We start from the raw sequence: 115,343 nt of genomic DNA, 5'->3' as shown, positions 1-115,343 counted from the left end.
ACGGATAAACTGACGGATGAACAGCGTTGGGACTTTATCGAGGATTATTTTACGGGAATGGGAGTGGACGACTTGAAGGTGAAGTTTGCGTAAGCTATCGTTCTGTTTTCTGGAATGCCAGCCGTTCGTCCCCATTGGCCAGAAAAATGATGCCGCAATACTGGAAACCATGTTTCTTCAGTATGTATTGCAGGATGCGGTTGTCTCGGTGGGTATCTGCACGTAGGTTGGGGATTTGTTCGTAGCACCATTGCAGGCAGGCATTGGCCACTCCTTTGCTGTGCTCTGTGCTTGCCAGCCGGTGGATGACTCCGTAAGGCTGTGTGTTTTCCAGCCATTCTCCTTCGTGGATATGTGCATATGTAGGGTCGTTTCCACGGATAAAGGCGAAAGTCCCGATGATTTCTCCGGTATCGTCGGTGCATACGTAACTGTTGCCTTGTTCGATGTCTGCCATGACGAGTTCGCGGGAGGGATAGTTGCCCGTCCATTGGTGCATGTTGCCATCTTTCCGCATGATGCGCTTGGCCTGCTCAAAGATGTCCATAAGGACTTCCAGTTCTGTGGGTAGTGTCTTTCTGATTTCTATCATAGTTTTTATTTTGTCAGCGTGACATTTTCCTTGATTTATGTTGCAAAGGTAATGTGTTTTGTGATTCATTGTTCTCGTAAATGAACAAATGCTGACATATGTTGTTTCTTTAGGAAGAATTTGCATATATTTGTCCCGTAATATTAAATACAATTGATTATGAAAAAGATTTTTAGTGCTTTCATGATAGCTGTATGCTGTATGCTTATGGCTATGCCTGTTCAGGCCCAACTATTGAAGTGGGGTGTTAAGGGTGGTGTGAATATGACGAAAATAGATTGGGATGGCGGATATAAGGGAAACAAGGATAATTCTACCGGTTTCTTTATTGGTCCGATGGCTGAGTTTACCATTCCCATTGTAGGTTTGGGTATCGATGGGGCTTTGCTGTTCTCTCAGCGCGGCAAGGACGAGGTGAAGCAGACAGGACTGGAAGTACCCGTAAATCTGAAATATACCATTGGCTTGGGTAGTTTGTTGGGTATTTATGTGGCAGCCGGTCCCGATTTCTTCTTCGATTTTAAGAAGAAAGACTACGTAGACCGTAAGAAGGCTCAAGTGGCACTTAATTTGGGTGCCGGTGTGAAGCTGCTGAAGCATCTCCAGGTTGGAGTGACCTATCAGCTCCCGATGGGCGACTCATTTACGTGGAAGAATGCGGGTGATGCCATCGGTGCCAAGAATAAGACTTGGCAGGTGTCTGCGGCGTATCTTTTCTAAATGTAGTAAAACGATTTGTGGAATATAATATAAGAAAGGCTCTCCTACAAAAGGAGGGCCTTTCTTGCGTTTTTGATTACTTTTCTACAATTACATCTACTGGGGCAGGTGCATCATTGTGGAGTGGGGTAGCGGCTTCGCGACTAGGCTGTCTGCCGTCTTTGATGGGAATTGAAAAGTTTATCAGATGGCTTTATCACCCATTCCTGAATCTTTCATGCATAATTTCCAATTCCCTAGATAGCGTACTGGTTTAAAGTACCAATTGGTCTTTCTAGTTTCGGTAAAGTAAACGGTGCATCTTACTTCATTATCTTCAGCTTCTTTAAATTGTATATTATCAATTTTATATCTATAGATAGGAAAGAGTTCAAATAATGTTTTAATATGTTGCATGTCTTCATTATCTAAAGGTTCTGGTGCTTGATTAGGAATTTTAGCATCCATTTTGTATAGCATGGCTACAGCTTCGGCATACTCTTTATTTTGGGCTAAAGTCATGAATCGGTTTACAAGCTCAGTCACAGTTGTTGTATCTCGCTGTGAGAGTACCATGATAGAGGATGTTTTGGGGGCAATACTTCCTACTCTTTTCTTTTCTTGTTTACAAGCTGTCATCAAAACAAGTACATACAACAGTATACTTAAAGACTTTATCGTTTTCATTCTTTTATCTACTTTTGTTAGGTGATTTTGGAGGCATATTATTATGATTGGTATCAATAGGCTGGAGCTATATTAAAATATATAGCGAAAAAATGAAAGAGAAATAGCTTCTTCACTTCACTCCAAGTGAACTGACCACATAATTTCAATATGTAGACGTCTTTATAGATTAAAAAGAGTGCCCTCTTTTGAAGGCACTCTTTCTATTGGAGATTTCTATTTAATCTAATGATTAGACAGTTCCGTGAACATCAATAACAATATTAACTTCAATAACACCCCATTTATAAGTTACTTTTACAGGAACTTGAATTTGGTAGCTACCAACTTCATTACCATTGTTCTTATAGTTCAGGATACCCATATGTGTACCATCAATAGACTCTGTAGACGGAGTATATGTTATTTTAATCTTATTACTCTTAGAGCTCAATAACGTTTCACCCAATGTTCCACCATTCAAATTAGTTGTGATATTAGCTTCATCTACTTCAATCTTCTCAACTCCATAGTAAATATAGTAGTTATATCCTTCCGGACTGAACTCATTTTGTTCCTTGTTATTACGCCAGTCCGTAAATGCTAATACCTTGCTGAAGTCAAGCTTGTCACCGTCATTAATAGCATCTTTCAAGCCTTCATTATCCTTAGAAGTTACATTAATAGGGCGTATAAATTTCACATCAAATTCATAATTGCTCAATTTCAAGTCCTTTTTGCATTCGTTTGTTGCAACAACTTTAACACGACCGCAAAGAGTTTCACCATCTTTCATTTCAGTGCGACCAGCATAGTTCAAGATATCTTTTGCGTAATCAGTTTCTTGATATGTCACAGCAGTATTGCTAATTACTGCTATCTTTTGAGAAGCTCCGGTTGGTTGATTGTTCTCCAACTTAGTTGCAGATAAAGTTAATCCATCCGTAGAAACAGATAATCTGTACTTGTTATGTTTAGAAACGCCATAAACATCCTTTATGCGCGGAGTAACGAACTGGAATGTTTTAGTTAATTTATTATCTTGGAAATCTGCATAAACTGCATCTACTCCACTGATAGTAACCTTATTGCCTTCAAATACATTCAAAAGGTCATTTACATAAGTACACTTATCTGCGCCTTCACCCTTATTGGGTACTTTTACGTTCTGATGGATTTCATCATAACCGCTCTTAGCTTCTGTACTACCACTTGCAAACCAAGCATAGTCAAGTTTTGTAGTATTGGCAATAGTACCAGCTGGAGTAACATTGCGTGGACTCGGTGTCCAGTTGAATGTTACATACACATAGTGTGCAGTTTTATTGCTATTCTCCTTAACAAAACGAACGACAGCATTTATACTTGCTTTTTCTGTGAAAAGTTCATAAGCGTCATTAGCTCCTATTGTCCACTGCAATACTTCTGTCATATGGCCTTCCGTATCAGCAGTTGTTTTAGAAACTACCCCAATCTTCTTCGCAACTTCTACTGCATCTGCACTTGCCCCAGTGAATTGCTTTGCATCGCTATCCGTAGCGTCAAGTTTGTAAGTATTTTCAAACTCTTCCTTAGAAATATCAAGTTTAGCTAAAATTTGTTCTTCCACTTGATCCCAAGTTAATTTCTTAATCAAATTATCTTCAGAGCAATTAACGGTATATCCTTCAGTAAAGTTGAACGGATCAATAACAGTAATTTCATTCTCTTCCGGAGTTGTTGTAATTTCAGCTTTAATATAACCAACGGCTACATTTTGGTTCTGTACAGTATCTTTCAAGATGACACGAATCAACGGCATACGACCTATGGTTGCTTTGCTTTGTTCAGCACCAAATGCCTGTTGCTTACCACCTTTGGTTATTTGAGGTCTCAATATAGCACCCTTCCAATTTGCATGGGCACTTTCTGAAGTCTCATTTTGTCCGGCAAAATAACCTACCAATTCATAAATATACTTGAAACCATCTTTCTCAACAAGACCTTCATTTGCATTTTTATCCCAAGCGATATCTTTATTGGTAGTTGTTGTATAGTGTGTTTGAATATATTCAGCAACATCTACACCTTCGCTGTTCCATGCAACTTGAATTTGAGGTTCATTCTGAATAGCTTCAGCAGCAGTCGTATACAAGTGACCTTCTCCGTCAGCATGATTAGGTTGTACTTTTGCGTTTGCCAATACTAAATCTTTGATTTCTTGCGCTTTTACAGCAGCGTAATCAGAAGTAATTATAGTATCTACTTTGGCATCTTTATAATGAGCTTGCAAAGCCAATACTGTTACGAGTCCATCTTTGTCAATGTCTTTAATGCTACCGTCAGTCAATTTTGCTTTTACTCTCAAAACACCTGGTTGGTTTGGAGCTAAGCTTTTACCAATAACTTCAGCTTTCACTACTGCACCTGCAGCTTTAGTGTATTTCTTATCATCGGAGATAAATGTCAGTTCTGCGATATTATTTATATCTACAGTAGACGGATTCATGTGATAATCTGCAGTCAATCCTGGAGTCAAATAAGACAGCGTAGCTGCAATTGTTGCCGCATCTTTAGAAAAATCCGCATCAGCATTAACAACTTTCAATGTCAAAGCATTATATGCAAATGTAGACGCAGACATAGCTTCAATACCTTGATAGTAGAAATCAGGCTTAAACACTAAACTAGTCAATTGACGGCCGATCAGATTTAATGCCTCATTTTGTAATTTAGCCACCTTTTCTGCAAGAGCCTTCAATTCTTCTTGACTTGCTTTACCTGCAATAGCATTGGTCAGTTCAGATTTAAGGTTGGCAATTTGTTCCTCAACATCTTTTAAAGCTGCTAACTTAGCTATTTTAGCTTCTAAATCAGTTTTTAGAGCTTCCAAGTCAGCATCTGTAACAGTACCAGCTCCTGTAGCTTTATCTAAAGCTTCTTGAGCTTTTTTCGCTGCATCTTCTGCACTTGACTTAGCAGCAGCAATTTCACTTTCCAATGCGCTTACTTTGCTATTCAAGTCTTCAGCTGTAGCTTTTTTGTCCAATTGCTCCTGCAAATTATCGATGTCATCATCATAGTCCTTGCAAGACGTGAACGTACTTGTAGTAGCCGTCATCAAGGCCCCAAACAAGATTACACTTAAAAACTTTTTGTTCATAATGAAAACTTTAAATTTATAAATTTAAAAAATGAAAAATAATAAAATCTACGATTACAGTATTTTTCCTCACATTTTTATATATGATTTTTTCCGTTACTTCGCAGGTAACGGGAATCTATATTTAATCAATTGTATAAAAATATGTTTAATACAGTTTCGATACATCTATAATTGTTTATAATATTTTAAATGAATAAAGATAAGGAGGGGCTTATAGGTGGAATTCTTATAATAGGACTAAGAAATAAGATTGAGGTGAAAGAGACTCAAAAGGTTTGCAAGACAGGGGAAAATATAAAGTCTTATTTTGTAGTACTTTGACATAAGAAAAGGTGGTTGAGAAACAAACAAGGCGATCCTTCCCTTCAAGAGAAGTCTCTTGCGGGAGGAATAAATAAGTACATATTTAGACTATTCTATCAATAAAAAGCAAAAAAACTATGCCGAAATTCCATTGCTTTTCACAAAAGAAATTACCTTCTCATTTGCCTCATCAATCTTCTTGTCGTTGAAGGGTTTGAGATAGGTTTCAGTAACATTTATCGATGAGTGTCCCATCGCTTCGGAAATAATTCCAGGGTGAATCTCGCAATAATATGCCATTGTAGCCCATGTGTGTCTTGCCGAATACGAGCTAAGATGTGAACTCATGTTTAAATGTGTTTTTAAAGTTGATAACTGATAGTTAAAACGTCTCAGAGCTGATTGATACTCTTTATAAGCCGCTTCGGTACCCTCCTTGCTATGTAATATTGGAAATAAATAAGGTGAGTTTTCGTCCTTATTGGACACCATGCGTACCAACTGCAAGGCTTCAGGGGACAGAAGTACCCGCAAGGTGTGACCAGTTTTTCTTCTACGATAGGATAATACGTTACCTTGCAAGTCTTTCTTACGCAAAAAAGCCAAATCGACAAACGGAAGACCACGCATCATAAACATAAACACGAATAGCATTTTTGCTTTTTGAAGTCTCGAGGAGGGAATCCTTTTGGACAAATCCATCTCTGTCTCGCAAACTAAAGCTCCTATATCCGAAGCTTCCAATGCTCTTTTCTTGTCCGCTTTAGTTCCCGTATACACATGTTCAAACAACCTGGGAATATAACGGACATATCGTAAATCTACAGCTCGGTTATAAGCCGAACGGATGACTTTCATATAGGTGGAAACGGTATTCCAACTACAATCCCGTTGGCGCAGGTACATTTCAAAACGTTTTAAAACCACTGAATTCAGTTTGCGCAGATGCAAATTCTGATAGTTGTTGAATACGGAAAACACATTCAATGTGGATTGGTAAATATGGGCTGTTCCCCATCTTCCATTTTTCCGAAGCTCTCCAATAATAGTTGACAGCATTTCTTGTAAGGTAATCTCTTTCATCTTCAATTTTAATTATACATTTCTTATTTATAATATGTATAAGGGTAACTCCTCTGTAATACAGAACACACGTACAAATACGCTAATAGCTGGGGCAACAACAATTCCATTAACAAAAAAGTGCGCTTAAATGCAGATTTTTCGATTAATTATAAAAAAACAGCATTATTATTTGCTCATTTATAGAAAAACGATTATGTTTGCACGGAAAATTCCTCCGTTACCTGCGAAGTAACGGAAAATTTTAACAAAAAAATAAGAGAAAGTAATACCAAATATGCGAGATTATTCACTTTTTATTTTTTTAAATTTATAAATTTAAAGTTTTCAATTATGAACAAAAAGTTTCTAAGTGTGATCCTGTTCAGTGCCTTAATGGCTGGTACTGCAGGAACGTTCACGTCTTGTAAGGACTATGATGATGACATCAAGGACTTGCAGGGACAACTGGACAAGAAAGCTTCACTTGATGAATTGAACTCTAAAGTAAGTGCTTTGGAGACTTCTATCGCTGAAGCCAAAACTGAAGCTTCTAATGCTAAAACAGCAGCACAAGAAGCACTGGACAAAGCTAAAGAAGCATTGGACAAAGCAGGACAAGGTGGATCTTCTTCTGAAGAAATTGCAGCCTTAAAAGCCGCTCTGGAGAAAGCGCAGGCAGACTTGCAGAAGCAAATTGACAAAATGGCCTCATTGGAGACTGTGGACAAGAAAATTGCAGATTTAAAGAAAGAGCTTGAAGGAGGCTTCGTTACAGACGAAAAATTACAAGCTTTGGCTGCAAAGGTTGATGCCCTGACCGCTGAGGTGGTTAAATTGATTGGACACCGTCTGACTAGTCTAGCTCTGATCCCGACTCAGCATATCAACGGTATTGCTGCTATGACTTTTACCACTTTGCAGTATACTCCTCAGAAGTATGAGGCAATGCCTACACATACGTCTGATCCTTCGGGCCACACTAACCGTCCTGTGTTAGACCACAAAGATGCCGGTACAGCCCGTTACATCGCTACTGAGAAGAATAAGGCTTATTTCCATGTAAGCCCGAGTGTAGGTGTTCGTACTCAAGATATCCTGACTCCGTCATTTGACTGCATCAAGTCTGAAAATATAATGACAAAGAATGCTGACGGTACAACAATTACAAACAATAGCCCGATCGAAGTTACAGGTCACAATATTGACAAGGAAGGTGTACTGGAAGTTACATTCAAAAAACATTCTGATTTCTTAGGTCAACAGCTCTCTACCACTAAGGAAGGCAATAAGGAGAAATTCTATATGGCTTCTTTGAAAGCTCCTATTTCTGCAGAAAACTATACAGAAGACGAAGCTAAGGATGTTGAAGCTGGTACTATTGATGGCGTTTATGTAAACTCTGAATATGCTCGTATTGAAGAGCTTATCAAATTGCCGTATTTGGCTAACAGCAGAACTGATTTTGGAAAAACCATAACAGGTGAATTCGCAGACGAAATACAGAATGATGGAAACGGTGATTTCTATGTTCACTATCATGACTCAGTATGTCTGTATGAATCAAATGCAAATGCTTTAGTTGACTATTACCAAGCTTATGACCAACCTCTTGATTTAAAGAAATTGGTAAAAGTTTGTGTTAGTGACAAAGCCAATGATCATGCCGCACATGAGGATTTGGTAGACTACAAGGACTATGGTCTGACATTCCGTTTCCGTCTGGCAGAAGCCGCTTATATTCCTGAAAACGACAATGACAACAAGACTGACCAACAAAAATTTGCAGAAATCGATTCTCCGATGAATGGTAAAATGTCTGCTAAAGTATATGACATCCCTGGATCTGCAACAGCCGTAGGTCGTGAGCCTATTGTTTGCGTAGAATTGATCGACTCTGTAAATGGCAATGCATTGGTTGCTCAACGTTACTTGAAGGTTAAATGGACAATGGAAGGAAAAGAACTGGCAGTTCCGTTCAACCCGGTATTGTTCTCTTGTACAGTTAAGAACCTTGTCGATACAGAAATGATGAATACCATGATTTACGACAAGGCTAAAGAAGGTGGTATGACAAAGAACGAATTCCATGCTATCTATACTGAATTCATTGTAGGTGAGGGAGCTGGTACAGCTGAAGATTTGAAAGATCCGGAAGAAGGCGTTGAGTCTCACAATATTTTGTGGACATTAAACGAAGAAGATCTTGGTGTGTTCTGGCCTGGTCAGCAAGAGAAGACGTTCACGAAGACTGTTATCTACAAAGATCCTAAGGGTATCAATGCTGATATTACCGTTGTAATGACAAGAACTGTCTATATGCCTGCTTTGAATGTATGGGGCCACATGGGTACATACTGGAAAGGTGAAAAGGAATATAAGATATTCAACATCAACCCGATCGTTTATGGAACCAAAGAATCTAATCCGGCATGGAATGTTGTTGACGGTACTAACCCGACATGTAACATCTATACTGACTTGTTGAACGGTTTCTTGGATGACAGAGGTGTGAAACCTACTGAAGGTGCTGCTGGCGCTATCTATTATACAGATAAGAATGTAGCTAATACGAAGTTCTATTATCCTGCTTTTGGTCCGATGCAACCTGACCACACTATGCCTGAAAATGCTAACGGCATTTACTATGCAGAAGAAGGCGTAAGATTCGTATTCGATAAGGCAAGAATCGCCAACTATACTTATATTTGGAACGATGGTACTGAAGTGAAGGCTGAGTTGAGAAACAATGATACAGAATTGTGGATTAAGGGAGAATTAGCAGCAACAATCGTAAATCACAAGGCTAACCTTTTGAACGCAGACGAGCTGACGTACAACATCAAGTTGCAAGAAGCTGTTCCTGATCATGCTGTTACAGATTTCACTAATCAACCGACAGAAGCTGCTAAGGCATTGGTTGGTAAGATGGTTCCCATCAACTTGGTTGCTGATCTCTGCAATAATGCAAAGAATGTAGGCATTGTTAAGCAATACGAAGCAAATATTATTGAGCCGTTGCAAGTTAAGAAGGGCGAAATCGACAACTTCGTTGACGCCAAGAACGAAGGTAGCTCAATTGATGTAACTGGTGCATTCACTTACTACTCTTGGAATGACAACAAGCAGATTGTGGAAAACACAACTGGTCTGCCAAAAGCATTGTATGACTTCTATCAAGTAAGAGAAGCTGTTTGGCCGTTGAAGGCTGGTTCTGACAATATTCTGGATGTTACTAAGATCAAGACTAACTTGAAACTGACTGACGGTAACTTGGAACCAGAAGAAGGTTATACAAATGGTAAGTTGCCTGCAAACATTGAAATCAGATATGAAGAAAAAGATATCGATGGTGACGGTGACAAAGAAAAAGTCTTGACTTATTACAACTATAGCGGTACTCCGGTTAACAAAGCTTATAAGCTGTTTATCCCGGTTGAATACGGTTATAAGTGGAAAACTCTCATCAATGTTTATGAGATTACTGTAGCTCCTAACTCTGGAACTCCTGGTACACGATAAGTAAAGATCGTTAGATACTGATATATTAAAGGGTATTCCTTAATGGGATACCCTTTATTGATTAAATAAAAACAGATGAAGATGAAAAGATTTATTTATTCTTCAATGCTCTTGATGGGTATCTGTGTGTTAGTAGCCTGTACCGGAAAAAGCAGTAGCCATCCCTTTGGCGGCACTTTTTTTACGGAAGAAGGAGTACGCTTTGAACTTAAAGCGGATTCAACCACACTTATCCAGTTTAACGACTCGCTGACTTATGAAGGTACTTGGCAAGTCTGTAAAAGTGCAGATAATTTGGAATATGCTACAATTGAGTTTGCCGGATATCCTGCTTACTATTTCCTGAAAGACGGAAAGCTCTATCGTAGTGAACGGGAAATGCGCAATGACGTATTGGGCAGAAGAATCAATTACCCAAAATGATATAAGCTAGATATTCCATACTAGAAACGGCTATTTCCATTTTCCTTCTTAGGAAAACGGAAATAGCCATCTTTGTATATATCGACAAGAAAGAAAGGAGCATCCAGTTCATACTCTTCGTTGCGTATCACATATCTTGTTGCCCAAGCAGCTTTAAACTGCCAAAGGCAGTACTTGGAGAATCAATGCCGACACCTTGTAGAAAAGGAAGACTGGAACCCTCATCTCTACAGCTAAGCCTATCAATACCTTCTTGTCTGTTTCATCCATTGACGGCTGAAATGAAACTTCTATGCCATCTGTCATGGATTGGTTGAAATGGTGGGAATAAAATGAAAGTGAGTGATGAGATACTCCAGGCGTTCCATAGGATATTGCTGAAGCATAATCCACAATAATCGTGCGGCAAAGTCGGCAGTGCCTGTTACCAACTGCAGGTTCAACTGAAAAACGGGACGTGACAATCCTTTCGTTACTTTTTGGACGAGGCTGGTCTTGCTGAAACGTCGTGGACTAATAAATATCAGGCGATTTTCACTTGCAAGTATCTCTCTTACTCTTCCCTATTCCGCTACCCTATCCGTAAAGTATTCACCGTCTACAATGGTACTGAATTTAAATGGATTATTCATATTGCGATTTTTTTTCAATGCGACTTTTTTCGCAAATATAGTGAATATATTTGGGGGCATTCTGAAAGACTGGCTAAAATGAAAAATACATTATAAGCTTCTGTTTTTCTTCATTTTATTGTATATACTTGTAAGATAAACTCTTTATAAATAAATTGGAAATGAGCAGAAATGAAATTACCTTACAAGAGATGTTCTCCTCAGTCATCGGGGAACTCCGGGAAGGCGGCAGATGGGGGACAGCACACATCTACCAATCAGCGATGAATGCATTCTCGGGATTCACCAAATGGCAACCAATGCCCATGCGCAAGCTGAGCCCGACCGTACTGAAGAGGTTCGAAAACTACCTCAGGCAGAGGAACTGCAGTTGGAACACCGTGTCCACCTACATCAAGACGGTACGCTCGGTGTATCATCGGGCGGTGGACAGAAAGTACATACGGTATGTACCCAGACTGTTCGAGCATGTGTATACCGGCACACGGGTAGACAAGAAGAAGGCGCTCAAGGCATCCGACATCAGCAGCCTGGTAAGGGAGACGGAAAGGAGCCTGCAAGGAGGGACGCTCCCAAACGCACAGCAGAGAACAAGGATTTTCTTCGTACTCATGTTCATGCTCAGGGGCATACCCTTTGTGGACCTGGCGTACCTGCACAAAAGGGACCTGCAAGGGAATGTACTGTCTTACAGAAGGCGGAAGACGGGACGGGCACTGACCGTGTCACTCACACCCGAAGCCATGCAGATGGTCAGGATGGTGGCGGACAGGAACCCCGACTCCCCCTATCTGTTTCCCATCCTGCAGAGCGAGGAAGGCACGGAAGCCGCATACCGGGAATACCAGTCGGCACTCAGGGCATTCAACCAGCGTTTGGCAGTACTCAGACAGTGTCTGGGAATGCAGTCGGCACTCAGCACCTATGCGGCGAGACATACCTGGGCCACAATGGCTTACCATTGCGAGATACACCCCGGAATCATATCGGAAGCCATGGGGCACTCCTCCATCACGGTGACGGAAACCTATCTGAAGCCTTTCAGCAACAGAAAGATTGACGAGGCAAATCAGAGGGTAATTTCTTTTGTAAGAAGTGGAGCGTGTATGGTGTAAAAGACGTTACTGCTTTTGATAGGATAGAATAGATTTGTCGCACATTTTCCGGAATCTTCAAACAGAGTTTTGAGGAACGGAATGGTGTTGCCTTTATGGAGCTCACATCGGTTCTATCAATATATTGTTATTCAACCTTTTGAGCTAAAAAATACACACTTCCATTTTTTGAAGACCTCATTTCATTACTTTCCCATTGTCACTTTTCTGGACTTCCAATCCTCTTTCCAATATCCCAACGAACAGATTTTTACTATTCTGGACAAGCCCCACCTATTTTCTCCTTATTCCCTGATTATTAACGAAATTAACAAGATTTCATTACCTGCGAAGTAACGGAAAAAATCATGTAATCAACAGCTATGTGAAAGGGAATGAAAATGAGAGATTATTCACTTTTTTATTTTTTAAATTTATAAATTTAAAGTTTTCAATTATGAACAAGAAGTTTCTAAGTGTGATCCTGTTCAGTGCCTTAATGGTTGGTACTGCAGGAACTTTCACGTCTTGTAAGGACTATGATGATGACATCGACAACTTACAAGAACAGATTACCTCTAACAAAGATGCTATTGCTGCTTTAGAGAGTCAAATCAAAAGCGGCGAATGGGTGTCCGGCGTGACATCTACTGACAATGGTATTGTTGTTACTTTGGGTAATGGAACCAGCTACACTATTACCAATGGTGAAGCAGGTAAAGACGGTGTGACTCCGAAAATTGCAGTGAACAATGACAAAATCCAAGTAAGCTATGACAATGGCACTACTTGGATTGACCTTATTTCACTGGAAGACTTGAAGGGTGAAGCAGGTGATGCTGCTGAGACTCCGATTTTCTCTGTAGGAGAAGACGGCCACATCTATGTACAATATGGCAAGGATGGCGAGAAGCAAGACTTGGGTGTTTCTACAGGTGGTATCTACTATGTAGAAGATGGTGCTAAGTTGACTATCCATATCCCGAATAAAGAAGGTGTTTACGAAGATATCGTATTGCCGAGAGCTGCTGCTATTTCCAGCATTAAAGCTGTTACTGTAACAGAAGCAGATGATAATGCTACAATTGCTGAAGGTGCAACTGTTAATTTGGTATACGGTGTAGCTGCAGATAAAGGTGAATACTTTGATGGTACTCCGTTTGCTAAAGGTGACATCTTGTTGCCTACTAAAGAAGCTAATGGCGTACTTAACGCTCAAGTAAATCCAACAATTGCAGATGCAACGGTTTATAAATTCCAATTGGTTGACTCTAAAGGATTCTCTATCTTTAATTTGAACGCAGCTGTTCCCAATATGACAGAAAAACCTTTGTCAAGAGCTGCTACAGCCAATAAGGGTATCTATAATATGGCTATTTCTTTTGCAGCTGGTGTTACTACTGAGCAAATTGATAAGGTTAAGGGGCAAGCTTTTGCTATTGCAACAAAAGATGCTTATGACAACGAAGTACTGTCTGCTTATGATGTAACGGCTACTGCAACAAAGGCTGGTGCCTCTAGTTTGACAGTTAAAAAAGCAACAGTAGAAGCAGAAATCAATCAAGATTTTGACTTGAGTGCCTGCGTTGATATGGAGAATGTCATTGATGTGAAATATTTCATCGATACAGACCAGACAGCTGCTGCTGATGCTGCTAAGGCTAAGATTACAGGAACTAATATTAAGGGCGAAGTTGCTGGTAAGACAGTTGTAGTGAGTGTTAAGTATTTGACTGCTACAGGTAAAGTTGACCCTACTGCTACTAAGAAGATTTCCGTTAAGTTTATCAATCCTGCTATTGAAAATGCCTTTACTCAAGAATTGGTATTGAAAGCCGATAATAGTAAGAATGTATTGGTATTCGATTTAACTAGCTTGTTTGATAATACTACTACTGATCTTAGCTCTTATAAGATTGAGGTTGGTAATGCCAAATTTACTGTAGATGTCAAGGATGCTAATGGCACAGTGGTATTTGCAAAGGGTACTGAAGCGGAAGCTATAACAACAACGGGCAAAATTGTATCTGGCAATGCTACGGAAAAACCAAACGGTTATTACAAGCACACTTTGACTTACTCAGTAGATAATACAAAGGTGGTCCCTGGAACCTACGAAGCCGAAGTAACTTATGGTTCAAGCCCGAAGAATACAGTTAAGCTGACTTTGATTGTAAAAGAAGATGCTACTTCTTATGATTTCAAACCGCTGCCTCTGTACTTCAATGGTAACGCTGCTGTAGCTTATGGTACTCCTGTTGATGATAAGATCAATTACAACTTGAAGGGGCTGTTTGGTGTAGAAGACTGGACAAATGTTACATTCTCAGAAACAGTTCCTGCAGAGTATGAAAAAGACGGTGTTAAATGGACTGCTAATAAGTGGATTGTTGATGCTGAAGCTGCCAACTCCGGTGACATCATTGTAGATAAGGTGGCTGCTAAAACCGACGATAAGACTGGTAACTTCGGTGGTGCTTACGAACCTCGTTCATTGAAGGCTATTTACACTCCGTATGGTAATACTTACTTGACAACTGTAAAATATGAATTTACCTTGACCATCAAGTCTGCTGTATTCGAAGGTACACTTGATTATGTGAAGTATGATACAAAAGCCAAGAAGTATGTGGCAGGTACTCCTAAAGAAATTTCAGTTGCTGACGAAGAAGCAAAAATAACTTTGAAGGGAGATGAAATCCGTGGTGTTACTAAGACTAATGTAGAATATTTCGGAAATAGCGAAGCTGACAAATTTACTAAAGCTGGTGTAGATAATGTTTCTATAGCTTTGGATGACACAGCTAAGAAGTATTTGAACATAAGTGCAGCTAATTTCACAAATGAGATTACACTCACTCCGATTGCCGATGTTACTGCTCCTGCTACTACACTGACTTGCAACATCGTAGTAAGTGTTGTTGATGAATGGGGTAAGACTAAGACTGTCAATGTACCTGTAGTACTGAAATAAGCCGAAACAAGTTACTTCTCTTAATCTGAGAAGTCCTTGATACAATATGAATAGGAGGAAAACAATAAAACGTTTTCCTCCTATTTTGATTTTAACAAATCCACTCTGAAATTTATTTTCCATCACTTTGCTTCCACACTTCCACCCACCTCCTGCATCCCCCTATCCATCGGCATTTGAGCTGCTGTGGAAGCAACAAAAAAAGGTGGAAGCAAATTTTGCTTCCACCTACTCAAAACGCTATAGTTTTACCGTAACCTACTCGTCTCTACCATAATACCCCGTGCAAGGTACATAAATCGGTTGGTTCAGTTTTCCTGCATTCTCGAGTTTGCCTTCGCTGCGAAGCAGGCGAATATGAAGCTGTGCCGTAGAGCGCATCATTCCGCAGAGGCTCTGAAAATCACTGCGCGTAAGGAACTGATGCGTAGAGAAGTAGCTCGTCAGCCGCCTGTCAATCTCCTTGTCACTCAGTTTTTGGGAATGCTCATTCAGCCCCAGTGGTTTAGCTTTGATAGCGCCTATCTCATTCTTCAGTACCTGGTCGGCACGAAACTTGATGCCCTTCAGCTTAATCTTGGTGGTTTTACGTTTGGTCGCAGCGGTCACCGGCTCCGTGCTAGTCAGTACGGGATGGAAATAGCCGATACCGTCCAGATGCACCTGCCGCCCCTCGGCAAGGTCTTCCCCCATGACGTGCGACAAGGCATCCAGCACCGCCGAAACATCAGTCTTCGTCAACGAACAGCGTTCCTGAATCCGACGTCTCAGTTCGGCAGTACTGGTAGAGCCGTTCAAGCGGATGCGCGGATGAAGTATCTTTTCTTCCCGCTGTTTGTCTTTAGGTTCCGGGAGCTCATACCAATCGAATAAAATTGCCATAGTTCAATGTCTTTTAAGTTGTTGTACAATACGTTCGCGCCCTATGCGGGATAGGTGCGGGTTACGTACTTCATCCGTAAAAGCTTTGGGGATAGAAACGCCTAACGACCATGAACAGCTCTGCTTACGGTCGTCAAGCGATTGCTTCATGGCCGTAAGCAGAGCTGTTCATGGTCGTTAGGCGTCATCTATTCCCTATACAAAAGTAGACAAACAAAGGGAGAAAAACAAAGGAATGCCTATGTTTTAAAAAAGAAATCCAAAGGTTTCCGATACCACGCTGTATAGTTTGTGGAAGCAGGGATTTATTTAATAATTATTCTACTGAATACTTGTTTTCCGCCTTCTGATATCGTATCTTTACGAGAATTATATTTACTTAAACAAGCTGACAAACAGAATGAAAATTACCTTGATTAGAGCAGAAAAAGAGAGCGGAAAGGAAGCCCTCAGCACCCTGGAAGCGGATGCACTGATTAAAAAACTGAAAACCGAAACCAAAGCCGGACATGTATCGACCCTCCGGGCCATCCTTCCTCAACTGGAGGGTACTTGCGCCCAATACGAACATATAGACAAACTGCCACGCATCTACCCTGCCGTGGAATATAGCCGTACGCAAGAGGGAGAACGGCAGATGAAGAACTATAACGGACTCGTACAACTGGAAGTAAACCGTCTGTCGGGCATTGCCGAAGCGGAATATGTAAAGCGACAAGCCGCCCTGCTGCCACAGACCTTTGCCGCTTTCTGCGGTTCCAGCGGACGGAGTGCCAAGATATGGGTATTGTTTGCCCTGCCCGACGGCACAACGCCGAAGCGGGAGAGCGATGCCGCCTTGTTTCATGCCCACGCCTACCGTATGGCGGTGAAGTGCTACCAGCCCTTACTGCCGTTTGCCATTACATTGAAAGAACCTTCCCTTACACAGAGTTGCCGCATGACTCTGGATGGATATCCTTACTACAATCCTGCCGCTGTGCCTTTCTGCTTGGAACAACCCCTCGGCATGCCCGAGGAAGAGAACTTCCGGCAACGAAAACTCGCAGAAAAGAACCCGCTGTTGCGGCTGCATCCGGACAGTAAAGCCTCGGACACCTTCGCCATACTCTTCGAATCGGCCCTTGACCGTGCATTTCGCGAATTGGACGGCTGGAAACGGGACGAGGATTTACGGATACTGCTGGTGCCTCTGGCCGAACATTGTTTCAAGGCAGGCATCCCCGAAGAGGAAGTAGTCCGCCAGACATTGATGCACTATTACCGGGAAGCGGATGAATTCATTGTTCGTCAAACGATTCATAACCTATATCAAGAGCTTAAAGGCTTCGGGAAAAAGAGCAGTCTGACGCAAGAGCAGGAGAGCGTTTTCCGGCTGGAAGAGTTTATGGGCCGCCGGTATGAGTTCCGCTACAACACCGTTCTGGATGATTTGGAATACCGTCAGCGCGACTCCGTCCATTTCTATTTCAAGCCTGCTGACCAGCGTGCCCGCAGTACGGTCTCCATGAATGCCCTGAAGGAGGGTATCCGCGTATGGGACCGCGACATCAACCGTTTCCTTACTTCAGACCATGTGCCACTCTATAATCCCGTCGAAGAATACCTTTACGATACCGGCCGCTGGGACGGGAAAGACCGCATCCGGGCGTTGGCCGACCTCGTCCCGTGCCACAATCCTCATTGGCGGGAGTTGTTCTACCGCTGGTTCCTAGGCATGGTGGCACACTGGCGTGGAATGGACCGACAACACGGAAACAATACTTCTCCTCTGCTTGTCGGTTCCCAAGGGTTCCGGAAATCCACCTTTTGCCGCATTTTGCTGCCACCGGAGCTGCGTTTCGGCTATACGGACAGCATTGACTTCAAGAGCAGGCAGGAAGCGGAACGCAGCCTGGGACGCTTTCTGCTCGTCAACATCGACGAGTTCGACCAAATCAACATCAACCAGCAGGGCTTTCTGAAGCATCTGCTGCAGAAACCGGTTGCCAACCTGCGCAAACCCTACGGCAGCACCATCCGGGAGATGCGGCGGTATGCCTCCTTCATCGGCACCAGCAACCAGAAGGACTTGTTGTCAGACCCCAGTGGCAGCCGCCGTTTCATCTGCATTGAGGTCACCGGCCCCATTGATACGAATGTCACCATCAACTACCGCCAGCTCTATGCACAAGCTCTGAATGCCGTAGCCAAAGGTGAGCGCTACTGGCTGGATGATGCCGATGAAGCCATCTTGAAGCGGACGAACCGGGAATTTGAACAGCTCACCCCACTGGAACAACTCTTCCACAGCCATTTCCGCGCGGCAGAAGAGGATGAGGAGGGGCAATGGATGATGCCCATGCAGATTCTTTCCGCCTTGCAGACAAAGACGCGGGACCGTCTGGCAATCAACAAGGTTGCCGTATTCGGGCGGACGCTCAAGAAGCTTGAAATACCGAACAAGAAGTCACGGCAGGGGACACTGTATCATGTAATGCCGCTGGATTAAATGCTCTGCAGTAACCCGGCACAAGCATCCTCCAGAATGTCCAGCACATACTCAAAACCTTCGGAACCGCCGTAGTAGGGGTCCGGTACATGGTCGGCATGGGTAAACTTTGTACAGTATTCCGTCATGCGGTGTATCTTGCTCCATTCGGCGGTTGAAGGGGCGCGGTCTTTCAGGTCGTCGATGTTGCGGTCGTCCATACCGATAATCAGGTCGAAGTTGTAAAAATCCTCGGTACGTACGGGGCGCGAAAGATGCGTCAGATTGTATCCACGGCGGGCAGCATGGGCACGCATCCGGCTGTCCGGCAGTTCGCCCTGGTGATAAGACAGAATGCCTGCAGAATCGATTAAAAACTCATCCGCACGTCCGGCTTCTTCTACCAGATGCTTCATGACTCCCTCTGCCGAGGAGGAACGGCAAATGTTGCCAAGGCAAACGAAAAGTATCTTCTTCATATTTCTATAGTTACGAGTTATTTACATCGGGTCTACATCATAATACACTATCAGCGACTTGAAGCGGTCTTCCGCTACCATCTCCTTTTGCACCTGGACGAGCAGTTCGCGGGCACGGGCCATCGGGGCATTGGTTTCTATCTTCAAGACAATCTTTCGGATGAACAGGGTCTGTACGCGTGCTACGGGCGGCTTGTCCGGTCCCAGTACCCGGTTGCCAAAGACGGTGCGGAGCTTGGCGGCCATAGTCTGTGCCATGAGGTCGAGCAGGGTCTCGTTCCGGTTCTTCAGGTAGACATACACCAGGCGGTAGTAGGGCGGGTAGTGGAACATCTGGCGTTCGGCAAGCTGCCCGCCTACCATGGCTTCGTAGTCGTTGGCAATGACTTGCGGGATGATGGGATGGTCGATGCTTTTGGTTTGTAGCACCACCCTGCCGCGCTTGTTCTTCCGTCCGGCGCGTCCGGCAACCTGCGCCATGAGCTGGAAGGCGCGCTCGTAGGCGCGGAAGTCGGGATAGTTCAGCATAGTGTCGGCATTGAGTATGCCCACAATGCTGACGTGGTCGAAGTCCAGACCCTTGGACACCATTTGTGTGCCTATCAGGATGTCCGTCTTGCCTTGCTGGAAATCGGAGATGATGCGCTCGTAAGCGGTACGGGTGCGGGTGGTGTCCAAGTCCATACGGGCTACTCGAGCGTCGGGGAAAAGGGCTTTGATGTCATCTTCTATTTTCTCCGTGCCGAAGCCGCGGTTGCGCAGGTCAGTGCCCTCGCAGGCGGGGCAGATGCGGGGCAGTTGGTAGGTGTAGCCACAGTAGTGGCAGGTCAGTTGGTTCAGCCCCTTGTGGTAGGTGAGGCTGACGTCGCAGTTCTTGCACTTGGGTACCCAGCCGCAGGTGTTGCACTCTATCATGGGGGCGAAGCCGCGGCGGTTCTGAAAGAGGATGACTTGTTTTTTCTGTTCCAGCGCTTCGCGGATGTATTGCAGGAGCAGTGGAGAGAACGGACCTTTCATCATCTTCTTGCGGTGCAGTTCCTTAATGTCTACGGGGATAATCTCCGGCAGTTGTATCTCTTTATAGCGTTCTTTCAGTTCCACGAGGCCATACTTACCGGATGTGGCATTGTGCCAAGTCTCTACAGAAGGGGTTGCCGTACCCAACAGAGTTTTGGCGCCGTACATGGAGGCGAGTACAATGGCTGCATTGCGAGCATGATAGCGAGGGGCGGGGTCTTGCTGCTTGTAGGTGTTTTCGTGCTCCTCGTCCACAATCACGAGACCGAGGTTGCGGAAAGGAAGGAAGACGGAGGAGCGGACGCCGAGAATAATGTCATAGTCTGCTTCCGACAGCTGCTTCTGCCAGATTTCCACCCGTTCGGCATCGGGGAACTTGGAGTGATAGATGCCCAGTCGGGAGCCGAATACGCGTTGCAGGCGCTCTGTGATTTGTGCAGTGAGAGCTATTTCGGGCAGGAGATAGAGCACTTGCTTTCCTTGCCGGATGGTTTCTTCTATCAGATGAATATAGACTTCGGTCTTGCCGCTTGCCGTGACGCCATGCAGCAGGCAGACGTTCTTGCTTTGAAAATTCTCTAAGATGGAGTGATAAGCGCGTTGCTGGTGCTCGTTCAGCGGGTTGACGGGGATGACTTCTTTGAGGAGTGTTTTGTCTATGCGGCCTATTTCCTGCTGGTAGACTTCGAATACACCACGGTCCACAAGACCGTTGAATACGGCAGGGGTGGCGGAGGTGCGTTGCAGCAGTTCGGCTTTGGAGACTTCTTTTATATCTCGTCCGCTGAGGTAGCCGGAGAGTTCCAGGTACTTCATCAGCAGGTCCAGTTGCTTGGGGGCACGGCGCTGCAACTCGTCGAAGAAGATGTGCAGGCGGTGTTCGTTGCGGGCGGCAGTGGTAAGGCGCACTCGGTTTTCGGTCTTAGGCTTATAGGTACGGCGCAATTCTTCCTTTACGAAGATGGCCTCTTTGTCGAGCAGTGACTTGATGACAGAAAGTATGTTCTTGATGCCGGTCTCTTTCTCCAGTTTCGTCACGCATTGCTCCGGGTCGGCAGAGAGCATATCCAGTATCTTCTGTTCCTTCTCCGGCAGGCGGACGTCGGACTCGAAATCGGGGTTGTACTCTACGATTGTTTCGCTTTCCAGCTTCAGGCCGGAGGGTAGGGCGGCTTTGTAGACGTCTCCTTGTGTGCAGAGGTAGTAGTCGGAGAGCCATTCCCAGAACTTGAACTGCCGCGGGAGCAGTATGGGGCGGGCATCCAGCAAGGCGGACACTTCCTTTACTTCGTATTCGGTGGGGGCACAATAGTGCACGTTGCGCACGATGGCTGTATAGTATTTCTTCCGTCCGAATGGCACTACCACCCGGCAACCGGTCTGCACTTCATCCGCCCACTCGTCGGGCAGGGAGTAGGTGAAGCAGCTGTGCAAAGGCAAAGGCAATATGACGTCGGCAAACTTTTTCATCGCGGGGACAAAGATAGTGGAAAGTGGAGGGAGAATGAAATGAACGGGGGCATTTTTTATGCTGAGGAGGGGGAGGAGGCTGTTGTGGATTTGGGATGAAGATAAGGGGGGATATGGGTATTGCAGATTTTATGGGTAGGATGGGTGTAGAAGTATGGGGAAACTGGTGCAAGTGTTTTATAAACTTTGTTCGATGTATTAAAATAAGAATGAGTTAGTTATGGTAAAACTATGGCGTCTTGAATAGGTGGAAGCAAATTTTGCTTCCACTTTTGGGAGTTACTTCCACAGCGGGGTAAATGCCGATGGACAGGGGGATGCAGGAGGTGGGTGGAAGTGTGGAAGCAAAGTAGGGAGAAAAAAGTAGGAGAAAACAATTTTGTTTTCTCCTACCCTCATAAAGTACGGAAGCTTATTTTTTCAGTTAGGCTTCTCTTTCATCAATTACTAAGAATGAAAAAATTATTTCTTAATAACGAAGTATGGATATTCCTCAGGATTTTCGTGTCCGAAGAAGTCTACCATTGTGAACTTCAAGGTTGCAATAACATCAGAAGTCGGTGGATTTTGTCCCAATCTTGAAACAAATACAAATTCTTGAGTAACCGCATCAAATGTTACAGTAAAGTATTCGTCATCCACATTGTTAGAAGCCAAGTGGCATTCTTTGATATTTGCAGCAACAAAAGTAGGCGTGTAATCTATATCACCTTTCTTGAACTTCAGAATATTAGCAAGAGCAATTCTTGTTTCAGAAACGTTATAGATTAAGGATTCCTTAATTGGATTCTTCTTGTCATCAAAGTTCTTCCATTCAGAAGTGAAACCTTCACCACATACAAGTCTCAGTTTGAAGTTCTGGGCAGCCGGGGCTTTTACAGTGTAAGAGTAGTCTGCCGTTTCTGATGAAACATTGCTGTACTTATAGGATACGGTTACATCGTACATCTTTCCTTCTGGTTTATCTGCAAACAGAGCTGCTGCTTTATCCTTGTCATTGTTTACATCGAGACAGAATCCATATCTAGCAACACTTGCCTTATCAGAGTAGAATACAATCTGCTTTTCTGCGCAAGTGAATGTATAGTTGAAGTCGATGATTGCGTTGGTAGGATCAGAAACGCCATTGAATGCTGTACCCAGATTATGGATAGTAGTATTCCAGTTAGCTTCTGTTACTTCAACAACCTTTGCGCCTTCTTTGTCAAGTTGGTTGGCCTTAGCAGAGAATGCAGCAGGGAATTCTGGCATCTTCTTGGTTATTTCAATGGCAACTTTCTTAACTATTACATTCTTCTTACTATCGGTAAAGTTGAAATACATCTTATAAGTACCATTATCCTTGAACTTATTCAAATTACCCTTCAATGAAATAACTAACTTGCCTTCCTGGCTGTCGAAGTATTTGACGAAATTTTCATTGTCATTCGGATTATTCTCTATGTCAAATATCAAATTACCTACCTCATATTCATTATATTTATCTTCAAACAGTTTCAGAAGTTCTTCGTCCAAATCAATCTCAACATCACGTTCGTAATCACCATCAGGAGCATTCCATACCGGTACGTAATCAGCCTTCAACGTAGTAGTCATAGCATCGATGTCGCCTACTGCTACATAGAATGCCTTACCGTCCGGGTCAACCAAAGAACCGTTATTATTTACTGCATATACGCGGAAACCGATAATGTCACCATCAGCCTTCTCTGCATTGATAGACATTTCAATCTTACGGTTTGTCGTAATTGTATTCAGTCCTTCGATATCTGCCTCATAAGAGTTCCATGCCGTGATTTCAGACGGAGCACTTTCTACGGCACGTTGCGCGTCGAGCACTACATAGAAACCATAGATACCACTGATTTCCTCATCACTATAACTCAATTCTACGGTAAACTTTTCACCTACTTTTGTAGAGAAGAAAGATTTGCTAGAACCTTCTTTGTCACGGTTATCGCCACCCTTCCAAAGGTCTTGGTCTCTCCATGTGCCATATTTAGTAGTAGCATCAATAGATACATAAGAGCCGTTTTCCTCTATACGGTTTCCGTTTCCATCAACATTCCATTTATAGTCATAGAACAGCTTTTTGCTTGCATCAGCAGTTAAAGTTCCATCTTCAGCATACTGGAAACGGTTACGCAGATCATTCACATCCTTGTCGTTGACCTTGAAATTCAGTTCATACTGCGGTGTATATACAGAACCCAGTGTCAATTCATAACCGGTTGTCACACTACGTTCCACGTCGCCCGGTTTGTCTGTTACTGCTACTGCGTAGAGAATATCCTTCAGTTTCTTCACCGGTTCGTCTTCAGCGTTGCCGCTCTTATAGTCAAACTTTGCAGCTTTCAGCAAATTCTCTTCTGTATAGTTATCCTTGTTCAACTTGAATACGACTTTCCACAGACCATTAGAAGATACACCTCTGGTGGTTACTGTGCCTTTAAACTGCTCCACTTTCTCAACAGTCACCAGTTCATCTAGATTGCCCAGTGCAGAATTGACAAATGAAATCTGTCCTTCGGTCAAGGTGGCATTAGCCGGTGACACACGAATCAATACAGAGTCGCTGATGAATGCTCTTTCACCTTTTTTGAACTCCTTTTGATTAATGATTTCATAAGAATTTGCCTCTACTTCGTCGGAGCTGCCTTTACCAAACACACGGTCTTCTACAGCTTCAGCAGTACGCAAATCCATTATAGAAGGCTCACCTTCAATAATATTGTCAGTTTTGCTGCCGAATGAATAATTCAACAATTCTACATGAGTAACAGCTTTACTGAATGCAGCAGAAATCAAGTCTAATTTAGCGCCTACAACTTCTGTTACTTGTGCTGCAATTTTTGCAGCCATTTCTTCTGTCAGCTCGCCAGCTTGCAATTTTTCCAAATCAGCTTTTAAAGCAGCAATGGCAGCATCGTTGGTTCCTTTATATTCATCCAAAGCGGCAATTTGTGCTTCAATGGCAGCTTTGTTCTTACCAATCTGTTCTGCATTGGCAGCGACATCAGCTTTCAAGGTAGTGATGCTGCTCTGCAAAGCTACATCTGCTGCTGCCAATTTTTCCAATGTTGCTTCAGTAGTAGTTTTGAACTGTTCCAAAGTCTGGATTCTACCTGAAATTTCAGCCAGTTTTTCTTCTATTGCTGCTATACCGGCTTTGTCGGCCTCTTGCAACTCGGCTTTGACTTTTTCCAATTCAGCCTTTGCTGCAGCAATAGCAGCTTCTTGTGCTGCAAGGGCAGCCTTTGAAGCCTCGTCTTTTGCAGCAGCGATTTCACTCTGCAAACCACTTTGTGCAGACTGCAAATTGCTGATTGAGCTCTCTACAGCAGTAATCTTGGCACTCAGACCATTTTGACCGTCGATTTGTTCCTGCAAGTTGTTGATGTCATCATCGTAGTCCTTACAAGACGTAAACGTTCCTGCAGTACCAACCATTAAGGCACTGAACAGGATCACACTTAGAAACTTCTTGTTCATAATTGAAAACTTTAAATTTATAAATTTAAAAAATAAAAAAGTGAATAATCTCTCATTTTATATTCCATTCCTATATCCGTTTTGTTATATGATTTTCCGTTACTTCGCAGGTAATGAAATCTTGTTAATTTCGTTAATAATCAGGGAATAAGGAGGGAATAGGCTGATTTTGTTCAGAATAGTAAAAATCAGTCCGTTAGGATATTGGAAAGATAATATATAGTCTTAATCCCCAACATCATAGAAAAGCTACAATAGAAATTATGAAGTGAAAAAGTGCCTAATTTTCAATCAAAGCTTCTATCTTTCAGTTTATTGCTTACGTTGGGAATTTTTTTGTAAAGTCGATATCAATCCGTTCCTCAAAACTTTGTTTGAAGATTATAAAAAAGAAACAACAAGTTTGCTCTACTTCCTCAAAAGAAGTAATCTCTTTTATACTGGATATCCTTCGTTTTTTACAAAAGAAATTACCTTCTGATTGGCTTCGTCAATCTTTCTGTTGCTGAAAGGCTTCAGATAGGTTTCCGTCACTGTGATGGAGGAGTGCCCCATGGCTTCTGATATGATTCCGGGATGTATCTCGCAGTGGTAAGCCATGGTGGCCCAAGTATGTCTCGCGGCATAACTACTGAGTGCCGACTGCATTCCCAGACACTGCCTGAGCACTGCCAAACGTTGGTTGAATGCCCTGAGTGCCGACTGGTATTCCCGGTATGCCGCTTCTGTGCCTTCCTCACTTTGTAATATGGGGAATAAATAAGGAGAGTCCTTGTCCTTGTTTGCTATTATTCTCACCATCTGCATGGCTTCGGGTGTGAGTGACACGGTTAGTGCCCGTCCCGTCTTCCTGCGCCTATAAGACAAGGTGTTTCCTTGTAAGTCCCTTTTGTGCAGATACGCTAGGTCTACAAAAGGAATCCCTCTTAGCATAAACATCAATACAAAGAAAATTTTTGTTTTCTGTCGGGTGTTGGGAGAATTACCGGCCTGCAGGTTCATCTCTGTCTCTCGCACCAAAGAGCCTATGTCGGAAGCTTCGAGCGCTTTCTTCCTATCTGTCCGTGTACCGGTATACACATGTTCAAACAGTCTGGGTACATATCGCACCAGCTTTCTGTCCACTGTCCGGTTGTAAACCGAGCGTATTGCTTTAATATAGGTGGACACCGTATTCCAACTACAATTCCTCTGCCTGAGGAAGTTTTCGAATCTCTTCAGTACGGTCGGGCTCAGCTTGCGCATGGGCACCGATTGCCATTTGGCGAATACCGAGAATGCATTCACCGTTGACTGGTAGATGTGTGCTGTTCCCCACCTGCCGCTTTCCCGGAGTTCCCCGATGACTGAGGAGAACATCTCTTGTAAGGTAATTTCATTTCTGCTCATTTTCAAATTATTTATAAAAAGGTTTATCCTGCAATTATAAATAAATTGAGAGCAAGTGCAAAGGCATCATTCTGAAATCTGCGAAACGGGAATGATGCCGTATCCGGCAGCTTATTTGTTGGCTAACGTCTGTTTAGTGGCTGATATACGTATCCTGGAAGAACCGTTTGTTGTAGTTTAGGCTGCAAGTGGCATCCACTCCGGCTTGTTGCAGGCGTTCGGTAATCTCATTCAGCTTTTTCCTCGAAACCCTTCCGATATAAAACAGACGATAGCGGTAATCGTTGTCCAACAATTCCATGACGTGCGTGAAATTCTGTTCGCGGGCAAAGTCGAAGTTTACTTTTCTTAGGTTTTGGTACGGATAGCGGATGTTCCTGCCTACGCTGTGTATGATGAGGCCGTCATTGTCCAGCGTCAGGTAACAGAAGCGGGTCATCAGCATGCTGATGAAAAAAAGACTTAATGCAAACGAAATGATAGCCGGGATGAAGCCCCACCATACGTTGCCACTGACGGAATAATATCCCAAGATAAGGGACACTAGGAATAAGACAAAGAACCAGAACATATAGAGTGACGGGCGCTGGTATGTTTCTGTGGGAATCTTTGCGGCTGTCCGTTCCCTCGGTGCGTAGTTGTCGAAGGGGATTTCTTGGGAGACCAGGTAGCGGATGACCGAGGAAGGGTGACGGAAAGGAGGCAGATAGATTGCTTTTTCTTTCCCTTCCTTTAGATGTAAAGTCAGTATGCCCGGACCGTATTTGTCTTTTGCAGCCAGGTTGCTTTTGCGGGGAACCTGGTGGTAACGCTTCATGAAACTGAAACTCTTGATTTGGTGCAGTCCGATGTGCTGGCTTTGCAGCAGTTGTTCGGCTCTTTTCTGTTCTTTACTGGTCACTTCCATAGTTCTTATTTTTTAAGTTCGGGATAACTGATGCGGGTATGGTATATAGTCTTCAGCTTCTCCTTGAATACGTTCTTCACGGTGGCGATATCCTTGAAGGTGATGGGGCATTCCTTGAAATAGCCTTCTGCCACTTGCGAATCGATAATCTTGTCTACCAGGTTGCTGATGCTCTCTTCCGTATATTCGGGCAGACTGCGTGAAGCGGCTTCCACCGAATCGGCCATCATCAGGATAGCCTGCTCTTTGGTGAACGGGTTGGGACCGGGGTAAGTGAATGCCTCCTCGTTGGGGGCTTCACCGGGGTGTTCGTTTTTCCAGGAGATATAGAAATACTTCGTTTTTCCACGACCATGGTGAGTGGTGATGAAATCCTTGATTACTTTGGGGAGATTGTTCTTCTCGGCCAGCTTCAGCCCGTCCGTCACATGGCTGATGACGACTTGGGCACTTTGCTCATAGCCCAGATTCTTGTGCGGATTGACTCCGCCCGACTGATTCTCGGTGAAGAACACCGGATTCTCCATCTTGCCGATGTCATGATACAGCGCTCCGGTACGTACCAGCTGGCTTTTGGCTCCGATGCGGTTGGCCGCTTCTGCCGCAAGGTTGGCAACCTGCATGGAATGCTGGAAGGTGCCGGGAACTGTCTCGGACATGCGGCGCAGCAGGCTGTTATTGATGTTGGACAATTCGACCAGGGTGACATTGGAGGTAAAGCCGAACGTCTTTTCCACCAGGAAGAGCAGGGGATAGGTGAACAGCAGCAACACTCCGTTGATGACGAAATAGGTGTACATGCTTCCGTTGATTTTTGTCAAGTCGTTTTCTGTAATCAGCTCAAAAGCAAAGTAGACGGCAGCGTAGGTCAATATGACGAGGAAGGCTGTTCGGAACAGTTGCGACCGTTGTGAAAGCTCCCTCAGACTGAAGATGGCAACCAGTCCCGCCGAGAGTTGCAGAAGAATGAATTCATGCGGATAGCGCAGGCAGATGGAGCATATCAGTATGGTGGTGACTTGTGCGATGAAGGCCGTGCGTGAGTCGAGGAACACCCGGATGATGACCGGCAGCATGGCATACGGGATGATATAGACATTGAATATGTTGTTGGCAACCATGATGGCCGTCACCACGCAATAGAACATGATGAGGGCGAAGAGCAGGGAGAGGCTGCCCTTGCGCTTGTAGTAATCTTTACGGAACAAGTCGAGGTAGAGCATGAAACACAGCATGAAGATACTGGCAAACAGTACCTGCCCCGCCAGCATCAACCGTTTTTGCCCGATGGACTCACTGCGTTTGATGGATTCTTTCCGTAGACTTTCAAGGATGTTGTATGTCTCCTGGCTGACAATCTCGCCGCGGTCGATGATTTTCTGTCCGCTCAGTACGATGCCGTTGGCCCATGAATAGTTGTCGAGCATCTCCTTCTTGGCGGTCTCTGTCCGCTGCTCGTCATAGGTTAGATTAGGAAACAGATATTCGTTCAGCGAGCATTGCCGTAGAATGTCCGGGCGGTAGTGGGCGGTATCGGCCGTGAGTATATAGTTATAGGCATCCTTCACCGAATATACCTTGTTGATGTCCTGCTGGTTGGCCAGTTTGTCGTTAATGACCATGATGGCGGTTGTGCTGTCCTTATGCAGTTGGTTCAACTCTTCGGTGGAAACGATGCCGGCGCGATATACTTCAGAGAGTTTCCTTTCCAGAAAGCGGACGTAGTCGGTGGAGGGAAGCAGGCCGCGCAGGTGGGTCTGATAGTCTGCCTTCAACTTGGCGAGCACACTTTTCTCAATGCTTTTGTCCAGCTGGAAATACGGCTGGAAGGCGGCGAGGATACTGTCCTGCTCGCGTTTCACCACTTCGTCGGCCTTATAGATGGGGAAGTCGAAGGTGGCCATGAGCTGTCCGTACTTCCAGGGCTTGTCAATGTCGAACTGGTAGTTGAATTTACCGTCACGTGGCAGAAAATAGACAATAATCCCCACAGTGCCGATGAATATCAGTGCTCTGTATAGCAAATCTCTGAGTGAGAACTCTTTTTGGGTATTGAAATAACTCATATCGGCTGAAATTTTTGCGAAAAGTACAAAAAAAAACATTAGTGTGGAAAAAAAGGTTTAATTTTGCCGTCTAAAATATTCATAAGTAAGGTAGATTATGACAGAAAGAAAGGTCAGAGTCCGTTTTGCCCCGAGTCCTACGGGGGCGTTGCACATCGGCGGTGTGCGTACAGCTTTATACAATTATCTCTTTGCGCGTCAGCATGGAGGAGATTTGATATTTCGTATTGAAGATACTGATTCCAACCGGTTTGTACCGGGTGCGGAAGAATATATCCTGGAGTCTTTCAAGTGGTTGGGCATCCCGTTTGACGAGGGCGTGAGTTTCGGTGGAGACCATGGCCCGTACCGTCAGTCGGAACGTCGGGAAATATACAAGAAGTATGTTCAGATTCTGCTGGAGGACGGAAAAGCCTACATCGCTTTCGATACTCCTGAGGAGCTGGAAGTAAAGCGTGCGGAGATTGCGAATTTCCAGTACGATGCTTCTACCCGCATGCAGATGCGCAATTCACTGACCCTTCCTAAAGAAGAGGTAGACGCGCTGATTGCTGCCGGTAAGCAGTACGTGGTGCGTTTCAAGATAGAGCCGAACGAAGATGTGCATGTGAACGACTTGATTCGTGGGGAAGTGGTGATAAACTCTTCCATTCTTGATGACAAGGTTCTTTATAAATCGGCAGATGAACTACCTACTTACCATCTGGCCAATATTGTGGACGACCATTTGATGGAAGTGTCCCATGTGATACGTGGTGAGGAATGGTTGCCTTCCGCACCGTTGCATGTATTGCTCTACCGTGCCTTTGGGTGGGAGGATACCATGCCTGCCTTTGCGCATTTGCCCTTGTTGCTGAAGCCCGAGGGTAACGGCAAATTGAGTAAGCGTGACGGCGACCGTCTGGGCTTCCCGGTTTTCCCGTTGGAGTGGCATGACCCCAAGTCGGGAGATGTCTCTTCAGGTTACCGCGAATCTGGTTATCTGCCCGAAGCGGTCATTAATTTCCTGGCTCTGCTGGGCTGGAATCCGGGCAATGACCAGGAACTGATGTCTATGGATGAATTGGTGAAATTGTTTGATTTGAGCCATTGTAGCAAGTCGGGTGCCAAATTCGACTATAAGAAAGGTATCTGGTTCAACCATGAGTACATCATGATGAAACCGGATGCGGAGATAGCTTGTCTTTTCAGGCCGGTGCTGGAGTCTAACGGCATAGACGCCTCCAACTATAGCGACGAGTTCCTTACGAAAGTGATTTCACTGGTGAAGGGACGCGTCAACTTCGTAAAGGAACTGTGGGACCAGACCCGTTTCTTCTTCGTAGCTCCCACGGAATATGCGGCAAAGGATGTGAAGAAACGTTGGTCGGAAGATACTCCCCGCATCATGGCTGAATTGATGGATGTGCTGCGCGGTATCGGGGATTTCTCCTCCAAGCCTTCCGAAGATATTGTGATTGGCTGGATTACCGAGCGTGGCTATCACATGGGAAATGTGATGAATGCCTTCCGCTTGTCAGTGGTGGGCGAGTGTAAAGGTCCGCACATGTTCGACATTACCGAGCTGATTGGCAAGGAAGAGACGTTGGTCCGTATACAGCGTGCTGTTGATGCTTTAAAGTGAATAAATCTTCTTCATCCTTAATCCATATAGTATGCTATATGACTTGGCAATAGCCATCTACGATATTCTGGTGCATCTGGCTGCTCCATTTAGCCGTAAGCCCCGAAAGATGATGAAGGGACACTGGGTGGTTTATGAACTTCTCCGGCAGCAGTTGGAGAAGGACGTGCGCTATATATGGTTCCATGCCGCTTCTTTGGGGGAGTTCGAGCAGGGACGGCCGTTGATTGAGAAAATTCGTGCCAAATATCCGGATTACGGTATTCTGCTGACTTTCTTCTCGCCGTCGGGCTATGAGGTCCGCAAGAATTATAGGGGGGCAGATGTTGTCTGCTACCTGCCTTTCGACAAGCCTCGAAATGTGAAGAAGTTCCTGGATATCGTGAATCCCTGCATGGCATTCTTCATCAAGTACGAGTTCTGGAAGAACTATCTGGACGAACTGCATAAGCGTCGTATTCCGGTGTACAGCATTTCCTCCATTTTCCGTCGCGGGCAAGTATTTTTCAAGTGGTATGGCGGTACGTACAGACATGTGCTGCGCGACTTCGACCATTTGTTTGTGCAGAATGAACGCTCCAAACGCTATCTGGCGAAGATAGGCATCAGCCGTGTCACGGTGGTGGGGGATACCCGTTTTGACCGTGTGCTGCAGATTTGTGAGGAAGCTAAGCGTCTGCCTTTGGTGGAGCTTTTCAAGAACAATACGATGACTTTTGTGGCAGGAAGCTCTTGGCAGCCGGACGAGGATTTATTTATTGAATACTTCAACCAGCATCCGGAGGTGAAGTTGATTATCGCTCCGCATGTCATCGACGAGAACCATCTGGTAGAGATTATCCGTAAACTGAAACGCCCTTATGTGCGCTATACCCGTGCCAACGAGAAGAATGTCCGTAAGGCCGATTGCCTGATTATTGATTGCTTCGGGCTGCTCTCTTCCATTTACCGCTATGGCGAGATTGCCTATATCGGAGGTGGTTTCGGAGTGGGAATCCACAATACCCTTGAGGCTGCAGTTTATGGCATTCCGGTGATTTTCGGACCGAAGTATCAGAAATTTCAGGAGGCCATCCAGTTGCTGGAGACAAAAGGCGCTTTCTCGGTGAAGGATTATGAGGAGCTGAAAACTTTGCTCGACCGTATGCTGACAGATGAAGTCTTTTTGCGCGAATCAGGCATGAATGCAAGCAATTATGTGACCAGCAATGCCGGTGCGACGGATAAGATAATGAGTATGATAAACTTTTAGAAGAGTAAAGAGTGATAACGATAGGGCGATAAAAGGTGATGGAATGGCATCCCTTTATCGCCCTGTTTTTTAGGGGGGGCCTTGCCTCCCTTTATTTGTACCAGTCGGAATACATCAGATAGTTGTGTGCAATCTTCTGGTTCAGCTCCTTGGCCTGCTTCGGGTCCACTTTCTTGATGAACTTGGCGGGGACTCCTCCCCAAATGCTTCCCGGCTCGATGACCGTATTACTCAATACCAGGGAACCGGCGGCGACAATGGCCCCTTCGCCCACTACTGCGTGGTCAAGGATGGTGGAACCCATCCCTACCAAAGCATAGTCCTTGATGGCAGCTCCGTGGATGGTCACGTTGTGCCCCACGGATACGTGGTCTCCTATCTCTATGGTCGATTTCTCGTACAAGGTATGGAGTACGCTTCCATCCTGGATATTTACTCCGTTTCCTATGCGGATTGAATTTACGTCACCTCGCAGCACGGTGCTGAACCAGATGCTGCAATCCCGTCCCATCTTGACGTCACCAATGATAACCGCATTGTCCGCCAAAAAACAATTCTCCCCGATTTCGGGAGTGAATCCTCTTACTGATTTTATTAATGCCATTTTTTAGTGATTAGTAGTTAGGTTACTGCATGCTTCCTTCAGCCATTCCCGTTCTTCTTCGTTCAGGCTTGGCGAAAGTTTCTCGTATACATGCTGGTGATAGTTGTCCAGCCATGCCGTTTCCTCTGCCGTCAGCATCTCTTTGATGATACCTTTCTTGCAGATGGGGCAGAGGGTAATGGTTTCGAATTTCAGGTAATTTCCGAACATGCCTTCACGGTCCTTCACGGTCAGCATCAGGTTTTCTGTGCGTATTCCATGACTTCCGGCTTTATAGACGCCCGGTTCGTTGGAAGTGACCATTCCCGGCCGGAGGGTTACCGGATTCTCGTTCATACGGATGCTTTGCGGACCTTCGTGCACATTGAGGAAATGACCTACGCCGTGTCCGGTACCATGCAGGAAGTTCATGTGGTGCTGCCATATCGGCATGCGGGCCAGTACATCCAGTTGCGCTCCTCGCGTACCTTCCGGGAAGACAGCCATGGCAAGGTTGATATGTCCTTTCAGTATCAGGGTGTAGTCCGTCTTCTCTTCTTCGGTCAGTTCCCCCAGTGCGATGGTGCGGGTGATGTCGGTAGTGCCGTCCAGGTATTGCGCACCCGAGTCCAGGAGCAGGAATCCCTCGGGTTTCAGTGGCACGTCCGTTTCCGGAGTGGCTTCGTAGTGTACAATGGCTCCATGCTCCTTGTACCCGGCAATGGTGTCGAAGCTTTCCCCTATGTAGAGTGGCTGTGCGGCACGGAATTCGTGTAGTTTCTTGTCTACGCTGATTTCTGTCTCGTTGCCTGCGGGAACGGCCTCCTCCAGCCATTTCAGGAATTTCACCAGTGCCACTCCGTCGCGTTGCATGGCTGCGTGGATGCCGGCTATTTCCCGGTCATTGCGGACTGCTTTCAGCAAGGCTATCGGTGAGCGCTCGTCAAGTACCCGGCAGGAAGGGGGGAGGGCAGAATAAACGGCATAATTCGTCCTTCCCATGTCGAGCATGATGCTGCCGTCCGGTATTTTTGTCACAAAGGATTCGGTGTCCTCATAAGCGTGGATGGTGACGCCGGCTTCTTCCAGATAGGCTGAAAGCTCTTCCGTTACTTTCTCGGGCTGGATGAAAAAGTGTGTTTCTTGTTCGTTGATTATCAGATAGCTCACTACTACGGGGTTGCAATGCACATCGTTGCCGCGTATGTTGAGTGCCCATGCTATCTCGTCCAATGCCGACACCAATAATACGTCTGCTTCGCTTTTCTTCATTTCCCGGCGGATATCAGCCAGTTTGTCCGGGCAGCTTTTCCCGGCGTATTTCACCTCGTGGATAAAGGCGGGTGCTTCGGGCATGGGAGGGCGGTCTGTCCATATCTCATTCATCGGGTCGGCAATGCTCTTTATGGTGATGTCGTTTTTTGCCAAATCCTCTTGCAGGGCTATGGCTTGTGTGGTGGAAAATACCTTTCCGTCTATACCTACAACTGAATTCGCTGTAAGGTTCTCCCGCAGGAAATCGAGGATGCTGGGCGTTTCGGGCAACATTTCCTTGTATAAGTCGATGCCGCTGCCTTCCAGCTGTTGCTCGGCTTGGAGAAAATAGCGGGAATCTGTCCACAGCCCCGCCTTGTCGGTGGTAATCACTACCGTGCCTGCCGAACCGGTAAAACCTGATATCCATTCTCTTGATTTCCAGTACGGTGCTACGTACTCGCTTAGGTGCGGGTCGGTACTGGGGATAATGAAAGCGTCTATGCCTTCTCTTTTTAACAATGCCCGTAAAGCATCTATACGTTGATTGATTGTCTGAGCCATATTTTTATAAATGTAATTAAGTAGGCGTGTAAATGAGTTTATAATCTCTCCATTCTCTGCTTTCAAAGTTACACATTCTCTTTTAAAAAATTGCCATGCTTCACGGATTTTAGCGGATTGGCTCAATAAAAACATCTTTCCCTCTGCTCATTCGTTTGATAATTAGGAATTATGGGTAATTTTTTTGCAGAAAGTTTTGTGAATAAAGAAAGTATGTGTAATTTTGCCGCTCAATTTGATCGTGAGATTTTTAAACCATTAACATTTAATTAAAAGAAAATGATTGTAGTACCTGTAAAAGAAGGCGAAAACATTGAAAAAGCGCTGAAGAAATTCAAAAGAAAGTTTGAAAAAACTGGCACAGTTAAGGAATTGAGACGCAGACAACAGTTCGATAAACCGTCTGTGACTAAAAGACTTAAGAAAGAACGTGCTGTTTACGTTCAACAACTTCAGCAAGTAGAAGATTAATAATTCGTAAATTCCTTTGAATTATTGAATTCTTTTTCATACATTCGTTGCATGATTTTAGATATGTAGCGATATGTTGTTGACAGATTCTTTTCTTGACTATCTTCTGTACGAGCGGAACTATTCCAAAGGTACGATTGAGTACTATCGGACAGATATTCTTGAACTGCAGAGGTTTGGAGAAGAAATGTGGGGGGACTTGACTCCATCGGATGTAGATGCAGAACTTGTTCGTGAATGGATTGCTTCCTTGATGGACAAAGGACTTGCTTCTAATACGATAAACCGAAAGCTGAGCTCTATCCGGACATATTATAAATTCCTTTTGAGGAGAGGTGAGGTTGCGGTAGATCCGTTACGAAAAGTTACGGGGCCCAAAAAGAAAAAACCGCTTCCAGTATTTCTGAGAGAAGGTGAGATGGATAGGTTGTTGGATGATATGGATTTTGGTGAAGGTTTTGAAGGGTGTCGCGACCATATGATTGTTGAAATGTTCTATGCTACCGGCATGCGACTTTCAGAATTGATAGGGTTGGATGACAAAGATATTGATTTTTCGGCTTCTCTCGTTAAAGTGACAGGAAAGCGGAATAAGCAACGTCTTATACCTTTTGATGAGGAGCTGGGGCGCTCGATGAGGGAATATGTCAATGTGCGGAATGAGGCTGTTCCGGTTCGCTCGGATGCTTTTTTTATCCGGAAGAATGGAAAGAGGCTTTACCGCGGTATCGTAGCATGCCTTGTGAAACGAAACCTTTCGAAGGTAGTGACTGTAAAAAAAAGAAGTCCCCACGTGCTGAGGCACACCTTTGCAACGGCTATGCTGAACAATGGTGCTGATTTAGGTTCGATAAAAGAACTCCTCGGGCACGAGAGTCTGGCGACAACGGAAATTTATACGCATACTACTTTTGAAGAGCTTAAAAAAGTGTATAATCAGGCTCATCCCCGAGCCTAAAGTAAAAAGGAGGTAAGTATGGAAGTAAGAATTCAATCGATTCACTTTGATGCGTCAGAGCAATTGCAGTCTTTCGTTCAAAAGAAAGTTGCTAAGTTGGAGAAATTTTACGACGATATAAAGAAAGTAGAGGTGTCATTAAAGGTAGTAAAACCAGAAACAGCCGAAAATAAAGAAGCCGGAGTGAAAGTGTTGGTTCCCAATGGTGAGTTTTATGCAAACAAGGTTTGTGATACGTTTGAAGAAGCGGTAGATTTATGTCTGGAAGCTTTGGGAAAACAGCTGGTTAAGTACAAGGAAAAGCAACGGAGCAAATAATTTTCCGCTAAAATTTTGCGGGTAAAAAATAAATGTCTAAATTTGCAGCCGTTTCGCTCACGCTATGAACGTTACGGTTGCATTTTTTAGCTTGCCTCTTTAGCTCAGTTGGCCAGAGCACGTGATTTGTAATCTCGGGGTCGTTGGTTCGAATCCGACAAGAGGCTCGCTCAAGGATGAGTGGAATAAGTCTTTCTTCACGAGGTGGAGGTGATATGAAAACGGAAATCGTTCGGGTAAAGTTTACTCTGCGATGATTTAGTAAGGAAAAGAGTTCTTTTTATAATGTAGGGGCAAATACCAGAGTGGCCAAATGGGGCAGACTGTAAATCTGCTGGCTTACGCCTTCGGTGGTTCGAATCCATCTTTGCCCACAACTCTTATTCTCCTTGCTGTTATAGCTCAGCGGTAGAGCACTTCCTTGGTAAGGAAGAGGTCCCGGGTTCAAGTCCCGGTAACAGCTCACAAAAATGTAAAAGCTGATTATTAATCAAATAAATAACAAGTAAAGCTATGGCTAAAGAGAAATTCGAACGTACCAAACCGCACGTAAACATTGGTACAATTGGTCACGTTGACCACGGTAAAACCACGTTGACAGCTGCTATCACTACAGTGTTGGCAAAGAAAGGTCTTTCTGAACTGCGTTCTTTCGATTCTATCGATAACGCTCCTGAAGAAAAAGAAAGAGGTATCACTATCAATACTTCTCACGTAGAGTATGAAACAGCTAACCGTCACTACGCTCACGTAGACTGCCCGGGTCACGCTGACTACGTAAAGAACATGGTAACTGGTGCTGCTCAGATGGACGGTGCTATCATCGTAGTTGCTGCTACTGATGGTCCGATGCCTCAGACTCGTGAGCATATCTTGTTGGCTCGTCAGGTAAACGTACCGAGATTGGTTGTATTCATGAACAAGTGTGATATGGTAGACGACGCTGAAATGTTGGAGCTCGTTGAAATGGAAATGCGTGAACTGCTTTCAGCTTACGAATTCGATGGCGACAACACTCCGTTTATCCAGGGCTCTGCTCTTGGTGCGTTGAATGGCGTTGAAAAGTGGGAAGAGAAGGTTATGGAGCTGATGGAAGCTTGTGATACTTGGATTCCTCTGCCTCCGCGTGATGTTGATAAACCGTTCTTGATGCCGGTTGAAGACGTATTCTCAATCACTGGTCGTGGTACTGTAGCTACTGGTCGTATCGAAGCTGGTGTTATCCATGTAGGTGACGAAGTTGAAATCCTTGGTTTGGGTGAAGACAAGAAGTCAGTTGTAACTGGTGTTGAAATGTTCCGCAAGTTGCTGGATCAGGGTGAAGCTGGTGACAACGTAGGTCTGTTGCTCCGCGGTATCGACAAGAACGAAATCAAACGTGGTATGGTTCTTTGTAAGCCCGGTCAGATTAAACCTCACTCTAAGTTCAAAGCTTCTATCTACGTTTTGAAGAAAGAAGAAGGTGGTCGTCACACTCCGTTCCACAATAAATACCGTCCTCAGTTCTATCTGCGTACTATGGACTGTACAGGTGAAATCACTCTTCCGGAAGGAACTGAAATGGTAATGCCTGGTGATAACGTAGAAATCACTGTAGAACTGATCTACCCGGTAGCATTGAACGTAGGTTTGCGTTTCGCTATCCGTGAAGGTGGTCGTACGGTAGGTTCTGGTCAGATTACTGAAATTCTTGACTAATAACCAATATAATCTTAATCAGTTCCCGGTATACATCGGGAACTGATTATGTACAAACGGGAGTAGCTCAGTTGGTAGAGCACCGGTCTCCAAAACCGGGTGTCGGGAGTTCGAGCCTCTCCTCCCGTGCTAATATTTTTGAAATGAAGAAGATTGTAGCTTATTTTAAAGAAACTTACGACGAACTTGTTCATAAAGTGTCGTGGCCTACGTATTCTGAACTTACTAACAGTGCAGTAGTTGTTTTATATGCTTCCCTACTAATTGCAGTGGTAGTATTTGCGATGGACTTCTGTTTCCAGCATCTGATGGAATTTGTTTATCCACATTAAAAGTAAGAAGAAATGTCTGAGATTGAAAAGAAATGGTACGTTTTGCGTGCTATTAGCGGAAAAGAAGCTAAGGTAAAGGAATACCTTGAAGCTGATATTAAAAACAGCGACCTTGGTGATTACGTATCTCAGGTATTGATTCCTACCGAAAAGGTATATCAGGTTCGCAATGGTAAGAAAATTGTGAAAGAGAGAAGTTATCTCCCTGGTTACGTTTTGGTGGAGGCTGCTCTGGTGGGTGAGGTTGCTCATCATCTGAGAAATACTCCTAATGTGATAGGGTTCTTGGGTGGTTCGGAAAAACCCGTACCTCTGAGACAGTCGGAAGTGAATCGTATACTTGGTACGGTTGACGAATTGCAGGAATCAGGTGAAGACTTGAGTATCCCGTATGTAGTCGGCGAGACTGTAAAGGTGAATTACGGTCCGTTCAGTGGATTCAGTGGAATCATTGAAGAAGTGAATACCGAGAAGAAGAAACTGAAGGTCATGGTCAAGATATTCGGACGGAAGACTCCGCTCGAATTGGGCTTTATGCAAGTTGAAAAAGAATAGTGCAGGTGTTACGCTGTAGTATTCTTCATTAATGTTTATATATAAATCAATTAGAAAATGGCTAAAGAAGTTGCTGGACTAATCAAATTACAGATTAAAGGAGGCGCGGCAAATCCATCTCCCCCAGTAGGACCTGCTTTGGGTTCCAAGGGTATCAATATCATGGAGTTTTGCAAGCAATTCAACGCCAGAACCCAAGACAAAGCAGGAAAGATTCTTCCTGTGATTATCACTTACTACGCAGACAAGTCTTTCGATTTTGTAATCAAGACTCCTCCCGTGGCTATCCAGTTGTTGGAAGTGACGAAGCAAAAGAGTGGTTCTGCTGAGCCTAACCGTAAGAAGGTTGCCGAGATTACTTGGGAACAAGTTCGTACGATTGCTCAGGACAAAATGGTTGACTTGAACTGTTTCACTGTAGAAGCTGCCATGAAAATGGTTGCCGGTACAGCTAGAAGTATGGGTATCGCTGTAAAAGGGGAGTTCCCGGTTAATAATTAATAAACTTCAATTAGAATGGGTAAACTGACAAAAAATCAAAAGTTGGCTGCAGAAAAAATTGAAGCAGGGAAAGCATACTCTCTCAAGGAAGCTGCTCAGTTGGTAAAAGAAATCACTTATACCAAGTTTGACGCTTCTCTGGATATCGACGTACGTTTGGGCGTTGACCCGCGTAAGGCCAACCAGATGGTGAGAGGTGTTGTATCACTTCCTCACGGTACTGGTAAGGTTGTACGCGTTTTGGTGCTTTGTACACCAGATGCTGAAGCTGCTGCAAAAGAAGCCGGAGCTGACTATGTTGGTCTTGACGAATATATTGAAAAGATCAAAGGTGGATGGACTGATATTGATGTGATTATCACTATGCCGTCCATCATGGGTAAGATTGGTGCACTCGGTCGTGTGCTCGGTCCTCGTGGATTGATGCCTAACCCCAAGAGTGGCACTGTAACTATGGATGTTGCTAAAGCTGTAAGAGAAGTAAAACAAGGTAAAATCGACTTCAAGGTTGACAAGAGCGGTATTGTTCATACTTCTATCGGTAAAGTTTCATTTAGCGCTGAGCAAATTCGCGACAATGCGAAAGAATTCATCTCTACTTTGAATAAATTGAAACCGACTGCAGCCAAGGGTACATATATTAAGAGTATTTATCTTTCTAGCACGATGAGTGCGGGCATCAAGATTGACCCGAAAACAGTAGAAGAAATCTAATAAAACGGAGTAATAATGAGAAAGGAAGATAAAAGTACGATTATTGAGCAGATTGCTGCTACAGTGAAGGAATACGGTCACTTCTATTTGGTGGATACCACTGCCATGAATGCTGCTACAACCAGCATGTTGAGAAGAGAATGTTTCAAAGCTGACATCAAATTGATGGTAGTTAAGAATACATTGCTTCACAAGGCATTGGAAAGCCTGGAAGAAGACTTTTCTCCGCTTTATGGTTCTCTGAAAGGTACAACTGCCGTAATGTTCAGCAACGTTGCTAACGCACCGGCCAAGTTGATCAAAGATAAGGCTAAGAATGGTATTCCCGGACTGAAGGCTGCATATGCAGAAGAAAGCTTCTATGTTGGTGCTGACCAGTTGGATGCTCTCGTAAGTATCAAGAGTAAGAATGAAGTTATTGCCGATATCGTTGCATTGCTGCAGTCACCGGCCAAGAATGTTATTTCTGCTCTGCAATCAGGTGGTAACACCCTCCACGGAGTTCTCAAGACTCTTGGTGAACGTCCCGAAGCGTAAATTTCGGAAAAAGAATTATATCAATTTATTTAGTATTTAAACAATTAAAAATCATACAAAAATGGCAGATTTGAAAGCTTTTGCAGAACAATTAGTTAACTTGACAGTAAAAGAAGTTAATGAACTTGCAACAATCCTGAAAGAAGAATATGGTATTGAACCTGCTGCTGCAGCTGTAGCTGTTGCTGCTGGTCCTGCAGCTGGTGGTGCTGCTGCCGCAGAAGAAAAGACTTCTTTCGACGTAGTATTGAAGAGCGCTGGCTCAGCTAAACTTCAGGTAGTTAAAGCCGTTAAGGAAGCTTGCGGTCTTGGCTTGAAGGAAGCTAAGGACATGGTAGACGGTGCTCCTAGCGTAGTAAAAGAAGGTTTGGCTAAAGACGAAGCAGAATCATTGAAGAAAACATTGGAAGAAGCTGGAGCTGAAGTTGAACTTAAATAACATTAGCCTGTAAATCAGGTAATTCGGTTAGGAACCCTTCGTGAAAAGGGTTCTTAACCTTTTTGTGTATATATTTAAAATTAAGTTCTACAAATCCATTAACAGATGTCTTCAAATACTGTAAATCAAAGAGTTAATTTTGCTTCGACTAAGAATCCGCTTGAATATCCGGATTTTCTGGAAGTACAATTGAAGTCATTCAAAGACTTTCTACAACTGGACACCCCACCCGAGAAGCGTAAGAACGAGGGACTGTATAAAGTATTTGCTGAAAACTTCCCCATTGCCGATACAAGAAATAATTTTGTTCTTGAGTTTTTGGACTACTATATTGATCCGCCGCGCTATACCATTGATGAATGTATAGAGCGAGGGCTTACATATAGCGTGCCTTTGAAGGCAAAATTGAAATTATATTGTACCGACCCCGACCACGAAGATTTTGACACGGTCATTCAGGACGTGTTCCTAGGTCCCATTCCTTACATGACGGATAAGGCGACATTCGTCATCAACGGTGCGGAACGTGTGGTTGTATCCCAACTTCACCGTTCACCGGGCGTATTTTTCGGACAGAGCGTACATGCCAACGGTACCAAGTTGTACTCAGCCCGTATCATCCCGTTCAAGGGTTCGTGGATTGAGTTTGCCACCGACATCAACAACGTCATGTATGCTTACATTGACCGTAAGAAGAAATTGCCGGTTACTACTTTGCTGAGAGCCATCGGTTTTGAGAATGACAAGGACATTCTCGAGATCTTTAATTTGGCGGAAGACGTGAAGGTAAACAAGACGAATCTCAAGAAGATGGTGGGACGTAAGTTGGCCGCACGTGTGTTGAAAACATGGATTGAGGATTTTGTAGACGAAGATACCGGTGAAGTTGTTTCCATCGAGCGTAACGAAGTCGTTATCGATCGTGAAACTGTAATCGAGCCGGAACATGTTGATATTATATTAGAGTCGGGTGTTCAGAATATCCTCGTACACAAGGAAGAACCGAACCAGTCTGACTATTCTATTATATATAATACTCTGCAGAAGGACCCGAGTAACTCGGAAAAAGAAGCTGTACTCTACATCTACCGCCAGCTGCGTAATGCAGACCCAGCCGATGATGCCAGTGCACGCGAAGTTATCAATAACTTGTTCTTCTCAGAAAAGAGATATGACCTGGGTGATGTAGGCCGTTATCGTATCAACAGAAAGTTGAACTTGACGACCGATATGGACGTGCGTGTCCTTACCAAGGAAGATATTATCGAAATTATCAAATATCTCATCGAGTTGATTAACTCGAAAGCGGATGTGGATGATATCGACCACTTGAGCAACCGTCGTGTGCGTACAGTGGGCGAACAGTTGTCCAATCAGTTTGCCATCGGTCTGGCACGTATGTCGCGTACTATCCGCGAACGTATGAACGTCCGTGACAATGAAGTCTTTACTCCTATTGACCTGATTAACGCCAAGACAATCTCTTCCGTTATCAATTCATTCTTTGGAACGAATGCTTTGTCACAGTTCATGGACCAGACCAACCCGCTGGCCGAGATTACTCACAAGCGCCGTATGTCTGCCCTGGGTCCTGGCGGTTTGTCACGCGAACGTGCAGGCTTCGAGGTTCGTGACGTACACTATACTCACTACGGGCGTCTTTGTCCTATCGAGACTCCTGAAGGTCCGAACATCGGTTTGATTTCTTCACTCTGCGTATTTGCGAAAATCAACGAGCTCGGCTTCATTGAAACTCCGTACCGTAAGGTGGCAGATGGTAAGGTTGACCTTTCTGACGAAGGTTTGGTTTACCTCACCGCAGAAGAAGAGGAAGCCAAGATTATTGCGCAGGGTAATGCTCCTTTGAACGATGACGGTACTTTTGTACGTGATAAAGTAAAATCCCGTCAGGATGCCGACTATCCGGTGGTTCCTCCTTCCGAGGTGGAATTGATGGACGTATCTCCCCAGCAGATTGCTTCTATTGCAGCTTCTTTGATTCCGTTCCTGGAGCATGATGACGCCAACCGTGCATTGATGGGATCAAACATGATGCGTCAAGCTGTTCCTTTGTTGAAGAGCGAAGCTCCGATTGTAGGTACTGGTATCGAACGTCAGCTGGCACGCGATTCCCGTACGCAGATTACTGCCGAGGGTGACGGTGTGGTTGAATTCGTGGATGCAACGACTATCCGTATTCTGTACGACCGTACGGAAGAGGAGGAATTCGTAAGCTTCGAGCCTGCATTGAAAGAATATAATATCCCGAAATGGCGCCGTACCAACCAGAACATGACGATTGACCTCCGTCCGATTTGCGAGAAGGGCCAGCGCGTTACTGCAGGTCAAATTTTGACAGAAGGTTATTCAACCGAAGACGGAGAGCTTGCATTGGGTAAGAACTTGCTGGTTGCTTACATGCCGTGGAAGGGCTATAACTATGAGGATGCTATTGTACTGAACGAACGCGTGGTTCGTGAGGACCTTTTGACTTCTGTACACGTGGAAGAATATTCTTTGGAAGTTCGTGAAACGAAGCGTGGTATGGAAGAGTTGACTTCTGACATTCCCAATGTAAGTGAGGAAGCGACTAAAGACCTTGACGAAAACGGTATTGTTCGTGTGGGTGCCCGCATCGAGCCGGGGGATATCCTTATCGGTAAGATTACTCCGAAGGGTGAATCAGATCCTTCTCCGGAAGAGAAACTGCTCCGTGCCATCTTCGGTGATAAGGCCGGTGATGTGAAGGACGCTTCTTTGAAAGCTTCTCCTTCTTTGAAAGGTGTTGTTATCGGTAAGCGTCTGTTCTCTCGTGTTATTAAGACTCGCAGCTCCAAGCTGGCCGACAAGGCTCTGCTGCCGAAGATTGACGACGAATTCGATGCCAAGATAGGTGATCTCAAGAAAGTATTGATAAACAAACTGTTGAAGCTTACAGAAAACTATACATCGGAAGGTGTGAAGGATTACATGGGTGCCGACATAATTTCCAAAGGCGCCAGATTCTCTGCTTCCGACTTCAGTGATTTGGACTTCACTGCTGTTCAGTTGAGCAACTGGACGAAGGATGAACATACCAACGGACTGATTCGTGCGTTGGTGATGAACTTCATCAAGAAGTATAAGGAACTCGATGCCGAGTTGAAGCGCAAGAAGTTTGCCATTACTATCGGTGACGAGTTGCCCGCAGGTATCATTCAGATGGCCAAGGTATACATTGCCAAGAAACGTAAGATTGGTGTCGGTGACAAGATGGCTGGTCGTCATGGTAACAAGGGCATTGTTTCCCGCGTGGTACGCCAGGAAGACATGCCGTTCCTTGCTGACGGTACTCCGGTAGACATCGTGCTGAATCCGTTGGGTGTGCCTTCACGTATGAACATCGGTCAGATATTCGAGGCCGTTCTCGGTCGTGCCGGAAAGAACTTGGGCGTGAAGTTTGCCACTCCTATCTTTGACGGTGCATCTTTGGACGATTTGAACGAATGGACCGATAAGGCCGGCTTGCCCCGTTACGGCAAGACAACGCTGTATGATGGTGGTACCGGTGAAGCATTCGAGCAGCAGGCTACGGTAGGTGTGACCTACATGCTGAAGCTCGGTCACATGGTTGAAGACAAGATGCACGCACGTTCCATCGGTCCGTACTCACTCATTACGCAACAGCCGTTGGGTGGTAAGGCACAGTTCGGTGGTCAGCGTTTTGGAGAAATGGAAGTTTGGGCTCTCGAAGCATTCGGTGCCGCACACATTCTGCAGGAAATCCTGACTATCAAGTCTGATGACGTTGTAGGACGTTCCAAGGCTTATGAAGCAATCGTGAAGGGTGAGCCGATGCCTGCTCCGGGTATCCCCGAGTCACTGAACGTATTGCTGCACGAGTTGAGAGGTTTGGGCTTGAGCATCAACTTAGAATAATGGATAATTGATAATTGAGAATGGATAATGCAAGTTACCATTCTCAATTATCGGTTTTCAGTTTTTCAATTTCAATTTTCCATTGTCAATTATCAATTAAATAAATTTATGGCTTTTAGAAAAGATAACAAGATAAAGAGTAATTTCTCGAAAATCTCTATCGGTTTGGCTTCTCCTGAGGAAATCCTTGAGAATTCGAGTGGTGAAGTATTAAAGCCTGAAACCATCAACTATCGTACGTATAAGCCCGAACGCGACGGATTGTTCTGCGAGCGCATCTTTGGTCCTATCAAGGATTACGAGTGCCATTGCGGTAAGTACAAGCGTATCCGTTACAAAGGCATCGTCTGCGACCGTTGTGGTGTGGAAGTGACTGAAAAGAAAGTGCGCCGTGAGCGTATGGGACATATCCAGCTCGTTGTGCCCGTGGCTCACATTTGGTATTTCCGTTCACTTCCCAACAAAATCGGTTACTTGTTGGGCCTGCCCACCAAGAAACTGGATGCCATTATCTATTACGAGCGTTATGTTGTCATTCAGCCAGGTGTACTGTCCGACGAAGTGGCACAGTACGACTTGCTGGAAGAAGGAGAATACCTGGACTTACTGGAAAAGTTGCCGAAAGACAACCAATTCCTCGAAGATTCAGACCCCAATAAGTTCATTGCCAAGATGGGCGCGGAAGCTATCTACGATTTGCTGTCACACCTCGATCTTGACTCTTTGTCTTACGAACTGCGTAATCGTGCCGGAAGCGATGCTTCACAACAACGCAAGACCGAAGCCCTGAAACGTCTTCAGGTAGTTGAGTCGTTCCGTGCATCACGTGGACGCAACAAGCCTGAGTGGATGATTGTACGCATTGTGCCGGTTATTCCACCCGAACTTCGTCCGTTGGTTCCGTTGGATGGAGGGCGTTTCGCAACTTCTGACTTGAACGATCTTTACCGTCGTGTCATCATCCGTAACAATCGTCTGAAGAGATTGATTGAAATCAAGGCTCCTGAGGTGATTTTACGTAATGAAAAACGTATGTTGCAGGAAGCTGTCGACTCTCTGTTCGACAACTCTCGTAAATCGAGTGCTGTGAAGACTGACGCTAACCGTCCGTTGAAGTCACTTTCTGACAGTTTGAAGGGCAAGCAAGGACGTTTCCGTCAGAATTTGTTGGGTAAGCGTGTCGACTATTCCGCACGTTCTGTAATCGTTGTAGGTCCAGAGTTGAAAATGGGTGAATGCGGTATTCCAAAACTGATGGCAGCTGAGCTTTATAAGCCGTTCATCATCCGTAAGCTCATTGAGCGCGGTATCGTGAAGACAGTAAAGAGTGCCAAGAAGATTGTAGATCGCAAGGAACCTGTTATCTGGGATATTCTGGAACACGTGATGAAGGGTCATCCGGTGCTGTTGAACCGTGCTCCGACACTTCACCGTCTCGGTATTCAGGCATTCCAGCCCAAGATGATCGAAGGTAAGGCAATCCAGCTGCACCCGTTGGCATGTACGGCGTTTAATGCCGACTTCGACGGTGACCAGATGGCCGTTCACTTGCCGCTGAGCAACGAAGCGATTCTGGAAGCACAAATGCTGATGCTCCAGTCACACAATATATTGAACCCTGCTAACGGTGCTCCTATCACTGTGCCCGCCCAAGATATGGTACTCGGTTTGTACTACATCACTAAGTTGCGCAAAGGTGCCAAAGGTGAGGGGTTGACATTCTACGGTCCAGAAGAAGCACTGATTGCCTATAATGAAGGTAAGTGCGACATTCACGCTCCGGTAAGCGTCATAGTGAAAGACGTTGATGAGAATGGCAACATTGTGGACAAGATGATGCACGATACCTCCGTGGGCCGTGTCATTGTCAACGAAATTGTTCCGGCAGAAGCAGGATATATCAATACGATTATCTCCAAGAAGTCACTCCGCGATATCATCAGTCACGTAATCAAGGTGTGTGGTGTTGCCAAGGCAGCCGACTTCCTCGACGGGATCAAGAACCTCGGTTACTACATGGCCTTCAAGGGTGGTCTGTCGTTCAACTTGGGGGATATCATCATCCCGGAAGAGAAGGAAGCATTAGTACAGAAAGGTTATGATGAAGTAGAGCAGGTAATCAATAACTATAACATGGGTTTCATCACCAACAACGAGCGTTACAATCAGGTAATCGATATCTGGACACACGTGAACTCAGAGTTGTCCAACATCTTGATGAAAACCATTTCAAGCGACGACCAGGGTTTCAACTCTGTATACATGATGCTGGATTCCGGTGCCCGTGGTTCTAAGGAACAGATCCGTCAGCTCTCCGGTATGCGTGGTTTGATGGCAAAGCCCCAGAAAGCAGGTGCCGAAGGCGGTCAGATTATTGAAAATCCGATTCTTTCTAACTTTAAGGAAGGTCTGTCCGTGTTGGAATACTTTATCTCTACTCACGGTGCCCGTAAGGGTCTTGCCGATACCGCTTTGAAGACGGCTGACGCCGGATACCTGACCCGTCGTCTGGTTGACGTATCGCACGATGTGATTATTAATGAAGAAGACTGCGGCACGCTCCGCGGATTGGTTTGTACAGCATTGAAAAACAATGACGAAACCATCGCCACTCTGTATGAACGCATCCTCGGTCGTGTATCCGTACATGATATTGTTCATCCTACAACTGGCGAACTGATTGTGGCTGGCGGTGAGGAAATTACCGAAGACATTGCGCAGAAGATTGAAGATTCCCCGATTGAGAGTGTTGAAATCCGTTCCGTATTGACCTGCGAATCCAAGAAGGGTGTTTGTGCCAAGTGTTACGGACGTAATCTGGCTTCCAGCCGCATGGTTCAGAAAGGTGAGGCAGTCGGCGTAATTGCTGCACAGTCTATCGGTGAGCCGGGTACACAGTTGACACTGCGTACATTCCATGCCGGTGGTACGGCAGCCAATATCGCTGCCAACGCAAGTATCGTGGCTAAGAACCCTGCCCGTTTGGAATTCGAAGAACTCCGTACGGTAGACGTTATTGACGAAGCAGGCGAACCTGCAAAGGTAGTGGTAGGCCGTCTGGCTGAAGTGCGTTTCGTGGATGTCAACACGGGTATTGTTCTTTCTACCCACAACGTACCTTACGGTTCTACGCTCTATGCTGCTGACGGTGAAATGGTAGAGAAGGGCAAGATGATTGCCCGTTGGGATCCGTTCAACGCAGTTATCATTACCGAAGCTACCGGTAAGATTGAATTTGAAGGCGTTATTGAAAACGTGACTTATAAGGTAGAGTCTGATGAATCTACCGGTTTGCGCGAAATCATCATCATTGAGTCTAAGGATAAGACGAAGGTGCCTACCGCACACATCATGACAGAAGACGGCGAACTGATCCGTACATACAACTTGCCGGTAGGTGGCCACGTGGTGGTTGAGGACGGTCAAAAGGTAAAGGCCGGTGAAGTTATCGTGAAGATTCCGCGTGCCGTAGGTAAAGCGGGTGATATCACGGGTGGTCTTCCCCGTGTCACTGAGCTGTTTGAGGCACGTAACCCGTCTAATCCTGCTGTGGTTTCAGAAATCGACGGTGAGGTTACCATGGGTAAAGTGAAACGTGGTAACCGCGAAATCATCGTTACTTCCAAGACCGGCGAAGTGAAGAAGTACCTCGTACCGTTGTCCAAGCAGATTTTGGTTCAGGAGAACGACTATGTACGTGCCGGTACTCCGTTATCAGACGGTGCTATCACACCTGCGGACATCCTGGCCATCAAAGGTCCTACAGCCGTGCAGGAATATATCGTGAACGAGGTTCAGGACGTTTACCGTCTGCAGGGTGTGAAGATTAACGATAAGCACTTTGAAATCATCGTACGTCAGATGATGCGCAAGGTGGAAATTGACGAGCCGGGTGATACCCGCTTCCTGGAACAGCAAGTTGTTGACAAGATGGAATTCATGGAAGAGAACGACCGTATCTGGGGAAAGAAGGTGGTAGTGGATGCTGGAGATTCCCAGAGTTTGCAGGCTGGTCAGATCGTGACGGCCCGCAAGCTGCGTGACGAGAACTCCATGTTGAAACGCCGCGACTTGAAACCCGTGGAAGTGCGCGACGCTGTACCTGCGACTTCTACTCAGATTCTTCAAGGTATCACCCGTGCTGCATTGCAGACTTCAAGCTTCATGTCGGCTGCTTCCTTCCAAGAAACGACGAAGGTGCTGAACGAGGCTGCCATCAACGGAAAGGTGGACCGTCTGGAAGGTATGAAGGAGAACGTAATCTGCGGTCACCTGATTCCTGCCGGTACCGGACAGCGCGAGTTCGAGAAGATTATTGTTGGCTCCAAAGAAGAGTACGACCGTATGCTTGCTAACAAGAAGACGGTACTTGATTATGCTGTAGACGAGAAAGTAGAGGGATAACCTTACAACGTCAATATAATTCTATTAAATAGAGAGAGGGAATATCCTATAAGAAGGAGTATTCCCTCTCTGTTTTATCTTTGCCTCTTCCTTCTGTATTGCAACGCTTCTGCATGTTTGTTATAGTGCTACTGCAAAACGATTGTAGTGGCTTGCTTCTTTTTCTGGACGGATTATTATGTGTCTTTTGGGGACTTAAATGTATATCGTCCGAAAAAAAAGAGTACTTTTGGTCTATCTTTTAAGAACATTTTAAAAATAATTGTGCAACATGGAAAATCAAGAAAACAACAACGGTCAACTTCAGATAGAATTGAAGGAAGAAGTGGCGCAAGGTACATATGCCAATTTGGCTATTATAACTCATTCCAGTTCGGAATTTATTCTCGACTTTATTCGCGTGATGCCTGGAATGCCAAAGGCTGGTGTGCAATCGCGCATAGTTTTGGCACCCGAACATGCCAAGCGTTTGCTGCGTGCACTCGAAGAGAATATTGGGAAATACGAACGCTCTTTCGGACCGATTCACATGCCGGACGAACAAACATTTCCGCCTCTTCCCAACATCAAGGGTGAAGCGTAAAATTAAAAAAAAACTTGTAGTGCATTGATTATTCAAAACTTATTAGTATCTTTGCAGCCCAAAAGTGTATAGTTCTGAATTAATATAAACAATAATATATAACTAAAAACAATTAAAATGCCTACAATTCAGCAATTAGTAAGAAAAGGACGCGAAGTGCTGGTGGAGAAATCAAAGTCTCCAGCCTTGGACTCTTGTCCTCAAAGACGTGGCGTTTGCGTGAGAGTGTATACAACCACTCCGAAAAAACCGAATTCAGCTATGCGTAAAGTAGCTCGTGTACGTTTGACCAATGGTAAAGAGGTGAACTCTTATATTCCGGGAGAAGGTCACAATTTGCAAGAACACTCTATTGTATTGGTACGTGGTGGTCGTGTAAAAGACCTTCCGGGTGTGCGTTATCATATCGTACGTGGTACTTTGGATACAGCAGGTGTTGCAGGTCGTACACAAAGACGTTCCAAATACGGCGCAAAACGTCCGAAACCGGGTCAAGCAGCTCCTGCTAAGAAGAAATAATCTGGTGGCCTGATACCCAAAAACAGAAAAATTAAAAGTAATAACTTACGTTTTAGTTTGTTGGAAATGCTAAAGGTTGAGTAAATTCTCCGGAGGGAGAGTTGAAGAAGACAGAAGTGAACAACCAAGAACGAAAAACATTATTCTTTCAGACAAATGAGAAAAGCAAAACCGAAAAAACGCGTTATCCTTCCGGATCCCGTGTTCAATGATGTAAAAGTTTCCAAGTTCGTGAATCATTTGATGTACGATGGAAAGAAGAATACTTCTTATGAAATCTTCTATGCTGCGTTGGAAACAGTGAAGAATAAAATGCAGAACGAAGAGAAATCCGCTCTTGAAATTTGGAAAAAAGCTCTGGATAATGTGACTCCTCAGGTGGAAGTGAAGTCTCGCCGTGTGGGTGGTGCTACTTTCCAGGTTCCTACAGAAATCCGTGCTGACCGTAAGGAGTCAATTTCAATGAAGAACTTGATTATCTTTGCACGTAAGCGTGGTGGCAAGTCAATGGCTGACAAGTTAGCCGCTGAAATCATGGATGCTTTCAACGAACAGGGTGGTGCTTACAAACGTAAAGAAGACATGCACAGAATGGCAGAAGCTAACCGTGCGTTTGCTCATTTCAGATTCTAATACTATAAGAGACTAACCAATTAGAAGATTAAAAACTTAAAGTAAGGGAATTAGAAAATGGCAAAGCATGATTTACATTTGACACGTAATATCGGTATCATGGCCCACATCGATGCCGGAAAGACAACGACCTCTGAACGTATTTTGTTTTACACGGGTTTAACCCACAAAATCGGTGAGGTGCACGATGGTGCCGCTACAATGGACTGGATGGAGCAAGAACAGGAACGTGGTATTACTATCACTTCTGCTGCTACTACCACTCGTTGGAAATATGCCGGTGATACTTATAAAATTAACTTGATTGACACTCCGGGACACGTTGACTTTACCGCTGAGGTAGAGCGTTCTTTGCGTATTCTTGATGGCGCTGTTGCTGCTTACTGTGCAGTAGGTGGTGTTGAACCGCAATCTGAGACAGTTTGGCGCCAAGCTGACAAATATAACGTACCGCGTATCGCTTACGTTAATAAGATGGACCGTTCGGGCGCTGACTTTTTTGAAGTAGTTCGCCAAATGAAGGATGTTTTGGGTGCTAATCCGTGTCCTATCGTCGTTCCTATCGGTGCTGAGGAATCTTTCAAAGGCCTGGTAGACCTTATCAAAATGAAAGCTATCTATTGGCATGATGAAACAATGGGCGCTGACTATACAGTAGAGGAAATCCCTGCAAATCTGGTAGACGAAGCTAACGAATGGAGAGATAAGATGCTCGAAAAAGTGGCTGAGTTTGATGATGCTTTGATGGAGAAATATTTCGATGATCCTTCTACCATTACAGAAGAAGAGGTTTTGAGAGCTCTCCGTAACGCAACAGTGCAAATGGCTGTCGTTCCGATGCTTTGCGGTTCTTCATTCAAGAACAAAGGTGTACAGACATTGCTTGATTACGTTTGTGCATTCTTGCCTTCTCCGCTGGATACAGAGAATGTTGTCGGTACAAATCCCGAAACTGGTGCTGAAGAAGATCGTAAACCGAGCGAAGACGAAAAGACTTCTGCTTTGGCATTTAAGATTGCAACTGACCCGTATGTAGGTCGTTTGACTTTCTTCCGCGTTTATTCCGGTAAGATAGAGGCTGGTTCTTATATCTATAACTCTCGTTCTGGTAAGAAAGAACGCGTATCCCGTTTGTTCCAGATGCACTCAAACAAGCAGAATCCGGTAGAAGTTATCGGTGCTGGTGATATTGGTGCTGGCGTAGGTTTCAAGGATATACATACTGGTGATACATTGTGTGACGAAACTGCACCGATTGTATTGGAATCTATGGACTTCCCGGAACCGGTAATTGGTATCGCTGTTGAGCCTAAGACTCAGAAAGATATGGATAAGCTGTCAAATGGTTTGGCTAAGTTGGCTGAAGAAGACCCGACGTTCACAGTTAAGACTGACGAACAGACTGGTCAGACAGTTATCTCTGGTATGGGTGAGCTCCACTTGGATATTATTATCGACCGTCTGAAACGTGAGTTCAAGGTTGAATGTAACCAAGGTAAGCCTCAGGTTAACTACAAGGAGGCTATCACTAAGACAGTTAATTTGCGTGAAGTTTACAAGAAGCAGTCTGGTGGTCGTGGTAAATTCGCTGATATTATCGTGAATATCGGCCCGGTTGATGAAGACTTCAAGGAAGGTGGATTGCAATTCGTTGACGAAGTGAAGGGTGGTAACATCCCTAAGGAATTTATTCCGTCTGTACAGAAGGGCTTCACTACTGCTATGAAGAACGGTGTGTTGGCTGGTTATCCGCTGGATTCACTGAAAGTAACTTTGATTGACGGTTCTTTCCACCCGGTTGACTCTGACCAGTTGTCTTTCGAAATCTGTGCTATCCAGGCATATAAGAACGCTTGTGCTAAGGCGGGTCCGGTATTGATGGAGCCTATCATGAAGCTGGAAGTTGTTACTCCGGAAGAAAACATGGGTGATGTTATCGGTGACTTGAACAAGCGTCGTGGCCAGGTGGAAGGTATGGAATCTAGCCGTTCCGGTGCACGTATCGTGAAGGCAATGGTTCCGCTGGCAGAAATGTTTGGTTACGTAACAGCATTGCGTACTATCACTTCTGGTCGTGCAACCTCTTCAATGGTATATTCTCACCATGCCCAGGTTTCCAACTCTATTGCCAAGGCAGTATTGGAGGAAGTGAAAGGCCGTGCTGACTTAATCTAAAAAACTTGAAGTCCCGTAGGCTAGCGAATGACTCTTAGCCTGCGGAACTTCATCTTATATAACTATTTAATAACTAAAAACAGTAATGAGTCAAAAAATTAGAATCAAACTGAAATCTTACGACCACAACTTGGTTGACAAGTCAGCTGAGAAAATTGTAAGAACGGTGAAGACAACGGGCGCTATCGTTAGCGGTCCGATTCCTCTTCCTACGCACAAACGTATCTTTACCGTGAACCGTTCGACTTTCGTTAACAAGAAGTCGCGTGAACAATTCGAACTCTCTTCTTACAAGAGACTGATTGACATCTATAGCTCAACAGCTAAGACAGTAGACGCTCTGATGAAGTTGGAGTTGCCGAGTGGTGTGGAAGTAGAAATTAAAGTGTAAGTATTAAAAATTAAGTGAAATGCCAGGATTATTAGGAAAAAAAATCGGAATGACATCCGTTTTCAGTGCCGAGGGTAAGAATGTACCATGCACTGTTATCGAAGCAGGTCCTTGTGTTGTTACTCAAGTGAAAACTGTAGAAAAGGACGGTTATGAAGCTGTTCAGCTGGGCTTCCAAGATAAGAAGGAGAAGCACACTACAAAGCCTTTGATGGGGCACTTTAAAAAAGCTGGAGTAACTCCCAAGAAACACTTGGCTGAGTTCAAAGAATTTGAAACAGAGTTGAATCTGGGTGACACTGTTACTGTAGAACTGTTCAATGACACAACTTTTGTTGACGTTGTAGGTACCTCTAAGGGTAAGGGGTTTCAGGGCGTGGTAAAGCGCCACGGTTTCGGTGGTGTAGGCCAGACTACTCACGGTCAGCACAACCGCGCTCGTAAGCCGGGTTCTATTGGTGCTTGTTCTTACCCCGCAAAAGTATTCAAGGGAATGCGCATGGGTGGACAGCTTGGTGGCGACAGAGTAACTGTTCAAAACCTGCAGGTATTAAAGGTAATCGCGGAGCATAATCTTCTTTTGATTAAGGGGTCTGTTCCTGGTTGCAAAGGTTCAATCGTAATAATTGAGAAATAATGGAAGTTAACGTATATAACATTAAAGGTGAAGACACTGGGAGAAAGATTACGTTAAACGAGTCTATCTTCGGAATTGAGCCCAACGACCACGCTATCTACTTGGATGTTAAACAGTTTATGGCTAACCAGCGTCAGGGTACACACAAGTCAAAGGAAAGAAGCGAAATCAGTGGTTCTACTCGTAAAATCGGTCGCCAGAAAGGTGGCGGTGGTGCACGTCGTGGTGACATGAACTCACCGGTACTTGTTGGTGGTGGACGCGTATTCGGTCCGAAACCGAGAGATTACTACTTCAAATTAAACAAGAAAGTAAAGGCTCTGGCTCGTAAGTCAGCTTTGTCATACAAGGCTCAGAACAACGCGGTTGTAGTGGTAGAAGACTTCTCTTTTGAAGCTCCGAAGACTAAAGATTTCGTTGCAATGACAAAAAATCTTAAAGTTTCTGACAAAAAGCTGCTTGTGATTTTACCAGAAGCAAATAAAAACGTATATTTGTCGGCTCGTAATGTAAAGGGTGCTAATGTGCAGACTATCTCAGGGTTAAATACTTATAGAGTATTGGACGCTGGGGTTGTTGTGTTTGCTGAAAGTGCACTTTCTGCTATCGACAATATCTTAATGTAAAAAGGAGGCTTAAATAATGGGAATTATTATTAAACCGTTAGTGACAGAGAAGATGACTGCAATTACTGATAAAACGAACAATCGTTTCGGCTTTATCGTGCGTCCTGAAGCTAATAAACTGGAAATTAAGAAGGAAGTTGAAGCCCTTTACAACGTTACAGTAGTTGATGTGAATACGATGAAGTATGCCGGCAAAAATAAGAGCCGCTATACTCGTGCCGGTATCATCAACGGACGTACGAATGCGTTCAAGAAAGCTATCGTTACGTTGAAAGAAGGAGATACTATTGATTTTTATAGCAATATTTAATAAAAATGGCAGTACGTAAATTTAAGCCCACAACACCGGGGCAAAGACATAAAATTATTGGTACTTACGAAGAGATTACTGCACGGGTACCAGAAAAGTCTCTTGTATTTGGTAAGAAATCTTCAGGTGGTCGTAACAATGAAGGTAAGATGACTATGCGCTACATCGGTGGCGGTAGTAAGAAGATTATTCGTATCGTAGATTTCAAGAGAAATAAAGACGGTGTGCCTGCAGTGGTTAAAACAATTGAATATGATCCGAATCGTTCGGCTCGTATTGCTTTGTTGTTTTATGCAGATGGAGAAAAAAGATATATTATTGCTCCCAACGGATTGCAAGTTGGTATGACTTTGATGTCAGGTGAGGCTGCTGCTCCGGAAATCGGAAACGCACTTCCACTTCAGAATATTCCGGTCGGTACTGTAATTCACAACATCGAATTACGTCCGGGACAAGGCGCTGCCTTGGTTCGCTCGGCCGGTAACTTCGCTCAGTTGACTTCCAGAGAAGGTAAGTACTGCGTTATCAAGTTGCCTTCAGGGGAGGTTCGTCAGATCCTCAGTACTTGTAAGGCTACTATCGGTAGTGTAGGTAACTCAGATCATGGATTGGAAAGTTCGGGTAAAGCTGGACGTTCTCGCTGGTTAGGACGTCGTCCGCGTAACCGTGGTGTTGTTATGAACCCGGTTGATCACCCGATGGGTGGTGGTGAAGGACGTGCTTCAGGAGGACACCCGAGATCTCGTAAGGGATTGTATGCTAAGGGTCTTAAGACAAGAGCTCCGAAGAAACAATCGTCTAAGTATATTATTGAGAGAAGAAAGAAGTAATCTGATTAATTGAGTAAATTATGAGTCGTTCATTAAAAAAAGGTCCGTATATTAACGTTAAGCTTGAGAAGAAAGTGCTTGCCATGAATGAATCGGGCAAGAAAGTGGTAGTTAAGACCTGGGCCAGAGCTTCAATGATTTCGCCTGATTTCGTAGGCCATACTGTTGCAGTTCACAACGGAAATAAATTTATTCCTGTTTATGTTACCGAAAATATGGTAGGACACAAGTTGGGAGAATTTGCTCCAACTCGTACTTTCAGAGGACACGCTGGTAACAAGAAAAAATAAAACAGGATTTATCTGAAATAATAAAGTAATAATATAATGGGAGCAAGAAAAAAAATATCGGCTGAAAAAAGAAAAGAAGCCCTTAAGACCATGTATTTTGCGAAATTGCAAAATGTTCCTACTTCCCCCCGTAAAATGCGTCTCGTGGCTGACATGATTCGTGGGATGGAGGTGAACAGAGCACTCGGCGTTTTGAAGTTCTCTTCAAAAGAGGCTGCCGCAAGAGTGGAAAAGTTGCTGCGCTCTGCAATTGCTAACTGGGAGCAGAAAAACGAACGTAAAGCTGAAAGTGGCGAGCTGTTCGTAACCAAGATTTTTGTTGATGGTGGTGCCACACTCAAAAGAATGAGACCGGCTCCGCAGGGTAGAGGTTACAGAATTCGTAAACGTTCAAACCACGTAACGTTGTTCGTTGGTTCTAAAAGTAATAACGAAGATCAAAATTAAGGTAAATGGGACAAAAAGTTAATCCAATAAGCAACCGTTTAGGAATTATCAGAGGATGGGATTCCAATTGGTATGGTGGAAAGAATTACGGCGACTCTCTGCTGGAAGATAGCAAGATTCGTAAATATTTGAACGCTCGTCTGGCAAAGGCTAGTGTGTCAAGAATTGTAATTGAACGTACACTGAAACTCGTGACTATTACCGTTTGTACTGCACGTCCGGGTATCATTATCGGTAAAGGTGGCCAAGAAGTTGACAAGTTGAAGGAGGAGTTGAAGAAGGTTACGGATAAGGATATTCAGATTAATATCTTCGAAGTTAAAAGACCTGAGTTGGATGCTGTTATCGTGGCTAACAACATTGCCCGTCAGGTTGAAGGCAAAATTGCCTACCGTCGTGCCATTAAGATGGCCATTGCCAATACAATGCGTATGGGTGCGGAAGGTATCAAGATTCAGATTTCAGGACGTTTGAATGGTGCAGAAATGGCTCGTTCTGAAATGTATAAGGAAGGAAGAACTCCGTTGCACACTTTCAGAGCAGATATCGACTATTGTCATGCAGAAGCATTGACTAAGGTTGGTCTTCTCGGTATTAAAGTTTGGATTTGTAGAGGTGAAGTTTATGGTAAGAAGGAGTTGGCTCCGAACTTTACGCAAAGCAAGGAAAGTGGTCGTGGAAGCAATAGCGGAAACAATGGCGGAAAGAACTTCAAAAGAAAGAAAAATAATCGCTAACGAATTTGATTTTTAGGAATTATGTTACAACCGAAAAAAACAAAATTCAGAAGACAACAAAAAGGCCGTCAAAAGGGTAATGCCCAAAGAGGAAACCAGTTGGCTTTCGGATCTTTTGGTATTAAGGCCTTGGAAACGAAATGGATTACAGGCCGTCAGATTGAAGCTGCGCGTATTGCAGTGACAAGATATATGCAACGTCAAGGACAGATTTGGATTCGTATTTTCCCCGACAAGCCTATTACCAGAAAGCCAGCTGATGTGCGTATGGGTAAAGGTAAGGGTGCACCGGAGGGATTCGTTGCCCCAGTTACACCGGGTAGAATTATTATCGAAGCCGAAGGAGTATCTTATGAAATCGCTAAAGAGGCTTTGCGCTTAGCTGCACAGAAGCTTCCTATCACAACCAAGTTTGTGGTTAGACGTGATTATGATATTCAAAATCAAAATGCGTAAGGAGTATGAAAATAGCAGAAATTAAAGAGATGCCTACCAACGACTTGGTAGAAAGAGTTGAAGCAGAAGTAGCTAATTACAACCAAATGATTTTAAATCATTCTATTTCTCCTTTGGATAATCCTGCTCAGATCAAACAATTACGCAGGACTATTGCGCGTATGAAGACTGAATTACGCCAAAGAGAACTTAACAATAAATGATGAGCTTGATGGAAGCAAGAAATTTAAGAAAAGAAAGAACTGGGGTTGTGCTGAGCAACAAGATGGATAAGACCATTACAGTAGCAGCTAAGTTTAAGGAGAAACACCCCATATATGGTAAGTTCGTTAGCAAGACGAAGAAGTACCATGCTCATGATGAAAAGAATGAGTGCAATATCGGCGATACTGTACACATCATGGAAACTCGTCCTTTGAGCAAGACTAAGAGATGGAGATTGGTAGAAATAATTGAAAGAGCTAAGTAATTATGATACAAGTAGAATCCAGACTTACAGTATGTGATAATAGTGGGGCAAAAGAGGCTCTCTGTATCCGTGTTTTGGGTGGTACAGGTCGTCGCTATGCTTCAGTAGGGGACGTGATTGTCGTTTCTGTTAAGAGCGTTATCCCTTCAAGTGATATTAAAAAAGGTGCAGTGTCTAAAGCTTTGATCGTACGTACTAAGAAAGAAATCCGTCGTGCTGATGGCTCTTACATACGTTTTGATGATAATGCTTGCGTGTTGTTGAACAATGCAGGTGAAATTAGAGGTAGTCGTATTTTCGGTCCGGTAGCTCGTGAACTTCGTGCTACTAACATGAAAGTTGTGTCACTCGCTCCTGAAGTACTTTAATATTGTAAAAGATTTGAGTAATGAGTAAATTACATATTAAAAAAGGCGATACAGTTTATGTAAACTCCGGTGAAGACAAGGGTAAGACTGGTCGTGTATTGAAGGTTCTTGTTGATAAAAACCGCGCAATCGTTGAAGGTATCAACATGGTGTCTAAGAGCACAAAACCGAATGCTAAAAACCCACAAGGTGGCATTGTGAAGCAGGAAGCTTCTGTCCACTTGTCAAACTTGAACCCCGTTGATCCAAAGACTGGTAAAGCAACGCGTGTTGGTAGAAAAGTAAGTGCTGAAGGCACTTTAGTGCGTTATTCTAAAAAATCAGGAGAGGAGATTAAGTAATGAGTAATACTGCTAGCCTTAAGAAAGAATATGCAGACCGTATTGCGCCTGCATTGAAATCACAGTTCCAGTATTCTTCTTCTATGCAGATACCCGTACTTAAGAAGATTGTTATCAATCAAGGTTTGGGTATGGCTGTTGCTGACAAGAAGATTATTGAAGTGGCAATTAATGAAATGACTGCTATCACTGGTCAGAAAGCCGTGGCAACCATTTCTCGTAAGGATATTGCAAACTTTAAGTTGCGTAAGAAAATGCCGATTGGTGTTATGGTAACTCTGCGTCGTGAGAGAATGTACGAATTCCTTGAAAAGTTGGTTCGTGTAGCTCTGCCTCGTATTCGCGACTTCAAGGGTATTGAAAGTAAGTTCGATGGTAAGGGTAACTATACCCTTGGTATTCAGGAACAAATCATTTTCCCTGAAATTAATATCGATAGTATTACTAGAATTCTCGGAATGAATATTACCTTTGTAACCTCTGCGCAAACAGATGAAGAAGGGTATGCCTTGTTGAAGGAATTCGGTTTACCGTTTAAAAACGCTAAAAAAGATTGATAATATGGCAAAGGAATCAATGAAGGCACGTGAAGTAAAGCGTGCTAAATTAGTAGCCAGATATGCCGAGAAGAGAGCTGCGTTGAAGCAAATCGTTAGAACTGGTGATCCTGCTGAAGCTTTTGAAGCTGCACAGAAATTGCAGGACCTGCCTAAGAATTCTAATCCGATTCGTATGCACAACCGTTGCAAGCTGACTGGTCGTCCTAAAGGATATATCCGTCAGTTTGGTATCTCCAGAATCCAGTTCCGTGAGATGGCTTCTAACGGTCTTATTCCCGGTGTAAAGAAAGCAAGCTGGTAATTTTGTTTTTTAAATATTGTCAGGGTAGGCCTGATTAATTTAATTTATTTTTTATATGACTGATCCAATAGCAGATTATTTGACGAGGTTGCGGAACGCTATTCAAGCGAAGCACAGAGTTGTGGAAGTTCCGGCTTCAAATTTGAAAAAAGAAATCACTAAGATTCTTTTTGAAAAGGGCTACATTCTTAATTATAAGTTTGTAGAAGATGGTCCTCAAGGTACAATTAAAGTTGCCTTGAAGTATGATCCGGTAAACAAGGTTAACGCTATCAAGAAGCTGGAGAGAATCTCTTCTCCGGGTTTGCGTCAATATACCGGTTATAAAGACATGCCGCGTGTTATTAATGGTTTGGGTATTGCTATAATATCTACTTCCAAGGGTGTAATGACCAACAAAGAAGCCGCTGAACTAAAGATTGGTGGTGAAGTTTTGTGTTATGTATATTAATAGGAGGAATTAGCAATGTCAAGAATAGGAAAATTACCCATTAGTATTCCCGCTGGAGTAACAGTTACTCTGAAAGATGACGTGGTTACCGTTAAGGGACCCAAAGGCGAAATGAGCCAATATGTAAATCCTGCTATCAATGTTACCATCGAAGACGGTCATGTTGTTTTGGCTGAGAATGAAAATGCAATGCTGGATAATCCTAAGCAAAAGCATGCATTCCATGGATTATACCGTTCATTGGTACACAACATGGTTGTTGGTGTATCAGAAGGATATAAGAAAGAATTGGAACTTGTCGGTGTAGGTTACCGTGCCTCTAACCAGGGAAATATCATTGAACTGGCTTTAGGTTATACTCACAGTATCTTTATACAGTTGCCTCCTGAAGTTAAAGTTGAGACTAAGTCTGAAAGAAACAAGAATCCTTTGATTATATTGGAATCTTGCGACAAGCAGTTACTTGGTCAAGTTTGCTCTAAAATACGTTCTTTCCGTAAGCCTGAACCGTATAAGGGTAAGGGTATTAAGTTTGTTGGCGAAGAAATTCGTAGAAAGTCTGGTAAATCAGCTGGTGCTAAATAATCATTTAAATTGATATTATTATGACAACAAAAATAGAAAGACGAATTAAGATCAAATATAGAGTACGCAACAAAATTTCAGGTACTACTGAATGCCCGCGTATGAGTGTATTTAGAAGTAACAAGCAAATCTATGTTCAGATTATCGACGACTTGTCCGGTAAGACATTGGCTGCCGCTTCTTCTTTGGGTATGACTGAAAAAATGCCTAAGAAGGAACAAGCTGCTAAAGTAGGTGAACTGATTGCGAAAAAAGCTCAGGAAGCAGGTATTACTACTGTTGTTTTCGACCGTAATGGTTACTTGTATCATGGGAGAGTAAAAGAGGTGGCTGATGCTGCCCGTAACGGTGGACTTAAATTTTAATCATTATGGCAGGACTTAATAATAGAGTTAAGATTACAAACGATATAGAGCTGAAAGACAGATTGGTTGCTATTAATCGTGTAACCAAAGTAACCAAAGGTGGTAGAACTTTTAGTTTCTCTGCTATTGTGGTAGTAGGAAATGAAGAAGGCATCATCGGTTGGGGCCTTGGTAAAGCTGGTGAAGTAACCGCTGCTATTGCCAAAGGTGTTGAATCTGCAAAGAAAAACCTGACAAGAGTGCCTGTACTGAAAGGTACAGTTCCTCACGAACAGTCTGCAAAGTTCGGTGGCGCTGAAGTATTTATTAAACCGGCTTCTCACGGTACCGGTGTTGTTGCTGGCGGTGCAATGCGTGCCGTATTGGAAAGTGTTGGTGTAACAGACGTTTTGGCTAAGTCAAAAGGTTCTTCCAACCCGCACAATTTGGTAAAGGCTACTATCTTGGCATTGAGTGAAATGCGCGATGCTCGTATGGTTGCCCAGAACAGAGGAGTTAGTATGGAAAAAGTATTTAGAGGATAAGGAGGAAGAATATGTCGACTATAAAGATTAAACAAGTTAAAAGTAGAATTGGTGCTCCTGCTGATCAGAAGAGAACTCTCGATGCACTAGGGCTTCATAAGTTGAATCGTGTGGTTGAACACGAATGTACTCCTTCAATTCTTGGAATGGTGGATAAGGTTAAACACTTGGTTACCATTGTTAAGTAATTATTTGTTGAATATAAAACGAATTACAATATGAACTTAAGTAATTTAAAACCTGCAGAGGGATCTACTAAAACAAGAAAGAGAATTGGACGTGGTCCGGGTTCTGGCTTGGGAGGTACTTCTACTAGAGGTCATAAAGGAGCTAAATCAAGATCTGGATACTCTAAGAAAATCGGTTTTGAAGGTGGTCAGATGCCTCTTCAACGTCGTGTTCCTAAGTTTGGCTTTAAAAATATCAATCGTGTAGAGTATAAGGCTATCAACTTGGATACAATTCAGAAATTGGCTGAAGCAAAGAACTTGCAGACTGTAGGTATCAGTGACTTCATTGCTGCTGGTTTCATTTCTGCAAGCCAGTTGGTAAAAGTATTAGGTAACGGAACTTTGACTGCTAAGTTGGATGTACAGGCACATGCATTTTCTAAGACTGCTGTTGCTGCCATCGAAGCTGCTGGTGGACAAGTAGTAAAACTCTAATTCAATGAGAAAAGCTATTGAAACATTAAAGAATATATGGAAAATTGAGGATCTGAGACAACGGATCCTCATTACCATATTGTTTGTGGCAATCTACCGTTTTGGTTCGTATGTCGTTTTGCCGGGGATCAATCCGTCAATGCTGACACAATTGCATCAACAGACAAGCGAAGGTCTTTTAGCCTTGTTAAACATGTTTTCCGGAGGAGCATTTTCCAATGCTTCTATTTTTGCATTGGGTATCATGCCGTACATCTCTGCCTCCATTGTGATTCAGCTGCTGGGTATTGCGGTTCCGTATTTCCAAAAATTGCAGCGCGAAGGTGAGAGTGGTAGAAGAAAAATGAATCAATATACTCGTTATCTGACGATTCTTATTCTTTTGGTTCAGGCTCCTTCTTATTTGCTCAATCTTAAGATGCAGGCTGGTCCTTCTTTAAATGCTTCATTAGATTGGACTCTGTTTATGTTTACTTCTACCATTATTTTAGCGGCTGGAAGTATGTTTATTTTGTGGCTTGGTGAGAGAATTACGGATAAGGGTATCGGTAATGGTATTTCGCTGATTATCATGATTGGTATCATCGCCCGTCTGCCGCAGTCCTTATTCCAGGAATTGATTTCCCGTATGACGGACAAGACTGGTGGTCTGGTAATGTTCCTGATTGAGCTTGTTGTGTTGCTGGTTGTTATTGCATTCGCTATTCTTTTGGTTCAGGGAACTAGAAAGATTCCTGTTCAATATGCGAAGAAGATTGTGGGTAACAAGCAATATGGCGGTGCTAGACAGTATATTCCTTTGAAGGTGAATGCTGCTAACGTGATGCCTATCATTTTTGCTCAGGCTATCATGTTTATTCCTATCACTCTTGTTGGGTTCTCGAATGTGAATGATGCAAGCGGTTTCGTACGTGCATTGACTGATCATACAAGCTTTTGGTATAATTTGATTTTTGCAGTGTTGATTATATTGTTTACGTATTTCTATACTGCAATTACTATTAATCCGACTCAGATGGCTGAAGATATGAAGAGAAACAATGGTTTTATTCCGGGTATCAAGCCAGGAAAGCAAACTGCCGAGTATATTGACGTGATTATGTCACGTATTACTTTGCCTGGTTCTTTCTTCTTGGCCTTGGTTGCCATTATGCCTGCGTTTGCCGGCATATTCGGTGTGAAAGCTGAGTTTGCTCAATTCTTTGGCGGTACATCTTTGTTAATCCTTGTGGGTGTGGTGCTTGATACTCTCCAGCAGGTAGAAAGTCATTTGTTAATGAGACACTATGACGGTTTGCTGAAATCCGGACGTATTAAAGGCCGCAGTGGTAATGTAGCTGCATATTAATCTTTTTTGAAGAATGATATTTCTTAAAACAGAAGATGAAATAGAGCTGCTCCGCAGGAGTAATTTGCTTGTTGGAAAGACGTTGGCTGAGATAGCTAAGGTTATAAGGCCCGGAGTGACAACAAAAGAACTGGATAGGGTAGCGGAAGAGTTCATCAGAGACAATGGTGCTGTTCCAACCTTTAAAGGTTTTCCTAATCAATATGGTGATCCGTTTCCAGCTTCTATTTGCACATCTGTAAATGACCAAGTGGTACATGGTATTCCGGGAGATAATGTGGTATTGAAAGACGGTGATATCGTGTCTGTTGATTGTGGTACTTACATGAATGGCTTTTGTGGCGACTCAGCTTATACGTTTTGTGTAGGTGAAGTTGACGAAGAGGTCCGCAAATTACTGAAGGTTACTAAAGAAGCATTGTACATAGGGATACAGAATGCCGTTCACGGCAAGCGGTTGGGTGATATCGGCTATGCGATACAGCAGCACTGCGAATCTAATTCTTATGGTGTGGTGCGTGAGTTTGTGGGTCACGGAATAGGCAAGGAAATGCATGAAGATCCTCAGGTCCCCAATTACGGAAAACGTGGTTATGGGACAATGCTGAAGAAAGGCTTGTGCATTGCCATTGAACCGATGATAACTTTAGGTAACCGACAAATACTCATGGAGCGTGATGGCTGGACGGTGAGGACAAAAGACCGCAAGTGTGCAGCTCATTTTGAACATACGATAGCAGTCGGTGCTGGTGAAGCTGATATATTGTCATCATTCGAGTTCATTGAAGAAATATTAGGAGATAAAGCAATTTAAGAAATTAATATGGCAAAGCAATCTGCAATAGAACAAGATGGAGTTATAGTTGAAGCATTGTCTAATGCAATGTTTCGTGTTGAATTAGAAAACGGACATGAGATTACTGCACATATTTCCGGTAAGATGCGGATGCATTACATCAAAATCCTGCCAGGGGATAAAGTAAGAGTCGAAATGTCTCCTTACGATTTATCGAAAGGAAGAATTGTATTTAGATATAAATAAAATTAAGATATGAAAGTAAGAGCATCCTTAAAGAAACGTACGCCAGAGTGTAAGATCGTTAGACGTAATGGCCGTTTGTATGTTATTAACAAGAAAAATCCTAAGTATAAACAACGTCAAGGATAATATTATTATTTTTGCAAAAAAAATAATTTAGTATATGGCTATAAGAATAGTTGGTGTCGATTTGCCTCAAAACAAGAGAGGTGAAATTGCGTTGACCTATGTATATGGTATAGGTCGTAGTAGTTCAGCAAAAATTTTGGATAAAGCAGGTGTTGACAGAGACCTGAAAGTAAAAGACTGGACGGATGATCAGGCTGCCAAGATTCGTGAGATCATTGGTGCAGAGTATAAGGTTGAAGGTGATCTTCGTTCTGAAGTTCAATTGAACATTAAGCGTTTAATGGATATCGGTTGCTATCGTGGTGTTCGTCATCGTATTGGTCTTCCAGTAAGAGGTCAGAGCACAAAGAACAATGCCCGTACTCGTAAGGGTAGAAAGAAAACCGTTGCTAATAAGAAAAAAGCTACTAAATAATAATTGTTGATATGGCAAAAAAAACAGTTGCAGCAAAAAAGAGAAATGTGAAGGTTGATGCTAATGGACAGTTGCATGTTCATTCATCTTTTAACAACATTATTGTTTCTCTGGCAAACAGCGAAGGTCAGATCATTTCTTGGTCTTCTGCCGGAAAGATGGGTTTTAGAGGTTCAAAGAAGAACACTCCCTACGCAGCACAGATGGCTGCTCAAGATTGTGCTAAGATAGCATACGATCTTGGCTTGAGAAAGGTAAAAGCATATGTGAAGGGCCCGGGTAACGGACGTGAGTCTGCTATTAGAACTATCCACGGTGCAGGTATCGAGGTTACTGAAATCATTGACGTAACTCCGCTTCCGCACAATGGTTGTCGTCCTCCGAAAAGACGTAGAGTTTAAAATTTACCTTTAATAGAAGTGAGACTTGATTTTGTTATTGGATTGTAAACTTTCTCTCTGCAATCGCGGCTGCAACAAACCCAAGTTCATGAATAAACAATTAAATATTTAAAAGAAATGGCTAGATATACTGGACCAAAATCAAGAATAGCCCGTAAATTCGGTGAAGGTATCTTTGGAGCAGATAAAGTATTGTCAAAGAAAAACTATCCTCCCGGACAGCACGGTAATTCCAGAAAGAGAAAGACTTCTGAATACGGTGTTCAACTTCGTGAGAAACAGAAGGCTAAATATACTTATGGCGTTTTGGAAAAACAATTCCGCAACTTGTTTGAGAAGGCTGAGACTGCTAAAGGTATTACTGGTGAAATCCTTCTCCAATTGTTGGAAGGTCGCCTTGACAATATCGTATTCCGTTTGGGTATTGCTCCTACTCGCGCAGCTGCTCGTCAGTTGGTGAGCCACAAGCACATTACTGTAGACGGTGAGGTTGTGAATATTCCTTCTTATGCAGTAAAACCGGGTCAGGTGATCGGTGTTCGTGAAAGATCCAAATCATTGGAAGTTATCGCTAACTCACTGGCTGGTTTTAACCATAGCAAATATCCTTGGTTGGAATGGGATGATAACTCTAAGGTTGGCAAATTGCTGCATGTACCTGAAAGAGCAGACATTCCTGAAAACATTAAAGAGCATTTGATCGTAGAATTGTATTCTAAATAATAATTAATTTCATGGCGATATTAGCATTTCAAAAACCTGATAAAGTATTAATGTTGGAAGCGGACTCTAGATTCGGAAAATTCGAATTTCGTCCGTTGGAGCCCGGTTTCGGTATTACCGTGGGTAATGCACTGCGCCGCATCCTGCTTTCTTCATTGGAAGGTTTTGCTATCACTACTATCAAGATAGACGGTGTTGAGCATGAATTTTCCAGTGTTCCGGGGGCAAAAGAGGATGTTACTAACATTATCTTGAATCTGAAACAAGTGAGATTCAAGCAAGTAGTTGAAGAATTCGAGAGTGAGAAAGTAAGTATTACGGTCGAGAATTCAAGTGAATTTAAAGCAGGTGACATAGGTAAGTATTTGACTGGATTTGAAGTGTTAAATCCTGAATTAGTTATTTGTCATTTAGATTCAAAGTCAACTATGCAGATAGATATTACGATCAACAAAGGTCGTGGTTATGTTCCTGCTGACGAAAACCGCGAATATTGCACCGATGTGAACGTAATTCCTATCGATTCTATTTATACTCCGATACGTAATGTGAAGTATCAGGTAGAGAACTTCCGTGTAGAGCAGAAGACCGACTACGAGAAACTGGTACTTGAGATTACTACCGACGGTTCCATTCATCCGAAAGAAGCCCTGAAAGAAGCAGCAAAGATTCTGATTTATCACTTCATGCTTTTCTCTGACGAGAAGATTACGCTGGAAACAAATGATGCTGACGGCAATGAAGAGTTTGATGAAGAAGTATTGCACATGCGTCAGTTGCTGAAGACCAAGCTCGTTGATATGGATCTCTCTGTACGTGCCCTCAACTGTCTGAAGGCTGCAGATGTAGAGACTCTTGGTGACTTGGTACAATTCAACAAGACGGATTTGCTGAAATTCAGAAACTTCGGAAAGAAATCGCTTACCGAGCTTGATGATTTGCTGGAAAGTCTGAATCTGTCGTTTGGAACTGATATTTCTAAATATAAATTAGATAAAGAATAAAAAATGAGACATAATAAGAAATTCAACCATTTGGGTCGTACTGCCTCTCATAGAAACGCTATGTTGGCTAATATGGCGTGTTCTTTGATTAAGCACAAAAGAATCACTACGACCGTTGCAAAGGCTAAAGCTCTGAAGAAGTTTGTTGAGCCTTTGATTACAAAGGCTAAAGACGATACGACTAATTCCCGTCGTGTTGTATTTAGCAATTTGCAAGACAAGTATGCTGTAACTGAACTGTTTAAAGAAATCTCTGTGAAGATTGCTGATCGTCCGGGTGGTTACACTCGTATTATCAAGACTGGTAACCGTTTGGGTGACAACGCAGAAATGTGCTTCATTGAACTCGTTGACTACAACGAAAATATGGCTAAGGAAAAGGTTGCCAAGAAGGCTACTCGTACCCGCCGTTCAAAGAAAGCCGCTGCTACTGAAGCTGCTCCTGCTGCAGAAACATCTGCACCGGTTGCCGAAGCTCCTGCTGCTGAGGAAGCTAAAGCTGAATAATTCAACTATTCTTTTTATATATAGAAGCCGTTCCAATTTGTTTGGAACGGCTTTTTTTTCCTATAAATCATCCAAGAAACATTAAAAGATGTGTGCACAAAACAAATTCCTGGTAGAAACTGTTATATTTGCACATAGATATGGCTAAATTCTTAAGATTCATAGGATTCATGGTGCTTGCATTGGCTTTATGGCAGACTGCAAGCGATGCATTTGCAAATAAAGCGGCAAGTGGGGGGAATGTTGTGAGTGAGAATACTATTGCCGTACATGAGCAGACTGATGCCTATATTGCGATGCCTCAATTACCTTATCTGCCGGATGCAGAGCTGGCGGGCATGGGTGGACAATTACATTTGCTGACGTACTCCCGTATACAGCGTATTTCTACCACGGAATATATATTTTCTTTAAAGGACTGGATTGACAAACTGGCCCAGCGAGCGGCTGTTTTGTCTCTGCATCGTGAGAAACTCTATGATGCCACTGCCTATTATCGTTGCCAGCCGGTGTGCGAATATTACATTTTCACACTAAGGCGTATTCTCATTTAGTGTTTTATTGAATCTTCCTTTTTCCCTTGTGTATGGTCAGACTATGTGTTTTTGCAGGGGAATACTGTATTTTCTATTTCTAATAAATTCATTAAAACATATTATAATTATGGCAACTCAAACTATTGACGCAACTCTTTTTGCGTCTTCACATCCCGATATTGTAAAGCGTACCAGTGTTTCAGGACTTATCTTTTCAGTAGCTATGCTGCTGGTCGGTGTTTTTATTTTTGCATCCATTTTTGAGATGAGTGATAAATCTTCCACTCTCAGCATGGCTTTGATGGTGCTGGGTACGGCATTCGTCTTGCTTGGCGTGTTCCGTCTGTTTTGGAAATCGAAGGAAGTGGTCTATTTGCCGACGGGCAGTGTGACCAAGGAACGCAGTGTTTTCTTCGATTTGAAATATTTGGGCAAACTTACAGATATGATTGAGAATGAACAGCTGAATGGCGAGACTGAAATAAAAAGTAGCGGCAGTGGAAATGTGCGCATGGATGTCATGATTTCTCAGGACAATAAATTTGCGGCTGTACAGTTGTATCAGTTTGTGCCTTACACGTATACTCCGGTAACTTCCGTACGCTACTATACGGGTAGCGATGCGGTTGCAGCGTCTACTTTCCTGGAGAAATGTAAAACTGCATAATAAGTCAAAGCGTTAGACTTGACTTTAACTGTGGTGGGGATTAGTCGGCAACGGCAATCCCCATTTTTTTCATCAGGAAGCAGGCGTTCATATTCTGGGCGATGCCTGGGCGCAAGCGGTAGGAGAAGGTCAGTTCATTGTCTGTAATGTCTGCTTCGAAGCGATAGTTGCGGATGTCATCGGGGAAGAGGTCGATGAGTGTTCCCAGCAGCAGGTCGTGGGTGGCAATGATGCCATTGGCCTGCAAAGTCATGAATTGCTTGATAAGGGAAAAGGAGCCTTTCTGCTTGTCCATGGAGTTGGTACCTTTCAGAATTTCGTCGAGGATGATGAACAGTTCCTCACCTGCCTGCAGCTTGTCTATGATGAGTTTCAGACGTTTGAGTTCGGCAAAGAAGTAGGACTCGTTGTCGTTCAGTGAATCCGAGGTACGCAGGCTAGTGATGAGCCGGGCCGGGCATATTTCCATTTGGCGGGCACAGACGGGGGCGCCGATGCAGGCAAGGAGGTAATTGATGCCCACCGTACGCAGATAGGTGCTTTTCCCTGCCATGTTGGCGCCGGTGACGATGATGAAAAACGGTCGTTTCACCATGTCGATGTCATTGCGGACACAGCGGTCACGGTTCATCAGCGGATGGCCCAGGGCTTCGGCACGGAGACGGAAGGAGGAAGGGGCATTGATGGGTGCTTCCGTTTCAGAATTGCTTTCTTCTTCTTTATTTAGGTTTCCTTTTCCCTTTCTTTCCGCTTGAACTATCTTTGGGTAAATATAGTCCGGATGATTATAGGCAAATGTTGCCAGTGAGTTGAGCGCATCCATTTGTCCGATGGCATCGAGCCACCCGGGCAGTTCAGCGGCATATTGCTCTTTCCAGGCTTCAATGCGCATGATTTGACGCAGTTCCCAGAAGAAGAGGCCGTTCAGAATGACGTACATAAAGACATTGTTGCGTTGGTCGAGTTCATCCATGAGCTTGTTCAGCCTGCTGATGGAGTGGGAGGCTTTCCGTTTTTCTCCGTCAATCTGTTGTTTTATCTCTTTGAGCAGGGTGGCTTGTGCAGGCTGCTTTTCCATGAGGTGGAGCAGGGCGGCGTAGGTGGAGAGAATTTGCAGTTTTTTGCCATAGATGGCCTGCATCTTGGTGACTTTGCCAGTGAAGCCGAAGCCGGCGATGACGAAGCAGGTCCAGATGATGCCGTAGATACTTGCGGACAGAATTCCTGCCATGACGAGTGCGAGGCAGATGAGGTTGGCTCCCGTCACCAGTATCGGCAGGAGGCGCAGTAATTTCCGGCTCCGGAAGATGCTCGGACTTTCCGCCCATTGGCACAGTTCTGTTTCATCGGCGGCTTTTCCTTTGTACAGCAGGCCGAGGATACGGAAGCGCTGACGGAATTTCAGTTCCGGAGCCAGTTCACTGACGGCTTCTTGTCGGCGGATGATTTCTTCCTTTCTCTCGAGATGTTTCCCCAGCCAGTGGGCGAGGCGGTGTTTCCCGGGCTGTGTGCAGGTACGGTTGATGTACTGGAAAAGGGAATGCGGACCGAAAACATCCAAATCATAGGTGTAGAGATGGGTGGGGTCGATGTATGCTTCGCCGTCATCGAAAGAAGACGTATCGTAATCCAGAGCGGCGAGTTCCTGCTCGTTGATTTCCATCTTCTTTTCCAGATAGTCCTTGCGATGGAACAGCCGGTTGTGGTATTTCATTAAAAATAGGAACGGCAGTAGGGTGATGAGGGCAATGCAGGCCAGTATACCCCAGCTCTCGCTCCAGAAATAGATAATTCCTACTACTCCTGCCACAAACAGCAGCAGGCGCAGGCTGCCGATGCGGTAAATCTTCTGTTGTACTTTATTCAGTTCTTGTCTTGCCTCTTCTGCCGTGTTGCGGTAGACGGCGCTGATTTTATCTATCGTATTTATTTGCTCCATACATGTTAAGTTTAAGGCAAAGATATACATTTCCAATTGTTTTTTCCGCGATTTTTTGTCTACTTCCGATAAAAAATGTACCTTTCGCTCACTAAAACAAAGTTTCAGAAAAGAGGAGGTTGGGATATGAAGAAGAGTTGGTTGTTAGGCGTTCTGATGTTGCTGGCGGTTTTGCCGGTGGGGGCGCAACAGGTAATGTATTCCAATCTGAGAGAGTTGGTGGAGAACCGTGGCGATACGGTTACCACACTGAAGATTGAGAAGCGTACAAAGAACCAGATTTACCTCATGGGCGGTGCCGATTATCGTATTACGGTAGACGACAATCTCGGTCTTTGCCGTTATTTGAAGTCCCGTTGTTATGCTGTACGGGTAGATACCTCGCTTTATGTCAATTGCCGTAAGATGCGCTATAAGCGTTATCGCTTCGGGCAGTGGTATGCACCTGCCATGTGGCTCGGTGGAAAGGTTTACTTCTGTGCACAGCCTGTGGGACAAGCAGCCACCAGTACCATGACTCCCGATGATGCCACACGATTGGGCGGTGAAGTGGGAGACGCCATCAATGCTTCGGGACTGGTGCATGCCCGCGTCTATTACGAACTGAATCCCGAAACCGGAAAGTCCGAGTTCGTGGGACGTGAGCGAATGATGCAATTGCTTGCCGGATACCCGACACTGCACGCCGAATTCGAGAAAGAAACAAGCGAGTCGGCAGAGGTCATCGGCAAGTATCTGCGTGCACTCCGTCCATTAATCACTAATCATTAATCATTAATAAGATGATATTATTGCAAGACGTGCCCGATGGGTACGAATACTGCTTTGCGGGTAACGGAAAGTGCCCCAAAGCCTCTTCCTGCCTGCGGGCGATAGCGGCACAACTGTTGTCCGAGAGTGAAGCCCCCCAACCACAGTCCGTTCGTGCGGTGAATCCTTTTTATGTCAGCAGCTTGTCCGGGTCCTCCACCTGTGCCCGTTACCGCTCCAGCGAGCAGCTGCACTATGCCCGCGGTATGACGCATCTTTTCGACGAAGTACCCACCAAGCTGCTTTTCACCGTGCGCCATCGCGTGATGGGATGCTTCTCTTGCGAACGCTATTACTATCATTGCCGCAAGGGCGAGCGGCCTATCTCTCCCGAAGAACAGGATAGCCCGGGTATTCAAGGCGGTAGGCATAAGCACCAAGCCTAAGTTCGACCGCTACGAGTATGCGGTAGCTTGGTGACCGGCTGCAAAGTCATTGCACGCCTTTTGCAGCGTCACTGCAAACCCGTTGCAGTCGCGCTGCAAAGCAGTTGCAGTATCACTGCAAAAAGCATGCACTCACTTTGCAGTGAGAAGTCGCTGTTGTTCACGTTGTTAAAGTATGAATACAATGAGGCCTTATCCTCCTTTTTCGGCCCGCTGTTTACAGATTGCAGAAGAAGGATACGAATACCGGTACACTCATATCAATTAATATTCCGTGGAATATAGCGATAGGAATCACATCCTTTCCGGAATATTGGGTGATGGAGGGTAGAAGTACATCCATCGAATTGACCCCTGCCGCCGATATAGGTGCCAGTTTGCCGAAATATTTCCGGATGAGCGGTGCACCCAGCAAAGCCATCATTTCACGGAAGATATTGGCAAGCAGGGCGATGGTGCCCAGTTCCGTGGCGAGTTGCAGACCTATGGAAGGTTCCTTGAATTGCGTAATCAGAATGGAGGAAAGCGAATAATAAGCAAATCCGCTACCCACCGCCATGCAGTCGAACACACTCCATTGGCTCAACAGCAGACTGGCGAAGGCGGAGAACAACAGTGTTCCCACAATGGTGGCCATCGGCACCAAAAGCATTTTGGGCCGCAGACTCTTGACCAGCTCCTTCAATTGCTTGTTGCTCCCGATGCCGATGCCCACCTGGAACATCAATGCATAGAGCACATACATGGATAAGTCGTGCAAGTCGAACTGAAAATCATTGGCTACTCCCATCAGGCAGCCGGCACAGAAAAATGCAACAACCATCAAACTTCCCTTCATCTCTTCTCTCCTTTCTTAAAAAATAGGTGAAACACCATCAGTGAGGCTAGCATGCTGCCTGTAATGCTCAGTGAGGCCAGTACGGCGGCCTGCCACCCGAATCTTCCCAGATTGTCAACAATCAGACGGTTGGAACCGATGGATACACCGAGTACAAAGAGCAGCAGTAAGATGGTGAGCGAGGCGCTTTTCTCCACTTTTTGCAACATCTGTACATTACGCATTAGGTATCCGATACCGATTCCTATAAACATGATGGATATAATTGTAAACATAAGTTTTTTTCTTTTTTGGGTGAATACATAGGTTAGTCCGGTTTTTCCGAACGGAAACTCCATACACGGCATCTCTCCCTCCTTTTCTCGGTAAGGGAAGTGCAAAATAGTAAGATGCAAATTGCAGGATAGTTAAATGAATCCGCTGAACCAATGTACGTGCACTATGAAGTGGCCGCATAAGGTCTTGTTGCCCCATGCAGCATTGCGCGTATTGTATCTTGTAGTTAAGTACTGGTTCATATCGTTTTTGAATTTCGGTGCAAAGGTAATGCTAGTTTGAATAATTTCCAAATAAATATTCATAATTTGTTTCGTGAAAAGATTCTTTGATGCGTGGAAGTTCCCGTAAAAACATTATTTTTGCAAGAGAATAGAGGAAAAACAAGAGCTCCTTTGTTTAGAAATATAGTTTTAAAAAGAGAAGAGATATGAAAAGATTGAGAGATTTAACTGCTGTTCTTGGCATGGTTGCTTTGGCTGCTTGCAACAATGCCTCCATTGAAGGCTCCTGGGTGGAGCCGGTTCCGGGAATGCCCGGCATGCAACAAGGTTTCGTTCTTGATAGGGACGGAAGCGCCTCTTCCATTAACATGGCCACCTTGAAATATGAGGCATGGAAAAAAGTAGGAAACCGGTTGTTACTTTCAGGTACCAGCATCGGCAATCACCAGAATATTTCTTTCACGGATACGCTGACAATAGAAAAACTGACGCAGGACAGCCTGATTCTCAAAAGAGGAGAGTTGCTCTTGAAATATGCCAGGAACAATGAAGCTCTGAATCAAAAAACAATACCTGCTGCGGTGCTTACCCCTGCCAAGAAACTTCTGTCGGTAAGAGGCGAGCTGGTCATCGGCCATGAGGTGCGTTCCTTCAAAGCCGAAGGAGATTCTGCCGATTATTGGATTGTGGATGAGACCGGAGAACTCATGCAAAAATATGATGATATGACGAAAGGAGTTAAAAACGGAAAACCGGTATACGTAGAGTTGGAAGTAATCGATATGGGCAAAGCCGATGACGGATTTGCCGCCGATTATGAGGGTGTCTATCAGATAATGAAAATCAATAAAATGGCTTTAAAATAGAAATCCTCTTTGTTGGTTTCTGACTAAAAGATAAATAATCCCGGCATTCCATTGCGAATGTCGGGATTTATTTCTATATTGCGGCAAATATAGCCCTCGTGGGCTGACATTTTGTAAATCCTTAATCTTTATAGGACATGGAGATAACCTTAAGTAAAACATTGCCTTCCTATCCTTCCTTTGTCGAGGGTATCCGGCGGGCACCCGACCGTGGCTACACCCTTACCCCTGCGCAGACGGCTACGGCATTGAAGAACGCTTTGCGCTACATCCCCAAAGAGCTGCACGAAACCCTCGCTCCGGAGTTCATGGAAGAACTGCGTACACGTGGACGTATCTATGGCTACCGCTACCGCCCGCAGGGCGACCTCAAAGCGAAATCCATCGATGAGTACAAAGGGAACTGTATTGAAGGCAAGGCCTTCCAGGTGATGATTGACAATAATCTTTGTTTCGACATCGCCCTTTATCCGTATGAATTAGTTACCTATGGTGAGACGGGACAGGTCTGTCAGAACTGGATGCAATACCGGCTCATCAAGCAGTACCTCGAAGTGTTGACGCGCGAGCAGACACTGGTTATCGAAAGCGGGCATCCGTTGGGACTGTTCAAATCCAAGCCCGAAGCGCCCCGTGTCATCATTACCAATGCGCTGATGGTGGGGCTCTATGATAATCAGAAGGACTGGCACACCGCTATGCAGATGGGCGTTGCCAACTACGGCCAGATGACTGCCGGAGGCTGGATGTACATCGGTCCGCAGGGCATTGTGCACGGCACCTTTAATACGCTGCTGAATGCGGGCCGTCTGAAGCTGGGCATTCCGCAGGATGGTGATTTGCGCGGACGCTTGTTTGTTTCTTCCGGTCTGGGAGGCATGAGCGGTGCGCAGCCCAAAGCTGCCGAGATGGCAGGGGCGGCGGCAATCATTGCCGAGGTGGATGCTTCCCGCATCGAAACCCGCCATACCCAGGGTTGGGTGGGACACGTTACGGATTCTCTGGAAGAAGCCTTCTCGCTGGCTCAAAAAGCGATGGATGAGTGCCGCCCGGTTTCTGTGGCCTATCACGGCAATGTCGTCGATTTGCTGGAATATGCGGTGCAGAAGCAGTTGCACATAGATTTACTTTCTGACCAGACTTCCTGCCATGCCACCTACGAGGGCGGTTACTGTCCCGTCGGACTGACGTTTGAGCAGCGTACCCGTATGCTACATGAAAATCCGTCGGAGTTCCGGTGCCTGGTGAATGTTTCCTTGGAGCGTCATTTCAAGGCTATAAAGAGGCTGGTGGAACACGGTACATACTTCTTCGATTATGGGAACTCCTTCATGAAAGCCGTCTACGATGCCGGTGTGAGCGAAATTGCGCGAGACGGGGACGATAAGAACGGCTTCATTTTCCCCAGCTATGTGGAAGACATTATGGGACCGGAATTGTTTGATTATGGTTATGGTCCGTTCCGCTGGGTGTGTCTCAGTGGAAAACATGAAGACTTGGTGAAGACCGACCGTGCGGCGATGGAATGTATCGACCCTACACGTCGCGGGCAAGATTTGGATAACTACAATTGGATTCGTGATGCGGAGAAGAACAATCTGGTAGTCGGCACGCAGGCTCGTATTCTCTATCAGGATGCCGTGGGACGCATGAATATAGCTTTGCGCTTCAATGAAATGGTGCGTAAGGGAGAGGTCGGCCCCATCATGTTGGGACGCGACCATCACGATGTCAGCGGTACAGACTCTCCATTCCGTGAAACATCCAATATCAAGGACGGCAGTAATGTCATGGCAGATATGGCGGTACAGTGTTTTGCCGGAAACTGTGCGCGTGGCATGAGCTTGGTGGCCTTGCACAATGGAGGTGGCGTAGGTATCGGAAAAGCCATCAACGGCGGTTTCGGCATGGTGTGCGACGGTAGTGAGCGGGTAGACGAAATCTTGCGTTCCGCCATGCTGTGGGATGTGATGGGTGGTGTGGCACGCCGTTCGTGGGCGCGTAACCCTCATGCCATGGAGACGAGTGAAGAGTTTAACCGTACGCATGCAGATGGCTATCATATCACGATGCCGTATGTGGCGGATGAGGATTTGATTAGAAGCATGTGTATATTCTCTCATTAGTATATTAGCATATTACTCACATTAGCATATTATGGACAGAATTATGGAATGCGTCCCTAATTTCAGTGAAGGGCGCGATTTGCAAAAGATAGATAAGATAGTGGCTTCTTTTCGGAGCAAACAAGGTGTGAAACTGTTGGATTACAGCAACGATGAAGACCATAACCGCCTCGTGGTGACCGTAGTGGGCGAGCCTGAACCGCTTCGTGATGCTGTGCTCGAAGCTATCGGCGTAGCGGTAGAGCTGATAGATCTCAATCACCATCAGGGACAGCACCCTCGTATGGGTGCTGTAGATGTAGTACCTTTTATCCCCATCCGGAATGTGACGATGGAAGAAGCTGTTGCCCTCTCCAAAGAGGTGGGCGAGGAGGTTGCAAAACGTTACAATCTTCCTGTCTTCTTATATGAAAAGTCTGCTTCTGCCCCTCATCGGGAGAATCTGGCTGCTGTCCGTAAAGGGGAGTTCGAAGGTATGGCCGAGAAGATAAAGCAACCGGAATGGCATCCCGACTTTGGACCGGCTGAACGTCATCCCACTGCAGGCACAGTAGCTATCGGTGCCCGCATGCCTTTGGTGGCCTATAACATCAACCTCAATACTCCCAGTCTGGAGATAGCCCATGACATTGCTAAGAAAATCCGTTTCATCGGCGGCGGACTGCGTTATTGCAAGGCAATGGGAGTGGAGTTGAAAGACCGCGGCATCACGCAGGTATCCATCAACATGACGGACTATACCCGCACCGCCCTCTACCGTGCTTTCGAACTGGTGCGTGTGGAAGCCCGCCGCTACGGTGTCAGCATTGTGGGCAGTGAGATTATCGGTCTGGTGCCGATGGAGGCCTTGATAGATACAGCGTCCTACTATCTGGGATTGGAGAACTTCTCCATGGAGCAAGTTTTAGAAGCACGAATGTAACCGAATTAAATAGTACTAACTTAATTCCCCTCCCTACGGGGGAGGGGTTAGGGGAGAGGCTTTATGACAGAGAACCTTATTATATTCAATGCCCGTGTCGTGACCCCCCTCGGTTTTTCCGCCCGTCGCGGCAGCGAGATGGAGCAACTGAGCATCATCGACAATGCTACGGTGGAAGTGACCGACGGTGTCATCACCTACGTCGGTCCCAACCGTGGAGAGGAGCGTGACGGCTATTATCAGCACTACTGGCATTACAATGCCCGCGGCAAGTGTCTGCTACCCGGCTTTGTGGACTCGCACACACATTTTGTGTTTGGTGGCGAGCGTGCCGAGGAGTTCTCCTGGCGTTTGAAGGGAGAGAGTTACATGTCCATCATGGAACGTGGAGGAGGCATCGTGAGTACGGTGAAGGCTACCCGTGCATGCAATTTCATCCAGCTGCGCAGCAAGGCGGAGGCCTTTCTGAAGCAGATGAGTGCTATGGGAGTGACTACCGTAGAGGGGAAGAGCGGCTACGGTCTGGACAAGGAAACCGAGCTCCTGCAGCTTCGGGTGATGCGTAGCCTTAATAATGACGAGCACAAGCGTGTAGACGTTGTCTCCACTTTTCTCGGCGCACATGCTGTGCCTGCAGAATACAACGGGCGGACGGACGAATACGTGGACTACATTATCCGCGAAGTGATGCCCGTAGTGGTTCATAATAATTTGGCAGAGTTCTGCGATGTCTTCTGTGAGCAGGGTGTTTTCTCCATCGAACAGTCTCGTCGCCTTTTGCTAGCAGCCAAGGAAATGGGACTTGCCTTGAAACTCCATGCCGATGAAATTGTACCATTAGGTGGTGCTGGGCTGGCTGCTGAACTTTCTGCCGTCTCTGCCGACCATCTGCTGCATGCTTCGGATGCGGACATCCGCGCCATGGCCAATAAAGAAGTTGTGGCGACCCTTCTTCCGCTGACAGCCTTTGCTTTGAAGGAACCCTATGCCCGTGGACGCGAAATGATTGATGCCGGTTGTGCCGTGGCTCTTGCCACCGACCTCAATCCGGGCAGTTGTTTCTCCGGTTCCATCCCCCTGACATTTGCCTTGGCGTGCATTTATATGAAAATGAGTGTTGAAGAGGCCATCACTGCCCTGACCTTGAACGGTGCAGCCGCCTTGAACCGTGCGGACAGCATTGGTAGTATCGAGGTGGGCAAAAAAGGGGATTTTGTAGTCCTCGATACGGACAATTATCATTTTTTGCCCTATTACGTCGGGATGAATTGTGTCAATACCACCGTGAAGAACGGAGTTCTTTATCCGGGACTTTAGAGCTCCTTGAACATTAATATTTAATCCTTAATAATTTATTATCATGTTAGTTGATTTGACAGTAAAGGAATTTTTGAATAAAGTGGCGGGTAGTGATCCCGTCCCCGGTGGCGGTAGTATTGCCGCTTTGAACGGTGCCATTGCTTCTGCTCTTGCCGCTATGGTTGCCAACCTCACCATCGGCAAGAAAGGTTATGAACTTCACGAAGAGCTGATGCGCCATGTCTCCGGAGTTGCCTTGCAGCAGAAGGGAGCTTTTGTGGAAGATATAGACCGCGACTCTGAGGCCTACAACAAGGTGTTTGCCTGCTTCAAGATGCCGAAAGCTACGGATGAGGAAAAAGCGGCGCGCAGTGCTGCCATTCAGGAGGCTACCAAGTTTGCTGCCCTTGTTCCCATGCAGGTGGCACGCAATGCGTATGAGTTGATGACAGTCATCATGGATATAGCCCGCATGGGCAATCGCAATGCCGTTACGGATGCTTGTGTAGCCATGATGTCTGCCCGTTCGGCTGTGCTGGGCGCACTGATGAATGTACGCATCAACCTGGGTTCGTTGAAGGACAAGGAGTTTGTGTCCAAGCTCCAAAGTGAAGCCGATGAATTGGAACACTTGGCTTGTGCGAAAGAAAAGGAATTGTTGGACGAAATCAATCAAGAGCTGAAAGTATGAACAATGTCTATTACGTAGGTTCCGGTGAGCTGACCTTCGACCTCATCGAACGCATCATTAATGAAAACTTGAAACTGGAGCTGGCTCCGGAAGCCAAGCTGCGGATACAGAAGTGCCGCGATTATCTGGACAAGAAGATTGCGGAGTCGGAAGAACCCTTGTATGGCATTACCACCGGTTTCGGCTCGTTGTGCAGCAAGAGCATTTCGTCGGACGAGCTGGGTACCTTGCAGGAGAATCTCATCAAGAGCCATGCTTGCAGTGTGGGCGAGGAGATACGTCCCGTCATCATCAAGCTGATGATGTTGCTCAAGGCACATGCCCTCTCTTTGGGGCATAGCGGTGTGCAGGTTATTACCGTGCAGCGTATCCTCGACTTTTTCAATAACGACGTGATGCCTATTGTGTATGACCGTGGTTCACTGGGCGCCTCCGGCGACCTGGCTCCTCTGGCCAACCTCTTCCTGCCGCTTATCGGTGTGGGCGATGTTTATTATAAAGGAAAGAAGCGCGAGGCTATCAGCGTGCTCGACGAGTTCGGCTGGGAACCGGTGAAGCTGATGAGTAAAGAGGGATTGGCATTACTCAACGGTACCCAGTTTATGAGTGCCAACGGTGTCTTTGCCATTCTCAAAGCCTTTCGTCTCTCCAAGAAAGCCGACTTGATTGCCGCCCTTTCCCTGGAAGCTTTCGACGGACGTATCGATCCCTTCATGGACTGTATCCAGCAGATTCGTCCACACAAGGGACAGATAGAAACGGGTGCCAACTTCCGCAAGCTATTGGAAGGCAGCGAGCTGGTAGCTCGTCCCAAGCAGCATGTGCAAGACCCTTATTCGTTCCGTTGCATCCCTCAGGTGCATGGGGCAACGAAAGACGCCATCCGTTACGTGTCTTCCGTTCTGCTGACGGAAATCAATTCCGTGACTGACAATCCCACTATCTTCCCCGATGAGGACCGTATCATTTCGGGCGGTAACTTCCACGGCCAGCCGCTTGCCATCTCCTACGACTTTCTCGGCATCGCCCTGGCAGAACTGGGCAATATATCCGAGCGGCGCATCGCCCAGCTTATCATGGGGTTGCGCGGACTTCCGGAATTCCTTGTTGCCAATCCAGGTCTGAACTCCGGTTTCATGATTCCGCAATATGCCGCCGCATCTATGGTGAGCCAGAACAAAATGTACTGCTATGCCGCCAGCAGCGACTCCATCGTTTCCTCCAACGGGCAGGAAGACCACGTCAGCATGGGTGCCAATGCAGCTACTAAGCTTTATCGCATTATGGATAATCTGGAGCATATCCTTGCCATCGAACTGATGAATGCCGCTCAGGGCATTGACTTCCGCCGTCCGGCAAAGACTTCTCCCGTTTTGGAGCGTTTCCTGCACGAATACCGCAAGGAAGTTCCCTTTGTGAAGGAGGACATCGTGATGTATAAGGAAATCCATAAGACAGTCGCTTTCCTCAACCGGACAAAGTTTGATTATTAGGAACTTCCCAATAAATCTGCCAGAAACATAATAATTATTAATCTGTTAACAATAAGAAAGGAAACTTAATTGGCGAATTGAGTTTTCTTTCTATATTTGTCTCGTTTTATTCCGATAATGAATAAAAATAGTTTTAGTTTAGAAAGGGAAGAAAAATGGGCGAACACACGAAGCATTCAACATCACGGGTGGAACTAAGGGAACGTATCATTCTGGCAGCTGTAGAATTATTTACAACAAATGGAATAAAAAGTATCACGATGGATGAGATTGCAGCATCTTTGGGTATCTCTAAGCGCACTCTTTACGAAGTTTTTCCGGATAAGGAAACCTTGCTGGAAGAATGTATCCTGAAGTCCCAGAAGGATGGTGATATTTTTGTGAAAGAAGTCATAGAGACTTCCAACAACGTATTGGAAGTTTTGTTGAGATGTTATCAGTGGAGCATAGAGCGTTTTCATGCCACGAACAAGAAGTTTTTTGAGGATATCAAGAAATATCCCAAGGCTTATCAGTTGATGAAGAACAACCGGAACCGGAGCTCGGAAGATACCGTGAACTTTTTCAAAGAGGGCGTGAAGCAAGGCATTTTCCGTGATGATGTGAATTTTGCTATTATCAATCTGCTTGTGCGCGACCAGCTCGATTTGCTGATGAATTCGGACATCTGCAATGAGTATTCTTTCCTTGAAGTGTACGAATCTATCATGTTCACTTTCTTGCGCGGTATCTCTACGGAGAAGGGTGCCCGTGTCCTGGAGGACTTTATCTGCGAATATCGCAAGAATCAGGTAAAGCCGGATGAAACGAAGGAGTAGTTTTAATAAATAATCTATTTTTGATTTATGAAGATGCAGAGATTTTGGGTAGGCAGAGCACTACTGTTGGCAGTTGCTGTGCTGTATGCCGGCGGCTATGTGCGCGCACAAGAGACAAAGGATACCCTGACCCTGACCCTTGACCGTGCCTTAGAGATTGCTTTAAGCGACAATCCTACCATAAAGGTGGCGGAGGAAGAAATTGCTTTGAAGAAAGTGACTCACAAGGAAACCTGGCAGAACTTGCTTCCGCAGGCAAGCATTGACGGTACGTGGAATCATACCATCAGTGCGGCACAGATGAATCTTGGCGGACAGTCGTTCAAGATGGGTATGGACAATTCGAATACGGTAAGCGGGGTGCTGAATATCAGTTTGCCCATATTCGCCCCTAGCGTATATAAGGCCATGTCGATGACGAAGACAGACATTGAACTGGCTGTGGAAAAGTCACGGGCTTCTAAGCTGGACTTGGTGAACCAGGTAACTAAGGGTTACTATCAGCTGATGCTGACGCAAGACTCCTACGATGTGTTGCAGAAGAGCTATAAGCTGGCAGAAGACAACTACAACATTGTCAATGCCAAGTATCAGCAGGGTGCCGTCAGTGAGTTCGATAAAATCAGTGCCGAGGTGCAGATGCGCAGCATTAAGCCGAATGTGATTTCGGCGGGTAATGCCGTGACGTTGTCCAAGTTGCAGTTGAAGGTACTGATGGGAGTAACGGCCGATGTGGATATAGAGATTGCCGACAATCTCGGCAACTATGAGACGGAGCTGTTTGCCAATGAACTGAATCAGCCCGCTGCCAATCTGAACAATAATACGACGATGAAGCAGTTGGACTTGAACCGGAAGATGCTCAATCAGAACATCAAGTCACTCCGTACCAACTTCATGCCTACTTTGGGTATGAATTATTCTTACCAATACCAGTCACTCTACAACGAGGACTGGAACATCCTCGATTATAATTGGAGCGGAAGTTCCGCACTGATGTTTACGCTGAGCATTCCTTTGTATAAGGCAAGCAATTTCACCAAGCTCAAGTCCAACCGTATTCAGATACGTCAGTTGGAGCAGAACCGTCTGGACACAGAGCGCAAGCTGAACATGCAGATTACCAGCTATCAGAACAATATGGCTGCCAGTTCCGAGCAGGTTGTCAGCAACCGCGAGAATGTGATGCAGGCACAGAAAGCTGTGCAGATTGCCGGTAAACGCTATGAGGTAGGTAAAGGTACAGTGTTGGAGCTGAACACTTCGCAAGTGCAGCTTACGGAGGCTGAACTGACTTACAATCAGTCCATCTATGATTATCTGGTTGCGAAGGCTGACCTTGACCAAGTACTGGGAAAGGATTATATTGCAGGGAACGAAGAATGAAGAACTAAGAATGAAGAATAGAAATAAAAACAACGATATGAAAAAAGGTTTTCAATGGATGGTCCTGCTGGTGGTTGCCATGCTGGGGGCATGTAGCGGAGGTAGTGATAAAGCTGCTGCTGAGAAGGTGGACGAAAAGCCGAGGGTGAAACTGGCCGAGGTGTCGTCCCGTCCCGTGGAACAGATTCAGGAATACACCGCTACGGTGGAAGCCGAAGTAAAAAACAATATTGCTCCCTCTTCTCCGGTGCGTATAGACCGCATCTTTGTGGAGGTGGGCGACCGCGTGTCGAAAGGCCAGAAGCTGGTCAGCATGGATGCTGCCAATCTGAAGCAGATAAAATATCAGCTGGACAACCAGCAGATAGAGTTCAAGCGTATTGACGAGTTGTATAAGGTAGGCGGTGCCTCCAAATCGGAGTGGGATGCCGCCAAGATGAATCTCGACATCCGTGAGACTTCCTATAAGAATCTCTTGGAGAACACCTCGTTGCTCAGTCCCATTAATGGAGTGGTGACGGCACGTAATTACGATAACGGAGATATGTATGGCGGTGGAGAGCCGGTACTGGTAGTGGAGCAAATCACTCCGGTAAAACTATACATCAACGTATCCGAAGGCTACTTTACCAAAGTGAAGAAGGGCGCTCCCGTATCTGTGAAAGTGGATGTCTATGGTGACGAGGAGTTCGAAGGCAAAATCAGCCTTGTTTATCCTACCATCAACCCGGCTACCCGTACTTTCCCGGTAGAGATACAGCTTGTTAACCGTGACCAGCGTGTACGTCCGGGAATGTTTGCCCGTGCCACGCTGAATTTCGGAATACGGGACCACGTGGTCGTTCCCGACCTGGCCATTGTGAAGCGTGCCGGTTCAGGCGACCGCTATGTCTATGTCTACAAGGACGGCAAGGTGTCTTATAATAAGGTAGAACTTGGCCGTCGTATGGATACGGAGTATGAGTTGATTTCCGGTGTAGACAATAACTCTCAAGTTGTTATTGCCGGGCAGTCTAAATTAGCCGATGGTGTGGAAGTTGAGGTAGAAAAATAATATGGTAATGTGATAATATGCTAATGTGCCGATGTAGCTACATTGCGCAGCCAATTAGCATATTAGCACATTGGCAAATTAAAGAATTAATCTTATGAGTTTATACGAAGGAGCGGTTAAGAAACCGATTATGACCTCGCTCTGCTTCCTGGCAGTGGCTATATTTGGTCTGTTCTCTCTGTCGAAATTGCCGGTAGACCTTTATCCGGATATCGAGACCAACACCATTATGGTGATGACTACCTATCAGGGTGCCAGTGCCTCGGACATTGAGAACAACGTGACTCGTCCGTTGGAAAACGTGCTGAACTCGGTCAGTAATCTGAAGCATATCACTTCCCGTTCGTCGGAGAATATTTCCGTGATTACGCTGGAGTTTGAGTATGGATATGACATAGACGTGCTGACGAACGACGTGCGTGATAAACTGGACATGGTGAGCTCCATGCTGCCCGATGAGGTCGAAACTCCCATCATCTTCAAGTTCAGTACGGATATGATTCCTATCCTGCTGCTCTCCGTGCAGGCAGAGGAGAGCCAGCCGGCTCTTTATAAAATATTGGATGACAACGTGGCGAATCCCTTGGCGCGTGTGCCAGGTGTGGGTACGGTGTCTATTTCGGGTGCCCCCAAACGTGAGGTCAATGTATATTGCGACCCCAATAAATTGGATGCCTACAGCCTCTCAGTAGAAACTATCAGCTCTATTATCAGTGCCGAAAACCGGAATACGCCGGGCGGTACGTTCGATGTGGGTAACAATACCTATTCGCTGCGTGTGGAAGGTGAGTTCAAGGATCCCAAAGAGATGGAGAACATCGTGGTAGGTACGCATAACGGTGCTTCCGTCTATCTGCGCGATGTGGCAAAAGTTGTGGACTCTGTGGAGGAACGTGCACAGAAGACGTATAGCAACGGTGTGCAGGGCGCCATGATTGTGGTGCAGAAACAATCGGGTGCCAATTCTGTAGCCATTTCGCAGAAGATAATTGATATGTTGCCGCAGTTGCAGAAGTCACTGCCGAGCGATGTGAAGCTGGGGATCATTGTCAATACTTCCGAAAACATTCTGAATACGATAGACAGCTTGGAGGAAACCATTATGTACGCTATGCTGTTCGTTATCTTGGTGGTGTTCGTTTTTTTGGGGCGTTGGCGTGCCACGGTCATTATTTGTATCACCATACCGATGTCATTGGTTGCCTCGTTCATCTATCTGGGTATCATCGACGGCGGTTCACTGAATATCATCTCGCTCTCTTGTCTCTCCATTGCTATTGGTAACGTGGTGGACGACGCCATTGTGGTACTCGAGAATGTAACGACCCATATTGAACGGGGTTCCGAACCGAAGCAGGCAGCGATACATGCCACGAACGAGGTGGCCATCTCCGTAATTGCATCTACGCTGACTATGATTGCGGTATTCTTCCCATTGACGATGGTAAGTGGCATGTCCGGTGTGCTATTCCGTCAGTTGGGATGGATGATGTGTGTGATTATGACGGTTTCCACAGTTTCAGCCTTGTCATTCACTCCGATGATGTGTGCGCAGCTTCTGCGTTTGCAGAAAAAGCAGAGTAAGATGTTCCTTACGCTCTATACGCCGATTCAGCGTGCGTTGGACGGTCTTGACGTGTGGTACCAGAACCGGTTGAACTGGGCTGTGCGCCATCGTCTGACGGTTATGGCAGGCTGTGCCGCATTTTTTGTGGCAAGTCTGTTCTGTGCCAAGTACATAGGTACCGAGTTCTTCCCGGCAGCAGACAATAGCCGCATCGGTATCAACCTTCAGTTGCCCATCGGGGCCCGTGTGGAACGTGCGGAAGCGTTGGCTTCGGAACTGACAAACAAGTGGATGACGCGCTACGGAGATATGATGAAAGTTTGCAACTACACTGTGGGGCAGGCGGACTCTGACAATACGTTTGCTTCCATGCAGGACAACGGTAGTCATATCATTAGTTTCAATATCAGTCTGGTGAGTCCGGGAGACCGTGACGTGACACTGGAAACCGTTTGCGACGAAATGCGTGAGGACTTGAAGGGGTATCCCGAATTGGACAAGGCGCAGGTTATTCTGGGCGGTAGCACAGGCGGCATGAGCGCCCAGGCAAGTGCCGACTTTGAGGTTTATGGTTACGACTTCACCGCGACGGACAAAGTGTCAGCCGAACTGAAAGAGAAATTGTTGCAGGTGAAAGGTGTGAGTGAAGTGAATATCAGCCGTCAGGATTATCAGCCCGAATATCAGGTGGACTTTGACCGTGAGAAGCTGGCATTGCATGGCTTGAATCTTTCTACTGCCTCCAACTATCTGCGTAATCGTGTAAATGGTGCTTTGGCATCTTATTATCGCGAAGATGGTGACGAGTACGACATCCGTGTGCGTTACGCTCCCGAATTCCGTACAAAGATTGAAGATTTGGAGAACATCCTTATTTATACGCCTTCCGGTGAGGGTATCCGCGTGAAAGACCTCGGCAAAGTAGTCGAGCGTTCTGCTCCTCCTACCATCGAACGTAAAGACCGTGAGCGTATTGTTACTGTATCTGCGGTTATTTCGGGAGCACCTTTGGGCGATGTGGTGGCCAATGGTAATGCTATAATTGATAAGATGGACCTACCAAGTGGTGTTTCTATCCAGATTTCGGGTTCGTATGAGGACCAACAGGATTCATTCTCCGACTTGGGAACGCTGGCTGTATTGATTGTTATTCTCGTATTCATTGTGATGGCAGCTCAGTTTGAGTCTTTGAGTTATCCGTTCATCATCATGTTTTCCATTCCATTTGCATTCAGCGGTGTGTTGATGGCATTATTCTTTACGGGAACCAATTTGAATGTGATGTCGCTTTTGGGTGGAATCATGTTGATTGGTATTGTGGTGAAGAACGGTATCGTACTCATCGACTACATCACGCTTTGCCGCGAACGTGGTCAAGCGGTGCTTCACTCTGTAGTCACGGCAGGTCGCAGCCGTTTGCGTCCGGTATTAATGACTACACTGACCACTATCCTCGGTATGGTGCCGATGGCTGTAGGGCAGGGTGAAGGTGCCGAGATGTGGCGTCCGTTGGGGGTTGCCGTAATTGGCGGTCTGACGGTATCTACCATTCTGACATTGATTCTTGTCCCTGTACTCTATTGCTCGTTTGCAGGTGTTGGTATTCGGCGCACACGTAAGAAGATTAAGAAAGACCGTGAGCTGAATGATTATTACCAGTTGCATAAGGAGAAGATGACGAAACCACGTAAACAATGATTAATCATTATCCGTTAATCATTAAACATTAATCACTAAACATTATATAGCGTGAAATCAGTATTTATAACATTCGACCAAGCGTTCTTTGAACGTATCATGGCATTGCTTGATCGCCACAACTGCCGCGGCTTCAGCTATTGGCAGCAAGTACAGGGGCGTGGCAGTAAGACGGGAGAACCGCACTATGGCAGCCATGCCTGGCCCAGTATGTGTTCCGCCATCATCACTATCATAGATGAGGCTAAGGTGGCTCCGTTGCTCGAAGCGCTCCATCGGATGGACAAGGAGACCGAGCAACTCGGACTCCGTGCTTTTGTTTGGAATATCGAACAGACCATTTAATCGGGTCTGCTCTGTCTATAACCATTATCCCCAGAGAAAAAATCTTGTTTCTTCGGGGATAATTCTTTTTTGTCCGGAGAGATTTTTCAACCTATATCTATATCTTTGCGTCCACATTAGGTATGGAAAAGAATTCATTGAAATATACGGGTCTGTTGGCGTTTATCGTATGGGGTGCATTGTTGCTGATGCATCTGTTGCCAAGTATTACGATGGGTAGCCGTGTGCTGAGGCGTGTGGATATCTTGGGGGACGTGCGTCGTCCTTCCAAGCCGGTGAGTGAGCCGGACAGCCTGCTGCCTCCGCCCCCGAAGGTGAAGCCCGCCTTTGTGGACACCTGCCGTGCGGGCATGACGTGCATTGAAGATTATAGTGATTCTACCATGCGTGGCATGACGCGGTTCTATCAGGCACTCGACGAGCTTGCCAAAGCACCCCGTCCGGTTCGTATCGCCTACTTCGGCGACTCCTTTATCGAAGCGGATATTCTGACGGCTGATTTACGCGAGATGCTTCAGCAGAAATATGGCGGTTGCGGAGTAGGTTTTGTCACCATTACGTCCATGACCAGTGGCTTCCGCCCTACAGTGCGTCATTCCTTCAGCGGATGGGAGAGTCATTCTGTCATGGACTCCGTGTTCTTTGACCGTAGCAAGCTGGGAGTCTCCGGACATTACTTTATTCCGAATACCGGTGCTTATGTGGAACTGCGGGGGCAGAAGAACTATGCCTCCCGTCTGGACACCTGCCAGCGTGCCAGTATTTTTTTCTATAACCGTGGCACAACCACCCTTTCTGTCCGCGTCAATCGTGGCGAAGCAACTACTGAGACTTTTGAGCCGATTGATGATTTGCAGGAGATGACGGTAGAGGGAAATATCGGTTCTGTCCGTTGGACGGTGGAAAGTGCGGACTCCACCTTGTTTTATGGCCTTGCCATGGACGGTACTTCCGGCATTGTGCTGGATAACTTCTCACTGCGTGGCAGCTCCGGCCTCTCCCTCCGTTCTGTTCCCGTGTGGATGATGCGCGAGTTCAACGAACAGCGTCCTTACGATTTGATAATCCTGCAGTACGGACTGAATGTGGCTACAGAGCGCGGACGGAATTACGACAAGTACATTGCCGGCATGCAGACAACGGTGCAGCATCTCAAGGAGGCCTTTCCGCAAGCAGCCATCCTCATAGTCAGCGTGGGCGATAGGGACTATAAGACCGAAGAAGGGGAGCTGCGTACCATGCCTGGCATCAAGAATCTGGTTCGTTATCAGCAGAATCTGGCAGCGGATGAGGCTGTCGCTTTCTGGAACATGTTCGAGGCCATGGGTGGGGAAGGCAGCATGGCAGACATGGTGCATGCCAAGCCGTCACTGGCCAATTATGATTATACGCACATCAACTTCCGTGGTGGAAAGCATCTTGCGGGATTACTTTATGAGTCTTTGATTTATGGCAAGGAACAGTATGACAGAAGGAGGGCCTACTATGAAGAGGAGCCATAAGGAGGATTTACGATTGTACGATTTACGATGTATGATTTGCTGCGCGGTGCTGGTACTGATTGCGGCGATACGGCCGCTCCATGCACAAGACATACTGCCAGGCAGCCTTTCGTGTCATACCGGTGGAGCGGATTGTGATACTCTCTGCCTCTATTCCCAACGTACGGATACGGTGTCTGTCCCTTTGATAACTTTTCCCGCCGCATTCCGGCAAATGAAGGAGAATGTACTTACCGACAGTCTGGGTATTCTTAATCCTTTCTGGGAGAAGTTGCGTCTGTCCCGGCTGGGTGCTTCCGCTGATACGCTTCGCATCGTACATGTGGGCGACAGCCATATACGCGGCCATATCTTCCCCCGTACCACCGGTGCGTTGATGCAGGACACTTTCGGGGCAGTCTCTTATACCGATGTAGGTATCAACGGTGCATTTTGTACTACTTTCACCCGTCCGGACCGTATTGCTGATATTGCGGCTCTGCATCCCGATCTGCTTATTCTTTCCTTCGGGACGAACGAAAGCCATAACCGCCGTTACAATACAATGCTGCACTATCGCCAGATGGATGACCTTGTACGCATGCTTCGCGAGAAACTGCCGAATGTACCGATGTTGATGACCACTCCTCCGGGCTCTTACGAGAGTTTCCGGCAGCGTCGCCGTCGTCGGACCTATAAGATTAATCCGCGTACTGCCGTTGCCGTGCAGACCATCCGCCGCTATGCCGATGAAAACGGATTGGCGGTATGGGACATGTACGAAATACTTGGCGGTACCCACCGTGCCTGCCTCAACTGGCAGGAAGCCGGATTGATGCGTCCGGACCATGTACATTATTTGCCGGACGGTTACCGCCTGCAAGGCGAGCTGTTCTGCCAGGCCTTGTTAAAAGCTTATAACGATTATGTGGAATATTGAAGAATTTTTATCCGGATTGAATATAGACTTGGACCGTTTGCGCGATGTCTTCACTTATGACCCGCAAGCCCCGATGATATTCAGCAGTGGTATTTTCCTCTGGCTGTTTGTCGCTTTTATATTGGTTTATCTGTTGTTGCAACGCCGGACGACGGCGCGTTTGCTGTTTGTCACCTTGTTTTCCTATTACTTCTATTATAAAAGTAGTGGCACTTATTTTTTCCTGCTTGGACTGGTGACGGTCTGTGACTTTTTCATTGCACGTTTGATGGCACGCGAGGCTATTCCCTGGCTACGTAAGGCATGGGTTGTGTTGAGTCTGTTCATCAATTTGGGATTGTTGTGTTACTTCAAGTACACCAATTTCCTGGGCGAAACTTTTGCCTCGCTGACGGGAGGAACGTTCACGGCAATGGATATTTTCCTTCCGGTGGGCATCTCTTTTTTCACTTTTCAGTCGTTGAGCTATACGATAGATGTGTATCGTCGCCAGATAACGCCTCTGGGCAGTTTATTGGATTATGCTTTTTATGTTTCCTTCTTTCCCCAGTTGGTGGCGGGGCCTATTGTACGTGCCCGTGATTTCATTCCGCAAATCCGCCGTCCACTGTTTGTCTCCAGGGAGATGTTCGGGCGTGGAATCTTCCTCATCGTGAGTGGACTCTTCAAGAAAGCGGTCATATCGGACTATATCAGTGTCAACTTCGTAGAGCGTATCTTTGATAATCCTACTCTTTATTCGGGGGTGGAGAATCTGATGGGTGTCTATGGCTATGCCTTGCAGATTTATTGCGACTTCTCCGGTTACAGTGATATGGCTATTGGCATTGCCTTGTTGCTGGGTTTCCATTTCAATATCAACTTCGATTCTCCCTATAAGTCCGCTTCCATTACGGAGTTCTGGAGGCGGTGGCACATCTCGCTTTCCAGTTGGTTGCGCGACTATCTTTATATCTCTTTGGGAGGCAATCGGAAGGGGAAAATCCGCCAGTACGCCAATCTCATCATTACCATGTTCCTGGGTGGCTTGTGGCATGGAGCTTCGTGGAATTTTGTCCTTTGGGGGATGATGCACGGTGTTGCGCTTGCAGCCCACAAGTGCTGGATGACGCTCACCGGACATAAGAAAGGTGCGGAAAGCCGTGGCATTCGCCGGTTCTTCGGGGTGCTTATTACTTTCCATTTTGTTTGTTTCTGCTGGATATTCTTCCGTAATGCGGAGTTTTCCACATCAATGGATATGCTGAGGCAGATATTCACTACTTTCCGTCCGCAACTCTTCCCGCAGTTGGTGGCAGGCTATTGGGAAGTGTTCGCATTGATGGCATTGGGATATTTCCTGCATTTTGTGCCCGACAGTTGGGAACGTGCCTGCACAAAAACAGTAATCCGCCTTCCCTTGTTGGGAAAGGCGGTACTGGTGCTTGCTGTAATCTATCTGGTCATTCAGATGAAAAGTTCGGAGATACAGCCGTTTATTTATTTCCAGTTCTGATTACTTCTTCTCGGTAGCAGTGGAGTCTGCCTGCTGTCGGAAGGGTTCCCGGTAGTTGAGCCCGTCTCTCCGGTAGAGGCTGATGAGTCCGGCCAGTCGGGTAGTGAAGTTTGTATAATCTTTCTTTTCCTGTTGTGTCCATTGTACTTCGGCAAGGGCGGCCATACGGGGGAGAACCATATACTCTACCTGCTCGCTGGTCGGGATGTATTCTGTCCAAAGGTTGGCTTGTGCGCCGAGTATGTGCTTGGCTTGTTCTTCGGTCAGTGAGGCGGTAGGATTCAGACTGTATACTTTTTCCAATGGGACAAAGCCTCCGATGGCAAATGGTTCGTGCCGGGTATCCTCACTTTGGTAATAATCAAAGTAGCAATAGTCGTTGGGTGTCATTATCACGTCGTGTCCCAGTTGGGCCGCTTTGATTCCTCCTGCCGAGCCACGCCATGACATAACAGTTGCGTTAGGAGCGACGTCGCCTTCCAGAATCTCATCCCAGCCGATAATCCGGCGTCCTTTACTATTGAGGAACTTTTCGATACGTGTCATGCAATAACTCTGCAGACGGTCTTCGGCTGTATGGTTCTTGTCGGATTTCAATTTTTCGGTTCTGATACGCGCCTGGCATTTGGGACACTTTTCCCAACGGGTGCGGGGAGCTTCGTCACCGCCGATGTGGATGTATTTGGAAGGGAATATATCAATGATTTCGGCCATGACATCTTCGAGGAACTGCATGGACTTTTCGTTGCCGATGCACAGCACATCTTCGAATACTCCCCAACGTGGACACACTTCATACGGTCCACCGGTGCATCCCATTTCGGGATAGGCGGCCAGTGCGGCAAGCATGTGTCCGGGCAGGTCTACTTCGGGGATGACCGTGATATAGCGCTCCTCGGCATATTTTACGATTTCCTTGGCTTGTTCCTGCGTATAGAAACCGCCATATCGGGTATTGTCATACTCTTCGGTATTCCGGCCGATGACGGTACGGTCGCGCCAGGCGCCAATTTCCGTCAGCTTGGGATATTTCTTTATTTCTATTCTCCAGCCTTGGTCTTCGGTGAGGTGCCAGTGAAAGGTATTCATATTGTGAAGTGCCAGTAAATCTATGTATTTCTTGATGAACTCAATGGGGAAGAAGTGGCGGCCCACATCGAGGTGTATGCCTCGGTAGCTGAAGCGGGGTTCATCCTGGATGCTGCCGGCAGGCAATAGGATAGAGGTGGCTTTGGTTTCGGCAGGGATTGATTTACGCAGGGTTTGTATACCGTAGAACACTCCGTTCTCGGTCTGGCCGTTTAGGGTCACCCGGTCGGCTTTGACGGTCAGCACATAGCCTTCCCGGTTGCGGATAGCCGGATCCAGTCCTAATGTGATGGCGTCTTTGGGCGCTTCGCTCCCCGGGGCAAGGGCTTCTGTCTGGAGGGTGTGGCCGGTGGACTGGCTGATGTATTCAGCCAGAAACTCAGCATTGCGTTTCAAAAGTTCATTGTTTTCGGGGTAGGCGATGATGGTACCGGCATTCAGGTTGAAGGGAGATTCCTGACTCAAGGCAACTTCCTGGGGCAGGGGGATGACTTGATAGTTGGCTGTTGTTTCTACCCCGCATGAAGAGCAGGCCAGGACGAGGGTACCTGCAAGGAGCATGTGTGTAAGTTTTCTCATGGCATTGAATTGATTAAATTAGTGTCTGACAAATATACGCAAAAAATACTAAAGAGGTAGAGGATAAGGGGGATTTATGTATGCTTATGCTTCAGTTCTCTTTGCTCTATACTCCTTGAGTGACATTCCCGTGTGTTTCTTGAAATATCGTCCGAAAAAAACTGGTCGGGAAAACGGTATTTTTCGGCAATCTCTTTCAGTATTAGCTGTCGCCGGCTTGGTACTGACCAGTTGCGGCATCTATACCAAATACCAGCGCCCGGAGGACATCACAACCGATGGACTTTATGAACACGATTTGGACGGGCAAAGTTTGGATAGCCTGAGTCTGTTTGCGGCATCGGACACTGTCTCCATCGCCTCCCTTTCCTGGCTCGAGCTTTTTACGGACACGCAATTATAGTCGCTCATCGAGCAAATCTTGCAAGGCAACACCGACTTGCTTTCCGCCCAGCAATGCATCAGGGAGGCAGAAGCCACGCTGATGTCGGCCAAACTTTCGTACCTGTCTTCGTTTATGCTCACTCCGCAGTGTGGCGTCAGCAGTTTCGACAATTCCAAAGGTTCGTGGACCTATTCCGGTATTGCCTCGGCAAGTTGGAGAGTCGATATTTGGGCTAATTTGACCAGTGCCATGCGCTGCTCCAAAGCGCTCTACCTTCAAAGTTTGGAGTACGAACAAGCCGTCAGCACTTCGCTGATAGCTATGTGGCCAACCTTTACCTTGCTGATACTTGACGAGCAATACCGCATTTCCGAAGAAACAGCCGCCAGTTGGCGCGAAAGTGCACGCACCATGCGAGCCATGATGGCTGCAGGCATGACGAACGAGGCGAGTGTTTCGCAATCCGAAGCCAACTGTCGCCCAGGTGGAAGCTTCGCTGCTCGACCTCCGGCAGCAGGTAAGGGAAATGCCGCCCGTTCTGCTTTCTACCCCTCCATCACCCTGAGCGGTACAGCTGGCTGGACCAACTCGGCAGGAAGCATGATTGTCAATCCCGGAAAACTTCTTCTGTCTGCCATCGACTCGCTGACACAACCCTTGTTCAACAAAGGGCTGAACGTGGCACAGCTCAAGATGCCAAAGCACAGCAGGAAGAAGCCAGGCTCGCTTTTCAGCAAGTTTTGCTTAATGTCGGCAGCGAAGTGAACAATGCTCTGACCCAAGTGCAGGTAACCCGTGGAAAGACGGAGCTCTGCACAAGGCAGATAACTTCACTGGAAACTACCGTCCGCAGCACCCGGTTACTGATGCGGCACGGCACCTCCACCTATCTGGAAGTGCTCACTGCCCAGCAGGGGCTACTCTCTGCCCAACTGACACAGGTAGCCCACCGCTTTGATGAAATACAAGGTATCATCAATTTTTATCAAGTCCTCGGTGGAGGACGGGAGTAAAATATACTCTTTCTCATCTTCATTCTCTTGCTCCTCTATCAATCCGGCATTTCCTTTTTTGTGGAAATCCGGCGGTAGAGGAACTTTCATATAAGCGGGCTATGGCAAAAAAAACTACGGTCTCCTGCCGTCAAACCGGGACAAACTTTATAACTTTGCGGCATACGACATAAAAATCTATTGATTATGAACTGCAAATCCTTGTTTTTTCTGGCTATTTTTTCCCTGCCCCTTATATCAGGGGTGTTTGCTCAAAAGAAAGTTTCTATTCTTGGCGATTCCTATTCCACTTTTTACGGTCATGTCTCTCCTGCCGCCAATCTCTGCTGGTATGGAGTTCCCGGCGAAAAGAAAGAGAATGATGTGACAAAGGTGGAGGAAACCTGGTGGTACCGTTTCATCCATGAGCACGGCTTTCAGTTGGAACGCAACAATTCCTATTCCGGCTCCACCGTCTGTCATACCGGTTACGAGAAAGCCGATTACTCCGACCGTTCTTTTATCACTCGTATTCACAACCTCGGCACCCCCGACATAATCCTTGTTTTTGGCGGTACCAATGACAGCTGGGCAGGTGCCCCCATTGGCGCATACCAATATGATGGCTGGACGAAAGCCGATTTGTATAGCTTCCGTCCTGCCTTTTGCTATCTGCTTGCATCTCTCAAGCAGCTCTATCCTGCGGCCAGGATTTATAATATTACCAATTCTGAATTATCCGAAGAGGTAACTGATTCCATGGATGAAATTTGCCGGTACTATGGCATCGAGAATATTCGTTTGCACGACATTGATAAACAATGGGGGCATCCTTCTGTGCAAGGAATGCAGAGTATTGATGCTCAGGTTTGGGAGTCTGTCTCCCCGATATTGGAGGCTTCTGTTTCTTTGCCTGCCAAGAACTAAGGACAGACTCATTGGGAGTTATCCTTTTCTATCCTAGATGCTAATCTTTCCACTGCCGTATTCTTTTCTTTCCACAGCTGTGGAAAGAAAAGAATACGGCAGTGGAAAGAAAGTAAAATCCTTGTGGCAAGAAAAATAATTAGTACCTTTACTGCCAGCTTCTGCCGATTTCGAGAACATTTCTTCCCCAAGTTTGCTGCAAGTTTTCCTCAATTCTCTATAAACCATTAATTTAAATTATTTTATGAGTGCTTATTATGACCTTTATGAAACGCCCGTCCCCGAAGGCGAGGAACCGAAGTCGCTACATGCCCGTGTCTGTTCCAAGGGAACCATTTCCGGTAAAGAGTTCATGGAACGGGTTTTTCGTGAAGAACATATGCCCCACGCCATGGTTGTGGGTATTGTGCAAGCCATCACCACTACGCTTGGAGACTGGCTGGCAAAGGGCTATACGGTGGAGATAGAGGGACTTGGCTTCTTCAGCACCACGCTGAAGTGTACCCATCCGGTGATGAATAAGAAAGAAGTACGTGCGGAGTCGGTCAAGATGTCCACGGTGAAATTCCGTCCCAGCATCGAATTCAAACGTTATGTGGCAGGTAAGATGGAGTTGGAACGTGCGGATAAACGCTTCTTTCCGGATAAACCGAAAGCAATGGGCGACATGGCTGCCCGTGAAAAAAGCATGATGGACTTTCTGGAGGCTAATATCTGTATCACTCGTGCAGAATATTCCCGCCTTGTCCACGTCACCGCCCGCCGGGCTTCGAGGGATTTGCAGACATTTATCGATTCCGGCGTGATTCGCAAGCGCGGTGCCTGTCGTTCTGTGGTCTATGTCAAGGTGTGAATTGGAGCTTGTATTGCGCGCGCGTATATATATAATGTGTCCCTTCCTTTCCTTATCCCAGTTTCCTTTAAAAAACATGCTTTAAAACATATCTATCAATCAGTGAGTTATGAAAAAGTTCATGGAATCTCTCAAAAAAACCGTGTATAAATTTTGCAGATGTCCATAAAAGGCCTACTTTTGCATCCGCTTTCGGGAACGAAGGCGGCGATGTTTTGACATTCTGACAGTAAAACGGAGCGGTAAGCTTCCATTTTTCTCTTCTTTGCCATCGGTTTCTTCCGGAACTTCGGTCTTGGAAAAGAAAAATGAAAAAAAACTTCCGAAAATATTTGGAAGTTATGCTTTAAAGTTCTTACCTTTGCACCCGCTTTTGAAAATGAAAGCAGCGCGAGTTGACATTCTTTTAAAAGAAACGGTGCCTGGTTCTTCTTCCTTTTTCTTTTTGCCTCCCTTTCGACAAGAGAGACGACGAGGAAAGAGAAAAGAGAGAAGAAAAAAGAAAAAAAACTTCCGAAAATATTTGGAGGATATACTTAAAAGTTCTTACCTTTGCATCCGCTTTCTGAAAAGAACAGCAATCGTGAAACGAGCGATCTTTGAACAGATTTACATAAACAATACAAGTAGTACAAGAGCAAGGCTTTTCCTTATCAATGGGGAATTGCCTTGGGTAAAACAAGAGAACCGTCAATACTTATTTTATATAGGTAAAGATAAACTTTTGAATTCGAGCGTCCTGAACAGATAATAAGCTGTCGCACATTAATTTTTTTTAATTTGCGCAGTCACGATACTTTTACAATGAAGAGTTTGATCCTGGCTCAGGATGAACGCTAGCTACAGGCTTAACACATGCAAGTCGAGGGGCATCAGGAAGAAAGCTTGCTTTCTTTGCTGGCGACCGGCGCACGGGTGAGTAACACGTATCCAACCTGCCGATGACTCGGGGATAGCCTTTCGAAAGAAAGATTAATACCCGATGGTATATCTGAAAGGCATCTTTCAGCTATTAAAGAATTTCGGTCATTGATGGGGATGCGTTCCATTAGGTTGTTGGCGGGGTAACGGCCCACCAAGCCATCGATGGATAGGGGTTCTGAGAGGAAGGTCCCCCACATTGGAACTGAGACACGGTCCAAACTCCTACGGGAGGCAGCAGTGAGGAATATTGGTCAATGGACGAGAGTCTGAACCAGCCAAGTAGCGTGAAGGATGACTGCCCTATGGGTTGTAAACTTCTTTTATACGGGAATAAAGTTGGGCACGTGTGCCTTTTTGTATGTACCGTATGAATAAGGATCGGCTAACTCCGTGCCAGCAGCCGCGGTAATACGGAGGATCCGAGCGTTATCCGGATTTATTGGGTTTAAAGGGAGCGTAGGCGGATGCTTAAGTCAGTTGTGAAAGTTTGCGGCTCAACCGTAAAATTGCAGTTGATACTGGGTGTCTTGAGTACAGTAGAGGCAGGCGGAATTCGTGGTGTAGCGGTGAAATGCTTAGATATCACGAAGAACTCCGATTGCGAAGGCAGCTTGCTGGACTGTAACTGACGCTGATGCTCGAAAGTGTGGGTATCAAACAGGATTAGATACCCTGGTAGTCCACACAGTAAACGATGAATACTCGCTGTTTGCGATATACAGTAAGCGGCCAAGCGAAAGCGTTAAGTATTCCACCTGGGGAGTACGCCGGCAACGGTGAAACTCAAAGGAATTGACGGGGGCCCGCACAAGCGGAGGAACATGTGGTTTAATTCGATGATACGCGAGGAACCTTACCCGGGCTTAAATTGCAAATGAATGTTCTGGAAACAGATCAGCCGCAAGGCATTTGTGAAGGTGCTGCATGGTTGTCGTCAGCTCGTGCCGTGAGGTGTCGGCTTAAGTGCCATAACGAGCGCAACCCTTATCGATAGTTACCATCAGGTTATGCTGGGGACTCTGTCGAGACTGCCGTCGTAAGATGTGAGGAAGGTGGGGATGACGTCAAATCAGCACGGCCCTTACGTCCGGGGCTACACACGTGTTACAATGGGGGGTACAGAAGGCAGCTACACGGTGACGTGATGCTAATCCCTAAAACCTCTCTCAGTTCGGATTGGAGTCTGCAACCCGACTCCATGAAGCTGGATTCGCTAGTAATCGCGCATCAGCCACGGCGCGGTGAATACGTTCCCGGGCCTTGTACACACCGCCCGTCAAGCCATGAAAGCCGGGGGTACCTGAAGTGCGTAACCGCGAGGAGCGCCCTAGGGTAAAACTGGTGATTGGGGCTAAGTCGTAACAAGGTAGCCGTACCGGAAGGTGCGGCTGGAACACCTCCTTTCTGGAGTGACGTCTCGACTCGATCGTTGGTTCTTGAAGTTATGCTTCCATAGGAACCTCTTGTACTGCGCGTACTTGTTTATTAAAATATACGAGAAAAGTAGAAGCCGAGCCGTAAGGCGAGGGTTTGACTGACAGTCCTATAGCTCAGTTGGTTAGAGCGCTACACTGATAATGTAGAGGTCGGCAGTTCAACTCTGCCTGGGACTACTTCTCAGTTGGTGACCGACCGGTTACGATTTAGCGGGTCTTTCATCAATGGTGAAGGGGGATTAGCTCAGCTGGCTAGAGCACCTGCTTTGCACGCAGGGGGTCAACGGTTCGAATCCGTTATTCTCCACTTCTCAAGATTAGGAATTATCTTTAATCCTTAATCCTTGACAACGATCTTTGACATGATGTGACCAAAAAAAGTAAAGTTGAAAGCTGAAAGTATATATCGACCATACGTGATCGGTAAGACAAAAAGTAAGTAAGGGCACATGGCGGATGCCTTGGCTCTCGGAGGCGATGAAGGACGTGATAAGCTGCGATAAGCCGCGGGTAGGTGCAAATGACCTTTGATCCGCGGATTTCCGAATGGGACAACCCGATATCCTGAAGGGATATCATCCCGCAATGCGGGAGGCTAACGCAGGGAACTGAAACATCTTAGTACCTGCAGGAAAAGAAAATAAATAATGATTCCCCCAGTAGTGGCGAGCGAACGGGGAACAGCCCAAACCATCCATGTTACGGCATGTGTGGGGTTGTAGGACCACGTTGTGGCAAGAAAGTTGGTGAGCAGAATGTTCTGGAAAGTACAGCCATAGAGCATGATAGCTGCGTATGCGAAGCCAACCGAAGCCTAGTGGTATCCTGAGTAGCGCGGAGCACGAGGAATTCTGCGTGAATCTGCCGGGACCATCCGGTAAGGCTAAATACTCCCGAGAGACCGATAGTGAACCAGTACTGTGAAGGAAAGGTGAAAAGCACTTCGAACAGAAGAGTGAAATAGTTCCTGAAACCATGTGCCTACAAGCGGTCGGAGCACTTTTAGTGTGACGGCGTGCCTTTTGCATAATGAACCTACGAGTTACTTTTTCCGGCGAGGTTAAGGATCTCAGATCCGCAGCCGAAGCGAAAGCGAGTCTGAACAGGGCGTATAGTCGGAAGGAGTAGACGCGAAACCAAGTGATCTACCCTTGGGCAGGTTGAAGGATGGGTAACACCATCTGGAGGACCGAACCAATAAGCGTTGAAAAGCTTCTGGATGACCTGAGGGTGGGGGTGAAAGGCTAATCAAACTTGGAGATAGCTCGTACTCCCCGAAATGCATTTAGGTGCAGCCTTGACTTATACTGACATGAGGTAGAGCGACTGATAAGATGCGAGGGCTTCACCGCCTATCAAGTCTTGACAAACTCCGAATGCGTGTCAGTTCTATGTCAGGAGTGAGGGCATGGGTGCTAAGGTCCATGTCCTAAAGGAGAACAATCCGGACCAACAGCTAAGGTCCCGAAATGAATACTAAGTTGAACTAACGAAGTCAGATTGCTAAGACAGCTAGGATGTTGGCTTGGAAGCAGCCATTCATTTAAAGAGTGCGTAACAGCTCACTAGTCGAGGAGTTTGGCGTGGATAATAATCGGGCATAAGTATTCTACCGAAGCTTTGGGATGAGAAATCATCGGTAGGGGAGCATTCCACTCTGCGTCGAAGGTAAGGCGTGAGCCTTGCTGGAGCGTGTGGAAAAGCAAATGTAGGTATAAGTAACGATAAAGGGGGTGAGAAACCCCCTCGCCGAAAGACTAAGGTTTCCTGATCAACGCTAATCGGATCAGGGTAAGTCGGGTCCTAAGGCTCAGCCGAACGGCGAGGCCGATGGCAGAACCGGTTAATATTCCGGTACTACCTTAAGGAGTGACGTGGAGACGGAGTCGTGACAGCGCCGCGGACTGACGGAATAGTCCGTTGAAGGGTGTAGATGTTGATTGTTCCAGGCAAATCCGGAACGAGAGTCGAACCTGACAGTATGGAGCGTCCTTCTGGACAATCCAATAGTGCGTGTAATCATACTTCCAAGAAAATCCGCTAAACTTAATCCTTACGGTACCCGTACCGCAAACGGACACACGTAGTCGGGTTGAATATACTAAGGCGCTTGAGTGATTCACGGTTAAGGAACTAGGCAAACTGACCCTGTAACTTCGGGATAAAGGGTCCTCAAGCAATTGAGGCGCAGAGAATAGGTCCAGGCAACTGTTTAACAAAAACACAGGGCTGTGCAAAATTGAAAGATGAAGTATACAGCCTGACACCTGCCCGGTGCTGGAAGGTTAAGAGGAGACGTCATCGCAAGAGAAGCGTTGAATTGAAGCCCCAGTAAACGGCGGCCGTAACTATAACGGTCCTAAGGTAGCGAAATTCCTTGTCGGGTAAGTTCCGACCTGCACGAATGGTGTAATGATCTGGACGCTGTCTCAACCGTGAGCTCAGTGAAATTGTAGTATCGGTGAAGATGCCGATTACCCGCGATGGGACGAAAAGACCCCGTGAACCTTTACTATAGCTTAACATTGAATTTGGGTAATTGATGTGTAGGATAGGCCGGAGGCTTTGAAGCGGGCACGCCAGTGTTCGTGGAGCCGCTGTTGAAATACGGCCCTTTGATTATTTGAGTTCTAACCCGCTGTTGCGGGGACACTGTTTGGTGGGTAGTTTGACTGGGGTGGTCGCCTCCAAAAGCGTAACGGAGGCTTCTAAAGGTGCCCTCACGACGATTGGTAACCGTCGGCAGAGTGTAATGGCATAAGGGCGCTTGACTGGGAGACTCACAAGTCGATCAGGTAGGAAACTAGAGCATAGTGATCCGGTGTTTCTGTATGGAAAGGACATCGCTCAAAGGATAAAAGGTACTCCGGGGATAACAGGCTGATCCCTCCCAAGAGCTCATATCGACGGAGGGGTTTGGCACCTCGATGTCGGCTCGTCACATCCTGGGGCTGGAGAAGGTCCCAAGGGTTGGGCTGTTCGCCCATTAAAGTGGCACGCGAGCTGGGTTCAGAACGTCGTGAGACAGTTCGGTCTCTATCTATCGTGGGCGCATGAAATTTGCGTGGCTCTGACACTAGTACGAGAGGACCGTGTTGGACTGACCTCTGGTTTACCGGTTGTGCCGCCAGGTGCATTGCCGGGTATCTAAGTCGGGATTGGATAAGTGCTGAAAGCATCTAAGTACGAAGCCAGCCACAAGATTAGATTTCTCAGGGTCGTTGTAGACTACAACGTTGATAGGACGCAGGTGTACAGGCAGCGATGTCATAGCCGAGCGTTACTAATTGCCCGTTCACTTTTTGCCTTGCCTTGTATGGAGGTATATACGTTCAGCCATAAATGAATGCTTTGCTTTTTTCGCATCATGTCTACCTTATTCAGGTGACTACAGCACCGGGGTTCCACCTCTTCCCATTCCGAACAGAGAAGTTAAGCCCGGTCACGCCGATGGTACTGCGTAACAGTGGGAGAGTAGGTAGTCGCCGTTTTTCAGAAGAAGCCTCCGTGTCTGATAAGGATACGGAGGCTTCGTTCGTTTACATATATCTCCTCTAACATTCGTTTCTACCGCTAATCACTATACCTTATTATATATAATTATTCATCGCATGTTCATCAGATTAATTCCCGAATTAAGGTGCTAAATGAATGATTAAAAACGCTTAAAATCAGTGTTTTATATTCTATTTTCACTTTCGTATTTCATATATTCTTCGTACCTTTACAGTGTATTAAAAGGTATAGTAAATTCTTTAATCAGTGAACAATTTAATCTTTTTACAAAAGAAAGTAATATAGTTGTAAAACAAATAAGAGAGACATCTGTTATTTATTGTAGAATCATTAGACGACATGAAAACAACTGTAAAGACATTCTGGATATGCATGCTACTGATGTTGACTTGCAGCATTAGCGGTAAAGCCATTGACCTGGTGCAGATGGATGACAGAATGGCTGGAACTGCTGAAGTTTCCGCTTCTTTATCTTCATGTTCTTCTACTTCCGACAATAGTATTGACAAGAAGAATTCATTGTTCACGAATACCAAGTTCGCATGGACTACGGATGTCGAACTGGGAAACAAACCAGTTTCCGAAACTTACTCTTCTCATCAACAGCGTTTGCGCAGGGTGATTGAAGACAATCTTTTCCTCAGAAACATTCTTCTGATATTATCCAACCACGAGAATCTACTCGTTCAAGGTCGTTCTAAATTATACTACTCAGATAAAGCCCCGTACTATGCATTGACGGGCAGTGATTACTATATCTATACGCTTCGGCGGATTTTGATTTAGCCAACTTTTCTTCTTATTGATTTCCCCCTTTTTTCCCTTCTTGTCTTGAAGAGACTGAAAGCAGGTGACCTTTAGTGTACATATATGCTAGCTAAGGTTGCAAGGATGATTACGCCCTATCGGTTCGTAAGCGGGAAGTCGTATCCCTATGCTTTATTTTCAAAACTCTATTTAAATACCAACAATTAAACTTTTCATCATGGAAACTACTCAAAAAAAAGCAGCCTCTTTTAAAGGCATCAGATCCGCCGGTTGGGTAATCGTAATCTGTTTTATCATCGCCGTGCTTATTTTTCACTTTGTGTTGGGAAATCCCTCCAACTTCATGAACAACGACCCGAACAACCATCCGTTGCCGGGTAACTTCCTCGGTACCATCTATAAAGGTGGATTCATTGTTCCTGTAATTCAAACGCTTTTGCTGACTGTCATCGCACTGAGTATTGAACGTTATATTGCCATTGGCGCTGCCTTTGGTAAGGGGTCATTGGTGAAATTCGTAGCTAACATCAAAGCAGCCTTGGCTGAAGGTGATATGAAGAAGGCACAACAAATCTGCGATTCACAACGTGGTTCTGTAGCCAATGTGGTAAATGCCACTTTGAAGAAGTATGCCGAGATGGAGAATGACACAGAGCTGTCCAAAGACCAGAAACTGCTTGCCATCCAGAAGGAATTGGAAGAAGCCACTGCGCTGGAACTGCCGATGATGGAGCAGAATCTTCCTATTATTGGTACCATCACGACTTTAGGTACATTGATGGGATTGCTCGGTACAGTTATCGGTATGATCCGTTCATTTGCCGCCCTTGCAGCCGGAGGTTCAGCCGACTCCATGGCTCTGTCGCAAGGTATTTCTGAGGCTTTGATTAATACTGCCTTCGGTATCTTGACCGGTGCATTGGCCGTTATCTCCTACAACTATTATACAAACAAGATTGACAAGTTGACTTACAGCCTCGATGAGGTTGGTTTCTCCATCGTGCAGACTTTTGCAGCTACCCATAAATAGTTGACTGCTGATAGTTGGAGCTGCGCTGTGACGTAGGCTTCTATTATCTATTCAACGAATGAATTCTCAATTTTAATTTTCAATGAAACGATTATGGGCAGAGCGAAAATAAAAAAGAAAAGTACGTTCATCGATATGACGGCGATGAGTGACGTAACTGTACTGCTGCTGACCTTCTTCATGCTGACTTCTACGTTCGTGAAGAAAGAGCCGGTACAAGTAACGACTCCCGCCTCTGTATCCGAGATTAAGATTCCGGAGACAAATGTACTCCAGATATTGGTCGATCCGAGCGGAAAAGTATTTATGAGTCTGGACAAGCAGTCCGACTTGCGCGAAGTGCTGGAAGCTATGGGGCAGGAGTATGGAGTGACTTTCACTCCGGAGGAAACTAAAAAATTCATGCTGGCGTCTACCTTTGGTGTGCCGATGAAGAGTATGAAGAAATACCTCGACTTGCCGCAAGACCAGCAAGATGCTGTATTGAAGAATGAGGGGATACCGACAGACAGTATTGACAATCAGTTCAAGGCCTGGGTACGCAACGCCCGTGCAGTGAACAGTGATTTGCGCATTGCCATCAAGGCAGATGCCAATACTCCTTATTCCGTAATAAAAAATGTGATGAACTCACTTCAGGACCTCAGAGAGAACCGGTACAACCTGATTACTTCTCTGAAGACCACAAGTGAGGAGTGACAAGCTACGAGTTACAAGTAGAACAAGAAAGGAAACATTATGGCTGAAATACAAGAAAGCGGCAACAAGAAAGGTGGAAAAAGCAAGCAGAAGAAAATGACTGTCAGGGTGGACTTTACACCTATGGTGGACATGAACATGTTGCTGATTACCTTCTTTATGCTTTGTACCTCACTGAGCAAACCTCAGACCATGGAGATAAGCATGCCGAGCAATGACAAGACCATCACCGAGGAGCAGCAGACCAAAGTCAAGGCTTCCCAAGCCATCACGCTGTTGCTGGGGGATGACAACAAGTTGTATTATTACGAAGGGGAACCTAACTACAAGGACTATACTTCACTGAAGGAAACTACCTATCAGGCGGATGGTCTGCGGGCAATGCTTCTGCAACGTAATAGAGTTGCTGTGAACGAGGTGAACAGACTGAAGCAGCAGAAACTGGATCTTAAGATATCAGAGGATGACTACCGGAAACAGCTTTCCGAGATAAAAAGCGGAAAGGATACGCCGACAGTCATCATCAAGGCTACCGATAAGTCTTCGTACAAGAATCTGATTGATGCTCTCGATGAAATGCAGATATGTAATATAGGTAAGTATGTGATAACGGATATTGCCGAAGCCGACGAGTTCTTGATGAAGAACTACGAAAGCAAGGGCGAATTGTCCCAGAACATTGCTGAATGATGTGTAACACCCAAAGAAAGGAAAGAATATGGCTAAAGTAGATTTAAGCTCCCAGGCATGGTGTGACCTCGTGTTCAGTGGTAAGAACAAAGCATATGGAGCCTATAAGATGCGTGAGACCTCTCCCAGACGGCACAACATTGCCGTGATACTGGTAATTGTAATTGCATTGATAGGTTTCAGTATCCCTACGCTGATAAAGATGGCTACCCCCAAACAGAAAGAGGTGATGACCGAAGTGACTACCCTTTCGCAGCTGGAAGAACCGGAAGTGAAGCAGGAAGAGATGAAGCGGATAGAGCCCGTGGCCCCACCGCCGCCTGCATTGAAAAGCTCCATTAAGTTTACCGCTCCCGTCATCAAAAAGGATGAGGAAGTGAGGGACGAGGATGAAATAAAAAGCCAGACAGAACTGACGGAAACGAAAGTTGCCATCTCCATTGCCGACGTGAAAGGTAATGACGAGGAACACGGCAAGGACATCGCCGACTTGAAACAAGTGGTGACGCAGGCCGAACCGGAACCTGAAAAGGTTTTCGATATGGTAGAGCAGATGCCCCAGTTCCCCGGTGGTCAAGCCGAGATGATGCAGTTCATCAGCAAGAATATGAAGTATCCGACCATTGCCCAGGAAAACGGTACGCAAGGGCGTGTAACCTGCCAGTTTGTGGTAGGTGCCGACGGCAAGGTGCGTGATGTGAAAGTGCTGAGAGGTGTAGACCCCTATCTGGATAAAGAAGCTGTCCGTGTGATTATGTCCATGCCCAAATGGATTCCCGGCAAGCAGAATGGTAAGGCCGTATCGGTGAAATATACGATACCGGTGATGTTTAGATTACAATAAGTGTGTGTGTTATGAAAACGGTGAAACAACTTCAGCTTTCAGGCTTGCTGGTGCTGCTGACTCTGCTGTCTGCCTGCCAAAGCAAGCCCAAGGACGGACAAACGGATACGTATACCTCCGGTGTGATTGCAATTGCTGCGGACGAAAGTTTCCAGCCTATTGTGCAGGAAGAAATTGACGTGTTCGAAGGACTGTTCCCCTTGGCAGGAATTGTGCCCCGTTATGTGACGGAAGTCGATGCCGTCAACCTCTTGCTCAAGGACAGTCTGCGGTTGGCAATAACCAGTCGCAGACTGACTCCCGAAGAGATGAATTCCTTCAATAGCCGGAAGTTTTTTCCGCAGGAGATAAAGATTGCTACGGACGGGCTGGCATTGATAACCCATCTTGGCAATCCGGATTCATTGATTAGTGTGAAGGACATCCGCCGCATCCTGACGGGTGATGCGAAGCAGTGGAAAGATATCTATCCGGCTTCCCGTCTGGGGGATATCAGTCTTGTGTTTGACAACAAGAACTCCAGTACCGTACGTTTTGCTGTCGATTCCATCTGTAAGGGTGTACCGCTTTCCAGTCAGTTGAAAGCGTTGAAAACCAATAGGGAGGTGATTGACTACGTGGCCCGCACGCCTGATGCCATCGGTATTATCGGCGTGAACTGGCTGAGCGACCGGAATGACAGTACGGGGCTCTCTTTCAGTAAAGAGGTGCGGCTGATGTCCGTCAGTGCTGCTGACAAGGCCATGCCGGACAACAGTTACAAACCCTATCAGGCGTATTTGTATTACGGTGATTATCCGTTGGCACGCAGCATCTATGCCTTGTTGAATGATCCGCGGAGCGCACTTCCGTGGGGATTTGCCTCTTTCCTCGCTTCCGACCGGGGACAGCGGATTATATTGAAGTCGGGATTGGTCCCCGCCACCCAACCGGTGCGCGTGGTGAACGTCAAGGATGAATAACTAAAATGAATGCTAACATGAAACGTAGATTTGTATTTTGTTTGGGAGCGATGCTGTTTGCAGGTACGCTCGCCGCACAAACGCCGGTGCCCGAATGGCAGGCGGGGGTGGATAAAGTAAAAAGTCTGATAAAGACGAATCCGGAGCAGGCTTCCGACGCAGCCGGAGAACTGCTGAAGGGCAAGAACAAGAAAAATGTGGAGCTTGTGACTTCCGTGGCCCGTGCCTATCTGGATGTAGGACAGCTGAAAGAGGCGGAAACCTATCTGGAGATGGCAAGAAAGGCCGACAACAAGGCTCCGGCAGTTTCTGTACTCGAGGGTGACATCGCTTTTGCCCGGAAAGATATCGGAAAGGCATGCCAGCTTTATGAGCAAGCCATCTATTTTGATTCGAATTATAAGGATGCGTATCTGAAATATGCGCAGGCATACAAGTCTGCCAGTCCTTCGCAGGCCATAGAGAAGCTGAACCAGCTGAAGGCCATAGCTCCGGATTGCCTGGAAGCAGACAAGGAGCTGGCGGAAGTGTATTACGCCACCAACCGTTTTGGCAAGGCTGCCGACACCTATGCCAAGTTCATCGATACTCCCGTGGCTACGGAAGATGACATCCTTAAATATGCTTTTGCACTATTCCTGAACCACGACTTCGAGAAATCCTTGGCGGTGGCGCAGAAAGGTTTGCAGAAGAATGCCCGCCATGCCGCATTCAACCGGCTTGTGATGTACAACAATGTCGACCTCAAGCGTTATGACGAGGCAGAGAAGGCTGCCGATGCTTTCTTCAATGCTTCGGATAATGCCGATTATTCATACTTGGATTACCGCTATCACGGTGCTCTGTTGAGTGCTCTGAAGAAATATGACCAGGCTATTGAGGAATATGGCAAGGCATTGGAGAAGGATGAGAGCCAGGTGGACTTGTGGCGTGAGATTGCCGATGCTTATGAACTGAAAAACGACTATACCCAAGCCATTGCTGCTTATAAAAAGTACTATGACTCGCTGGCACAAGATAAAAAGATGTCCGAAAACTTATTCCAGTTAGGGCGTCTGTACTACGGAGAGGGTACGTCCTCGGACGACACTCTCGCCGTTCAGCCTGCCGACCGCATGGCGGCATTGCAGGCTGCCGACTCTGTGTTCGCACTTGTTGCCGAACAAGCTCCCGACAGTTATTTGGGAGATATGTGGCGCGCTCGCACACACTCTGCCATGGACCCCGAAACTACAGAGGGATTGGCGAAACCTTATTACGAGAAGGTGGTGGAGGTACTGCTTGCCAAAAACGAACCGAGGTACAACTCTGCATTGATAGAGTGTTACAGTTATCTGGGCTACTACTATCTGTTGAAGAGTGACTATGCTACTTCGAAAGAGTACTGGAATAAAATTCTGGCTATCGACCCCACCAATGCCACAGCAAACAAGGCATTGGACGGCATCAAATAGCAATAATTTTAGTTGTTTGTCGTGTCGGGAGGAGTGGAGAGTGATTCTTAGCTCCTCCTTTTTTTTGAACCTTCGTACGTATTTTCTTTTTTCTCAAATCTCTTGTTATTCTAAAAAAAATGCCTATGTTTGTAGTGTACTATTGTACTAATATACATAAATAGTGAAATCTTTAATTCATCCAAGCGTATGTTACAAGTAGAAAACATTTCATTTAGTTATCGCAAGGGGCGGAAAGAAGTCCTGAGTGATTTTTCACTTTCGCTGGAATCCGGCCGGGTTTACGGTCTGTTGGGTAAGAACGGAGCCGGCAAGTCTACGCTGCTCTATCTGATGAGCGGTTTGTTGGCTCCCAAACGTGGGAGAGTGATGTATCATGATACCGACATGCGCCGTCGGCTGCCCGTCACGTTGCAGGACATGTTTCTGGTACCCGAGGAGTTCGAGCTGCCTCCTATTTCCCTGGTCAGCTATATTGAACTGAACAGTAAGTTCTATCCCCGTTTCAGCAAGGAAGACATGGTGAAGTACCTGCATTTCTTCGAGATGGATATGGATGCTGATTTGGGAGCCTTGTCCATGGGGCAGAAAAAGAAAATCTTCATGAGCTTTGCGCTGGCCACCAATACTTCCCTGCTGCTGATGGATGAGCCTACCAATGGACTGGATATTCCGGGAAAGAGCCAGTTCCGCAAATTTCTGGCTTCGGGTATGTCGGACGACAAGACGATTGTCATCTCCACCCATCAGGTGCGTGACATTGACAAAGTGCTGGACCATGTTCTGATTATGGACAACAGCCGCGTATTGCTGGACGAATCCACTGCCAGCGTTTGCAGTAAACTGTTCTTCTTGGAGAGTGACGACCGGGAGTTGGCTGCGACTGCCTTGTACACGCTTCCCTCCGTACAAGGCAATTTCTTGATGCTGCCCAATACGGAAGGTGAGGAATCGGAGATTAATCTTGAACTGCTGTTTGGCGCCGTGCTTGCAGAGCCTGGGAAGATAGCGGAAATGTTTCACACTAAAACAAATGAATAATGATACGCGATACCTTTTTTAGTTTGCATCGCTTTGTGAACGTATGCCGCAAAGAGATGGTGGAGAATTGGAAGACCTATATACTCCGCTCGGTGATGGTCTACGGAATGTTGGCCATAGTCTTTGTCTGGAATGGATACTATCAGTATCACAATCTGGAAGCGGGAGCTGTGGGCATGGACCCTATCTGGGAGTTTGAGTCCAGATTCTTTCTTTGGGGACTTGTCATTTGGGGATGCATTAGCGCCTCGTTTGCCATGGAAAGGATGAAAAGCAAGACGAGTCGTACCGTTGTGCTCATGACACCTGCCACCATGTTCGAGAAATTCTTTGCCCGCTGGCTGGTGGCTACCTGCGGCTTTATCTTGGTCTTTCTGATAGCTTTCAAGCTGGCGGACTTGACAAGAGTCATCTTCTATCTTCTGGCCTACCCGGAGCTGCATGTCGTTCACTCCTTTCCGTTGTGGGAATTCTGCTGTAACACGAACCGTTTCTATGAGACGATAGGAAGCGGACCGGCTGTGGTGGGGATATTCCTGAGCTGCTACTTTTTCCTACAGTCTTTCTTCCTGCTGGGCAGTACGATCTGGCCCCAAAATGCACTTATCAAGACTTTTGCGGCCGGTGTCTGCATCTTCGTTTCATATATCTTGATAGCTGTATTGTGTCTGGAAACCATTCTACCCAATAATTTTTTTATGACCGAGCCTTATATCAACAGGGAAGCATCGAGTGACTGGCTGATTTTTATAACTTTGTTTTTCTCCCTTTTCAACTGGGTGCTTGCCTATTTCCGTTTCAAGGAGTCCGAAATCATTAATCGCTGGTAACTATGAACTTTAAGGAAAGTAAGGCCATCTACCTGCAAATAGCAGACCGCATTTGCGACGAGGTACTTCTCGGGCAATATCAGGAGGAAGAACGTATTCCTTCGGTACGGGAATATGCGGCTGTGGTAGAGGTCAACGCCAATACGGTGATGCGTTCGTACGACTACTTGCAGACGCAAGGAGTGATTTATAACAAGCGGGGTATCGGCTATTTTGTGTCGGTAGGTGCACGCAAGCTGATTCTCTCGTTGAGGAAAGAGTATTTTCTGAAGGAGGAAGTGGATTATTTCTTCAAGCAGATTTTCACGCTGGGCATCTCTGCCGAGGAGTTGTCCGGGATGTATCAGGAGTTTATCAAGAAACAAAAATAAAAGAAGACAGTTATGAAACGAACGACTTATATAATGATAGGAATGCTGGTTACCGGTGTGGCAATGGTATGCGGACTCATGTTCTATGTGGTGGACCGCAATGTCACTCAGAAAGATAATTTTATGGAAATCGGCGGAGAACGGAAAACGGTGCAGCTGCCCTCGTGCAGGGTGTTGAAGCTGACACAGCCTCCGGTGGTGTGGAAACAGAAAAAAGAAGGTATTGTGGAGGCGGAGCGTATATTCTCGTTCGGGGAAGTGCCGTTGGAGGTAACTGCCGGAGACTCTTTGCAGCAGGGCAGTTTCTCCTATGCAGGGGATATGGAGGCTTTTATGTCGATGACTTCCGTTGGCGATACCCTGCTCGTCATCTTTGACTTTCCGGAGGATAAGCTGGAACAGCATCTTCAGAATGACATTTGGATAAGGGTTCGTTCGGAAGGGATGGAATTGCGGTTGCCTGCGGAGGTACAAGCGGTTGTGGTAGATGTGGAGGATATGGAAACCAATTTCTACGGACTCCGTTGCGATACGCTCTCTTTCCGCACGCGATACCTTGCCCGGCTGGAAGATTGCCATGTCACTGCGCTTGCGGCGCAGGCGCAGAGCTTGCATTTCAACAGCGGCACAGTGCGCAACCTTTATCTGAATCTGGACGAGATAGCCGACTGGGATGTCAATACCGGTTCCTTCCATATCGATACGGAGCATCTGTCCGGCAGTCGCTATCATCGTTGTCTTTTGCAGAAGAATGAATGCCGCCGGGTGTTCTGGACACCGTTAAAGGATGATGCCTCTTTGAGTGTGGAGTTAAAACAAGCAGTTAAAATAGAAGTAGGTGAGTAGCCATAATACGAAATGACTTATCTTTGCACATGAATCAAAAAGTGTAGAGTATATGGCCTTGCAATTGGCATTCGTATTGGTAGCTATCATTATAGGCGCCCGCTTGGGCGGCATTGGACTAGGTGTAATGGGAGGGATAGATCTGGCAATTCTGACGTTTGGTTTCGGATTGCAGCCTACATCACCTCCCATTGACGTTATGTTGATGATAGCCGCCGTCATTTCTGCCGCATCCTGCATGCAGGCGGCTGGCGGACTGGATTATATGGTAAAGCTGGCAGAACGGTTGTTGCGGAAGAATCCTTCGCAGGTCACCATCTTGAGCCCTATTGTGACCTATTTGTTTACTTTTGTTGCCGGTACGGGACATGTGGCATATTCGGTGCTTCCCGTGATTGCCGAGGTTGCCACGGAGACCAAGATTCGTCCCGAGAGGCCACTGGGCATTGCGGTGATTGCTTCGCAGCAGGCTATTACGGCAAGTCCCATTTCGGCTGCCACCGTCGCACTGCTTGGGTTGCTGGCGGGATTTGATGTCACCTTGTTTGATATTCTGAAAATAACGATTCCTGCTACCATTATCGGGGTACTTGTGGGCGCCTTGTTCTCCATGAAGGTGGGCAAGGAGTTGGCAGACGACCCGGAGTACAGAAAGAGGTTGACCGAAGGCTATCTTGATGTCAAGAAGGTGGAGATAAAGGATATACACAATAAACGGCATGCCGTCTTGTCTGTGCTTATCTTTATCCTTGCCACTGTTTTTATCGTGTTCTTTGGTTCGTTCGACAGTTTGCGTCCTGCCTTCGTGATAGACGGCGAGACGGTGAGACTCGGCATGTCCGCCATTATCGAAATCGTGATGCTCTCTGCCGCCGCCCTCATCTTGCTGCTGACTCGCACCGACGGCATGAAGGCAACGCAAGGTTCCGTCTTCCCGGCAGGCATGCAGGCGGTGATTGCCATATTCGGCATTGCCTGGATGGGAGATACTTTTCTTCAGGGAAACATGCTTCAGCTGACCCAGTCCATCGAGGGAGTGGTGAGGCAAATGCCGTGGCTGTTCGGGATAGCCTTGTTTGCCATGTCGATTCTGCTTTATAGCCAGGCCGCCACTGTGCGCGCACTGATGCCTTTGGGCATCGCTTTGGGCATTTCGCCTATGATACTGGTTGCTCTGTTCCCCGCTGTAAACGGTTACTTCTTTATTCCTAATTATCCCACCGTAGTGGCAGCCATCAATTTCGACCGTACCGGGACTACCCGTATCGGCAAGTATGTGCTGAACCACTCGTTCATGCTTCCCGGACTTGTTTCAACTGGCGTTGCCATCGGGCTGGGGCTGCTTTTCATCAGGATATTATAAGGGAAACCGCTGCTTTCAATCCGTTGTATATAGGGCTTTGTTTGCTTGTGTATAGGGGAGTGCTCCCTTTTACTCATTGCCTTATCAGCGTCTAACGGTCGTGCGGCGATCTGCTGACGGCTGTTAAGCGAGTTGTTGATGGCCGTTAGGCGATTGCATCATGGCCGTTGCATGCTGTTGGTTCCTTATGTCCGGTGTAATAAATACTTTCATTCTTTGAATAAAGCACAGAGGAAAACAGCATTGAAGTCTTGGCTTTGTGTGGCTGTACGCATTCGTTCTGATTGCATTTGAAGGGGGAGGAGATGGAATTAATACCGTGTTTGCAGGATATTGATTTCGTGCAGGTACGATATAAATAAGATGTGATACAAGAAATTAATAACTTGTGTTACTTCATGTTAGCTTCTTGTGTGTCAGTATTTCTGTTTGTGAAACGGTGTGGAAGCAAATTTTGCTTCCACACTTTTGAGTTGCTTCCACCGCATCTGTAATGCCGATGAATAAAGGGATGTGGAGAGGAGGTGGAAGTGTGGAAGCAATTTGCACAAACATTATTTGCGCAAACATTTTTTTTCTGTCCTTGATGGGAATTAAAAAAAATGAGGATAAACGGCCTTTAAACCTTTTATCCTCATTGTAGTTGCGGAGATCCGACTCGAACGAATGACCTTTGGGTTATGAGCCCAACGAGCTACCAACTGCTCCACTCCGCGATGTTATTGTTTTGTGGGTGCAAAGGTACGGCTTTTTATTTAATATGCAAATAAAATGCATGATATTTTTGAGGTTAAGTGGATTTTAATGAGTAATATGTTGATAAATAGAACGATAATAAGCCTACTTTTTTTCTTCCTTTTTAGGGCTGTTCATTAATAAAATGAATGTTTTCTTGTAAGATATGCGGAAATGTCTTACTTTTGCTCAAATAATAAAGCAATGTGCAATTAATCTATGACCGTATCGAAGACAAAAGCTAAATTAGTGGACGTTGCCCGTCAGCTGTTTGCAAAGATGGGCGTTGAGAATACCACGATGAATGATATTGCCCTCGCTTCGAAGAAAGGTAGGAGAACGCTCTATACCTATTTTAAGAGCAAGGAAGATATCTACTTGGCTGTTGTCGAGTCGGAGCTGGATATTCTTTCGGATATGATGAAGCACGTGGTAGAGAAAGATATTCAGCCGGACGAGAAACTGATGGAAATGATTTACACCCATCTGGATGCGGTAAAAGAGGTTGTCTTTCGGAATGGTACTCTTCGTGCCAATTTCTTTCGGGATATTTGGAGAGTGGAGAAAGTGCGCAAACGTTTCGATGCTACAGAGACCCAGCTTTTCAAGGAGGTTCTGCGTGAAGGCATGGAGAAGGGTGTTTTCCAGATAGATGACTTGGATATGACTGCTGAGATTGTGCATTACAGTGTCAAAGGTATTGAAACACCTTATATCCGCGGCCATATAGGAGCCAATCTGGACGATGCGGTACGCGATACTTACGTGACCCGTCTGGTACTTGGTGCATTGGGAAAGAAGTAAGAATACATTTTATAAATAATTTTAAAATAATATGGGATTATTAGATGGAAAAACAGCCATTGTGACAGGTGCTGCACGAGGCATCGGCAAGGCTATCGCTTTGAAGTTCGCTC

At 45.7% G+C, this 115,343-nt stretch carries 111 protein-coding genes, 7 tRNA genes, 3 rRNA genes and 2 pseudogenes (2 of these 123 only partly in view); 101 read left to right on the top strand and 22 right to left on the bottom strand.

Features of this window, described 5'->3' with window-relative positions:
* Positions 1-93 carry the 3' portion of a DEAD/DEAH box helicase gene (locus tag HUX74_RS07825; RefSeq protein WP_174646457.1) on the top strand. The gene continues 2,337 nt to the left of window position 1, outside the view, so 93 of the gene's 2,430 nt are visible here — the last part of the coding sequence; the start codon falls outside the window, past its left edge; it ends in the stop codon at positions 91-93.
* Position 94: 1 nt separating this feature from the next.
* Here HUX74_RS07825 and HUX74_RS07820 read toward each other — a convergent pair whose 3' ends face one another.
* Positions 95-592, bottom strand: coding sequence for a GNAT family N-acetyltransferase (locus tag HUX74_RS07820; RefSeq protein WP_117964244.1), 498 nt, complete (start codon positions 590-592; stop codon positions 95-97).
* Between the two features lie 159 nt (positions 593-751).
* Between HUX74_RS07820 and HUX74_RS07815 the strand changes: the two genes are divergently transcribed.
* Positions 752-1,312 carry a porin family protein gene (locus HUX74_RS07815; protein ID WP_117964243.1) on the top strand — a complete coding sequence of 187 codons (561 nt, stop codon included), beginning with the start codon at positions 752-754 and terminating at the stop codon, positions 1,310-1,312.
* Between the two features lie 183 nt (positions 1,313-1,495).
* On the opposite strand, the gene HUX74_RS07810 is transcribed toward HUX74_RS07815, so the two are convergent.
* The 3 genes from HUX74_RS07810 to HUX74_RS07800 form a co-directional block, all read right to left on the bottom strand.
* Positions 1,496-1,978 (bottom strand): hypothetical protein, encoded by a 483-nt coding sequence (locus HUX74_RS07810; protein WP_117964242.1) that lies wholly within the window; start codon positions 1,976-1,978, stop codon positions 1,496-1,498.
* 232 nt (positions 1,979-2,210) lie between these two features.
* On the bottom strand, positions 2,211-5,099 hold the full coding sequence (locus HUX74_RS07805; protein WP_174646456.1) for a hypothetical protein: 2,889 nt from the start codon (positions 5,097-5,099) through the stop codon (positions 2,211-2,213).
* A 441-nt stretch (positions 5,100-5,540) separates the two neighbouring features.
* Complete coding sequence (locus HUX74_RS07800) at positions 5,541-6,488, bottom strand: site-specific integrase (RefSeq protein WP_117964240.1); 948 nt, start codon at positions 6,486-6,488, stop codon at positions 5,541-5,543.
* A 333-nt stretch (positions 6,489-6,821) separates the two neighbouring features.
* Between HUX74_RS07800 and HUX74_RS07795 the strand changes: the two genes are divergently transcribed.
* Together HUX74_RS07795 and HUX74_RS07790 are read left to right on the top strand one after the other, a co-directional pair.
* Entirely contained in the window at positions 6,822-9,989 is a 3,168-nt protein-coding gene (locus HUX74_RS07795; protein WP_174646455.1) for a hypothetical protein, read from the top strand.
* Positions 9,990-10,070: 81 nt separating this feature from the next.
* Complete coding sequence (locus HUX74_RS07790; protein ID WP_008661937.1) at positions 10,071-10,412, top strand: hypothetical protein; 342 nt, start codon at positions 10,071-10,073, stop codon at positions 10,410-10,412.
* A gap of 153 nt (positions 10,413-10,565) precedes the next feature.
* Here HUX74_RS07790 and HUX74_RS07785 read toward each other — a convergent pair whose 3' ends face one another.
* Positions 10,566-10,718, bottom strand: coding sequence for a hypothetical protein (locus HUX74_RS07785; protein ID WP_158562867.1), 153 nt, complete (start codon positions 10,716-10,718; stop codon positions 10,566-10,568).
* On the bottom strand, positions 10,715-10,876 hold the full coding sequence (locus tag HUX74_RS07780) for a hypothetical protein (RefSeq protein ID WP_005825763.1): 162 nt from the start codon (positions 10,874-10,876) through the stop codon (positions 10,715-10,717). The genes HUX74_RS07785 and HUX74_RS07780 overlap by 4 nt, the downstream gene beginning before the upstream one ends.
* Before the next feature lie 329 nt (positions 10,877-11,205).
* Between HUX74_RS07780 and HUX74_RS07775 the strand changes: the two genes are divergently transcribed.
* The gene (locus HUX74_RS07775; RefSeq protein ID WP_174646454.1) at positions 11,206-12,159 is read left to right on the top strand and encodes a site-specific integrase; all 954 of its coding nucleotides are present in this window, start codon (positions 11,206-11,208) and stop codon (positions 12,157-12,159) included.
* 364 nt (positions 12,160-12,523) lie between these two features.
* A complete protein-coding gene (locus HUX74_RS07770; RefSeq protein WP_226791298.1) occupies positions 12,524-15,112 on the top strand; it encodes a PL29 family lyase N-terminal domain-containing protein in 2,589 nt (862 codons plus the stop codon).
* 258 nt (positions 15,113-15,370) lie between these two features.
* Here HUX74_RS07770 and HUX74_RS07765 read toward each other — a convergent pair whose 3' ends face one another.
* Complete coding sequence (locus HUX74_RS07765) at positions 15,371-15,994, bottom strand: HU family DNA-binding protein (protein WP_117967131.1); 624 nt, start codon at positions 15,992-15,994, stop codon at positions 15,371-15,373.
* A gap of 3 nt (positions 15,995-15,997) precedes the next feature.
* The gene (locus tag HUX74_RS07760) at positions 15,998-16,144 is read right to left on the bottom strand and encodes a hypothetical protein (protein ID WP_174646453.1); all 147 of its coding nucleotides are present in this window, start codon (positions 16,142-16,144) and stop codon (positions 15,998-16,000) included.
* Positions 16,145-16,394: 250 nt separating this feature from the next.
* Here HUX74_RS07760 and HUX74_RS07755 point away from each other — a divergent pair, with 250 nt between their 5' ends.
* Positions 16,395-18,485: a BT4734/BF3469 family protein gene (locus tag HUX74_RS07755; protein WP_138346589.1), complete on the top strand. Its 2,091-nt coding sequence runs from the start codon at positions 16,395-16,397 to the stop codon at positions 18,483-18,485.
* On the opposite strand, the gene HUX74_RS07750 is transcribed toward HUX74_RS07755, so the two are convergent.
* The 6 genes from HUX74_RS07750 to HUX74_RS07725 all read right to left on the bottom strand — a co-directional run bounded on the left by HUX74_RS07750 (position 18,482) and on the right by HUX74_RS07725 (position 29,284).
* The gene (locus tag HUX74_RS07750; RefSeq protein WP_005825832.1) at positions 18,482-18,943 is read right to left on the bottom strand and encodes a low molecular weight protein-tyrosine-phosphatase; all 462 of its coding nucleotides are present in this window, start codon (positions 18,941-18,943) and stop codon (positions 18,482-18,484) included. The genes HUX74_RS07755 and HUX74_RS07750 overlap by 4 nt on opposite strands.
* 21 nt (positions 18,944-18,964) lie before the next feature.
* Entirely contained in the window at positions 18,965-21,430 is a 2,466-nt protein-coding gene (gene priA, locus HUX74_RS07745; protein ID WP_174646452.1) for a primosomal protein N', read from the bottom strand.
* Positions 21,431-21,892: 462 nt separating this feature from the next.
* A complete protein-coding gene (locus tag HUX74_RS07740; RefSeq protein WP_174646451.1) occupies positions 21,893-24,922 on the bottom strand; it encodes a cell surface protein in 3,030 nt (1,009 codons plus the stop codon).
* A gap of 435 nt (positions 24,923-25,357) precedes the next feature.
* Entirely contained in the window at positions 25,358-26,311 is a 954-nt protein-coding gene (locus HUX74_RS07735) for a site-specific integrase (protein WP_174646450.1), read from the bottom strand.
* A gap of 133 nt (positions 26,312-26,444) precedes the next feature.
* Positions 26,445-27,218, bottom strand: coding sequence for a hypothetical protein (locus HUX74_RS07730; protein WP_174646449.1), 774 nt, complete (start codon positions 27,216-27,218; stop codon positions 26,445-26,447).
* A 5-nt stretch (positions 27,219-27,223) separates the two neighbouring features.
* Positions 27,224-29,284, bottom strand: a complete 2,061-nt coding sequence (locus tag HUX74_RS07725; protein ID WP_117600993.1) for an HD family phosphohydrolase — start codon at positions 29,282-29,284, stop codon at positions 27,224-27,226.
* A gap of 97 nt (positions 29,285-29,381) precedes the next feature.
* Here HUX74_RS07725 and gltX point away from each other — a divergent pair, with 97 nt between their 5' ends.
* Together gltX and HUX74_RS07715 are read left to right on the top strand one after the other, a co-directional pair.
* Positions 29,382-30,908 (top strand): glutamate--tRNA ligase, encoded by a 1,527-nt coding sequence (gene gltX, locus HUX74_RS07720; RefSeq protein WP_174646448.1) that lies wholly within the window; start codon positions 29,382-29,384, stop codon positions 30,906-30,908.
* A gap of 31 nt (positions 30,909-30,939) precedes the next feature.
* Entirely contained in the window at positions 30,940-32,160 is a 1,221-nt protein-coding gene (locus HUX74_RS07715) for a 3-deoxy-D-manno-octulosonic acid transferase (protein ID WP_117600995.1), read from the top strand.
* A gap of 91 nt (positions 32,161-32,251) precedes the next feature.
* Here HUX74_RS07715 and HUX74_RS07710 read toward each other — a convergent pair whose 3' ends face one another.
* Together HUX74_RS07710 and HUX74_RS07705 are read right to left on the bottom strand one after the other, a co-directional pair.
* The gene (locus tag HUX74_RS07710) at positions 32,252-32,764 is read right to left on the bottom strand and encodes a gamma carbonic anhydrase family protein (protein WP_117600996.1); all 513 of its coding nucleotides are present in this window, start codon (positions 32,762-32,764) and stop codon (positions 32,252-32,254) included.
* Between the two features lie 3 nt (positions 32,765-32,767).
* The gene (locus HUX74_RS07705; protein ID WP_174646447.1) at positions 32,768-34,561 is read right to left on the bottom strand and encodes an aminopeptidase P family protein; all 1,794 of its coding nucleotides are present in this window, start codon (positions 34,559-34,561) and stop codon (positions 32,768-32,770) included.
* Positions 34,562-34,840: 279 nt separating this feature from the next.
* On the opposite strand from HUX74_RS07705, the gene rpsU reads away from it, so the two are divergent.
* The 52 genes from rpsU (at position 34,841) to HUX74_RS07445 (ending at position 69,438) form a co-directional block, all read left to right on the top strand.
* On the top strand, positions 34,841-35,032 hold the full coding sequence (gene rpsU / locus HUX74_RS07700) for a 30S ribosomal protein S21 (RefSeq protein WP_005825735.1): 192 nt from the start codon (positions 34,841-34,843) through the stop codon (positions 35,030-35,032).
* A 73-nt stretch (positions 35,033-35,105) separates the two neighbouring features.
* A complete protein-coding gene (xerC, locus tag HUX74_RS07695; protein ID WP_117966499.1) occupies positions 35,106-35,990 on the top strand; it encodes a tyrosine recombinase XerC in 885 nt (294 codons plus the stop codon).
* 18 nt (positions 35,991-36,008) lie between these two features.
* On the top strand, positions 36,009-36,308 hold the full coding sequence (hpf, locus tag HUX74_RS07690) for a ribosome hibernation-promoting factor, HPF/YfiA family (RefSeq protein ID WP_117600999.1): 300 nt from the start codon (positions 36,009-36,011) through the stop codon (positions 36,306-36,308).
* Between the two features lie 93 nt (positions 36,309-36,401).
* Positions 36,402-36,475, top strand: a tRNA-Thr gene (locus HUX74_RS07685).
* A gap of 124 nt (positions 36,476-36,599) precedes the next feature.
* Positions 36,600-36,682 (top strand) — tRNA-Tyr (locus tag HUX74_RS07680).
* 17 nt (positions 36,683-36,699) lie between these two features.
* Positions 36,700-36,771: transfer RNA gene (locus tag HUX74_RS07675), tRNA-Thr, on the top strand.
* A gap of 50 nt (positions 36,772-36,821) precedes the next feature.
* Positions 36,822-38,006: an elongation factor Tu gene (tuf, locus tag HUX74_RS07670; protein ID WP_117601000.1), complete on the top strand. Its 1,185-nt coding sequence runs from the start codon at positions 36,822-36,824 to the stop codon at positions 38,004-38,006.
* A gap of 56 nt (positions 38,007-38,062) precedes the next feature.
* Positions 38,063-38,135: transfer RNA gene (locus HUX74_RS07665), tRNA-Trp, on the top strand.
* Positions 38,136-38,149: 14 nt separating this feature from the next.
* Positions 38,150-38,338: a preprotein translocase subunit SecE gene (gene secE, locus HUX74_RS21020; protein WP_005825726.1), complete on the top strand. Its 189-nt coding sequence runs from the start codon at positions 38,150-38,152 to the stop codon at positions 38,336-38,338.
* Between the two features lie 12 nt (positions 38,339-38,350).
* Positions 38,351-38,893, top strand: coding sequence for a transcription termination/antitermination protein NusG (gene nusG, locus HUX74_RS07655; protein ID WP_005825724.1), 543 nt, complete (start codon positions 38,351-38,353; stop codon positions 38,891-38,893).
* Positions 38,894-38,950: 57 nt separating this feature from the next.
* A complete protein-coding gene (gene rplK, locus HUX74_RS07650) occupies positions 38,951-39,394 on the top strand; it encodes a 50S ribosomal protein L11 (RefSeq protein WP_005825722.1) in 444 nt (147 codons plus the stop codon).
* Positions 39,395-39,409: 15 nt separating this feature from the next.
* The gene (gene rplA, locus HUX74_RS07645) at positions 39,410-40,108 is read left to right on the top strand and encodes a 50S ribosomal protein L1 (RefSeq protein ID WP_005825721.1); all 699 of its coding nucleotides are present in this window, start codon (positions 39,410-39,412) and stop codon (positions 40,106-40,108) included.
* Between the two features lie 15 nt (positions 40,109-40,123).
* A complete protein-coding gene (gene rplJ, locus HUX74_RS07640; RefSeq protein WP_005825719.1) occupies positions 40,124-40,645 on the top strand; it encodes a 50S ribosomal protein L10 in 522 nt (173 codons plus the stop codon).
* 61 nt (positions 40,646-40,706) lie between these two features.
* A complete protein-coding gene (gene rplL, locus HUX74_RS07635; protein ID WP_004291279.1) occupies positions 40,707-41,084 on the top strand; it encodes a 50S ribosomal protein L7/L12 in 378 nt (125 codons plus the stop codon).
* A 105-nt stretch (positions 41,085-41,189) separates the two neighbouring features.
* Positions 41,190-45,002, top strand: a complete 3,813-nt coding sequence (gene rpoB, locus HUX74_RS07630) for a DNA-directed RNA polymerase subunit beta (protein ID WP_117601001.1) — start codon at positions 41,190-41,192, stop codon at positions 45,000-45,002.
* 108 nt (positions 45,003-45,110) lie between these two features.
* Positions 45,111-49,406: a DNA-directed RNA polymerase subunit beta' gene (gene rpoC, locus HUX74_RS07625; RefSeq protein WP_117601002.1), complete on the top strand. Its 4,296-nt coding sequence runs from the start codon at positions 45,111-45,113 to the stop codon at positions 49,404-49,406.
* 271 nt (positions 49,407-49,677) lie between these two features.
* Positions 49,678-49,989, top strand: coding sequence for a DUF3467 domain-containing protein (locus tag HUX74_RS07620; RefSeq protein WP_117601003.1), 312 nt, complete (start codon positions 49,678-49,680; stop codon positions 49,987-49,989).
* 117 nt (positions 49,990-50,106) lie between these two features.
* Positions 50,107-50,508: a 30S ribosomal protein S12 gene (gene rpsL, locus HUX74_RS07615; RefSeq protein WP_005825712.1), complete on the top strand. Its 402-nt coding sequence runs from the start codon at positions 50,107-50,109 to the stop codon at positions 50,506-50,508.
* A 156-nt stretch (positions 50,509-50,664) separates the two neighbouring features.
* The gene (rpsG, locus tag HUX74_RS07610; RefSeq protein WP_005825710.1) at positions 50,665-51,141 is read left to right on the top strand and encodes a 30S ribosomal protein S7; all 477 of its coding nucleotides are present in this window, start codon (positions 50,665-50,667) and stop codon (positions 51,139-51,141) included.
* Between the two features lie 57 nt (positions 51,142-51,198).
* Complete coding sequence (gene fusA, locus HUX74_RS07605; RefSeq protein ID WP_117601004.1) at positions 51,199-53,316, top strand: elongation factor G; 2,118 nt, start codon at positions 51,199-51,201, stop codon at positions 53,314-53,316.
* A gap of 85 nt (positions 53,317-53,401) precedes the next feature.
* Entirely contained in the window at positions 53,402-53,707 is a 306-nt protein-coding gene (gene rpsJ, locus HUX74_RS07600) for a 30S ribosomal protein S10 (RefSeq protein ID WP_004291244.1), read from the top strand.
* A 19-nt stretch (positions 53,708-53,726) separates the two neighbouring features.
* Complete coding sequence (gene rplC / locus HUX74_RS07595; protein WP_117601005.1) at positions 53,727-54,344, top strand: 50S ribosomal protein L3; 618 nt, start codon at positions 53,727-53,729, stop codon at positions 54,342-54,344.
* On the top strand, positions 54,344-54,970 hold the full coding sequence (rplD, locus tag HUX74_RS07590; RefSeq protein WP_005825707.1) for a 50S ribosomal protein L4: 627 nt from the start codon (positions 54,344-54,346) through the stop codon (positions 54,968-54,970). The genes rplC and rplD overlap by 1 nt, the downstream gene beginning before the upstream one ends.
* Positions 54,971-54,986: 16 nt before the next feature.
* A complete protein-coding gene (gene rplW / locus HUX74_RS07585; RefSeq protein ID WP_005825706.1) occupies positions 54,987-55,280 on the top strand; it encodes a 50S ribosomal protein L23 in 294 nt (97 codons plus the stop codon).
* A gap of 5 nt (positions 55,281-55,285) precedes the next feature.
* Positions 55,286-56,110 (top strand): 50S ribosomal protein L2, encoded by an 825-nt coding sequence (gene rplB / locus HUX74_RS07580; protein WP_117601006.1) that lies wholly within the window; start codon positions 55,286-55,288, stop codon positions 56,108-56,110.
* Positions 56,111-56,130: 20 nt separating this feature from the next.
* A complete protein-coding gene (gene rpsS / locus HUX74_RS07575) occupies positions 56,131-56,400 on the top strand; it encodes a 30S ribosomal protein S19 (RefSeq protein ID WP_002558070.1) in 270 nt (89 codons plus the stop codon).
* Between the two features lie 36 nt (positions 56,401-56,436).
* Complete coding sequence (gene rplV / locus HUX74_RS07570) at positions 56,437-56,847, top strand: 50S ribosomal protein L22 (protein WP_004291236.1); 411 nt, start codon at positions 56,437-56,439, stop codon at positions 56,845-56,847.
* A 5-nt stretch (positions 56,848-56,852) separates the two neighbouring features.
* Positions 56,853-57,584, top strand: coding sequence for a 30S ribosomal protein S3 (gene rpsC, locus HUX74_RS07565; protein WP_004291235.1), 732 nt, complete (start codon positions 56,853-56,855; stop codon positions 57,582-57,584).
* A gap of 21 nt (positions 57,585-57,605) precedes the next feature.
* The gene (rplP, locus tag HUX74_RS07560) at positions 57,606-58,040 is read left to right on the top strand and encodes a 50S ribosomal protein L16 (RefSeq protein ID WP_004291234.1); all 435 of its coding nucleotides are present in this window, start codon (positions 57,606-57,608) and stop codon (positions 58,038-58,040) included.
* A gap of 5 nt (positions 58,041-58,045) precedes the next feature.
* On the top strand, positions 58,046-58,243 hold the full coding sequence (gene rpmC, locus HUX74_RS07555) for a 50S ribosomal protein L29 (RefSeq protein WP_117601007.1): 198 nt from the start codon (positions 58,046-58,048) through the stop codon (positions 58,241-58,243).
* Positions 58,240-58,509, top strand: coding sequence for a 30S ribosomal protein S17 (gene rpsQ / locus HUX74_RS07550; protein WP_005825701.1), 270 nt, complete (start codon positions 58,240-58,242; stop codon positions 58,507-58,509). Before rpmC ends, rpsQ begins: the two co-directional genes overlap by 4 nt.
* 2 nt (positions 58,510-58,511) lie before the next feature.
* A complete protein-coding gene (rplN, locus tag HUX74_RS07545) occupies positions 58,512-58,877 on the top strand; it encodes a 50S ribosomal protein L14 (protein ID WP_005825700.1) in 366 nt (121 codons plus the stop codon).
* Between the two features lie 20 nt (positions 58,878-58,897).
* Complete coding sequence (rplX, locus tag HUX74_RS07540; RefSeq protein WP_117601008.1) at positions 58,898-59,218, top strand: 50S ribosomal protein L24; 321 nt, start codon at positions 58,898-58,900, stop codon at positions 59,216-59,218.
* Positions 59,218-59,775 carry a 50S ribosomal protein L5 gene (gene rplE / locus HUX74_RS07535; RefSeq protein ID WP_117601009.1) on the top strand — a complete coding sequence of 186 codons (558 nt, stop codon included), beginning with the start codon at positions 59,218-59,220 and terminating at the stop codon, positions 59,773-59,775. The genes rplX and rplE overlap by 1 nt, the downstream gene beginning before the upstream one ends.
* 4 nt (positions 59,776-59,779) lie before the next feature.
* Entirely contained in the window at positions 59,780-60,079 is a 300-nt protein-coding gene (gene rpsN / locus HUX74_RS07530) for a 30S ribosomal protein S14 (RefSeq protein WP_005825697.1), read from the top strand.
* 55 nt (positions 60,080-60,134) lie between these two features.
* Complete coding sequence (gene rpsH / locus HUX74_RS07525) at positions 60,135-60,530, top strand: 30S ribosomal protein S8 (protein WP_004291226.1); 396 nt, start codon at positions 60,135-60,137, stop codon at positions 60,528-60,530.
* A gap of 15 nt (positions 60,531-60,545) precedes the next feature.
* On the top strand, positions 60,546-61,115 hold the full coding sequence (gene rplF / locus HUX74_RS07520; protein WP_005825696.1) for a 50S ribosomal protein L6: 570 nt from the start codon (positions 60,546-60,548) through the stop codon (positions 61,113-61,115).
* 20 nt (positions 61,116-61,135) lie between these two features.
* Positions 61,136-61,480, top strand: coding sequence for a 50S ribosomal protein L18 (gene rplR, locus HUX74_RS07515; RefSeq protein ID WP_005656518.1), 345 nt, complete (start codon positions 61,136-61,138; stop codon positions 61,478-61,480).
* A gap of 5 nt (positions 61,481-61,485) precedes the next feature.
* Complete coding sequence (gene rpsE, locus HUX74_RS07510; protein WP_005825693.1) at positions 61,486-62,004, top strand: 30S ribosomal protein S5; 519 nt, start codon at positions 61,486-61,488, stop codon at positions 62,002-62,004.
* A gap of 11 nt (positions 62,005-62,015) precedes the next feature.
* Positions 62,016-62,192 (top strand): 50S ribosomal protein L30, encoded by a 177-nt coding sequence (gene rpmD / locus HUX74_RS07505; protein WP_004291222.1) that lies wholly within the window; start codon positions 62,016-62,018, stop codon positions 62,190-62,192.
* Between the two features lie 30 nt (positions 62,193-62,222).
* Positions 62,223-62,669, top strand: a complete 447-nt coding sequence (gene rplO, locus HUX74_RS07500) for a 50S ribosomal protein L15 (protein WP_005825692.1) — start codon at positions 62,223-62,225, stop codon at positions 62,667-62,669.
* A 4-nt stretch (positions 62,670-62,673) separates the two neighbouring features.
* The gene (gene secY / locus HUX74_RS07495; protein ID WP_005825690.1) at positions 62,674-64,017 is read left to right on the top strand and encodes a preprotein translocase subunit SecY; all 1,344 of its coding nucleotides are present in this window, start codon (positions 62,674-62,676) and stop codon (positions 64,015-64,017) included.
* A gap of 13 nt (positions 64,018-64,030) precedes the next feature.
* A complete protein-coding gene (gene map / locus HUX74_RS07490) occupies positions 64,031-64,831 on the top strand; it encodes a type I methionyl aminopeptidase (protein ID WP_174646446.1) in 801 nt (266 codons plus the stop codon).
* 9 nt (positions 64,832-64,840) lie between these two features.
* The gene (gene infA / locus HUX74_RS07485; protein WP_002558052.1) at positions 64,841-65,059 is read left to right on the top strand and encodes a translation initiation factor IF-1; all 219 of its coding nucleotides are present in this window, start codon (positions 64,841-64,843) and stop codon (positions 65,057-65,059) included.
* 9 nt (positions 65,060-65,068) lie between these two features.
* A complete protein-coding gene (ykgO, locus tag HUX74_RS07480) occupies positions 65,069-65,185 on the top strand; it encodes a type B 50S ribosomal protein L36 (protein ID WP_002558051.1) in 117 nt (38 codons plus the stop codon).
* 34 nt (positions 65,186-65,219) lie between these two features.
* A complete protein-coding gene (gene rpsM / locus HUX74_RS07475; protein WP_005941839.1) occupies positions 65,220-65,600 on the top strand; it encodes a 30S ribosomal protein S13 in 381 nt (126 codons plus the stop codon).
* A gap of 11 nt (positions 65,601-65,611) precedes the next feature.
* Positions 65,612-66,001, top strand: coding sequence for a 30S ribosomal protein S11 (gene rpsK, locus HUX74_RS07470; RefSeq protein ID WP_002558049.1), 390 nt, complete (start codon positions 65,612-65,614; stop codon positions 65,999-66,001).
* Positions 66,002-66,118: 117 nt separating this feature from the next.
* Positions 66,119-66,724 (top strand): 30S ribosomal protein S4, encoded by a 606-nt coding sequence (gene rpsD / locus HUX74_RS07465; protein ID WP_005825685.1) that lies wholly within the window; start codon positions 66,119-66,121, stop codon positions 66,722-66,724.
* Positions 66,725-66,735: 11 nt separating this feature from the next.
* Positions 66,736-67,728 (top strand): DNA-directed RNA polymerase subunit alpha, encoded by a 993-nt coding sequence (locus tag HUX74_RS07460; RefSeq protein WP_117601011.1) that lies wholly within the window; start codon positions 66,736-66,738, stop codon positions 67,726-67,728.
* Between the two features lie 3 nt (positions 67,729-67,731).
* A complete protein-coding gene (rplQ, locus tag HUX74_RS07455) occupies positions 67,732-68,235 on the top strand; it encodes a 50S ribosomal protein L17 (protein ID WP_117601012.1) in 504 nt (167 codons plus the stop codon).
* A 140-nt stretch (positions 68,236-68,375) separates the two neighbouring features.
* Entirely contained in the window at positions 68,376-68,789 is a 414-nt protein-coding gene (locus HUX74_RS07450; protein ID WP_174646445.1) for a hypothetical protein, read from the top strand.
* Between the two features lie 109 nt (positions 68,790-68,898).
* Complete coding sequence (locus tag HUX74_RS07445) at positions 68,899-69,438, top strand: hypothetical protein (protein WP_174646444.1); 540 nt, start codon at positions 68,899-68,901, stop codon at positions 69,436-69,438.
* 40 nt (positions 69,439-69,478) lie between these two features.
* Here HUX74_RS07445 and HUX74_RS07440 read toward each other — a convergent pair whose 3' ends face one another.
* Positions 69,479-71,377 carry a MutS family DNA mismatch repair protein gene (locus HUX74_RS07440; RefSeq protein ID WP_174646443.1) on the bottom strand — a complete coding sequence of 633 codons (1,899 nt, stop codon included), beginning with the start codon at positions 71,375-71,377 and terminating at the stop codon, positions 69,479-69,481.
* Positions 71,378-71,503: 126 nt separating this feature from the next.
* Between HUX74_RS07440 and HUX74_RS07435 the strand changes: the two genes are divergently transcribed.
* Positions 71,504-72,148 (top strand): DUF6563 family protein, encoded by a 645-nt coding sequence (locus HUX74_RS07435; protein WP_371808677.1) that lies wholly within the window; start codon positions 71,504-71,506, stop codon positions 72,146-72,148.
* Positions 72,149-72,159: 11 nt separating this feature from the next.
* A complete protein-coding gene (locus HUX74_RS07430) occupies positions 72,160-72,573 on the top strand; it encodes a DUF6078 family protein (RefSeq protein ID WP_254592844.1) in 414 nt (137 codons plus the stop codon).
* A gap of 217 nt (positions 72,574-72,790) precedes the next feature.
* Here HUX74_RS07430 and HUX74_RS07425 read toward each other — a convergent pair whose 3' ends face one another.
* Positions 72,791-73,411, bottom strand: coding sequence for a lysine exporter LysO family protein (locus HUX74_RS07425; RefSeq protein WP_117966505.1), 621 nt, complete (start codon positions 73,409-73,411; stop codon positions 72,791-72,793).
* The gene (locus tag HUX74_RS07420) at positions 73,408-73,686 is read right to left on the bottom strand and encodes a LysO family transporter (protein ID WP_005825664.1); all 279 of its coding nucleotides are present in this window, start codon (positions 73,684-73,686) and stop codon (positions 73,408-73,410) included. The genes HUX74_RS07425 and HUX74_RS07420 overlap by 4 nt, the downstream gene beginning before the upstream one ends.
* A 431-nt stretch (positions 73,687-74,117) precedes the next feature.
* On the opposite strand from HUX74_RS07420, the gene HUX74_RS07415 reads away from it, so the two are divergent.
* The 14 genes from HUX74_RS07415 to HUX74_RS07350 all read left to right on the top strand — a co-directional run bounded on the left by HUX74_RS07415 (position 74,118) and on the right by HUX74_RS07350 (position 92,092).
* Positions 74,118-74,777, top strand: coding sequence for a lipocalin family protein (locus HUX74_RS07415; RefSeq protein WP_117966508.1), 660 nt, complete (start codon positions 74,118-74,120; stop codon positions 74,775-74,777).
* A 137-nt stretch (positions 74,778-74,914) separates the two neighbouring features.
* A complete protein-coding gene (locus tag HUX74_RS07410; protein WP_174646441.1) occupies positions 74,915-76,903 on the top strand; it encodes a urocanate hydratase in 1,989 nt (662 codons plus the stop codon).
* 31 nt (positions 76,904-76,934) lie between these two features.
* Positions 76,935-77,825 carry a glutamate formimidoyltransferase gene (gene ftcD / locus HUX74_RS07405; protein WP_174646440.1) on the top strand — a complete coding sequence of 297 codons (891 nt, stop codon included), beginning with the start codon at positions 76,935-76,937 and terminating at the stop codon, positions 77,823-77,825.
* A 63-nt stretch (positions 77,826-77,888) separates the two neighbouring features.
* Entirely contained in the window at positions 77,889-79,142 is a 1,254-nt protein-coding gene (hutI, locus tag HUX74_RS07400) for an imidazolonepropionase (RefSeq protein ID WP_117601028.1), read from the top strand.
* Positions 79,143-79,185: 43 nt separating this feature from the next.
* Positions 79,186-79,815: a cyclodeaminase/cyclohydrolase family protein gene (locus HUX74_RS07395; RefSeq protein ID WP_117601029.1), complete on the top strand. Its 630-nt coding sequence runs from the start codon at positions 79,186-79,188 to the stop codon at positions 79,813-79,815.
* Positions 79,812-81,308 carry a histidine ammonia-lyase gene (gene hutH, locus HUX74_RS07390; protein ID WP_117601030.1) on the top strand — a complete coding sequence of 499 codons (1,497 nt, stop codon included), beginning with the start codon at positions 79,812-79,814 and terminating at the stop codon, positions 81,306-81,308. The genes HUX74_RS07395 and hutH overlap by 4 nt, the downstream gene beginning before the upstream one ends.
* 155 nt (positions 81,309-81,463) lie before the next feature.
* Entirely contained in the window at positions 81,464-82,126 is a 663-nt protein-coding gene (locus tag HUX74_RS07385) for a TetR/AcrR family transcriptional regulator (protein ID WP_117601031.1), read from the top strand.
* 27 nt (positions 82,127-82,153) lie between these two features.
* On the top strand, positions 82,154-83,512 hold the full coding sequence (locus tag HUX74_RS07380) for a TolC family protein (RefSeq protein WP_117601032.1): 1,359 nt from the start codon (positions 82,154-82,156) through the stop codon (positions 83,510-83,512).
* A 37-nt stretch (positions 83,513-83,549) separates the two neighbouring features.
* Positions 83,550-84,566 (top strand): efflux RND transporter periplasmic adaptor subunit, encoded by a 1,017-nt coding sequence (locus HUX74_RS07375; protein ID WP_174646439.1) that lies wholly within the window; start codon positions 83,550-83,552, stop codon positions 84,564-84,566.
* 94 nt (positions 84,567-84,660) lie between these two features.
* Entirely contained in the window at positions 84,661-87,831 is a 3,171-nt protein-coding gene (locus HUX74_RS07370) for an efflux RND transporter permease subunit (protein WP_119961931.1), read from the top strand.
* A gap of 51 nt (positions 87,832-87,882) precedes the next feature.
* Complete coding sequence (locus HUX74_RS07365) at positions 87,883-88,176, top strand: PG0541 family transporter-associated protein (RefSeq protein ID WP_005825638.1); 294 nt, start codon at positions 87,883-87,885, stop codon at positions 88,174-88,176.
* Positions 88,177-88,298: 122 nt separating this feature from the next.
* Positions 88,299-89,678 (top strand): SGNH/GDSL hydrolase family protein, encoded by a 1,380-nt coding sequence (locus HUX74_RS07360; protein WP_174646438.1) that lies wholly within the window; start codon positions 88,299-88,301, stop codon positions 89,676-89,678.
* Entirely contained in the window at positions 89,626-90,597 is a 972-nt protein-coding gene (locus HUX74_RS07355; protein ID WP_226791299.1) for an SGNH/GDSL hydrolase family protein, read from the top strand. Before HUX74_RS07360 ends, HUX74_RS07355 begins: the two co-directional genes overlap by 53 nt.
* Entirely contained in the window at positions 90,584-92,092 is a 1,509-nt protein-coding gene (locus HUX74_RS07350) for an MBOAT family protein (protein ID WP_174646437.1), read from the top strand. Before HUX74_RS07355 ends, HUX74_RS07350 begins: the two co-directional genes overlap by 14 nt.
* Here HUX74_RS07350 and HUX74_RS07345 read toward each other — a convergent pair whose 3' ends face one another.
* Both HUX74_RS07345 and HUX74_RS21015 read right to left on the bottom strand, forming a co-directional pair.
* Positions 92,093-93,760, bottom strand: coding sequence for a beta-N-acetylhexosaminidase (locus HUX74_RS07345; protein WP_174646436.1), 1,668 nt, complete (start codon positions 93,758-93,760; stop codon positions 92,093-92,095).
* An 84-nt stretch (positions 93,761-93,844) separates the two neighbouring features.
* Positions 93,845-93,960 (bottom strand): annotated as a pseudogene (locus HUX74_RS21015) (AraC family transcriptional regulator); the annotation flags it as partial.
* Positions 93,961-93,977: 17 nt separating this feature from the next.
* On the opposite strand from HUX74_RS21015, the gene HUX74_RS21010 reads away from it, so the two are divergent.
* The 22 genes and pseudogenes from HUX74_RS21010 to HUX74_RS07240 all read left to right on the top strand — a co-directional run bounded on the left by HUX74_RS21010 (position 93,978) and on the right by HUX74_RS07240 (position 113,691).
* A complete protein-coding gene (locus HUX74_RS21010) occupies positions 93,978-94,163 on the top strand; it encodes a hypothetical protein (protein WP_370293083.1) in 186 nt (61 codons plus the stop codon).
* Between the two features lie 27 nt (positions 94,164-94,190).
* Positions 94,191-95,158: pseudogene (locus HUX74_RS07340) on the top strand (TolC family protein); the annotation flags it as partial.
* 186 nt (positions 95,159-95,344) lie between these two features.
* Positions 95,345-96,064, top strand: a complete 720-nt coding sequence (locus HUX74_RS07335) for an SGNH/GDSL hydrolase family protein (protein ID WP_174646435.1) — start codon at positions 95,345-95,347, stop codon at positions 96,062-96,064.
* A gap of 244 nt (positions 96,065-96,308) precedes the next feature.
* Complete coding sequence (locus tag HUX74_RS07330; protein WP_117601039.1) at positions 96,309-96,917, top strand: HU family DNA-binding protein; 609 nt, start codon at positions 96,309-96,311, stop codon at positions 96,915-96,917.
* A 295-nt stretch (positions 96,918-97,212) separates the two neighbouring features.
* Entirely contained in the window at positions 97,213-97,668 is a 456-nt protein-coding gene (locus tag HUX74_RS20700) for a hypothetical protein (RefSeq protein ID WP_226791233.1), read from the top strand.
* Between the two features lie 50 nt (positions 97,669-97,718).
* Positions 97,719-99,245 (top strand): 16S ribosomal RNA (locus HUX74_RS07320).
* A gap of 135 nt (positions 99,246-99,380) precedes the next feature.
* A tRNA-Ile gene (locus tag HUX74_RS07315) sits at positions 99,381-99,454 on the top strand.
* A 56-nt stretch (positions 99,455-99,510) separates the two neighbouring features.
* A tRNA-Ala gene (locus HUX74_RS07310) sits at positions 99,511-99,584 on the top strand.
* Positions 99,585-99,706: 122 nt separating this feature from the next.
* A 23S ribosomal RNA gene (locus HUX74_RS07305) occupies positions 99,707-102,584 on the top strand.
* A gap of 73 nt (positions 102,585-102,657) precedes the next feature.
* Positions 102,658-102,768, top strand: a 5S ribosomal RNA gene (gene rrf, locus HUX74_RS07300).
* The 16S, 23S and 5S rRNA genes sit together here with 2 tRNA genes alongside, the layout of an rRNA operon.
* A gap of 364 nt (positions 102,769-103,132) precedes the next feature.
* Complete coding sequence (locus HUX74_RS07295) at positions 103,133-103,579, top strand: hypothetical protein (RefSeq protein WP_044468185.1); 447 nt, start codon at positions 103,133-103,135, stop codon at positions 103,577-103,579.
* A 199-nt stretch (positions 103,580-103,778) separates the two neighbouring features.
* Positions 103,779-104,591: a MotA/TolQ/ExbB proton channel family protein gene (locus HUX74_RS07290; RefSeq protein ID WP_005828650.1), complete on the top strand. Its 813-nt coding sequence runs from the start codon at positions 103,779-103,781 to the stop codon at positions 104,589-104,591.
* Positions 104,592-104,684: 93 nt separating this feature from the next.
* Positions 104,685-105,290, top strand: a complete 606-nt coding sequence (locus tag HUX74_RS07285) for a biopolymer transporter ExbD (RefSeq protein WP_005828648.1) — start codon at positions 104,685-104,687, stop codon at positions 105,288-105,290.
* Between the two features lie 39 nt (positions 105,291-105,329).
* On the top strand, positions 105,330-105,980 hold the full coding sequence (locus tag HUX74_RS07280; protein ID WP_005828642.1) for a biopolymer transporter ExbD: 651 nt from the start codon (positions 105,330-105,332) through the stop codon (positions 105,978-105,980).
* 28 nt (positions 105,981-106,008) lie between these two features.
* Positions 106,009-106,824 (top strand): energy transducer TonB, encoded by an 816-nt coding sequence (locus HUX74_RS07275; protein WP_005828639.1) that lies wholly within the window; start codon positions 106,009-106,011, stop codon positions 106,822-106,824.
* A gap of 11 nt (positions 106,825-106,835) precedes the next feature.
* Entirely contained in the window at positions 106,836-107,786 is a 951-nt protein-coding gene (locus HUX74_RS07270) for a PstS family phosphate ABC transporter substrate-binding protein (RefSeq protein WP_005828635.1), read from the top strand.
* Between the two features lie 5 nt (positions 107,787-107,791).
* Positions 107,792-109,240 carry a lipopolysaccharide assembly protein LapB gene (locus HUX74_RS07265; RefSeq protein ID WP_138346171.1) on the top strand — a complete coding sequence of 483 codons (1,449 nt, stop codon included), beginning with the start codon at positions 107,792-107,794 and terminating at the stop codon, positions 109,238-109,240.
* Between the two features lie 189 nt (positions 109,241-109,429).
* Positions 109,430-110,281: an ATP-binding cassette domain-containing protein gene (locus tag HUX74_RS07260; protein WP_174646434.1), complete on the top strand. Its 852-nt coding sequence runs from the start codon at positions 109,430-109,432 to the stop codon at positions 110,279-110,281.
* Positions 110,281-111,111, top strand: a complete 831-nt coding sequence (locus HUX74_RS07255; protein WP_174646433.1) for a hypothetical protein — start codon at positions 110,281-110,283, stop codon at positions 111,109-111,111. The genes HUX74_RS07260 and HUX74_RS07255 overlap by 1 nt, the downstream gene beginning before the upstream one ends.
* 2 nt (positions 111,112-111,113) lie before the next feature.
* Entirely contained in the window at positions 111,114-111,482 is a 369-nt protein-coding gene (locus tag HUX74_RS07250; protein WP_005828614.1) for a GntR family transcriptional regulator, read from the top strand.
* 12 nt (positions 111,483-111,494) lie between these two features.
* Complete coding sequence (locus tag HUX74_RS07245; RefSeq protein WP_174646432.1) at positions 111,495-112,328, top strand: hypothetical protein; 834 nt, start codon at positions 111,495-111,497, stop codon at positions 112,326-112,328.
* Positions 112,329-112,380: 52 nt separating this feature from the next.
* Positions 112,381-113,691, top strand: coding sequence for an anaerobic C4-dicarboxylate transporter family protein (locus HUX74_RS07240; protein ID WP_174646431.1), 1,311 nt, complete (start codon positions 112,381-112,383; stop codon positions 113,689-113,691).
* A 643-nt stretch (positions 113,692-114,334) separates the two neighbouring features.
* Here the strand turns inward: HUX74_RS07240 and HUX74_RS07235 are convergent.
* Positions 114,335-114,407, bottom strand: a tRNA-Met gene (locus tag HUX74_RS07235).
* A gap of 238 nt (positions 114,408-114,645) precedes the next feature.
* Here HUX74_RS07235 and HUX74_RS07230 point away from each other — a divergent pair.
* Positions 114,646-115,230 carry a TetR/AcrR family transcriptional regulator gene (locus HUX74_RS07230; protein WP_005828604.1) on the top strand — a complete coding sequence of 195 codons (585 nt, stop codon included), beginning with the start codon at positions 114,646-114,648 and terminating at the stop codon, positions 115,228-115,230.
* A gap of 31 nt (positions 115,231-115,261) precedes the next feature.
* Positions 115,262-115,343: the 5' end (the start) of a 3-oxoacyl-[acyl-carrier-protein] reductase gene (gene fabG / locus HUX74_RS07225; RefSeq protein ID WP_117588701.1), read on the top strand. It continues 665 nt past the right edge of the window; the window shows 82 of its 747 coding nt (coding positions 1-82); it begins with the start codon at positions 115,262-115,264; its stop codon lies beyond the right edge, outside the window.

This window comes from Bacteroides sp. Marseille-P8574, from assembly GCF_902825465.1.
Classification (GTDB): Bacteria; Bacteroidota; Bacteroidia; order Bacteroidales; family Bacteroidaceae; genus Bacteroides; species Bacteroides uniformis.
Note: the sequence above shows the minus strand (reverse complement) of the source record. Positions and strands in the feature narration are given on the sequence as shown.

Excerpts from the sequence above, each read along its gene's own strand:
- HUX74_RS07820 (WP_117964244.1), bottom strand. The coding sequence starts at position 592 with ATGATAGAAATCAGAAAGACACTACCCACAGAACTGGAAGTCCTTATG.
- HUX74_RS07815 (WP_117964243.1), top strand. The coding sequence starts at position 752 with ATGAAAAAGATTTTTAGTGCTTTCATGATAGCTGTATGCTGTATGCTT.
- HUX74_RS07810 (WP_117964242.1), bottom strand. The coding sequence starts at position 1,978 with ATGAAAACGATAAAGTCTTTAAGTATACTGTTGTATGTACTTGTTTTG.
- HUX74_RS07805 (WP_174646456.1), bottom strand. The coding sequence starts at position 5,099 with ATGAACAAAAAGTTTTTAAGTGTAATCTTGTTTGGGGCCTTGATGACG.
- HUX74_RS07800 (WP_117964240.1), bottom strand. The coding sequence starts at position 6,488 with ATGAAAGAGATTACCTTACAAGAAATGCTGTCAACTATTATTGGAGAG.
- HUX74_RS07795 (WP_174646455.1), top strand. The coding sequence starts at position 6,822 with ATGAACAAAAAGTTTCTAAGTGTGATCCTGTTCAGTGCCTTAATGGCT.
- HUX74_RS07790 (WP_008661937.1), top strand. The coding sequence starts at position 10,071 with ATGAAAAGATTTATTTATTCTTCAATGCTCTTGATGGGTATCTGTGTG.
- HUX74_RS07785 (WP_158562867.1), bottom strand. The coding sequence starts at position 10,718 with ATGACAGATGGCATAGAAGTTTCATTTCAGCCGTCAATGGATGAAACA.
- HUX74_RS07775 (WP_174646454.1), top strand. The coding sequence starts at position 11,206 with ATGAGCAGAAATGAAATTACCTTACAAGAGATGTTCTCCTCAGTCATC.
- HUX74_RS07765 (WP_117967131.1), bottom strand. The coding sequence starts at position 15,994 with ATGGCAATTTTATTCGATTGGTATGAGCTCCCGGAACCTAAAGACAAA.
- HUX74_RS07760 (WP_174646453.1), bottom strand. The coding sequence starts at position 16,144 with ATGAAGCAATCGCTTGACGACCGTAAGCAGAGCTGTTCATGGTCGTTA.
- HUX74_RS07755 (WP_138346589.1), top strand. The coding sequence starts at position 16,395 with ATGAAAATTACCTTGATTAGAGCAGAAAAAGAGAGCGGAAAGGAAGCC.
- HUX74_RS07750 (WP_005825832.1), bottom strand. The coding sequence starts at position 18,943 with ATGAAGAAGATACTTTTCGTTTGCCTTGGCAACATTTGCCGTTCCTCC.
- priA (WP_174646452.1), bottom strand. The coding sequence starts at position 21,430 with ATGAAAAAGTTTGCCGACGTCATATTGCCTTTGCCTTTGCACAGCTGC.
- HUX74_RS07740 (WP_174646451.1), bottom strand. The coding sequence starts at position 24,922 with ATGAACAAGAAGTTTCTAAGTGTGATCCTGTTCAGTGCCTTAATGGTT.
- HUX74_RS07735 (WP_174646450.1), bottom strand. The coding sequence starts at position 26,311 with ATGAGCAGAAATGAAATTACCTTACAAGAGATGTTCTCCTCAGTCATC.
- HUX74_RS07730 (WP_174646449.1), bottom strand. The coding sequence starts at position 27,218 with ATGGAAGTGACCAGTAAAGAACAGAAAAGAGCCGAACAACTGCTGCAA.
- HUX74_RS07725 (WP_117600993.1), bottom strand. The coding sequence starts at position 29,284 with ATGAGTTATTTCAATACCCAAAAAGAGTTCTCACTCAGAGATTTGCTA.
- gltX (WP_174646448.1), top strand. The coding sequence starts at position 29,382 with ATGACAGAAAGAAAGGTCAGAGTCCGTTTTGCCCCGAGTCCTACGGGG.
- HUX74_RS07715 (WP_117600995.1), top strand. The coding sequence starts at position 30,940 with ATGCTATATGACTTGGCAATAGCCATCTACGATATTCTGGTGCATCTG.
- HUX74_RS07710 (WP_117600996.1), bottom strand. The coding sequence starts at position 32,764 with ATGGCATTAATAAAATCAGTAAGAGGATTCACTCCCGAAATCGGGGAG.
- HUX74_RS07705 (WP_174646447.1), bottom strand. The coding sequence starts at position 34,561 with ATGGCTCAGACAATCAATCAACGTATAGATGCTTTACGGGCATTGTTA.
- rpsU (WP_005825735.1), top strand. The coding sequence starts at position 34,841 with ATGATTGTAGTACCTGTAAAAGAAGGCGAAAACATTGAAAAAGCGCTG.
- xerC (WP_117966499.1), top strand. The coding sequence starts at position 35,106 with ATGTTGTTGACAGATTCTTTTCTTGACTATCTTCTGTACGAGCGGAAC.
- hpf (WP_117600999.1), top strand. The coding sequence starts at position 36,009 with ATGGAAGTAAGAATTCAATCGATTCACTTTGATGCGTCAGAGCAATTG.
- tuf (WP_117601000.1), top strand. The coding sequence starts at position 36,822 with ATGGCTAAAGAGAAATTCGAACGTACCAAACCGCACGTAAACATTGGT.
- secE (WP_005825726.1), top strand. The coding sequence starts at position 38,150 with ATGAAGAAGATTGTAGCTTATTTTAAAGAAACTTACGACGAACTTGTT.
- nusG (WP_005825724.1), top strand. The coding sequence starts at position 38,351 with ATGTCTGAGATTGAAAAGAAATGGTACGTTTTGCGTGCTATTAGCGGA.
- rplK (WP_005825722.1), top strand. The coding sequence starts at position 38,951 with ATGGCTAAAGAAGTTGCTGGACTAATCAAATTACAGATTAAAGGAGGC.
- rplA (WP_005825721.1), top strand. The coding sequence starts at position 39,410 with ATGGGTAAACTGACAAAAAATCAAAAGTTGGCTGCAGAAAAAATTGAA.
- rplJ (WP_005825719.1), top strand. The coding sequence starts at position 40,124 with ATGAGAAAGGAAGATAAAAGTACGATTATTGAGCAGATTGCTGCTACA.
- rplL (WP_004291279.1), top strand. The coding sequence starts at position 40,707 with ATGGCAGATTTGAAAGCTTTTGCAGAACAATTAGTTAACTTGACAGTA.
- rpoB (WP_117601001.1), top strand. The coding sequence starts at position 41,190 with ATGTCTTCAAATACTGTAAATCAAAGAGTTAATTTTGCTTCGACTAAG.
- rpoC (WP_117601002.1), top strand. The coding sequence starts at position 45,111 with ATGGCTTTTAGAAAAGATAACAAGATAAAGAGTAATTTCTCGAAAATC.
- HUX74_RS07620 (WP_117601003.1), top strand. The coding sequence starts at position 49,678 with ATGGAAAATCAAGAAAACAACAACGGTCAACTTCAGATAGAATTGAAG.
- rpsL (WP_005825712.1), top strand. The coding sequence starts at position 50,107 with ATGCCTACAATTCAGCAATTAGTAAGAAAAGGACGCGAAGTGCTGGTG.
- rpsG (WP_005825710.1), top strand. The coding sequence starts at position 50,665 with ATGAGAAAAGCAAAACCGAAAAAACGCGTTATCCTTCCGGATCCCGTG.
- fusA (WP_117601004.1), top strand. The coding sequence starts at position 51,199 with ATGGCAAAGCATGATTTACATTTGACACGTAATATCGGTATCATGGCC.
- rpsJ (WP_004291244.1), top strand. The coding sequence starts at position 53,402 with ATGAGTCAAAAAATTAGAATCAAACTGAAATCTTACGACCACAACTTG.
- rplC (WP_117601005.1), top strand. The coding sequence starts at position 53,727 with ATGCCAGGATTATTAGGAAAAAAAATCGGAATGACATCCGTTTTCAGT.
- rplD (WP_005825707.1), top strand. The coding sequence starts at position 54,344 with ATGGAAGTTAACGTATATAACATTAAAGGTGAAGACACTGGGAGAAAG.
- rplW (WP_005825706.1), top strand. The coding sequence starts at position 54,987 with ATGGGAATTATTATTAAACCGTTAGTGACAGAGAAGATGACTGCAATT.
- rplB (WP_117601006.1), top strand. The coding sequence starts at position 55,286 with ATGGCAGTACGTAAATTTAAGCCCACAACACCGGGGCAAAGACATAAA.
- rpsS (WP_002558070.1), top strand. The coding sequence starts at position 56,131 with ATGAGTCGTTCATTAAAAAAAGGTCCGTATATTAACGTTAAGCTTGAG.
- rplV (WP_004291236.1), top strand. The coding sequence starts at position 56,437 with ATGGGAGCAAGAAAAAAAATATCGGCTGAAAAAAGAAAAGAAGCCCTT.
- rpsC (WP_004291235.1), top strand. The coding sequence starts at position 56,853 with ATGGGACAAAAAGTTAATCCAATAAGCAACCGTTTAGGAATTATCAGA.
- rplP (WP_004291234.1), top strand. The coding sequence starts at position 57,606 with ATGTTACAACCGAAAAAAACAAAATTCAGAAGACAACAAAAAGGCCGT.
- rpmC (WP_117601007.1), top strand. The coding sequence starts at position 58,046 with ATGAAAATAGCAGAAATTAAAGAGATGCCTACCAACGACTTGGTAGAA.
- rpsQ (WP_005825701.1), top strand. The coding sequence starts at position 58,240 with ATGATGAGCTTGATGGAAGCAAGAAATTTAAGAAAAGAAAGAACTGGG.
- rplN (WP_005825700.1), top strand. The coding sequence starts at position 58,512 with ATGATACAAGTAGAATCCAGACTTACAGTATGTGATAATAGTGGGGCA.
- rplX (WP_117601008.1), top strand. The coding sequence starts at position 58,898 with ATGAGTAAATTACATATTAAAAAAGGCGATACAGTTTATGTAAACTCC.
- rplE (WP_117601009.1), top strand. The coding sequence starts at position 59,218 with ATGAGTAATACTGCTAGCCTTAAGAAAGAATATGCAGACCGTATTGCG.
- rpsN (WP_005825697.1), top strand. The coding sequence starts at position 59,780 with ATGGCAAAGGAATCAATGAAGGCACGTGAAGTAAAGCGTGCTAAATTA.
- rpsH (WP_004291226.1), top strand. The coding sequence starts at position 60,135 with ATGACTGATCCAATAGCAGATTATTTGACGAGGTTGCGGAACGCTATT.
- rplF (WP_005825696.1), top strand. The coding sequence starts at position 60,546 with ATGTCAAGAATAGGAAAATTACCCATTAGTATTCCCGCTGGAGTAACA.
- rplR (WP_005656518.1), top strand. The coding sequence starts at position 61,136 with ATGACAACAAAAATAGAAAGACGAATTAAGATCAAATATAGAGTACGC.
- rpsE (WP_005825693.1), top strand. The coding sequence starts at position 61,486 with ATGGCAGGACTTAATAATAGAGTTAAGATTACAAACGATATAGAGCTG.
- rpmD (WP_004291222.1), top strand. The coding sequence starts at position 62,016 with ATGTCGACTATAAAGATTAAACAAGTTAAAAGTAGAATTGGTGCTCCT.
- rplO (WP_005825692.1), top strand. The coding sequence starts at position 62,223 with ATGAACTTAAGTAATTTAAAACCTGCAGAGGGATCTACTAAAACAAGA.
- secY (WP_005825690.1), top strand. The coding sequence starts at position 62,674 with ATGAGAAAAGCTATTGAAACATTAAAGAATATATGGAAAATTGAGGAT.
- map (WP_174646446.1), top strand. The coding sequence starts at position 64,031 with ATGATATTTCTTAAAACAGAAGATGAAATAGAGCTGCTCCGCAGGAGT.
- infA (WP_002558052.1), top strand. The coding sequence starts at position 64,841 with ATGGCAAAGCAATCTGCAATAGAACAAGATGGAGTTATAGTTGAAGCA.
- ykgO (WP_002558051.1), top strand. The coding sequence starts at position 65,069 with ATGAAAGTAAGAGCATCCTTAAAGAAACGTACGCCAGAGTGTAAGATC.
- rpsM (WP_005941839.1), top strand. The coding sequence starts at position 65,220 with ATGGCTATAAGAATAGTTGGTGTCGATTTGCCTCAAAACAAGAGAGGT.
- rpsK (WP_002558049.1), top strand. The coding sequence starts at position 65,612 with ATGGCAAAAAAAACAGTTGCAGCAAAAAAGAGAAATGTGAAGGTTGAT.
- rpsD (WP_005825685.1), top strand. The coding sequence starts at position 66,119 with ATGGCTAGATATACTGGACCAAAATCAAGAATAGCCCGTAAATTCGGT.
- HUX74_RS07460 (WP_117601011.1), top strand. The coding sequence starts at position 66,736 with ATGGCGATATTAGCATTTCAAAAACCTGATAAAGTATTAATGTTGGAA.
- rplQ (WP_117601012.1), top strand. The coding sequence starts at position 67,732 with ATGAGACATAATAAGAAATTCAACCATTTGGGTCGTACTGCCTCTCAT.
- HUX74_RS07450 (WP_174646445.1), top strand. The coding sequence starts at position 68,376 with ATGGCTAAATTCTTAAGATTCATAGGATTCATGGTGCTTGCATTGGCT.
- HUX74_RS07445 (WP_174646444.1), top strand. The coding sequence starts at position 68,899 with ATGGCAACTCAAACTATTGACGCAACTCTTTTTGCGTCTTCACATCCC.
- HUX74_RS07440 (WP_174646443.1), bottom strand. The coding sequence starts at position 71,377 with ATGGAGCAAATAAATACGATAGATAAAATCAGCGCCGTCTACCGCAAC.
- HUX74_RS07435 (WP_371808677.1), top strand. The coding sequence starts at position 71,504 with ATGAAGAAGAGTTGGTTGTTAGGCGTTCTGATGTTGCTGGCGGTTTTG.
- HUX74_RS07430 (WP_254592844.1), top strand. The coding sequence starts at position 72,160 with ATGATATTATTGCAAGACGTGCCCGATGGGTACGAATACTGCTTTGCG.
- HUX74_RS07425 (WP_117966505.1), bottom strand. The coding sequence starts at position 73,411 with ATGAAGGGAAGTTTGATGGTTGTTGCATTTTTCTGTGCCGGCTGCCTG.
- HUX74_RS07420 (WP_005825664.1), bottom strand. The coding sequence starts at position 73,686 with ATGTTTACAATTATATCCATCATGTTTATAGGAATCGGTATCGGATAC.
- HUX74_RS07415 (WP_117966508.1), top strand. The coding sequence starts at position 74,118 with ATGAAAAGATTGAGAGATTTAACTGCTGTTCTTGGCATGGTTGCTTTG.
- HUX74_RS07410 (WP_174646441.1), top strand. The coding sequence starts at position 74,915 with ATGGAGATAACCTTAAGTAAAACATTGCCTTCCTATCCTTCCTTTGTC.
- ftcD (WP_174646440.1), top strand. The coding sequence starts at position 76,935 with ATGGACAGAATTATGGAATGCGTCCCTAATTTCAGTGAAGGGCGCGAT.
- hutI (WP_117601028.1), top strand. The coding sequence starts at position 77,889 with ATGACAGAGAACCTTATTATATTCAATGCCCGTGTCGTGACCCCCCTC.
- HUX74_RS07395 (WP_117601029.1), top strand. The coding sequence starts at position 79,186 with ATGTTAGTTGATTTGACAGTAAAGGAATTTTTGAATAAAGTGGCGGGT.
- hutH (WP_117601030.1), top strand. The coding sequence starts at position 79,812 with ATGAACAATGTCTATTACGTAGGTTCCGGTGAGCTGACCTTCGACCTC.
- HUX74_RS07385 (WP_117601031.1), top strand. The coding sequence starts at position 81,464 with ATGGGCGAACACACGAAGCATTCAACATCACGGGTGGAACTAAGGGAA.
- HUX74_RS07380 (WP_117601032.1), top strand. The coding sequence starts at position 82,154 with ATGAAGATGCAGAGATTTTGGGTAGGCAGAGCACTACTGTTGGCAGTT.
- HUX74_RS07375 (WP_174646439.1), top strand. The coding sequence starts at position 83,550 with ATGAAAAAAGGTTTTCAATGGATGGTCCTGCTGGTGGTTGCCATGCTG.
- HUX74_RS07370 (WP_119961931.1), top strand. The coding sequence starts at position 84,661 with ATGAGTTTATACGAAGGAGCGGTTAAGAAACCGATTATGACCTCGCTC.
- HUX74_RS07360 (WP_174646438.1), top strand. The coding sequence starts at position 88,299 with ATGGAAAAGAATTCATTGAAATATACGGGTCTGTTGGCGTTTATCGTA.
- HUX74_RS07355 (WP_226791299.1), top strand. The coding sequence starts at position 89,626 with ATGGCAAGGAACAGTATGACAGAAGGAGGGCCTACTATGAAGAGGAGC.
- HUX74_RS07350 (WP_174646437.1), top strand. The coding sequence starts at position 90,584 with ATGTGGAATATTGAAGAATTTTTATCCGGATTGAATATAGACTTGGAC.
- HUX74_RS07345 (WP_174646436.1), bottom strand. The coding sequence starts at position 93,760 with ATGAGAAAACTTACACACATGCTCCTTGCAGGTACCCTCGTCCTGGCC.
- HUX74_RS07335 (WP_174646435.1), top strand. The coding sequence starts at position 95,345 with ATGAACTGCAAATCCTTGTTTTTTCTGGCTATTTTTTCCCTGCCCCTT.
- HUX74_RS07330 (WP_117601039.1), top strand. The coding sequence starts at position 96,309 with ATGAGTGCTTATTATGACCTTTATGAAACGCCCGTCCCCGAAGGCGAG.
- HUX74_RS07295 (WP_044468185.1), top strand. The coding sequence starts at position 103,133 with ATGAAAACAACTGTAAAGACATTCTGGATATGCATGCTACTGATGTTG.
- HUX74_RS07290 (WP_005828650.1), top strand. The coding sequence starts at position 103,779 with ATGGAAACTACTCAAAAAAAAGCAGCCTCTTTTAAAGGCATCAGATCC.
- HUX74_RS07285 (WP_005828648.1), top strand. The coding sequence starts at position 104,685 with ATGGGCAGAGCGAAAATAAAAAAGAAAAGTACGTTCATCGATATGACG.
- HUX74_RS07280 (WP_005828642.1), top strand. The coding sequence starts at position 105,330 with ATGGCTGAAATACAAGAAAGCGGCAACAAGAAAGGTGGAAAAAGCAAG.
- HUX74_RS07275 (WP_005828639.1), top strand. The coding sequence starts at position 106,009 with ATGGCTAAAGTAGATTTAAGCTCCCAGGCATGGTGTGACCTCGTGTTC.
- HUX74_RS07270 (WP_005828635.1), top strand. The coding sequence starts at position 106,836 with ATGAAAACGGTGAAACAACTTCAGCTTTCAGGCTTGCTGGTGCTGCTG.
- HUX74_RS07265 (WP_138346171.1), top strand. The coding sequence starts at position 107,792 with ATGAATGCTAACATGAAACGTAGATTTGTATTTTGTTTGGGAGCGATG.
- HUX74_RS07260 (WP_174646434.1), top strand. The coding sequence starts at position 109,430 with ATGTTACAAGTAGAAAACATTTCATTTAGTTATCGCAAGGGGCGGAAA.
- HUX74_RS07255 (WP_174646433.1), top strand. The coding sequence starts at position 110,281 with ATGATACGCGATACCTTTTTTAGTTTGCATCGCTTTGTGAACGTATGC.
- HUX74_RS07250 (WP_005828614.1), top strand. The coding sequence starts at position 111,114 with ATGAACTTTAAGGAAAGTAAGGCCATCTACCTGCAAATAGCAGACCGC.
- HUX74_RS07245 (WP_174646432.1), top strand. The coding sequence starts at position 111,495 with ATGAAACGAACGACTTATATAATGATAGGAATGCTGGTTACCGGTGTG.
- HUX74_RS07240 (WP_174646431.1), top strand. The coding sequence starts at position 112,381 with ATGGCCTTGCAATTGGCATTCGTATTGGTAGCTATCATTATAGGCGCC.
- HUX74_RS07230 (WP_005828604.1), top strand. The coding sequence starts at position 114,646 with ATGACCGTATCGAAGACAAAAGCTAAATTAGTGGACGTTGCCCGTCAG.